The 115,343-nt window shown below is 71.7% G+C and carries 91 protein-coding genes and 2 pseudogenes (2 of these 93 only partly in view); 48 read left to right on the top strand and 45 right to left on the bottom strand.

The window, feature by feature from the left end:
* On the bottom strand, nucleotides 1-960 hold the 5' portion of the coding sequence (locus AIF0345_RS01110) for a DUF6531 domain-containing protein (RefSeq protein ID WP_268917943.1). Its footprint begins 555 nt before the window's first position; only the first 960 of its 1,515 coding nucleotides appear in the window; it begins with the start codon at nucleotides 958-960; its stop codon lies off the left edge, out of view.
* Nucleotides 961-1,336: 376 nt separating this feature from the next.
* Between AIF0345_RS01110 and AIF0345_RS01115 the strand changes: the two genes are divergently transcribed.
* From AIF0345_RS01115 to AIF0345_RS01150, 8 genes and pseudogenes are all read left to right on the top strand, one after another.
* On the top strand, nucleotides 1,337-1,768 hold the full coding sequence (locus tag AIF0345_RS01115) for a YbjN domain-containing protein (protein WP_268917944.1): 432 nt from the start codon (nucleotides 1,337-1,339) through the stop codon (nucleotides 1,766-1,768).
* Between the two features lies 1 nt (nucleotide 1,769).
* Nucleotides 1,770-2,237, top strand: coding sequence for a YbjN domain-containing protein (locus AIF0345_RS01120; protein ID WP_268917945.1), 468 nt, complete (start codon nucleotides 1,770-1,772; stop codon nucleotides 2,235-2,237).
* 87 nt (nucleotides 2,238-2,324) lie between these two features.
* Complete coding sequence (locus AIF0345_RS01125) at nucleotides 2,325-6,065, top strand: kinase (RefSeq protein WP_285296881.1); 3,741 nt, start codon at nucleotides 2,325-2,327, stop codon at nucleotides 6,063-6,065.
* Between the two features lie 204 nt (nucleotides 6,066-6,269).
* Nucleotides 6,270-6,863: a hypothetical protein gene (locus AIF0345_RS01130; protein WP_285296882.1), complete on the top strand. Its 594-nt coding sequence runs from the start codon at nucleotides 6,270-6,272 to the stop codon at nucleotides 6,861-6,863.
* A 1-nt stretch (nucleotide 6,864) separates the two neighbouring features.
* Nucleotides 6,865-7,446 carry a hypothetical protein gene (locus AIF0345_RS01135; RefSeq protein ID WP_285296883.1) on the top strand — a complete coding sequence of 194 codons (582 nt, stop codon included), beginning with the start codon at nucleotides 6,865-6,867 and terminating at the stop codon, nucleotides 7,444-7,446.
* Between the two features lie 3 nt (nucleotides 7,447-7,449).
* Nucleotides 7,450-9,387: pseudogene (locus tag AIF0345_RS01140) on the top strand (HSP90 family protein); the annotation flags it as partial.
* Nucleotides 9,384-12,599, top strand: coding sequence for a hypothetical protein (locus AIF0345_RS01145; protein WP_285296885.1), 3,216 nt, complete (start codon nucleotides 9,384-9,386; stop codon nucleotides 12,597-12,599). The pseudogene AIF0345_RS01140 and the gene AIF0345_RS01145, both read left to right, overlap by 4 nt.
* A gap of 191 nt (nucleotides 12,600-12,790) precedes the next feature.
* The gene (locus AIF0345_RS01150; RefSeq protein WP_285297868.1) at nucleotides 12,791-13,654 is read left to right on the top strand and encodes a glutathione S-transferase family protein; all 864 of its coding nucleotides are present in this window, start codon (nucleotides 12,791-12,793) and stop codon (nucleotides 13,652-13,654) included.
* A 135-nt stretch (nucleotides 13,655-13,789) separates the two neighbouring features.
* Here the strand turns inward: AIF0345_RS01150 and AIF0345_RS01155 are convergent, their stop codons facing one another.
* Together AIF0345_RS01155 and AIF0345_RS01160 are read right to left on the bottom strand one after the other, a co-directional pair.
* Nucleotides 13,790-13,936, bottom strand: a complete 147-nt coding sequence (locus tag AIF0345_RS01155; protein WP_229118551.1) for a hypothetical protein — start codon at nucleotides 13,934-13,936, stop codon at nucleotides 13,790-13,792.
* 52 nt (nucleotides 13,937-13,988) lie between these two features.
* A complete protein-coding gene (locus AIF0345_RS01160) occupies nucleotides 13,989-15,329 on the bottom strand; it encodes a DUF4921 family protein (RefSeq protein WP_285296886.1) in 1,341 nt (446 codons plus the stop codon).
* 1,643 nt (nucleotides 15,330-16,972) lie between these two features.
* Between AIF0345_RS01160 and AIF0345_RS01165 the strand changes: the two genes are divergently transcribed.
* The 6 genes from AIF0345_RS01165 to AIF0345_RS01190 all read left to right on the top strand — a co-directional run bounded on the left by AIF0345_RS01165 (nucleotide 16,973) and on the right by AIF0345_RS01190 (nucleotide 36,788).
* Nucleotides 16,973-22,627, top strand: coding sequence for a DUF4011 domain-containing protein (locus AIF0345_RS01165; protein WP_285296887.1), 5,655 nt, complete (start codon nucleotides 16,973-16,975; stop codon nucleotides 22,625-22,627).
* Nucleotides 22,628-23,271: 644 nt separating this feature from the next.
* Nucleotides 23,272-24,768 carry a hypothetical protein gene (locus AIF0345_RS01170; RefSeq protein WP_268917953.1) on the top strand — a complete coding sequence of 499 codons (1,497 nt, stop codon included), beginning with the start codon at nucleotides 23,272-23,274 and terminating at the stop codon, nucleotides 24,766-24,768.
* 175 nt (nucleotides 24,769-24,943) lie between these two features.
* A complete protein-coding gene (locus tag AIF0345_RS01175; protein ID WP_268917954.1) occupies nucleotides 24,944-30,223 on the top strand; it encodes a DUF4011 domain-containing protein in 5,280 nt (1,759 codons plus the stop codon).
* A 141-nt stretch (nucleotides 30,224-30,364) separates the two neighbouring features.
* On the top strand, nucleotides 30,365-31,015 hold the full coding sequence (locus AIF0345_RS01180; protein WP_268917955.1) for an SMI1/KNR4 family protein: 651 nt from the start codon (nucleotides 30,365-30,367) through the stop codon (nucleotides 31,013-31,015).
* A gap of 262 nt (nucleotides 31,016-31,277) precedes the next feature.
* The gene (locus AIF0345_RS01185) at nucleotides 31,278-32,996 is read left to right on the top strand and encodes a cation:proton antiporter (RefSeq protein ID WP_268917956.1); all 1,719 of its coding nucleotides are present in this window, start codon (nucleotides 31,278-31,280) and stop codon (nucleotides 32,994-32,996) included.
* 138 nt (nucleotides 32,997-33,134) lie between these two features.
* Complete coding sequence (locus tag AIF0345_RS01190; RefSeq protein WP_268917957.1) at nucleotides 33,135-36,788, top strand: DEAD/DEAH box helicase; 3,654 nt, start codon at nucleotides 33,135-33,137, stop codon at nucleotides 36,786-36,788.
* Nucleotides 36,789-36,863: 75 nt separating this feature from the next.
* Here AIF0345_RS01190 and AIF0345_RS01195 read toward each other — a convergent pair whose 3' ends face one another.
* Both AIF0345_RS01195 and AIF0345_RS01200 read right to left on the bottom strand, forming a co-directional pair.
* Entirely contained in the window at nucleotides 36,864-38,105 is a 1,242-nt protein-coding gene (locus tag AIF0345_RS01195) for a type II toxin-antitoxin system HipA family toxin (RefSeq protein ID WP_268917958.1), read from the bottom strand.
* Entirely contained in the window at nucleotides 38,102-38,389 is a 288-nt protein-coding gene (locus AIF0345_RS01200; RefSeq protein ID WP_268917959.1) for a helix-turn-helix domain-containing protein, read from the bottom strand. Before AIF0345_RS01200 ends, AIF0345_RS01195 begins: the two co-directional genes overlap by 4 nt.
* Before the next feature lie 338 nt (nucleotides 38,390-38,727).
* Here AIF0345_RS01200 and AIF0345_RS01205 point away from each other — a divergent pair, with 338 nt between their 5' ends.
* The 3 genes from AIF0345_RS01205 to AIF0345_RS01215 all read left to right on the top strand — a co-directional run bounded on the left by AIF0345_RS01205 (nucleotide 38,728) and on the right by AIF0345_RS01215 (nucleotide 39,803).
* Complete coding sequence (locus AIF0345_RS01205) at nucleotides 38,728-38,970, top strand: DUF4244 domain-containing protein (protein WP_043564302.1); 243 nt, start codon at nucleotides 38,728-38,730, stop codon at nucleotides 38,968-38,970.
* Between the two features lie 78 nt (nucleotides 38,971-39,048).
* Nucleotides 39,049-39,363, top strand: a complete 315-nt coding sequence (locus AIF0345_RS01210; RefSeq protein WP_043564300.1) for a TadE family type IV pilus minor pilin — start codon at nucleotides 39,049-39,051, stop codon at nucleotides 39,361-39,363.
* The gene (locus AIF0345_RS01215; RefSeq protein WP_311136101.1) at nucleotides 39,360-39,803 is read left to right on the top strand and encodes an Rv3654c family TadE-like protein; all 444 of its coding nucleotides are present in this window, start codon (nucleotides 39,360-39,362) and stop codon (nucleotides 39,801-39,803) included. Before AIF0345_RS01210 ends, AIF0345_RS01215 begins: the two co-directional genes overlap by 4 nt.
* A gap of 394 nt (nucleotides 39,804-40,197) precedes the next feature.
* Here AIF0345_RS01215 and AIF0345_RS01220 read toward each other — a convergent pair whose 3' ends face one another.
* The 4 genes from AIF0345_RS01220 to AIF0345_RS01235 form a co-directional block, all read right to left on the bottom strand.
* The gene (locus AIF0345_RS01220; RefSeq protein WP_268917960.1) at nucleotides 40,198-40,872 is read right to left on the bottom strand and encodes a helix-turn-helix transcriptional regulator; all 675 of its coding nucleotides are present in this window, start codon (nucleotides 40,870-40,872) and stop codon (nucleotides 40,198-40,200) included.
* A gap of 211 nt (nucleotides 40,873-41,083) precedes the next feature.
* On the bottom strand, nucleotides 41,084-43,399 hold the full coding sequence (locus tag AIF0345_RS01225; protein ID WP_285296888.1) for a sensor histidine kinase: 2,316 nt from the start codon (nucleotides 43,397-43,399) through the stop codon (nucleotides 41,084-41,086).
* Between the two features lie 5 nt (nucleotides 43,400-43,404).
* Nucleotides 43,405-44,079, bottom strand: a complete 675-nt coding sequence (locus AIF0345_RS01230) for a response regulator transcription factor (RefSeq protein WP_268917962.1) — start codon at nucleotides 44,077-44,079, stop codon at nucleotides 43,405-43,407.
* Nucleotides 44,080-44,553: 474 nt separating this feature from the next.
* Entirely contained in the window at nucleotides 44,554-44,955 is a 402-nt protein-coding gene (locus tag AIF0345_RS01235) for a hypothetical protein (RefSeq protein WP_268917963.1), read from the bottom strand.
* A gap of 238 nt (nucleotides 44,956-45,193) precedes the next feature.
* On the opposite strand from AIF0345_RS01235, the gene AIF0345_RS01240 reads away from it, so the two are divergent.
* The gene (locus AIF0345_RS01240; protein ID WP_268917964.1) at nucleotides 45,194-45,493 is read left to right on the top strand and encodes a helix-turn-helix domain-containing protein; all 300 of its coding nucleotides are present in this window, start codon (nucleotides 45,194-45,196) and stop codon (nucleotides 45,491-45,493) included.
* Nucleotides 45,494-45,734: 241 nt separating this feature from the next.
* Here the strand turns inward: AIF0345_RS01240 and AIF0345_RS01245 are convergent, their stop codons facing one another.
* The 6 genes from AIF0345_RS01245 to AIF0345_RS01270 form a co-directional block, all read right to left on the bottom strand.
* Nucleotides 45,735-47,051: an ABC transporter ATP-binding protein gene (locus AIF0345_RS01245; protein ID WP_268917965.1), complete on the bottom strand. Its 1,317-nt coding sequence runs from the start codon at nucleotides 47,049-47,051 to the stop codon at nucleotides 45,735-45,737.
* A 154-nt stretch (nucleotides 47,052-47,205) separates the two neighbouring features.
* Nucleotides 47,206-48,960, bottom strand: coding sequence for an ABC transporter permease (locus AIF0345_RS01250; protein WP_285296889.1), 1,755 nt, complete (start codon nucleotides 48,958-48,960; stop codon nucleotides 47,206-47,208).
* A 46-nt stretch (nucleotides 48,961-49,006) separates the two neighbouring features.
* Nucleotides 49,007-50,074, bottom strand: a complete 1,068-nt coding sequence (locus AIF0345_RS01255) for an ABC transporter substrate-binding protein (RefSeq protein ID WP_268917967.1) — start codon at nucleotides 50,072-50,074, stop codon at nucleotides 49,007-49,009.
* Nucleotides 50,075-50,223: 149 nt separating this feature from the next.
* Nucleotides 50,224-50,928 (bottom strand): response regulator transcription factor, encoded by a 705-nt coding sequence (locus AIF0345_RS01260; protein WP_268917968.1) that lies wholly within the window; start codon nucleotides 50,926-50,928, stop codon nucleotides 50,224-50,226.
* Nucleotides 50,929-50,975: 47 nt separating this feature from the next.
* Nucleotides 50,976-51,908 (bottom strand): sensor histidine kinase, encoded by a 933-nt coding sequence (locus AIF0345_RS01265; protein WP_268917969.1) that lies wholly within the window; start codon nucleotides 51,906-51,908, stop codon nucleotides 50,976-50,978.
* A complete protein-coding gene (locus AIF0345_RS01270) occupies nucleotides 51,905-54,547 on the bottom strand; it encodes a DEAD/DEAH box helicase (RefSeq protein WP_268917970.1) in 2,643 nt (880 codons plus the stop codon). The genes AIF0345_RS01265 and AIF0345_RS01270 overlap by 4 nt, the downstream gene beginning before the upstream one ends.
* 511 nt (nucleotides 54,548-55,058) lie before the next feature.
* On the opposite strand from AIF0345_RS01270, the gene AIF0345_RS01275 reads away from it, so the two are divergent.
* Nucleotides 55,059-55,421: a hypothetical protein gene (locus AIF0345_RS01275; protein ID WP_285296890.1), complete on the top strand. Its 363-nt coding sequence runs from the start codon at nucleotides 55,059-55,061 to the stop codon at nucleotides 55,419-55,421.
* Between the two features lie 143 nt (nucleotides 55,422-55,564).
* Nucleotides 55,565-55,723, top strand: a complete 159-nt coding sequence (locus AIF0345_RS01280; protein ID WP_285296891.1) for a hypothetical protein — start codon at nucleotides 55,565-55,567, stop codon at nucleotides 55,721-55,723.
* Nucleotides 55,724-56,273: 550 nt separating this feature from the next.
* On the opposite strand, the gene AIF0345_RS01285 is transcribed toward AIF0345_RS01280, so the two are convergent.
* The 5 genes from AIF0345_RS01285 to AIF0345_RS01305 all read right to left on the bottom strand — a co-directional run bounded on the left by AIF0345_RS01285 (nucleotide 56,274) and on the right by AIF0345_RS01305 (nucleotide 61,878).
* Nucleotides 56,274-56,966, bottom strand: coding sequence for a type I restriction endonuclease subunit R, EcoR124 family (locus AIF0345_RS01285; protein WP_311136108.1), 693 nt, complete (start codon nucleotides 56,964-56,966; stop codon nucleotides 56,274-56,276).
* 250 nt (nucleotides 56,967-57,216) lie between these two features.
* Nucleotides 57,217-58,869 carry a DASS family sodium-coupled anion symporter gene (locus AIF0345_RS01290; protein WP_285296892.1) on the bottom strand — a complete coding sequence of 551 codons (1,653 nt, stop codon included), beginning with the start codon at nucleotides 58,867-58,869 and terminating at the stop codon, nucleotides 57,217-57,219.
* Nucleotides 58,866-59,507, bottom strand: coding sequence for a L(+)-tartrate dehydratase subunit beta (ttdB, locus tag AIF0345_RS01295; RefSeq protein WP_273168548.1), 642 nt, complete (start codon nucleotides 59,505-59,507; stop codon nucleotides 58,866-58,868). Before ttdB ends, AIF0345_RS01290 begins: the two co-directional genes overlap by 4 nt.
* The gene (gene ttdA, locus AIF0345_RS01300; protein ID WP_285296893.1) at nucleotides 59,504-60,469 is read right to left on the bottom strand and encodes a L(+)-tartrate dehydratase subunit alpha; all 966 of its coding nucleotides are present in this window, start codon (nucleotides 60,467-60,469) and stop codon (nucleotides 59,504-59,506) included. The genes ttdB and ttdA overlap by 4 nt, the downstream gene beginning before the upstream one ends.
* A 326-nt stretch (nucleotides 60,470-60,795) precedes the next feature.
* A complete protein-coding gene (locus tag AIF0345_RS01305; RefSeq protein WP_285296894.1) occupies nucleotides 60,796-61,878 on the bottom strand; it encodes an AraC family transcriptional regulator in 1,083 nt (360 codons plus the stop codon).
* A gap of 423 nt (nucleotides 61,879-62,301) precedes the next feature.
* Between AIF0345_RS01305 and AIF0345_RS01310 the strand changes: the two genes are divergently transcribed.
* From AIF0345_RS01310 to AIF0345_RS01325, 4 genes are all read left to right on the top strand, one after another.
* On the top strand, nucleotides 62,302-64,260 hold the full coding sequence (locus AIF0345_RS01310; RefSeq protein WP_285296895.1) for a ribonucleoside triphosphate reductase: 1,959 nt from the start codon (nucleotides 62,302-62,304) through the stop codon (nucleotides 64,258-64,260).
* A gap of 155 nt (nucleotides 64,261-64,415) precedes the next feature.
* Nucleotides 64,416-65,114 (top strand): anaerobic ribonucleoside-triphosphate reductase activating protein, encoded by a 699-nt coding sequence (locus AIF0345_RS01315; protein ID WP_285297870.1) that lies wholly within the window; start codon nucleotides 64,416-64,418, stop codon nucleotides 65,112-65,114.
* 52 nt (nucleotides 65,115-65,166) lie between these two features.
* Nucleotides 65,167-65,481: a type II toxin-antitoxin system Phd/YefM family antitoxin gene (locus tag AIF0345_RS01320; protein WP_285296896.1), complete on the top strand. Its 315-nt coding sequence runs from the start codon at nucleotides 65,167-65,169 to the stop codon at nucleotides 65,479-65,481.
* Nucleotides 65,478-65,879, top strand: a complete 402-nt coding sequence (locus AIF0345_RS01325; protein WP_268917911.1) for a type II toxin-antitoxin system VapC family toxin — start codon at nucleotides 65,478-65,480, stop codon at nucleotides 65,877-65,879. Before AIF0345_RS01320 ends, AIF0345_RS01325 begins: the two co-directional genes overlap by 4 nt.
* Before the next feature lie 38 nt (nucleotides 65,880-65,917).
* Here AIF0345_RS01325 and AIF0345_RS01330 read toward each other — a convergent pair whose 3' ends face one another.
* Together AIF0345_RS01330 and AIF0345_RS01335 are read right to left on the bottom strand one after the other, a co-directional pair.
* A complete protein-coding gene (locus tag AIF0345_RS01330; RefSeq protein WP_268917912.1) occupies nucleotides 65,918-67,738 on the bottom strand; it encodes an FUSC family protein in 1,821 nt (606 codons plus the stop codon).
* Nucleotides 67,739-68,060: 322 nt separating this feature from the next.
* Entirely contained in the window at nucleotides 68,061-68,267 is a 207-nt protein-coding gene (locus AIF0345_RS01335; protein WP_043562188.1) for a CPBP family glutamic-type intramembrane protease, read from the bottom strand.
* 430 nt (nucleotides 68,268-68,697) lie between these two features.
* On the opposite strand from AIF0345_RS01335, the gene AIF0345_RS01340 reads away from it, so the two are divergent.
* The 3 genes from AIF0345_RS01340 to AIF0345_RS01350 all read left to right on the top strand — a co-directional run bounded on the left by AIF0345_RS01340 (nucleotide 68,698) and on the right by AIF0345_RS01350 (nucleotide 72,281).
* Nucleotides 68,698-69,291: an excalibur calcium-binding domain-containing protein gene (locus AIF0345_RS01340; protein ID WP_285296897.1), complete on the top strand. Its 594-nt coding sequence runs from the start codon at nucleotides 68,698-68,700 to the stop codon at nucleotides 69,289-69,291.
* 1,323 nt (nucleotides 69,292-70,614) lie between these two features.
* The gene (locus AIF0345_RS01345) at nucleotides 70,615-71,166 is read left to right on the top strand and encodes a hypothetical protein (protein ID WP_285296898.1); all 552 of its coding nucleotides are present in this window, start codon (nucleotides 70,615-70,617) and stop codon (nucleotides 71,164-71,166) included.
* A 47-nt stretch (nucleotides 71,167-71,213) separates the two neighbouring features.
* Complete coding sequence (locus AIF0345_RS01350; protein ID WP_285296899.1) at nucleotides 71,214-72,281, top strand: hypothetical protein; 1,068 nt, start codon at nucleotides 71,214-71,216, stop codon at nucleotides 72,279-72,281.
* A gap of 358 nt (nucleotides 72,282-72,639) precedes the next feature.
* On the opposite strand, the gene AIF0345_RS01355 is transcribed toward AIF0345_RS01350, so the two are convergent.
* A complete protein-coding gene (locus AIF0345_RS01355) occupies nucleotides 72,640-75,234 on the bottom strand; it encodes a DUF7926 domain-containing protein (RefSeq protein ID WP_285296900.1) in 2,595 nt (864 codons plus the stop codon).
* A 271-nt stretch (nucleotides 75,235-75,505) separates the two neighbouring features.
* Here AIF0345_RS01355 and AIF0345_RS01360 point away from each other — a divergent pair, with 271 nt between their 5' ends.
* From AIF0345_RS01360 to AIF0345_RS01380, 5 genes are all read left to right on the top strand, one after another.
* Complete coding sequence (locus AIF0345_RS01360; RefSeq protein WP_285296901.1) at nucleotides 75,506-76,360, top strand: TetR/AcrR family transcriptional regulator; 855 nt, start codon at nucleotides 75,506-75,508, stop codon at nucleotides 76,358-76,360.
* Entirely contained in the window at nucleotides 76,357-77,466 is a 1,110-nt protein-coding gene (locus AIF0345_RS01365; protein ID WP_285296902.1) for an ABC transporter ATP-binding protein, read from the top strand. The genes AIF0345_RS01360 and AIF0345_RS01365 overlap by 4 nt, the downstream gene beginning before the upstream one ends.
* Nucleotides 77,463-79,205, top strand: a complete 1,743-nt coding sequence (locus AIF0345_RS01370) for a hypothetical protein (protein ID WP_285296903.1) — start codon at nucleotides 77,463-77,465, stop codon at nucleotides 79,203-79,205. The genes AIF0345_RS01365 and AIF0345_RS01370 overlap by 4 nt, the downstream gene beginning before the upstream one ends.
* Nucleotides 79,206-79,355: 150 nt before the next feature.
* Nucleotides 79,356-79,580, top strand: coding sequence for a type II toxin-antitoxin system Phd/YefM family antitoxin (locus AIF0345_RS01375; protein ID WP_268917920.1), 225 nt, complete (start codon nucleotides 79,356-79,358; stop codon nucleotides 79,578-79,580).
* Complete coding sequence (locus tag AIF0345_RS01380) at nucleotides 79,577-79,969, top strand: type II toxin-antitoxin system VapC family toxin (RefSeq protein WP_268917921.1); 393 nt, start codon at nucleotides 79,577-79,579, stop codon at nucleotides 79,967-79,969. Before AIF0345_RS01375 ends, AIF0345_RS01380 begins: the two co-directional genes overlap by 4 nt.
* A 69-nt stretch (nucleotides 79,970-80,038) precedes the next feature.
* Here AIF0345_RS01380 and AIF0345_RS01385 read toward each other — a convergent pair whose 3' ends face one another.
* From AIF0345_RS01385 to AIF0345_RS01395, 3 genes are all read right to left on the bottom strand, one after another.
* Nucleotides 80,039-80,731: an SMI1/KNR4 family protein gene (locus tag AIF0345_RS01385; RefSeq protein WP_285296904.1), complete on the bottom strand. Its 693-nt coding sequence runs from the start codon at nucleotides 80,729-80,731 to the stop codon at nucleotides 80,039-80,041.
* 59 nt (nucleotides 80,732-80,790) lie between these two features.
* The gene (locus tag AIF0345_RS01390) at nucleotides 80,791-81,177 is read right to left on the bottom strand and encodes a hypothetical protein (protein WP_268917923.1); all 387 of its coding nucleotides are present in this window, start codon (nucleotides 81,175-81,177) and stop codon (nucleotides 80,791-80,793) included.
* Nucleotides 81,178-81,348: 171 nt separating this feature from the next.
* On the bottom strand, nucleotides 81,349-82,065 hold the full coding sequence (locus AIF0345_RS01395) for a GAP family protein (RefSeq protein ID WP_285296905.1): 717 nt from the start codon (nucleotides 82,063-82,065) through the stop codon (nucleotides 81,349-81,351).
* Nucleotides 82,066-82,216: 151 nt separating this feature from the next.
* On the opposite strand from AIF0345_RS01395, the gene AIF0345_RS01400 reads away from it, so the two are divergent.
* On the top strand, nucleotides 82,217-82,876 hold the full coding sequence (locus AIF0345_RS01400; protein ID WP_285296906.1) for a TetR/AcrR family transcriptional regulator: 660 nt from the start codon (nucleotides 82,217-82,219) through the stop codon (nucleotides 82,874-82,876).
* 69 nt (nucleotides 82,877-82,945) lie between these two features.
* Here the strand turns inward: AIF0345_RS01400 and AIF0345_RS01405 are convergent, their stop codons facing one another.
* The 7 genes from AIF0345_RS01405 to AIF0345_RS01430 form a co-directional block, all read right to left on the bottom strand.
* On the bottom strand, nucleotides 82,946-84,676 hold the full coding sequence (locus AIF0345_RS01405; protein ID WP_285296907.1) for a CocE/NonD family hydrolase: 1,731 nt from the start codon (nucleotides 84,674-84,676) through the stop codon (nucleotides 82,946-82,948).
* A gap of 9 nt (nucleotides 84,677-84,685) precedes the next feature.
* The gene (locus AIF0345_RS16790; RefSeq protein ID WP_156966826.1) at nucleotides 84,686-85,114 is read right to left on the bottom strand and encodes a CocE/NonD family hydrolase C-terminal non-catalytic domain-containing protein; all 429 of its coding nucleotides are present in this window, start codon (nucleotides 85,112-85,114) and stop codon (nucleotides 84,686-84,688) included.
* A gap of 30 nt (nucleotides 85,115-85,144) precedes the next feature.
* Nucleotides 85,145-86,308, bottom strand: a complete 1,164-nt coding sequence (locus AIF0345_RS16795; protein WP_404975962.1) for a CocE/NonD family hydrolase — start codon at nucleotides 86,306-86,308, stop codon at nucleotides 85,145-85,147.
* 188 nt (nucleotides 86,309-86,496) lie between these two features.
* Entirely contained in the window at nucleotides 86,497-87,105 is a 609-nt protein-coding gene (locus tag AIF0345_RS01415; RefSeq protein ID WP_285296908.1) for a TetR/AcrR family transcriptional regulator, read from the bottom strand.
* An 81-nt stretch (nucleotides 87,106-87,186) separates the two neighbouring features.
* On the bottom strand, nucleotides 87,187-87,723 hold the full coding sequence (locus tag AIF0345_RS01420; protein WP_043563807.1) for a NifU family protein: 537 nt from the start codon (nucleotides 87,721-87,723) through the stop codon (nucleotides 87,187-87,189).
* Between the two features lie 7 nt (nucleotides 87,724-87,730).
* On the bottom strand, nucleotides 87,731-89,947 hold the full coding sequence (gene feoB, locus AIF0345_RS01425) for a ferrous iron transporter B (RefSeq protein WP_268917928.1): 2,217 nt from the start codon (nucleotides 89,945-89,947) through the stop codon (nucleotides 87,731-87,733).
* Nucleotides 89,944-90,264, bottom strand: a complete 321-nt coding sequence (locus AIF0345_RS01430; RefSeq protein WP_229118571.1) for a FeoA family protein — start codon at nucleotides 90,262-90,264, stop codon at nucleotides 89,944-89,946. The genes feoB and AIF0345_RS01430 overlap by 4 nt, the downstream gene beginning before the upstream one ends.
* A 483-nt stretch (nucleotides 90,265-90,747) precedes the next feature.
* On the opposite strand from AIF0345_RS01430, the gene AIF0345_RS01435 reads away from it, so the two are divergent.
* Nucleotides 90,748-91,317, top strand: coding sequence for a VOC family protein (locus tag AIF0345_RS01435; protein ID WP_268917929.1), 570 nt, complete (start codon nucleotides 90,748-90,750; stop codon nucleotides 91,315-91,317).
* A gap of 476 nt (nucleotides 91,318-91,793) precedes the next feature.
* Here AIF0345_RS01435 and AIF0345_RS01440 read toward each other — a convergent pair whose 3' ends face one another.
* Nucleotides 91,794-92,288 carry an NUDIX hydrolase gene (locus AIF0345_RS01440; protein ID WP_268917930.1) on the bottom strand — a complete coding sequence of 165 codons (495 nt, stop codon included), beginning with the start codon at nucleotides 92,286-92,288 and terminating at the stop codon, nucleotides 91,794-91,796.
* Nucleotides 92,289-92,941: 653 nt separating this feature from the next.
* Here AIF0345_RS01440 and AIF0345_RS01445 point away from each other — a divergent pair.
* Complete coding sequence (locus tag AIF0345_RS01445; RefSeq protein WP_268917931.1) at nucleotides 92,942-93,226, top strand: putative quinol monooxygenase; 285 nt, start codon at nucleotides 92,942-92,944, stop codon at nucleotides 93,224-93,226.
* Nucleotides 93,227-93,348: 122 nt separating this feature from the next.
* On the opposite strand, the gene AIF0345_RS01450 is transcribed toward AIF0345_RS01445, so the two are convergent.
* Both AIF0345_RS01450 and AIF0345_RS01455 read right to left on the bottom strand, forming a co-directional pair.
* Nucleotides 93,349-94,116: a type 1 glutamine amidotransferase gene (locus AIF0345_RS01450; protein WP_043563800.1), complete on the bottom strand. Its 768-nt coding sequence runs from the start codon at nucleotides 94,114-94,116 to the stop codon at nucleotides 93,349-93,351.
* A complete protein-coding gene (locus tag AIF0345_RS01455; protein ID WP_285296909.1) occupies nucleotides 94,113-95,585 on the bottom strand; it encodes a Mur ligase family protein in 1,473 nt (490 codons plus the stop codon). Before AIF0345_RS01455 ends, AIF0345_RS01450 begins: the two co-directional genes overlap by 4 nt.
* A gap of 151 nt (nucleotides 95,586-95,736) precedes the next feature.
* Here AIF0345_RS01455 and AIF0345_RS01460 point away from each other — a divergent pair, with 151 nt between their 5' ends.
* The 4 genes from AIF0345_RS01460 (at nucleotide 95,737) to AIF0345_RS01475 (ending at nucleotide 99,226) form a co-directional block, all read left to right on the top strand.
* Nucleotides 95,737-96,237 carry an NTP pyrophosphohydrolase gene (locus tag AIF0345_RS01460; protein ID WP_285296910.1) on the top strand — a complete coding sequence of 167 codons (501 nt, stop codon included), beginning with the start codon at nucleotides 95,737-95,739 and terminating at the stop codon, nucleotides 96,235-96,237.
* Between the two features lie 891 nt (nucleotides 96,238-97,128).
* Complete coding sequence (locus tag AIF0345_RS01465; protein WP_285296911.1) at nucleotides 97,129-97,551, top strand: AbrB/MazE/SpoVT family DNA-binding domain-containing protein; 423 nt, start codon at nucleotides 97,129-97,131, stop codon at nucleotides 97,549-97,551.
* A gap of 1 nt (nucleotide 97,552) precedes the next feature.
* Nucleotides 97,553-98,473 (top strand): ABC transporter ATP-binding protein, encoded by a 921-nt coding sequence (locus AIF0345_RS01470; RefSeq protein ID WP_285296912.1) that lies wholly within the window; start codon nucleotides 97,553-97,555, stop codon nucleotides 98,471-98,473.
* A gap of 3 nt (nucleotides 98,474-98,476) precedes the next feature.
* A complete protein-coding gene (locus tag AIF0345_RS01475; protein WP_285296913.1) occupies nucleotides 98,477-99,226 on the top strand; it encodes an ABC transporter permease in 750 nt (249 codons plus the stop codon).
* 127 nt (nucleotides 99,227-99,353) lie between these two features.
* Here AIF0345_RS01475 and AIF0345_RS01480 read toward each other — a convergent pair whose 3' ends face one another.
* From AIF0345_RS01480 to rpsP, 7 genes are all read right to left on the bottom strand, one after another.
* Nucleotides 99,354-99,497, bottom strand: a complete 144-nt coding sequence (locus AIF0345_RS01480) for a hypothetical protein (protein WP_285296914.1) — start codon at nucleotides 99,495-99,497, stop codon at nucleotides 99,354-99,356.
* Between the two features lie 211 nt (nucleotides 99,498-99,708).
* On the bottom strand, nucleotides 99,709-100,368 hold the full coding sequence (locus AIF0345_RS01485) for an MBL fold metallo-hydrolase (protein WP_285296915.1): 660 nt from the start codon (nucleotides 100,366-100,368) through the stop codon (nucleotides 99,709-99,711).
* Between the two features lie 982 nt (nucleotides 100,369-101,350).
* Nucleotides 101,351-102,616, bottom strand: a complete 1,266-nt coding sequence (locus AIF0345_RS01490) for an MFS transporter (RefSeq protein ID WP_285296916.1) — start codon at nucleotides 102,614-102,616, stop codon at nucleotides 101,351-101,353.
* 237 nt (nucleotides 102,617-102,853) lie between these two features.
* Nucleotides 102,854-103,603, bottom strand: coding sequence for a TetR/AcrR family transcriptional regulator (locus AIF0345_RS01495; RefSeq protein WP_268917939.1), 750 nt, complete (start codon nucleotides 103,601-103,603; stop codon nucleotides 102,854-102,856).
* 153 nt (nucleotides 103,604-103,756) lie between these two features.
* Complete coding sequence (locus AIF0345_RS01500) at nucleotides 103,757-105,352, bottom strand: diacylglycerol kinase family protein (RefSeq protein WP_268917940.1); 1,596 nt, start codon at nucleotides 105,350-105,352, stop codon at nucleotides 103,757-103,759.
* Between the two features lie 197 nt (nucleotides 105,353-105,549).
* Nucleotides 105,550-105,786, bottom strand: coding sequence for an RNA-binding protein (locus tag AIF0345_RS01505; RefSeq protein ID WP_285296917.1), 237 nt, complete (start codon nucleotides 105,784-105,786; stop codon nucleotides 105,550-105,552).
* Between the two features lie 3 nt (nucleotides 105,787-105,789).
* Nucleotides 105,790-106,218 carry a 30S ribosomal protein S16 gene (gene rpsP, locus AIF0345_RS01510; protein ID WP_273166031.1) on the bottom strand — a complete coding sequence of 143 codons (429 nt, stop codon included), beginning with the start codon at nucleotides 106,216-106,218 and terminating at the stop codon, nucleotides 105,790-105,792.
* 376 nt (nucleotides 106,219-106,594) lie between these two features.
* Between rpsP and AIF0345_RS01515 the strand changes: the two genes are divergently transcribed.
* From AIF0345_RS01515 to AIF0345_RS01525, 3 genes are read left to right on the top strand one after another with little or no spacing between them, the layout of a single operon-like run.
* The gene (locus tag AIF0345_RS01515; protein ID WP_043563129.1) at nucleotides 106,595-106,981 is read left to right on the top strand and encodes a GntR family transcriptional regulator; all 387 of its coding nucleotides are present in this window, start codon (nucleotides 106,595-106,597) and stop codon (nucleotides 106,979-106,981) included.
* Nucleotides 106,978-107,790 carry an ATP-binding cassette domain-containing protein gene (locus AIF0345_RS01520; RefSeq protein ID WP_285296918.1) on the top strand — a complete coding sequence of 271 codons (813 nt, stop codon included), beginning with the start codon at nucleotides 106,978-106,980 and terminating at the stop codon, nucleotides 107,788-107,790. Before AIF0345_RS01515 ends, AIF0345_RS01520 begins: the two co-directional genes overlap by 4 nt.
* Nucleotides 107,787-108,551 carry a hypothetical protein gene (locus AIF0345_RS01525; protein WP_273166034.1) on the top strand — a complete coding sequence of 255 codons (765 nt, stop codon included), beginning with the start codon at nucleotides 107,787-107,789 and terminating at the stop codon, nucleotides 108,549-108,551. The genes AIF0345_RS01520 and AIF0345_RS01525 overlap by 4 nt, the downstream gene beginning before the upstream one ends.
* Nucleotides 108,552-108,663: 112 nt before the next feature.
* Here the strand turns inward: AIF0345_RS01525 and AIF0345_RS01530 are convergent, their stop codons facing one another.
* Nucleotides 108,664-108,912: a hypothetical protein gene (locus AIF0345_RS01530; protein WP_229118523.1), complete on the bottom strand. Its 249-nt coding sequence runs from the start codon at nucleotides 108,910-108,912 to the stop codon at nucleotides 108,664-108,666.
* A 294-nt stretch (nucleotides 108,913-109,206) separates the two neighbouring features.
* Nucleotides 109,207-109,317, bottom strand: a pseudogene (locus AIF0345_RS01535) (TetR/AcrR family transcriptional regulator); the annotation flags it as partial.
* Nucleotides 109,318-109,639: 322 nt separating this feature from the next.
* Here AIF0345_RS01535 and AIF0345_RS01540 point away from each other — a divergent pair.
* The 6 genes from AIF0345_RS01540 to AIF0345_RS01565 form a co-directional block, all read left to right on the top strand.
* A complete protein-coding gene (locus AIF0345_RS01540) occupies nucleotides 109,640-110,269 on the top strand; it encodes an MptD family putative ECF transporter S component (protein WP_285296919.1) in 630 nt (209 codons plus the stop codon).
* Nucleotides 110,266-111,036 carry an energy-coupling factor transporter transmembrane component T gene (locus tag AIF0345_RS01545; protein WP_229118525.1) on the top strand — a complete coding sequence of 257 codons (771 nt, stop codon included), beginning with the start codon at nucleotides 110,266-110,268 and terminating at the stop codon, nucleotides 111,034-111,036. Before AIF0345_RS01540 ends, AIF0345_RS01545 begins: the two co-directional genes overlap by 4 nt.
* Nucleotides 111,033-112,523: an ABC transporter ATP-binding protein gene (locus AIF0345_RS01550; protein WP_268918538.1), complete on the top strand. Its 1,491-nt coding sequence runs from the start codon at nucleotides 111,033-111,035 to the stop codon at nucleotides 112,521-112,523. The genes AIF0345_RS01545 and AIF0345_RS01550 overlap by 4 nt, the downstream gene beginning before the upstream one ends.
* Before the next feature lie 181 nt (nucleotides 112,524-112,704).
* Complete coding sequence (locus AIF0345_RS01555; RefSeq protein WP_285296920.1) at nucleotides 112,705-113,811, top strand: ABC transporter ATP-binding protein; 1,107 nt, start codon at nucleotides 112,705-112,707, stop codon at nucleotides 113,809-113,811.
* Nucleotides 113,808-114,569, top strand: coding sequence for an ABC transporter permease (locus tag AIF0345_RS01560; protein ID WP_043563143.1), 762 nt, complete (start codon nucleotides 113,808-113,810; stop codon nucleotides 114,567-114,569). The genes AIF0345_RS01555 and AIF0345_RS01560 overlap by 4 nt, the downstream gene beginning before the upstream one ends.
* Nucleotides 114,566-115,343: the 5' portion of an ABC-2 family transporter permease gene (locus AIF0345_RS01565; protein WP_268918537.1), read on the top strand. 53 nt of this gene lie beyond the right edge of the window; only the first 778 of its 831 coding nucleotides appear in the window; it begins with the start codon at nucleotides 114,566-114,568; its stop codon lies beyond the right edge, outside the window. The genes AIF0345_RS01560 and AIF0345_RS01565 overlap by 4 nt, the downstream gene beginning before the upstream one ends.

Below are 115,343 nucleotides of genomic sequence, written 5' to 3' on the forward strand. Positions count from 1 at the left end.
CGTGGAGTTGTAGCAGCGGGACCACCCCAGGGACGCCGCCCCGCCGGTGAAGGCGAGATCCTCCTCGACCTCCACGAAGCCGCCGGTGGCCACATTGACCGGGTCGTCGGAGAAGCCCGAGGTCAGCGGCATGCCCTGCACCTGCGCGGGCTCAATGGTCAGGCCGTCACGGGTGAGCGCCACCCCGGCGGCCTCCAGGGCCGCGCCCAGCGCGCTGTCCGCCACCGTGGACAGGCCCTCGTCGGTCCCCGCCTCCTCGAAGGCGGTCGCAATGGTCATCGCCCATGTCACGTCATTGGCGTTGGCGTCCAGGTAGGACTGGAAGCCGTTCCACACGCTCGTCGCGTCCAGCGAGCCCCAGCCGCAGCCGTCCTGGAAGGCGTTGTCCGCGCCCCTGAGGCCGGCCAGGGTGGTGGTGAGCTCGTCGTTCTTGGTCTGGGAGCTGGTGGCGAAGGTCCTCAGGTTGTCCGGGCGCGCCGAGGATGTTCCCCCCGACGACGTCGAGCCCGCCGAGGGGTTGGCCCGCGCCTGCAGGACCGGGGCCTCGGGCTCCTGCGGGGGCGGGGCCCCATTGCTGGAGGTGGGGCGCTGGTCGATGTTCAGCAGGTCGTCGACCGCCTTCTCCACAGCCCACTTCTCGGCCCGCCGGGCGTCCCAGTCCCGGGCCCTCTGACGCTGCCTGTTCTCCTCCGTGGCCGTGTCCACCAGGAACTGGACGTCGTCCGCCACCGCCTGAAGACAGGTCGACAGGTTCGCGGCGTCCGTCGTCTCCATGTCGGCGTTGTCGGAGAACACCCGGGAGAAGTAGCCGCTGAAGTCCGTCTTGGCGGTACTCACGTCCGGGGCGCGGTCGGCGCTCAGATCCGTGACCTGCGTCGCCGCGGAACGGCACTTCGTGATAAGCGTGTTGGCGGCGTCGAAGTCGAAGACGACGTCGGCGGAAGAGACCGGATCGGACAAGAGGACCTCGGGCGGGAAGCGGCAGACAGGGGCGAGAGGAGGGGCCTCATCCCGTCCGCCGCGGCGGGCGACGAGCCAGGACCAGGGCGGCGGAGGGCCTCCGCCGGGGACTCATCCCGAACCGGCTCCGCAGTCAGGATGACAGGCGCCGCCAGAGGCGGCCCTCTGCCTGGGACGCTACCACCGCGGGGCGGAAGATGGAACGGTCTTGGAAGGCTCGCAGTGAGGGCAGGCGAGGCGGACGGCTTCGGCGGGGCCCGGCCGGCCGTGGACGACGGCGCCCGCGCCCGGGCCGGAGTGGACGACGGCGCCCCCGGGTTGCAGACTTCACGATGAGATCACGAGGCGGTCACGAGCCCGACGCGAAGGAGATGCGATGAGCGCACAACCAAGGGTCACGATCTCCCGGGTGGAGGCGTGGCTCAGGGCCGGCCAGGTCGACTACGAGATCGCGGAGGACGGCACCGCCGTCGCGGACCTGGACAGCTGCGAGGTCTTCATCCTCGACTCCGACTCGGAGTTCCTCGTCGTGGGAAGCATCTGGAACAACGAGCTCGCCGCTGACGATCCCGCCCCGATGGCGTACATTGATAGGCACAACTCCACCATGTACGCGCCGCGCGCCATGCTGGGCTCCGAGGGGGACGCCACGGTCCTCCTGGCGGACATGGCCGCCTTCACCGGTGAAGGAATGAGCGACGCCCAGCTGCACGGCTTCCTGAGCACCGCCTTCACGACGCTGCTCGGCTTCTACGAGACGGCGGAGAAGAGGCTCGCGGCTCTCGTCATCCGGAGGGAGGGGGACTGACATGGCCTGGTGGAACGAGGCCGCGGGCGACCAGACGCCCCCGGTCACGCTCGATCGCGTCGCCGCCTGGTTCGACGACAACCGCTTCACCTACGACCGCCGGCCGGACAACAGCGCCATCGTCGCCGGCTTTGACGACTACTCCTACGTCGTGGCGATCGTCGACGGCGACCTCCTGGCCATCTACGCCCGCTCCTGGCTCAACCTGCCCGATGAGGCTCAGGTCACAGCGACCCTGCGTGAGCTGCTCAACACCCTCAACCAGTCCCAGTCGATCCCCACCCTGAGCAGCTTCGTCGATGCGGACGGGCGCCAGGTCGCCGCTGAGGTCGCCGTCCCCGTGGCGGAGGGCCTCAACGACGACCAGCTTGCGAATATCCTGGATACGAGCCTGCAGGCCATCGTCTCCAACTTCGAGGGGCTCGAAGAGGTGGTGAGTCGTGGGAAAATCATTGAGAGCGACCGGTGAGCGGAGGGGCGCGGCGAGCGCCATCTCCGACGTCGTCGCCCCGACCATGCGGCCGCCGAGTGCCGCCCGTTCAGAAGGAACTGCGCAGTGACTAGCCGAGACGACGTCGTTGGACGCCTGACCCTCGCCTCCGGCCACCCGTGGGGCCCGACCCGCTCCGGCCTCACCGCCGAGGCCGTGGCCATGGCCGACGAGCTGGGGGACGACCAGCTGGCGGTCGATGCGCGTCTGGCCCTGGCCGAGGCGCGCCATAGGGGCAACGAGGAGTGGAAGGGCCTGGCGCCCTTCGTCTGGCTGCTGGCCCGCCTCGACAAGCGCCCCGACCTCTTCGACGCCGACCGCCTGCGCCGGCTGGGCTGGGCCTACGAGCGGGCGGTGCCGGCCGCCGCCGACAACCCGGCCGTCAGCATCGCCCAGGTGCGCGAGCTGGAGGCGGGCCTGAGGAAGTTCTTCCGCTTCCTGGGCGGCTCCACGCACGCCATCCACAGCGGCCTCCTCCACGCCGCGATCATGCTCGGCCTGGAGGAGGAGGCCGCCGCGGAGGCGGCCGCCCTGCGCTCGGCGGGGGCCGACGACGCCGGTCGTGCCGGGCGCGCTGATCATGAGAGCCGCGACCCCCTGCGCGAGATCGAGTGGGCGAACATCCACGAGGACTGGGAGACGGCCGTCACCGCGGCGGCGCCGGTGCTCGACAGGAGGGTCGAGGGCGACGACCAGCCCTACGCCGTGCAGAGCGAGGCCCTCCTGCCGCTGCTCGCCCTGGGGCACTCGCAGGCGGCCTGGGACGCCCACGTGTACTCCTACCGGAGGCTGCGCTACGCCCCCAATGTCATGAGTTACCTGGGCAAGCACCTGGAGTACCTGGCCCTGTCCGGGCGCGCGGCCCGCGGCCTGCGGATTATGCGCGGCTTCGTGGGGCGGGCCGACGAGGCCCAGTCCGCCCGGGCACTCATGGACCTTCTCTCCGGAGCCGTCCTCGTGCTGCGCGAGTCCGAGCGCGACGGGCGCGGCGCCGAGCCGCTGGACACCGGCGTCCCATCGGTCGCCGCATGGTGCCCCGGCCCGGGCATCGGCGCCGGCACGCCCCTGAACGTCGCCCGGCCACTGTTCGAGGAGTGGGCCTGCCGCATCGCCGCCCGCTACGACGCCCGCAACGGCAACGCGGCCGTCTCGTCGCGCTTGAGGAAGGGGCTCGCGCGCGAGCCCTTCGTCGACGCCGACGCGATCGTCGGGCGCCATGCGCGTGCGGGCGCCGGGGCCGTCGAGCCGGCTCAGGGCGCTGGGCCCCAGGACGCTGGGTCCCAGCCGGTCGGGCGGTCCCGGGCGGCCGACCGGGTCGGGCCCGTCGAAGAGGTCCGGCCCACCAGGCGGAGCCGTCGCGCCGAGGAGGCCGGGCGCGCGCAGCGGGGCCGCCGTGCCGAGGGGCTCCGCTCAGCCGGAGGGGCCCGGAGGGGCGGGCTCGTCGCCCTCCCCGAGGGTGCCGGGCCCGCCGAGGAGACTCAGGCGCATCAGGACAGGTCCTGGAATCCCGACGACACCATCATTATCGAGAGGGTCCTCGATCCGCAGGCGTCCGAGGCGCCCGGGGCGGGCCGTCCGGTGGAGGTGTCCGGGGCGGGCTGGCCCGAGGCGGCCGAGGCGGCCGAAGCCGCTGCGAAGGCTTCCGAGGAGTCCCAGGGCCCTCAGAGCCGGCCTTGGAGCCCCGACGACACCATCATTATCGAGAGCGTCCGCGAGCCCGAGGCCCCTGCGGAGCCCGGGCCCGCCGCGGGCGGCCGGAAGCCCGAGGAGCCGCCCGAGGCGAGCGCGGAGGTCCGGGTCCTCGGGAGGCCCGGGGCCGCCGAGGAGCCCGAGCAGACCGGGGACGTCGAGGAGATTCTGCGATCGTGGGGGCGGCCCGGGGGCGCCGGCAGGGTCGAGCCCGTTCCCGCCGAGCCCACCAACCTGCCCGACGGGATCCGACAGCTCGAGGCGCCCGGCGCACCGGCGGGCCCCGAGAGGGCCGGCTCCGTCGGGGAGCCGGGCTCGGCCGGCGGGTCCCGCCGTGCCCGGGGGCCGGCGGGCACGGCGCCCGCGCCGGTGGTCGCGGCGAGCCCCGCCATGGGGCACGACGACGGCGCGCCCCGCCCGTCCGCCGTCGAGCCCCTCCCGTTCGGCGACGCGCCCTACCCGGGTGTCGACCTGCGCGCCCCGTCCGCCGTCGTCGATGCCGGTGGGCTCCTGCGGCGCCTGGAGATCGAGCTCCGCCGCCCCGGGCGGACGCTCGAGCACGCCTTCCTCATCACCCAGGCCATGAGGCTGGGGCTCATGCCCGACCCGGAGCAGGTCGGCCCCGAGCTGGTGCGCGCGGCCCGCTCCCTGCGCTACACCGTCGCCGATCGCGAGGGGGACTACGGGCGGGCGATCGACGAGCTCGCCCGCCTGCGCGCCTACCTGACCGGCGTCGCCCACCCGCTGCGGCTCATCGAGCTGGACCTGGAGGCTCTTCAGATTGGGAGCAGGGACGACGACCTCCACGACCGGTCCTCCGCGCGCACGCGCGCCGACCAGCTCGCCCACGTCAAGGAGCTCGCCGGACAGCTGACCGCCATGGCCGAGCCCCTCCTGGACACCCCCGCCGGCCACCAGGCCGAGCTCGTGGACTCCTACAGGTCGGCCACGGCGATGGTGCGGGTCCTGTCCGACCACGACGACCACCAGGGCGCCGCCGAGTTCCTCGAGCTCGCCCGGCTGGTCGTCCCGCACGTCGCCGACTTCATCGAGCCGCACGACGGCGCCCTGGACGACCAGCTGACCCTCCTGGAGGCGGGTGCCGTGCTGGCGCGCGGCGACGCCCGCGGCGCCGGCGCGCTCGCCGACGCGGTGCTCCGGCGCTACGACCCCTGCCCGGTCGTCCTGGCGGTGGCGGGGCGCAGCGTCCTGGTGCGGGCCCTGATGAGCCTCGGCGAGACCGAGAGGGCGGTCGCCCAGTCCCGCGATCTGCTCGACATCCACATGTCGGTGGGGCTGGAGGCTCTCGCCGGACCGCTCTTCGGGTCCCTGGCCGCCTCCTTGGGCGCATCGGGGCGGCTCCTGGAGGCCGCCGAGGTGCTCGAGACGGCCTTGGCCACCGATGTGCCCCCGACTCTCGCCGAGGAGCTGCGCTGCACCCTCATCTCCACCATGGAGCGGCTGGGCGAGGAGGAGGGCGTCCGCGACAACTGCCTGGTCGTGGCCGAGTCCGCCCTGAAGCGCGGTGAGGCGGAGCGCGGCGCGGACTACCTTCTGCGGGCCGCCTCGGCCAGTGAGAAGCTGGGGGAGACGGCCCGGGCCTCGCACATGTTCGAGCGCGCCGCCGAGCTGGTCGACACCAGCGACAACGCCGGGCGGGTGCGCTGCGCGAGGTACCTGCGGCGCGCCGGGCGCGCCGCCGTCGCCGAGTCGGCCGACCTGACGACGCCCGTCCGCCCCGACAAGGCCCGCGCCCTCATGTCGCGCGCGTGGGACCTCATCGAGGCGGTGCCCGACTCCCGCAAGTACTCCCGGGCCGTCGAGCTGGGCGACTGGCACGACGACATGGCGTGGATCCTGTGGCGCGTCGGCGAGCACGCCGAGGCGCTCGACCACTGCAAGAGGTCCTTCACCTGCTACGTCAGCGCCAAGGACCGCGGCACCGCCGCCCACCCGCTGACCCTCATGGCCCTCATCCACGCCGAGATGGGCGACAGCAAGGCGGCGCGCGAGGACATCGGCCGGGTGCGCCGGCTCCTGGGCCACCAGCGCTGGGAGGGCCATCCCGCGCTGGAGCGCGTCACCAGCCTGGAGGAGGCCCTCGACAAGGCCTCCTGAGGACGCCGGCGCCCGCCCCGCCGCCTCTGCGCCGCTCTGGGTCGAGATAGACATTGTCGGACGAGATCGGCGGCGACACCGTCTACCTCGTACGAAAATGTCTATCTCGACGGGAAGGGACGGGCGGCCGGGCCCGCGCGCCCTTCGTCGTCAAGGGGCTGGACTGCCCGTCGCCGTGCCGCGGTCAGGCACTACGCTGGCGCCGTGACGTCACTACCGACCATTCTGCTCGCGCGCGTTGTCGCCTCGGCCCGCCGCCGCGGCTTGCCCTACCGGAAGCTGGCGGACAGCACCCTGTTCGTCGGGAGGGACCCGGTCGTGTCCATGCGCCTGAGCCCCGCCTCGCTGGGGGTGCGAATCGACCTGTCCGGGCCGGTGCCGTCCCAGGACGTGGGCGCCGCCCGCGACCTCATGGACCGGCTTCTCGCAGCCGAGCCCGCACCGACGATCAGCCTGACCTACGTGGACGAGCCCGAGGGGGAGGACTCAGAGGCCGAGACCGCCGAGGTCGAACTCGCCGGGGCCGGCTCCGAAGAGGAGCCCGACGGCGGCCCGTCCGCCCCGCCGGCGGCCGTACCGCCCGCTGCTCCGCCGGAGCCCCGGGGGCCTCAGGGGCCCGCCGCCACCGGGCGCCTCCATGTGCGCGTCGAGGCCGTCACCCCGGTGAAGGAGGGTATGACCGACGCCCAGCTCGACGCCTACCTCGCCTGGGCGACCGCCCTGACCGACCGGTGCGCGGCCGCCTTCGAGACGGCGCTGCCCCTGACCCGCGCCGAGAAGGCCGACGAGGAGGACTGACATGCCCTGGTGGACCGACCCCGACTCCCTCACCCCGCCGGTGACCCCCGAGCGCCTCCTCGACACCCTGGCGCTGCTGTTCAAGCAGGACCTCAGACAGATCGGCCCGGGCCAGTGGGCGGCCGCCGTGTGGCACCACCCGGTGCGCCTGTCCGTGCACGACGGCGGCCCGCTCCTGCACGTCGAGTCCCTCTACGGCGCCGCCGTCGTCACCGGCATCGACTCGCTGCGCGCCCACATCCAGGCCACCAACGCGAGCCACTGGCTGTCCTCCAACCGCCTGGTGCCCACCGACACCGGCTGCCGCATCCTCGCCTCGTCCTGGACGCCCCTGGCGAGCGGGGCGGAGGAGGAACAGCTCCGCAGCACCCTGGGCACCGTCATCGGCTCGACCGTCGGCCCTCTCAACGACCTGGCGGAGGAGCGCGGCCTGCCCGCCGCCGAGCCCATCGACGACGCCGCGGCCGCGGCCGCCGCCTGGGAGGCCTTCGAGGCCAGCCGCGCCCGATGCGAGGCCGGCCTCGCACGGGCCCGGTCCGAGGGCGAGCGGCCGACCGACCCGGGCACCGGGAAGGAGATCTGAGGCGTGTCCACCTTCCAGGTCGACCTGCGCGGCATGGTCGACCTCCTGTCCCGCAACCTCTACTCGGGCCCGCGCGTCTACGTGCGTGAGCTCCTTCAGAACGCCGTCGACGCCATCGCCGCCCGCCGCGCCGTCGAGCCCGGCTGCCCGCAGCGGGTCGTCATCAGGCTCGGGCGCGCCGACGGCGCCGCCACTCTGACCTGCACGGACACCGGCATCGGGCTGACCGCCGGCGAGGTTGACGAGCTGCTGTCGACCATCGGCGCCTCCTCCAAGCGCGACGAGCTGGGGCTGGCCCGCGGCGACTACCTGGGCCAGTTCGGTATCGGGCTGCTCTCCTGCTTCATGGTCAGCCCAGAGATCGTGGTCGCCTCCCGCTCCGCCCGCCGCGGGTCCTCAGGGTCCGGCGAGCCGGGCGTGCGCTGGTGCGGGCGGACCGACGGCACCTATCTCGTTGAACCGGTCGTCGAGCCCGCCGACGACGTCCCCCGCGAGCCGGGCACCACCATCGCCCTGCGCGCCCTGCCCAGCGAGACCTGGCTGGCGCCCGGGACGGTGCGCGCGCTGGTCGAGGAGTTCGGCCACCTGCTGCCGGTCGATATCGAGGTGCGCTCCGACGACGGCGCCGTCACCCGCCACGGCCGCGGCCGGGGCCCCTGGGAGATGACCCGTGGCCAGGCGGTACGGTGGTGCACCGAGGCGCTGGGGTCCGAGCCCTTCGACCTGCTCGACCTCGACGTGCCGGCAGCCGGGCTGCACGGCACCATCGCCGTCATGGGGCAGGCCGCCCCCACCGCGGCGGCCCGGCACACCGTCAGCGTCAAGCGCATGCTCGTCACCCGCGCCGCCGAGGGCCTGGCCCCCGACTGGGCCTACTTCGTGCGCGTGGTCGCCGACGCCGAGCACCTGCGCCTGACCGCCTCGCGCGAGTCCCTCGTCGATGACGACCTGCTGGCGGCCGTCCGCGAGGCGATCGGGAGACAGGTGCGCGGCTGGATCGACCGCCTGGGCCGCGCCGCGCCCACGCGCCTGAACGCCTTCGTCGCCGCGCACGCCGTCGGTCTGTGCTCCGTGGCCGCCGAGGACCCGGACATGCTCGACCTGGTCGCCCGGCACGTGCCGCTGACGACGACGCTCGGCGAGCAGACCCTCGCCGAGCTGGTGGCGCTGGCGGGCCGGGGCACGCGCGTGCGCTGGACCCGCACGGTCGACCAGTTCCGGGCGCTGGCCGACGTCGCCGCCGCCCAGGGGATCGCCCTGGTCAACGCCGGCCACACCTACGAGGCCGAGATCATCGCGGCCCTCGCCCTGCACCCCGAGGTTCTCGACGCCGCCCCCGGCATCGGCGATCTGGCCCTGGTGGACCCCGACGAGATCCTGGACGCCCTCACCCCCGCCACGCCCGCCGAGCAGGCCGAGGCCATCGACCTGCTGCGTCTGGCCGAGGCCGCCCTGGCCGAGGTCGACGTCGAGGTGGTGCTGCGCCGCTTCGACCCCGCCACCGTGCCCGCGCTCTACCTGCCTGACCCGGACCTCGCCGGGCGCCGCGCCCAGGCCTCCTCCGCCGCCGGCGCGGCCGCCTCCCGGGCGGCGGCCGCAGGGGCCTGGTCCCAGGTCCTCGGCGTCACCGACCCCTTCGCGGCCGCGCCGCGCCCCCGGCTCGTCCTCAACCGGGCCAGCGCGCTCGTGGCGCAGCTCGTCGCCGTCACGGGGACGGCCGACCCGGTCTCTCGCAGGCCCGACGAGGCCGCCCTCACTCGCGTCCTGCGCGGCCTGTACGTCCAGTGCCTGCTCACCGGGCACCACACCCTGACCGCGAAGGAGCGCGCCTGGGCCGCCCAGACGCTCTCCGCGCTCCTGACGAGCGCTCTAGCGGTCCCCGGCCCGCCCGTCCCGGAGGGGACGGACCCCACCGCCCGCCAGGAAGGAGCCTCCTCATGAACCGCGACGACATTATCGAGCGCCTGCGCTACACCTACGCCCTGCCGCGCGGCCCGCAGCGCTCGGCGCTCGTGGCGGAGGCCGTCACCTGGGCCGACGAGATCGGCGACGAGCAGCTCCAGGTCAACGCCCGCACCCGGCTCGTCGCCGACTACGCCTGGGGCGGCGAGGAGTGGAAGGGGCTGGCGCCCTTCGTGTGGTGCCTGGCCCGGCAGGCCGAGCGCCCCGACCTGTTCGACGAGCGCATGAGCCACCACCTGCGCTGGCACTACAAGTGGGCGGTGACCGCCGCCGCCCGCAACCCGGCGGTCCCCCTGGAGCAGGTGCGCGCGCTGGAGGCCGGCATGGAGGCCTTCTACCGCGAGCAGGGCGCCTCCATGCACACCGTCCACGGGCAGCGCTTCTACGTGGCCCGGCGGCTCGGGCGCTACGACGAGGCCCGCGCCGAGCTCGCCGCCTGGCGGGCCGCGCCGCGCGACGAGTCCTCCGACTGCGAGGCCTGCGACCCCGAGCGGCAGGTGACTCAGGCGATCGACGACGGCGATGACGAGCTCGCCATCGCCACCGCCGTGCCGGTGCTCGCCGAGGAGATCGGCTGCGACGAGCAGCCCGCGAGCATACGGACGGTGGTGCTCCTGCCCCTGCTGCGCACCGGCCGCACCCGGGCCGCCTGGGACGCGCACGTGCGCGCCTACCGCGTCTACCGTCATGATCCCCGCCATGCCGGCGCCCTGGAGGACCACTTCTACTACCTCGCCCTGTCCGGGCACGTCGACCGGGGCCTGAGGATCCTGCGCCGTCACGCGTCCTGGACGGCCCTGTGCGACTCCGCGAGCGATCTCGAGGGCTTCATCTGCGGCGCGGCCGTCCTCCTGCACCAGGCGGTCCGGGAGGGGCGCGGCGCCGAGCGGCTCGGCGTCGACCTGCCGGAGAACCCGACCTGGTGCCCCGGCGCGGCCGTGGGCGCCGACTCGACGCTGGCCCAGGCCGCCGAGCAGTGCGAGGCCTGGGCGCGCCGCATCGACGCCGCCTACGACGAGCGCAACGGCAACGACTCCCATACGCAGAGCCTGGAGGAGACCCTCGCCTGGCGCCCGTACGTCGAGCGGGTGCAGGACGGCATGCGCGTCGAGCTCCTCGAGACGCCCGAGGCCCTGCCCGAGGCCGCGTCCATCAGCGACCTGGACGACGGCGCGCCCGCGGGCGAGGCGGGGCGGCGGGACACCGAGTCGTCTGCGCCTGCCGGGGCTGCCGGGCCTGCGGCCTCCGCCGGGGCTGAGGCGCCCGCCGGATCCGGCGCCTCGGCGGCCGGGGTCGCGGGCGGTGCGCCGTCGTCCAGCTCCTCGGCGCCCGGTGCGGCCCCCGCGCACGCGCCGTCGTCCCCGCTCATCGGAGCCGGAACGGGCGGATATCCTCCTGTCCGTATGCCCGTCCTCATCCCGCCGACCAGCATTGCCGAGGCCCTGACCCGGCTGCACGGGCCCGGCGCCTACCCCGGCCGTGCCGAGTGGACCATGCTGCACGACTGGCTGTGGGAGCACGGCGCCCTGGACGCCGAGGCGCCGGCGGGCCTGGAGGCCGAGGCCGCCGCAGCGCGCGCCGTCCTGTACGACGGCATTGAGGAGTTCGACCGGGCCTTCGAGGAGCGCCGCGCCGCTCGTGACCTCCTCGCCGCCCGCCCCGTCCCCGCGGGCGGGAAGACGCGGCGCCGCGCCCGCCTTCTCCGCCTGGATCTCCAGCTCCTGTGCGACGCGGCCGGCGCCGACTCCGCCGCCGGCCGGGAGGCCTCCGACGACGATCGGTGCGCCCGCCTGGGCGACCTCATCGCACAGGTCAGCGAGCTCGCCGACCAGCTGCCCGTCGACCTCAGCGGCGCGGAGCCGCCCGGGACTGCCGAGCCCGGGACCGGGACTGCCGAGCCCGGGACCGGGACTGCCGAGCCCGCCCAGCCGGGCCGGGGCGCTCGCGCAGCCGCGTACGACCTGCGGGAGCTCTTCAACGTGCTCTACTGGGAGGCCCGCGCCTGCGCCCAGCTACTCGGCATTGCGGACGCACTGCCGGTCATCGAGACCCTGAGGGCCGTCGCCGACCGCCTGGGCGACGCGGGCCTGGATCCCGATGGGACCCTGCGCGACCGCGTCGACAGCTTCGCCGCGTTCCTTCACGGCCATGACGGCGACATCTACGAGGCGGCCCGCGCGGCGGACTCGCTTCTGCGCAGGCGCGACCCGGCGTCGCTGGTCACCGTCGTCGAGTCCCGGGTGATGCTCGGTCGGCTCTCCCGGGAGTACGACCAGGAGGACGAGGCCGTCGTCCAGTACCGGGAGGCCGCCAACCTCCTGCTCGCCGCGGGCCTGCAGTCGTGGGCCGTAGAGGTTCTCGGTTCGCTCTCCAATGCCCTGGGGGCCTCGGGGCGCTTCCTGGAGGCCGCCGAGGTGCTGGAGACCGGCATCGAGCTGGCCGAGACGGCGCGCCGTCCCGACAGGGCCCGAGGCCTGCGGGAGATCCTCGTCAAGGTGCTGACAGACCTTGAGGAGCACGCGGGGGTCCTGGAGGCCGCCGGTGCGCTCGCGCAGGCGGAGCTGGAGCGGGGGCAGGCGGCCAAGGCGCGCGAGTATCTCGAGAGCGCCGCCGACGCCGCCCAGAGGCTCAAGCGCCCCGAGGAGGCCTGCGCCCTGCTGCGGCGGTGCGCCGAGCTGTGCCCCATCGGGCAGGAGCCCGACGCGAATGACGGCACCCGTCTCGCGTACTCCCGCTTCCTGCGCCGCGCTGCCCGGGCGCTCGTCACGCAGCCCAGCATCCAGGCCTCCCGGGCCCATGAGGACGAGGCGCTGGACCTCATCAGGGAGGCCCGGCGCGTGCAGGAGGCCATCCCCGCCCAGGGGGACTACTCCGACGTCTGGGAGGCGGGGAGCCTGGAGCGCGAGCTGGCCGACGTGCTGTGGCGCTGCGACGACAATATGGAGGCCGCCGAGGCCGCACGGCGCGCCATTGCGGGGTTCATGACGGTCGGGGACCGGGTCTCGGCCGCCCGCGAGTACGCCTTCATCTGCAACCTCTACGCGGAGAGGCGCGAGGAGCCGGGGGCGCGCGAGGCGGCCCGGGCGGCGCTGGAGGAGGGGCGGGCCCTGCTGGCCGACCTGCGCTGGGACCACCCCGACGAGGTGCGGTACCTCGATGAGGCCGAGGCCTTCCTCAACCGCGAGGAGTGAGGCGCGCCATCCCTCCCCCTCGCCGAGATCGGTCCGGTTCCGCGTCGAGATCGGTCGTATTCCGGCTCGAGATCGGTCTGGTTCCGCGCCGCCGGTTCGCCTGGGGTGAATGCGGCGGCGCGCGCGGGGCGCAGGGGCCACCATTGGCCTGAGACTTTGTGACGCTCATCTCCACCAGCCGGGAGGTCCCCATGCCCATCGCCACCTCGCACCGTTTCACCGACGGCGACCTGCCCGTTGAAGCCGGCCGCTACCGGCTCATCGCCTCGGGATCCTGCCCGTGGTGCCGCCGCGTGCTCATCGCCCGACGGCTGCTGGGCCTGACTGAGCCCATCCCCGTGTCCTGGACCTACGGCCGCGGCGAGGACGGCTACTGGGAGCTGACCGGCGCCGACGGCGAACCCGGCGCGGACCCGGTGCTCGGGGCGAGCTCCCTGGCCGAGGTCTACGCGACGACGCCGGGGTACACCCCGCCGCCCACGATCCCCGCCCTGGTCGATACGACCACCGGGCGGGTCGTCTCCGACGACTCGGGCGACATGCTCTTCGACCTCGCCACCGCCTGGGGCGACTACCAGCGCAAGGGCGCCCCCGACCTCTACCCGCTCAACCGCCGCAACTCCACCGACGCCTGGGACGCCTGGATCGCGGAGCACGTCAACGGCCCCCACGGGACCGCCACCCACAGCGAGGACGAGGAGAAGGCGGTCGCGGCCGCTGACACGGTCCTCATCGCCTTCGACGTCGTCGACACCCTGCTGGCCCGCGCCACCCGCATGGAGGCCTCCCGCGAGGCGGCGCTGACGGTGCAGGACGTCCCGCCGCTGTCCGCCGTCGTCTCCGTGGAGCAGTTCCTGTGCGGGGCGGCGCCCACCGGCAGCGACATCCGCCTGTTCACCACCGTCCAGGCCTACGAGTACGGCGGGCGCCAGCACTACCCGGGCGGCGAGGCGCCGTCGGTGGCCTTCTGGCCCGCGCTGGCCCGCTGGTTCCACGCCCTGGAGGGCCGCTCCGGCTGGGTCGGCTCCGAGGAGCGCAGCGCCCTGGGCCTGTAGCCCGAGCCCGTAGCCAGCTCGCTCCCCTTCGCCGAGATCGGTCGTATTCCGGCTCGAGATCGGTTCACTTCCGCGTCGAGATCGGGCCCTGCCACGCCCCGGCGCAGCAGGGCCCGCGGGGACTCGGTCGGCACTCTAGCCGCCGAGCACCCGCCGGGCCTGCTTCATGGGCAGCAGCAGGTGCATCGGGTCGGCGGGAGACGCGAGGAAGTCGCCGTTCGCGAGATAGAACGCGCGCGCCGCCTCGTCTCGGCAGTGAACGAGAAGGACGGCGGCGCCCACGACCTCGCTGAGCCGGTGGCTGCGCTCGATCGCCTCCGCAGGAGGGCGGCCCCTACCGCCCCAGGACGGGGTTGTACAGCAGCCTATTGGGCTCGCGCGGACACTCCTCGCCCACCGCCATCGGCGCAATGAGGCGGTCGGCCCGCAGGTCCTCCAGACGGGCGACGACCCGGTCGCGCAGGGTCCACGGGTCGATGGTGTTGAGGTAGATCTTCGTGCCGCCCTCGAACCCGGCCAGGGTGGAGACCCGCCACTTGAGGGTGATGTGCCAGGGCATCGGCTGGTCGACGTCGATCGGCTTGTGGTGCCACTCCTCGTTGCTGGGCACGTCCACCCCCGTGGCCGCGTGCAGGGCGTGCACGAGGTCGGACACGGCGTCGATCTCCTCGCGGCTCATGAGCCAGGGCGCGCACGTGGCCGACGTCGAGTACACCTCCAGCGTGGGGTAGCGGTGCCCGAAGCCCGCGAAGGCGACCGCGTGGTCGTTGGAGGCCACCAGCAGCCCGCTGTAGGCGGCATAGTCCACCCCCATCTCGTTGTAGAGGTTCGGGTTGGCCCGCACCCGCTGGAGCTCCAGCGCGGCCGACACCCCCCGCTCGTCGATGCCGACCAGCTGCTTGTGCAGGTGGTCGAAGCTCGCCCCGGCGGGTCGCAGCCAGTTCTGGAAGACCGCCACGTAGCGCACCCACCGGTTCGCCCGGTACAGGTCCGACGTCGCCGCCACCGCCAGGCGCATGTAGGCGCGGTGCTCAGCGGGGGTCAGCGTGCCCGAGCCGGCCAGGCCGGTGGTGTCAACGGCGTCGTCGGTGAAGTGGCGCCGCGCGATAATGACGTCGTGCCCGCCGGCGAAGAAGGCGGCCAGGAACTGGTGGCGGGCGTCGTCGCCCATCGACTCCCACGACGCCGGGTCCTGCCCGGAGGCGCGCAGCTTGCTGCGGGCCACGCGCGCGACGTGGGCCGCGCCCGCCGGGTCGGCGAGGTAGGCCTCCATGCGCTCGCGGGCGGCGTCGGGGATCTCGTAGCCGTGGTTGGCGTTCCAGTAGTCGTAGGACAGGATCTCGAAGAGGTTGGGCACGCGGCGGAACTCGGCGACCGTGTCGAACAGGGCGCTCGCGGGCAGGTGGTCGATCTGCTCGAAGCCGTCGTCCGGGCGGGCGATCACGCGGCTCTTCTCCGGCGGCGTCTCGGTGTAGTGGGCAGGGCAGAAGGCGCAGGCGCGGGTGCGCTCGGCGGGGGTGAGGGTGTGGACCTCGGCGACCGGGTGGGAGATCGGCCGGTTGCCGCGGCCCGGGACGGTCCACACCTCCGTGCCGGTGAAGGGGCTGATCTGCTTGATGGTCCCGTCGGCCATGCGGGTTAGAGGCGCAGGGCCCGGTGAGTAGGGCATGAGCATGGGGACCATTATGTCGCGGACGACGATGTCGTGCGCAGTGTTCGGGGTCGCTGTCCGGGGCCGTGGGCTGGGGCCGCGGTCTGGGGCCGCGGTCTGGGGCCGCGGTCTGGGGCCGCGGTCTGGGGCGGCCGGGCGCCGGGGCGCGGTCTGGGGCGGCCGGGCGCCGGGGCGCGGCGGCTGTCGTCGGCGGGGCCGGGTGGGCGCGCCCGACATCATCGCCGGCTTGTCGCGTCTCGGCGCTGGACTCGGGCGTCCGGGTGCTGCGCCTGTTGCCGCCTCCTATTCCTCGTGGCCTCCTGCCGCCCTCTTCGCCGAGATCGATCGTGCTCCGGTCCGGGAGCGGGTCGAGGCGCCCGTCTGGTGCTCCGCCGCGGGCTGAGGCCCTTCAAAAAGGTGGCTCCTACGCACTTTTAAGGCGCTCGTCGGTCCTGGGCGCAGCGAAGATCGGCGTGATTCCGCGGTTCTGAGGCGGGGGTGAGGCGGGGGCTGGTGTTAAAAGTGCGTAGGAGCCACCTTTTCCCACTGTGCCACGCCACCTAGTCCCGGACTCGATCACTTTCTGGGGCGCGGCGCCCCGGGGGTTCGCCTGCAGCGCGACGGACCGCCGTCGACGTTGAGGACGCGGTCCGCCTGGCTCGTTCCCTCCTCCACGTCGCCGGAGTTGCTGGCTCCAGAGGGTGCCCGTCTATGTCCGGTCGCCGCGGTCGTACCTTTAGCGGACGACTTAACGGACGACCTCGATGCCCGAGGTGCGACCGCGAGGTGGCGGACTGGAGCGCGTCCGCCCGGCTCGCTGCTCAGCCCCGACCTCGCACCTCGTACGCGGCCGGAGCAGGCCGGGCACGGCCGCGGGAAAGATGAACGGTCCCGAGCCCGGTGCGCTGCTGGTGGGGCAGCGGCATCCGTCAGGCGTCCCGCCGGGCTCCTTGAACCGATCTCGACGCGGAACCGGACCGATCTCGGCGAGGGGGCTGCGGGAGCCCTGCGGCGAGATCAGGGTGCCGCAGGAAACGGGCTGCGTGCGGCGGAGGCGAGGGAGCGAATGAGACGAAAGGCCCGGTTGTGGTCGTGAATGCGAGGCCGCTCGAGACGGCAGTCCAGCAGCGCCGCTCATCTGATAGACACGGCCTGGGGGGCGGGCGCATAATTCTTGCGAGCCTCCTGATTGCCTCCAGGTGGCTCCCAAGGTTACACAACACCGAGGGTCCTGACGAGGCAGTCGGAACCCCGGCGTCGGTTGTGGTCGTGCGCACGAACCACACCACGTCGGGGTTCTGGTATGCGCCGAGACATCTCACGGGCCGCTCCCGACGAGTTCCCCGCCCGCTTCGCTCGCGCCCCGTCGGCGGGACCCGGGCCCTGACCCGGAGGCGACGACGCCCTGGACGCGGTGGACTCGGTGGACTCGGTGGACGCCATGCCCGTGGGCGGCACGGACTGCGCGCTGCCCATCGCCATGGCGGGATGATTGGTACTGCGAGGCGGCCCGGGGGGCCCGCTGCGCCCGGGCCGCCGCCGCGCCCTGCCACCGTCGCGGGGGCGTTGTAGCCTGCGCATGTCGGCTTCGCCCCAACCCGGCTGCAGCCGTCCTCCCACTCGAAGCGTCGAGGGGCAGACCCCGTCACATCCCGTAGCAGAACCTTATGAAGCTCAGCAATCGCGACCTCGTCCTCCGAGGACTCCTCGGCGTCCTGCCGACCCACCTGGAGCGCTACCTACGCAGCACCCTGGGCAGCCGCTGCACGCCCGAGAGGCTGCGTCTTCTCCTCGCGGACAGCGGCGACCTCTCGGATCTCCCCGACCTGGCCGACCTGTCCATCCAGATCCGAATCCTCACCGCTCGCGGCGCCGACGGGCGCTACCGCGTCACCCTGCCGCCCGGCCTGGGGAGCAAGCTGCACGAGGTCCGTCGTTTCCGCAACGAGGTGGTCCACGGCGGCGCCTTCGACACCGACAGGACCCTGGCCGCCCTGGTCGCGGTCAGTGAGACCCTCCGGCTCATCGGCGCCGAGCCCGGCCGCGCCGAGGTGCGCGAGCTCATCGCCGCCATCGACAGCGGTCGGGGCGCGGGCCGCACCCCGCTGGACGCCGTCGGGGTCGGGGTGGCCTGCGAGCCCGTGGTCAGCTACGCGCACGCGGTGGCGGGCGTCGCCCCCGAGGTCTCGGTTCGTCTGTCCCTCCCGGGGCGCGGCGCCGGCCCCGACCTGCCGGCCTCCGTCGACGGCCAGCAACGGCTGAGCCTGGTCTCCGGATCGCGCGGCGGCCAGGAGCCGCCGTCGGGGGTCCTGGAGGTGACGATCACCATCATTGAGGACGACGGCGGGCGCGAGGTCGCCGAGCCCTGGCACCTGGCGTGGGACACCTCCCACCCGGTGCTGACCGGCACTCGTGCCCTGGCGCTGGACCGGGAGAATCTGCTGCAGGTGGACCAGCCCGGGGCCGCCCACGTACGGGTCGAGCTGCGCGCCGCCGACGGCACGCAGTCCGTGCGCAGGCTGCCGGGGCTGACCGTGCTGCCCCCGCGGCAGTGGCGGCTCGCCGGGGCAGAGGGCTGGGCGAGCGCGGCGCTGGCGACCTTCGTCCAGCCCGACCAGGCCGCCGTCAAGGCCCTGACGGGCGAGGCGCTCGGCACTGCGAAGCACGACGGAGACGCCACCGGCCCCGACGCCCTCGCAACCGCGGCGTGCACCGCCCTGCGCGACCGCCGCCTCATGATCAGGGCCGCGAGCGGCCCCTGGCGGACCGGCTCCCACCCCGTCCGCACCGCCGCCGAGCTGCTGGACTCGCGCACCGGCACCGTCCTCGACGTCGCGGTCCTGCTCGCCGGGGTCCTGGACCGGCTGGGGACGGCCCCTGTTCTTCTGCTCACGCCCGAGACCATCCTCGTCGGCTACCGGCGGCGCGGGCGGGACGGGCGCGCACCGGCCTCCCCGCAGGAGGCCGCCGACCTCATCCGCCGCGGCGTCATGGGCATGATCGACCCGGACCTGGCGGTCGGCGCGGCGGTCGCCGTCCTCCACGAGCTGCCCGGCCGGGCGCGCGGCGTGGCGCTGGAGGCGCTGTCCGACCTGACCCTCGCCGTCCCGGTGGGCGTCGCTCGGCCCGGTGGCGCCGCCCCGCAGCCCCTGCTGGAGCGCGATGATGACGGCGTCGTCGCGCCGGCCTGCCCGGAGCCGCCCGACAACGAGCCCGCTCTCGACGACGACGGCCCCGCCGCCGAGCCTTCTGCCGCGCTGGAGGCCGGGCGGCCGCCCGCCGACGACGCGTCCGCTACCGGGTCGCCCGCCGAGGCCCCGGACGCCGCCGGGCCCTCGGGCTCGCCGGAGCCCGCCCCGCCCGCCGTCGAGGAGTGGAAGAGGAGCCTGCTCGACCTGTCTCGGCGCAACCCCCTCATCAGCCTTTCCGCGCGCGATACCGTCAAGCTGTGGGTACCGCCCGATCTCATCGGCCGGCTCGAGGACATCGTCAACGCCGGGGACCTGGTAGCCCTGCGCCCGGACCCGTACGGCGCCCCGAACCGCGCGTCTGCGAGCGCCGATGAGCGGGCCGCGCTGCTGACCGAGGAGCAGACGGTCTACGTCAACCTCTCCGGCAAGGAGTGCGGGCGACGCCTGCAGACCATGGCCGCCTCCGCCCGCACGGCCCTGGCGGAGACCGGGGCGAACAACCTCTACCTGACCATCGGCTCCCTCACGTGGCGCATTGACGGCGTCCAGGTGCGCTCCCCGCTCATTCTCATCCCCGTCAACCTGGCGCAGGAGGACGGACCCTATGTGATCAGCCTGGACGAGGCCGGGGCCTCGACCCCCAACCACTCCCTGCTGGCCCGCTTCAAGGCGAGTACCGGCATCGACCTGGTCGAGCTGCGCGAGCCGGTGCACGACGAGCACGGCATCGACGTCAAGGCCACCCTGGAGAGGGTGCGACGCCGGCTGCGCAGAGCGGGCCGTCGCGACACCGTCGAGCGGACCGTTCACCTGGGGCTGTTCGGGTACTCCACCTACCGCATGTGGCAGGACCTGGAGAAGGACTGGCGGACCATCGTCTCCAACCCGCTGGTCGGCCACCTCCTGGAGACCCCGAGCGGGGTCCCGGCGGCGTTTCCGGATCCGGCGGGCCCGGCGAGCGGTGCGGACGGTGAACCGGCGGAGGACGTCGACGAGGTCGTCGAGAGCCTGCCGCTGGACGCCGACTCCGACCAGGCGCGGGTGGTCGCCGACGCCGCGGCCGGGCGCAGCCTCGTGGTCGAGGGGCCGCCCGGGACCGGCAAGTCCCAGACTGTCGCGAACCTCATCTTCCGGGCCCTGGCACGAGGGCGGACTGTCATGTTCGTGGCGGAGAAGGCATCGGCGCTCGACGTCGTCGCCCGCCGCCTGCGAGAGGAGGCGGGCATCGGGGGCCTGCTGCTCAACCTCCACGACAATGGCATGAGGCCCGCCGCGGTCTACGAGGCGCTGCGGTGCGCGCTTGATCTGCGGGCGCCCGGGCCCGACGCGGCCGCCGAGGCGGACGAGCTGCGAGAACGGCTGGGCCGGCTGCGCGAGCGCCTGGGGGAGTACCGCGAGGGACTGCACGACCCGCGGGACGGCTTCTCCTACTACCGGGCGTGCCAGGAGCTCATTGAGGCGCGCGACGCCGAGACCGACGACAACGGGACGGCGCAGACGCGCGACGCCGAGAGTGACCAGGGCGAGGTCGAGCGGGCCCGCTCCGCCTTCGAGGCCCGGGCCCGCGAGACGGGTCTGGATGCCTTCGACCCGGCCGTCCACGCCCGGCTGCTCGCGGACTACCGGCGCACCCAGGAGCGGCTGCGCAAGGCCCTGACCCCCGAGCTGCTGGGCAGCGTTCTCTCCCGCCGCGAACGGATTCTGCGCGAGGCCGGCCCGCGCGCCGAGGAGCTGCGACGCGAGGTCCGCCGTCGCCGAGGGACCATGAATGTCCGGGAGCTGATCAGCTCCTGCTGGGACCTCGTGGTGGCCATCACCCCGTGCCTCCTGGTCTCCCCGGACTCGGTGGCCCGTTTCTTCCCGTCCGACCGCCGCTACGTGGACGTCGTCGTGTTCGACGAGGCCTCCCAGATCACGGTGGCCGGGGCCGTGGGGGCCATGGGGCGCGGGCAGTCGGTGGTCGTCGTCGGGGACCCCAAGCAGATGCCGCCCGCCACTGCTCCCGGCACGACCCGGGGCGGCGGCGACCTGGAGGGCGCAGGCCGCCGCGAGAACGGCTCGATCCTGGACCGCTGCCTGGCCGGCGGCGTGCCGAGCCGCCGCCTGACCTGGCACTACCGCAGCCGGGTGGAGTCGCTGATCGCCTTCTCCAACCGGCACTACTACGACGGCCGCCTGCTGACCTTCCCCAGCCCGCTGACCCTGGCCGCCCGGCCCTCCGACGACGGCCCCGGCGGCTACGGCGTCTCCCTGCGGCGCGTGGAGGGCGGCGCGTACCAGGGGGAGAGGGCGCGAGCCGGGCGGCCGGGGGTGCGGCCCAGCACGAACCCGGTCGAGGCGCACAGGGTCGTCGAGGAGGTGGTCCGCCGGTTCGAGGCGCATATGGGCGTGCCGTCGGTAGGGGTCATCACCTTCAACGCCCGTCAGCGCGACCTGATTGAGACTCTGTTGCGCAAGGAGATCGGCTCACAGGGTGTCGATGAGGCTTTGAGGGCGCGTGACGGACTGTTCGTGCGGAATCTGGAGAACGCGCAGGGCGAGGAGCGGGACGCGATCCTGTTCTCGCTGACCTTCTCGGCCAATGAGCGCGGCGATGTCCCGCTCGGCTTCGGCTCGCTCGGCCACGCCGGCGGGGAGCGTCGGCTCAATGTCGCCATCACCCGGGCGCGATGCCAGATCGTCCTCTTCTCCAGCTTCGACCCGGAGGACCTGCATGCCGAGCGCTCGGCCCACCAGGGGGTGAAGGACCTGCGCGCCTACCTGGAGCAGGCCCGCAGCGGGGATGCGCCGCGGGCGCTGCAGGCCTCCCGCAGCGCGGTGGACCTGCACCGCAACGAGATCGCCGAGCGGTTGCGCGAGGCGGGCCTGGCGGTGAGCGTCGGGGTGGGCCACTCGTCCTTCGAGATCGACCTCGTGCTCGCCGCCTCGGCGTGGGCCGGGAAGCCGGGGCAGGCCGGGAAGCCGGATCGGCCCAGGGTCGCCGTCCTTCTGGACGGGCCGGGCTGGGACCGGCGCGGGAGCGTCATGGACCGCGACCTGCTGCCGGTCGACGTCCTGAAGAGCATGGGGTGGGAGCGTATCGAGCGTGTCTGGACGCCCGAGTGGGTCGCCGACCCCGATGCCGTCGTCGCCCGGCTCGTCGAGGCCGCCGGCGGGACCCTCTCGACGCGGAAGGACCAGTCGCAGCGGCCGCAGGCCCCCGAGGCCGATGGGGACGGGCAGGCGCCGCCGGACTCGGACGCCGTGGCCGACGTCGGTGCCGCGGCTGCTCCGGCGCCCGCCTGCGAGGGGCTCACCGCAGCCCCCAGGGGCGGGCTCGCGGCGGCCTCTGCGGCGCCCGGGGACGGGCCCGCCGCGGCACCCGGTGCGCCCGCGGCACCCGATGCGCCGGATGGCACGGCGGTACTCGCCGCGCCGAGCGCGGCTGTGTCCTCGGCATCCACGGCGCCCGGTGCGCTCGCGGCCCCGAGCGCTTCGAGCGCGCCCACTGCGCCTGCCGAGCCCGCTGCGCCTGCCGAGCCTGTTGCGCCCACCGGTCCGGCCGGCCCATCGACGCCGGACACTGCCGTCCCCGACAGCTCGGCGGCACTGGCCGCCCCGACCGACTACCGCGAGTGGCGGCCCGAGGGGACGCACCCGCGCGATGTGCTCGACCGCGCGGAGAAGGACCCCGAGGCCAAGGCCCAGGTGATCGAGGTGGCCCGGGCCATCTGCGACGTCGAGTCCCCGCTGACCCGGCACCGGCTCGTTGTCAAGGTCTGCCGCACGTTCGGGCTGTCGCGAACAGCCAAGTCCCGGGAGGAGCGGGTGCGCCGCGTCCTGGGGGAGACATTCGCCTACATCGATGCGAACGACTTCGTGTGGCGGACCTACGACGCCTCGCTGCTCCCGGTGTCCTACCGCCGTGGCGCCCTGGACCATGTGGACGCCATCGAGGAGATCCACCCGCGCGAGCTGGTCGCGCTCATGGCCGACGTCCGGGCGCGGGCTCACGAATGGGACTCCGCCGATGAGCTGTACCAGCGGGCCCTGCGGCGGCTCAGTGCCAAGAGGCGCAGGCTGGGCGCGCGAGGCATCCTGCCCGCCCTGGAGACCGCCCTGAAGGAGGCCGAACAGGAGGGTGCCGAGTGAGAGGGCGTCGAGTGAGAGGGAACGCCCAGCGCGCTAGCGGGCCGGAGACGTCTCCGCCTCGCTGAATCGTCGAGATCGGTTCGGTTTCGGCTCGAGATCGGTTCGCGGGAGTGGGTGGGCTGGGCGCGGGTGCGCGGGTCGTCGTCCGGTCCGGTGGGCTCTTCGGGCTGGCTGCGGCGCGGAGGCGGCCCGGTCTCGGCGAAGGGGGTGCGGGGCCGGCTGCGGGTCGCCGTCGGTGTTGACGGCCCGCTCCGCCAGGACTCAGTCGTCTAGTGGTGCTGTGCGGTGGAAAAAAGGTGGCTCCCACGCACTTTTAAGGCGCTCAGCGGTCTTGGGTGCGGCGGGGATCGGCGTGATTCTGCGGTTCTGCGGCGAGGGCAGGGCGGGGGTCGGCGCTAAAAGTGCGTGGGAGCCACCTTTTCCGGTCAAGTTTTCCGGTCAAGGCCGACAACGACCCACGAGGCTGCACACGCCAGGCCCCGGCCCGTAAGCCATCAGACCCCACCCCATATGACCTGAACAAATCCCGACGAAGAGGGCGGCCCCGCGATCGCAATCGGGTGGGCCAGACGGCCCCATTGCACCGGCGCGGGGCATAGCCTGTGAGGCGGCGGGGCGGCCCGCCCGGGACCGAGGGAGTGATCATGCTTGCCTACCGCAGCACCTTCAGCGTCGGCGGGGCCTTTGAGCAGGTGGAGCCGGCCGTCCGCAGGGTCATGGTGGACTGGGCGGAGAGGAAGCACCGCAAGGAGCTCGGCCCCGACGGCCTCGGCGCTCTGGGCCCGGGCGGGTACCTTCAGCCGCACCCGCGGCTGGAGCTCCTCCTGGTGGACTCTCGCGAGCAGTCCGAGGACCAGATCTTCGGCTTCGTCGTCGTCGAGCGCGACGGCGAGGGCACCTGGACCAGCCAGGTCATGGCCGCCAGCGGGCCCCGGCTCGCGAGCCGCAGCCTCATCAGCGTCGAGATCGACTCGCCCGTCTCCCCGGACGACCCGCTGCGCCCCAGGAGCGCCGGAGTGCCCCGCTTCGTGCGGAGCATGCTCTGCCGGCTGGACTGCGACGACCACGGCATCCACCTCACCAACGACCCCGAGATCCTCCGGCCGCGGGACGTCCCCAGGCTCCGCAAGGAGCTGGGCGAGGAGGACCACCACGGACTCGTCCTCGTGGCCGGAACGGCCCCGGGCCTGCCGCTGGAGCAGTGGGCGGACTTCATCGGCGGTATTACGAGGGACACGGCCGCCCAGCCGGCGGTCCCAGCGGACGCCACCGGTCTGCACGCGCGGGTGGAGGAGCTGACATCCCTCCTGGCCGCCCGCAGCGAGGACCTGGACGGCGCGAAGGCGGAGCTGGCGGAGGCCCGGGACACGATCACCCTCCTGGAGCAGCGCGACAGCAAGCGCGAGCACGACGACGCCCTGCGCGAGGAGCTGCAGCGGCGCACCGAGGAGCGCGACGAGCTCGGCCTCGACTACGCGGTCGCCCTGGACGACAAGGACCGCGCCCTCAGCCGGGCGGAGATGCCGGAGAGGGAGGTTCAGCGCCTGCGCACCGCGCTGTCGTGCGCGGGCCGCGGCGAGGAGGCGTGGGCCGTCCCCGGTGAGGGGGCCGACCTCGCCCAGCCCTCGGGCTGGCCCGAGCTGGCGACCTGGGCGGCCAACGGGGAGCTCGCCAGGGCCCTGCCGTGGGTCGAGCTCACCTGCGACTGGGACCGGGCCCTCGACCTGGACGACCAGAACAACCTGTCCTGGATCGCGAAGACCTGGGACATTCTGCGCGCCCTCAACGACTACGGGCGGGCCCGGGCGGACGGGAGCGCGACGGTGCGCAACCTCCACGAGTACCTCGACTCGCCGCCGGACGGCTTCCGCACGGTCTCGCGCGGCCGGTACAGGCCCACCGAGTCGAAGACGGTCGCGAACCGGCCGCGCTACCGCAAGGAGCGGATGTTCCCGGCGCCCGAGCAGGTCCCCGGCCGCGACGGGGACGGGCGCGTGTACATGGACAAGCACTTCGTCATCGCCAGCGCGGGGATGGTCTCGCCCCGCCTCTACCTCTACGATGCGACGGACACCCCAGGCTACGGCAAGGTGGTCGTGGGATACATTGGTCGCCATCTTACCAATAACCAGACGAACTGATGGACCTGTCACCACTTCCACCCTCGGACCCGGCAAACATGTCGCACGGACGCTGTAGCCTTCGCATGTCGGCCACATCCCGCCCGGTCGTGGCCGTCCTCCGACAGCGCCCCGGACTCCGGTCCGGAGCGTCGAGGATGCAGGGCCGCCCCAGCAGATCCCATACCTGAACCTTATGAAGCTCAATAATCGCGATCTTGTCCTGCGCGGATTCCTCCGCATCCTGCCGACCCACCTGGAGCGCTACCTCCGCGCCGCTCTGGGCGACCGCTGCACGCTCGACACGCTGCGCCCCCTCCTCGCCGGCGACGGCCCGGTCCCGGAGTTCCCCGACCTGGCCAACCTGCCCACCCAGATCCGCATCCTGACCGCCCGCGACGAGGGCGGGCGCTACCGCCTGGACCTGCCGCCGGGGCTGGGGGACAGGCTGGGCGAGGTCGGCCGCCTGCGCGACGAGCTGGTCCGCGGCGGAGACTTCGACGCCGACAGGACCCTGGCCGCCCTCGCCGCGGCCGGCGAGGTCCTCGGACTCATCGGCGCCGAGCCCGGCCAGGCGGAGATACGCGAGCTCATCGCCGCCATCGACGGCGGCCAGGGCGCGGGCCGCACCCCGCTGGACGCCGTCGGGGTCGAGGTCGCCTGCGTGCCCGTGGTCAGCTACGCGCACGCGGTGGCGGGCGCCGCGCCCGAGGTCTCGATCCGCCTGTCCCTGCTGGGGCACGCCCCCAGCCCGGGCGCACACGCCTCCGGCCCGGGCGGCGGCGCCTTCAGCCCGGACGCGTCCGGCGACGACGGCCAGCAGCGGAAGATCCTGAGCTCCGGGGCGCGCAGCGGCCAGGAGCCGCCGTCGGGAACCCTGGAGGTGACGCTGACCATCATTGAGGACGACGGCGGGCGCGAGGTCGCCGAGCCCTGGCGCTTGACCTGGGACACCTCCCACCCGGTGCTGACCGACACCCGCGCCCTGGCGCTGGACCGAGGGAGCCTGCTCCAGGTGAGCCAGCCCGGCTCCGCCCACGTGCGGGTCGAGCTGCGCGCCGCCGACGGCTCGCAGTCCGTGCGCAGGCTGCCGGGGCTGACCGTGCTGCCCCCGCGCCAGTGGCGGCTCGCCGGGGGCGGGCGCTGGGCGGGCGCGGCGCTGGCGACCTTCGTCCAGCCCGACCAGACCGCCGTCGGAGACCTGGCGACCGAGGCGCGCCGCCTCGCGCCGCACGACGAGGGCGTCGCCCCCACTCCCGACGCCCTCGCCATGGCCGCATGCGCCGCCCTGCGCGACCGCCGCCTCATGATCAGGGCCGCGAGCGGCCCGTGGCAGGCCGGCTCCCACCCCATACGCACCGCCGCCGGGCTGCTCGAGGCGTGCACCGGCACCGTCCTCGACGTCGCGATCCTGCTGGCCGGGGTCCTGGAGCGCCTGGGCGTGGCTCCCGTCATCCTGCTCGCCCCCCGTGCCGTCTTCCTCGGCTACCGCAGGGACCACGAGACCCACGAGGGTCACGAGGGTCACGAGGGCACAGACGGCGGGTCGCACGTCTCCGCGCAGGAGGCCGCCGACCTCATCCGCCGCGGCGTCATGGGCATGATCGACCCGGACCTGGCGGTCGGCGCGGCGGTCGCCGTCCTCCACGAGCTGCCTGACACGGTGCGCAGCGTCGCGCTGGAGACGCTGCCCGACCTGACCCTCGCCGTCCCCGTGGACGTCGCCCGGGCCGATGGCGCCGCCCCGCAGCCCCTGCTGGACCGCGACGATGACGACGTCGTCGTCGAGCTTGTCGCGCCGGCCCGCCCGGAGGCGCGCGACGGCGGCGGGCCCGCGGCCCCGGACGCCGACCGGCCGTCCGCCGATGGCGAGTCCGCCCCGCCCGCCGCCGAGGCCCTCCCCGCCCCACCCGCCGTCGAGGAGTGGAAGAGGAACCTGCTCGACCTGTCTCGGCGCAACCCCCTCATCAACCGCCCGCTGCGCGATGTCGTGGAGCTGATGGTGGAGCCCGACCTCCTCGGCCGGCTCGAGGACATTGTCAACGCCGGGGACCTGGTGACCCTGCGCCCGGACCCCTACAGCGCCGCGGATGCCGAGGAGCGGGCCGCGCTGCTGACCGAGCAGCGGGAGGTCCACGTCAACCTCTCCGGCAAGGAGTGCGCGCAGCGCCTGCGGGCCATGGCCGCCTCCGCCCGCACGACCCTGGTGGAGACCGGGGCGAACAACCTCTACCTGACCATCGGCTCCCTCACGTGGTGCATCGACGGCTACTGGGTGCGCTCACCGCTCATCCTCATCCCCGTCAACCTGGAGCAGGCCGACGAGGAGACCTACGGGATCGTCCTGGACGAGGCCGAGGCCTCGACCCCCAACCACTCCCTGCTGGCCCGCTTCAAGGCCGACACCGGCATCGACCTGGTCGAGCTGCGCGCGCCCGTGCGCGACGGGCACGGCATCGACATCAAGGCCACCCTGGAGAGCCTGCGTCACCGGCTGCGCGCGTCGGGCCGCCGCGGCGTCGTCGTCGAGCCCTCCGTGTGCCTGGGCATGTTCCGCTTCTCCACCTACCGGATGCGCCAGGACCTGGAGGAGGACTGGCCGACCATCACCTCCAACCCGCTGGTCGGCCACCTCCTGAAGGCCCCTGGCTCCATCTTCGTGGAGCCGGCGCGGGACGAGCCCGTGGGGGACAACGACGAGGTCGCCCAGAACCTGCCGCTGGTCGCCGACTCCGACCAGGCACGGGTGGTCGCCGACGCCATGGCCGGGCGCAGCCTCGTGGTCGAGGGGCCGCCCGGGACCGGCAAGTCCCAGACCGTCGCCAACCTCATCTTCCGGGCCCTGGCCATGGGGAAGACCGTCATGTTCGCGGCGGAGAAGGCCACGACGCTCGACGTCGTCGCCCGCCGCCTGCGCGACGAGGCGGGCATCGGGGACCTGCTGCTCAACCTCCACGACAACAGCATGAAGCCGGCCGAGATCTACCGGGACCTGCGGCGCGCGCTCGATCTGCGGGCGCCCGGGCCCGACGCGGCCGCCGACGACCCTGATGCGCTGCGCCGGGAGCTGTCCGGCCTCCGGACGCGCCTGGGGGAGTACCGAGAGGGGCTGCACGCGCCGCGGGACGGCTTCTCCTACTACCGGGCGCGCCGGGCGCTGATCCAGGCACGCGATGCCGAGAGCGACCAGGGCGAGGTCGAGCGGGCCCGCTCCGCCTTCGAGGCCCGGGCCCGCGAGACGGGTCTGGATGCCTTCGACCCGGCCGTCCACGCCCGGCTGCTCGCGGACTACCGGCGCACCCAGGAGCGGCTGCGCAAGGCCCTGACCCCCGAGCTGCTGGACGTCGTCCTCTCCCGCCGCGACCGGATTCTGCGCGAGGCCGGCCCGCGCACCGAGGAGCTGCGACGCGAGCTCAACCGCCGCCGAGGGACCCTGAACGTGCGGGGCCTGATCGACTCCTACTGGGACCTCGTGGTGGCCATCACCCCGTGCCTCCTGGTCTCCCCGGACTCGGCCGCGCGCTTCTTCCCGTCCGACCGCCGCTACGTGGACGTCGTCGTGTTCGACGAGGCCTCCCAGATCACGGTGGCCGGGGCCGTGGGGGCCATGGGGCGCGGGCAGTCGGTGGTCGTCGTCGGGGACCCCAAGCAGATGCCGCCCGCCCCCGTGCCGGGCGCCTCCAGGTCCGGCGAGGACCTGGAGGGCGCGGACCGCCGCGAGAGCGGCTCGATCCTGGACCGCTGCCTGAGCGGCGGCGTGCCGAGCCGCCGCCTGACCTGGCACTACCGCAGCCGGGTGGAGTCGCTGATCGCCTTCTCCAACCGGCACTACTACGACGGCCGCCTGCTGTCCTTCCCCAGCCCGCTGGCCATGTCCGGCCGGGCCGACGACAGCCCCGGCGGCTACGGCATCTGCCTGCGGCGCGTGGAGGGCGGCGCGTACTACGGGGACAAGGTGCGGGTCGAGCGGCCGGGGGTGCGGCCCAGCACGAACCCGGTCGAGGCGCACAGGGTCGTCGAGGAGGTGGTCCAGCGGTTCGAGGCGCACCCCGACGGCCCCCCGTCGCTGGGGGTCATCACCTTCAACAGCCACCAGCGCAGCCTCATCGAGGAGCTGCTGCGCAAGGAGCTCGGCGCGGAGCGCGTCGCCGCGGCGCTGGAGGCGACCGATGGCCTGCTCGTGCGGAGCCTGGAGAACGCGCAGGGCGAGGAGCGGGACGCGATCCTGTTCTCGCTGACCTTCTCGGCCAATGAGCGCGGCGACGTCCCGCTCAGCTTTGGCTCGCTCGGCCACGCCGGCGGGGAGCGGCGCCTCAATGTCGCCATCACCCGGGCGCGGCGCCAGATCGTGGTGTTCGCGAGCTTCGACCCGGAGGACCTGCACGTCGAGCGCTCGGCCCACCAGGGGCTGCGCGACCTGCGCGCCTACCTGGAGCAGGCCCGCGACGGCGGTGCGCCGCGGGCGCTGCCGGCCTCCCACAGCGCGGTGGACCTGCACCGCAACGAGATCGCCGAGCGGCTGCGCGAGGCGGGCCTGGCGGTGAGCGTCGGGGTGGGCCACTCGTCCTTCGAGATCGACCTCGTGCTCGCCGCCCCGGGGGCCGGCCAGCCGGGGCAGGCCGGGAAGCCGGATCGGCCCAGGGTCGCCGTCCTTCTGGACGGGCCGGGATGGGACGGGCGCAGGAGCACGACGGACCGCGACCTGCTGCCGGTCGACGTCCTGGGCAACATGGGGTGGGAGCGTATCGAGCGCGTCTGGACGCCCGAGTGGGTCGCCGACCCCGACGCCGTCGTCGCCCGGCTCGTCGAGGCCGCCGGGGGGCCGTTCCCGCTCCAGGAGCCGTCTGCGCAGACACCGGAGGCCTCGGAGACGCCGGAGGGGGCGCCGACGCCGGAGGGCGCCGTCGCGGCCGCACCGCTCGGCCCGGCCGGCTACCGCCAGTGGCGGCCCCAGCGCGAGCTCCCGACGGAGATCCTGGACCGCGCGGCCAACAATGATGAGGGGGCGCGGGCCCTGGTCGTCGAGGTGGCGCGGAGCATCTGCGACGTCGAGTCGCCGATCGCCCGGCACCGGCTCATTATGAAGGTCTGCGGCGCCTTCGGCCTGCCGCGGCCCAATGCCGCGCAGGAGGCCCGGGTGCGCGGCCTCCTGGGGGACTCCTTCGCCTACATCGACGAGTACGACTTCGTGTGGCGGAGCCGGGATGCGATGCAGGTGGCGGCGCCCTACCGTCTCAAGGCCCTGGACCATGTGGGCTCCATTGCCGAGATCCACCCGCGCGAGCTGGTCGCGCTCATGGCCGACGTCCGCGCCACCAGCCCCGAGTGGTCGTCGCCCGATGAGCTGTACCAGCGGGCGCTGCGGCGGCTCAGCACCCGGAGGTGGAAGTGGAGGCTGAGCACCCGCGGCATCCTGCCCGCCCTCGAGGCCGCCCTGAAGGAGGCCGAGCGGCAGGACGCGGGCGGCAGGATCTGACGGACGGCGCCGGCGGGCGGCTGCCCGGGAGCGCCGGGCGGTTCGTCCGGCCGGAACGTGGCGAGCTGCCGCTGGCGCCGGCCGCGCTGCCGGCACCGCCAGGCCCGGCGCCTTCCAGCAGAGGCGTCTGTATCATGGCCCATGAGTCTCGACGACGACCTTCAGCGCGTGGCCAGCAAGATCGCGAGCCCGCCGCCCGGGGGCGCCGGACACCCCTTCCGCAATGAGGTCACATGGCGGCCTCCGCTGGACGAGGGACGGGTGGCCGCCTACGAGCACGAGTGGGGAATTACGCTTCCCGCGGACTACCGCGCCTTCATCACCCGCGTCGCGGGCTCCGGCGACCAGCCCTTCTACGGGCTGTGCGAGCTCGGCGCCCCGGACACGGACGGCGACTTCGGTGGCCTTGACGACCTCGACCCGAGCGCGCCCTTCCCCTACACCTTCGCCCGCCCCCTGGTCTGCGACCCCGCGGACGAGGGCCCCTACTGGGAGGACCTCGAACGCGGCGAGGTCGACCGCGGATGGATCCCCCTGTGCACGGAGGGCTGCGGGATGAACGCGATCCTGGTGGTCGCGGCCGTCGATCCCGAGGTGGTCGGGACCGTGTGGTACTTCGACCTCGCCAACGACTGCGGCATTCTCCCGCTCGTCCACCCCACGACCCGCGAACCACTGCGCTTCCTGGACTGGCTCGAGCTCTGCCTCGCCCCCCAGGCCGACGACGAGGGCGGCCCCGCCCTGATCGAGCTGGTCCCCGCCGAGCTCTTCCCGACCTTCCCGGAGCCCTGAGCGCGCCGGCGCACCCCGCCGCCGCTACGCGTCGCCCCGCGCTGCGCCCGTCCCTCGCGCCCATCCCGTCGAGATAGACATTGTCGTACGAGGTAGACGGTGACACCGTCTACCTCGTACGACAATGTCTATCTCGACGCACGGGGGCATCACAGGGGCAGCACGGCGGCGCCGGCGCGCCCCGCCGTCGGGCCCTGGGTATCATCCCCACCGCCGGCCGCTACTGGTCGCCGAGTCCCTGTCGCCGAGGAAAGGAGCGGACGTGAGCGCGGTCTTCGTCTCCCTGCTGTGCATTGTGGCGGTCTCCTTCATCGCCCCACTCATCTCCTGGAGCGTCCCTAAGCGCCTGCTGCCCGAGACCGTGCTGCTCATCGCCGGCGGCGTCCTCATCGGCCCCAGCGGCCTCGGCATCGCCCACGAGGGCCAGGACATCGCCTTCCTCAAGGAGCTCGGCGTCGCCTTCCTCTTCCTCATGGCGGGCTACGAGATCGACGTCAACGAGCTGCGCGGCTCCGGCGGCCGCCACGCCATGGTCGCCTGGGCCGGCTCGCTCGGCCTGGCCTTCGCGGCGGTCGCCGCCGTCGGCGTGTCCGGCGGGGTCTTCTCCGCCAACGGCATCGCCATTGCCATCGCCATGACCTCCACGGCCATCGGCACGATCCTGCCGATCCTGCGCGAGCGGGGGCTGCTGCCCACGGCGGTGGGCGCGGCCATCCTCAACCACGGCGCCGTCGGCGAGGTCGGCCCCGTCATCCTCATGGCGCTCCTGCTGGGGTCGCGCTCGACCTGGGCGAGCCTGGCGATCCTCCTGGTCTTCGGCGCCGTCACCTTCCTCATCGTGCGCTTCACCGACCGGGTGCGCCGCGCCGGCCGCCGCCTCATCGAGGTGATCCGCCTGGGCGGCACGACGACGGCGCAGACCACCGTGCGCATCACGGTCCTGCTGCTGGTGGGCCTGTGCACGCTCGCGGAGGTCTTCGACCTCGACGTCGTCCTGGGGGCATTCGCCGCCGGATTCATCCTGCGCTACGCCCTGCCCGACGGCAACCGCCAGTTCGAGGAGAAGCTCGACGGGCTCGCCTATGGCTTCTTCATCCCGATCTTCTTCGTCGTCTCCGGCATGGGTATCGAGCTGACCATGTCGGAGCAGTCGCTGGCGACCATCGGCGCCTTCCTCCTCATGCTCGTGCTCGTGCGGGGCCTGCCCGTGTGGGTCGCCTCCCGCCTGGAGCGGCGCCGCAACGGCTCGCGCGCCTACTCCATGCGCCAGTCCCTGCAGATCGCCGTCTACTCCACCACCGCCCTGCCGATCATCGTGGCGGTCACCCAGGTGGCGGTGAGCGCCGACGCCATGAGCTCCTCCTTCGCCTCCACGCTCGTGCTGGCGGGCGCCGTCAGCGTGCTGGTCATGCCCACCCTCGGGCTGGCCCTGTCCTCCGAGGACGATCACGCCCCCGCCGTCGAGGCCCTCGCCGTCGTCCAGGGGCCGCGCGAGCGGCACGGGCACGGCCTGATCGAGGCCTCGGGCGACACCGGCGAGATGCTTGTCAGCGAGCCGCGCCGGCCCGCCGGGCTGGGGCCGCGTCCGGCCGACGACGGCGCCGCGCGGCCAGCCGGTTCCGCGGCGCCGGCTGCCGGTCCTGCGGGCCCGTCCCCCACCGACTCGCCGTCGACGCCCGTCAACGGCCTGCCGCGCCGCGGCCGCGACATCCTCTTCCACCACCACGGCCTGTCGGAGTCGGAGGCGCGCCGTCTGGCCGAGCGCCTGAAGCAGATCGAGGCGGAGCGGTCGAACTGGCGCCAGCAGATGCGCCGCCAGCTCAGGCTCGAGCGCGAGGAGGCCCGCCAGCGCCGTGCCGTGCTGTGGGCGCAGGACCGCGCTCAGCGGCGTCGTGAGCGCGAACAGCTGCGCGAGCTGCGCCAGGAGGCTCGCCGCGGGGGAACGGGCGGCGATGCGGATGGCAGTGCGGGCGAGGAGTAGGCGAAGGCCGACCGAAGGACCGGGACGGGTGGCGCGGTCTTGAGACGGGGTGACCGCCCCGCTGCGGGCCCCGCCCGGGCGACGCGCCCCGCCCGACCGGCGTCGCGGCGTGTCGCACCCTGCCCGTAAGGTCCCCCTATGGCCCGAGACATCACTTCCGACGACTGGCCCGCCCGCGTGACCGACGCCCAGATCTCCGCGAAGACGGGCTCGGCCGCCTTCGGGCGCGGGCGCAGGTATGCGGAGACGCGCCGGGTCTCCAACCTCTCGGTGTCGGGCAACGGCGAGATCGTCGCCGCCGAGGTCCGCGGCTCGCGGGGCCAGGTCTACCAGACCATGGTCTTCTCCAAGTCGAGGGGTGAGCACATCGACTGGCGGGGGAGCTGCTCGTGCCCCGTGGGGAGCAGCTGCAAGCACACGGTGGCCCTGATCCTGACCGCCCGGCGCCGGGCCACCGCCGCCGACGCCCTGCCGGGGGACGCGGACTGGGAGCGCCGCCTGACCTATATGCTGCGCACCCGGAAGACCTCGCGGCGCGCGGTCGCGATCGAGATCTCCGCGCAGGACTCCGGCGGCTACCGGACCGGACGGCTGGGCCTGCTCCCGCTGCTCGCGGGCAAGCGCGGGTGGGTCAAGCAGGGTATCTCCTGGAGAGCCGTCTTCAGCGGGGACCTGGAGGGGCGGGTCGCCCCCGAGGCCCTGGACTGCCTGGAGGACCTGGCGTCCATGGACCCCGACGGCTACTTCTACTACAGCGACTCCCGCATCCCCCTGGAGGCGATGCCCGCCCGCGTGTGGGACGTCCTGCGCCGCGGCGTGAAGGCCGGCGTCACGCTGACCACGGCGCAGCGGGGCGGCAACGAGGTGAGGATCCTGCGCGGCCTGCGCGTGGGCGTCGGCGTCAGGCGCCACGAGGACGGCACCGCCCGCATCTCGCCCTCGATCGACCTGTCAGGGGTCGAGGGGCTCGCCACCGGGGAGGGCCGCGCCCCCGAGCCCCGCCCGCTGGGCGACCCGACCCACGGCTATGCCCTGACCGGGAACGACGGCGTCCTCAACCTCATGCCGCTGGACCCGCTGCCCGGCGAGGTCCTGGCCGGGATCCTGAGGCGCAACGAGCGCCTCACGATCCCGGCCGCCGACGTGGAGCGCTTCGAGAGCAAGCACCTGGGCAGGCTCGCGGCCGCCGTCCCGATCATCGACCTGGATCCTGCGATGCACCTGCCGGAGACGGGCGAGCCCGTCGCCGTGCTGCACGTCGGCGTGGACGCCGCCAGGCACCGCGCCGAGACTGCCTGGTCCATCCGGTACGTGACGTCGAGCGGCGGGAACCGGGGCGAGGCGGCCGTTGATGACCTCACGGAGGTGCTTGACGGCCCGGGGCCCCTGGAGTGGTCGCAGTGGGCCGGCGCGCCCGGGGCCGTCTCGCCGCGGTCCGCGGCGTCCTCCGGGGCCGCCGGAACCGCCGGAGCCGTTCCGCCCTCCGGGACCGCCGCGCCCGCCATGCGCGACCACGCCGCCGAGGACCGCCTGGTGCGCCGCATCGTCAACGAGTGCCTGCCCCTGGCGCAGGCGCACGGGCCCCTGTGGCAGCGCAGGGTCTTCGAGGGGATGGCCACCGCCAGGCTCGTCGCGCAGGCCCTGCCCGTGCTGGAGCAGGTCGACGGCGTCGTCGTGGAGGTGGCGGGCGAGGTGCCCGACTACCACGAGGCCGAGGAGGCCCCGCTCATCACCACTGACGTCGCCGAGGACGGCGAGCGGCTCGACTGGTTCTCCCTGCAGGTGCGCGTCAGGGTCGGGCAGGAGGATGTCCCCGTCGACCGTCTCATGACGGCGGTCGCCACGGGCGCCGAGGAGGTCCTGCTCGACTCCGGCAGGTGGGTGAGCCTGGCGGACCGGCCCGAGATCGTGCGCCTGGCCCGGCTCATGGAGGAGGGCCGCGACCTGCGCGACCCGGAGGCGCGCAGCGCCGGGGACCTGTCTGTCACCCCGTTCCAGGCGGGGCTGTACGCCGAGCTCGTCAGGCTCGGCGTCGTCGGGGAGGCGACGCGGCGCTGGCGTGAGGGCGTCGAGCGGCTGCTGGCGGTGGCGGCCGCCGCCGAGGCGGGCGTCGGCGGTGTCGGGAGCGGCGCGGCGGGAGCCGGCGCCGAGCCGGGATCCGACGGCGGGGCTGAGCCGGGGGCCGGGGCCGCCTCCGCCCTCGACGTGCCCGTGCCGGCCGGACTGCGCGCCACCCTGCGCCCCTACCAGCTCGACGGCTACCGGTGGCTCGCGCTGCTGCAGTCCACCGGGCTCGGAGGGGTGCTGGCCGACGACATGGGCCTGGGCAAGACGGTCCAGGTGCTCGCCGTCGTGCAGCGAATGATGGAGGGCAGGGCCGCCGGGTCTGAGGCGCCCGCCGGCCCCGCGGACTCCGGCGGTTCCGCGGCCTCCGCGGCCTCCGTCGTCGTTCCCGAGGAGAGCGGGCCGGTGCTGGTGGTGGCGCCCACGAGCGTCGTGGGCGCCTGGGTGGAGCAGGCCGCGCGCTTCTGCCCCGAGCTGCGGGTGCGAGCCGTCACCCGCACCCGCGCCAAGCGCGACGAGGAGCTGGGCGAGATCGTGGCCGACGCCGACATGGTGGTCACCAGCTACACGATCGCGCGGCTCGAGGAGGAGGACTTCAGCGGCGTCGACTGGTCGTGGGTCGTGCTCGACGAGGCCCAGTTCGTCAAGAACCACACCGCCGTCACCTACAAGGCGGTCCGGAGCCTGCGCACGCCGTCGACCGTCGCCATCACCGGTACGCCGCTGGAGAACTCGCTCATGGACCTGTGGAGCCTGCTGTCGATCACGGCGCCCGGTCTGCTGCCCGGGCCCGACCGCTTCGCCAGGGTCTACCGGCGCCCCGTCGAGCACGGGGACGACGACGCCCTGGCGGCGCTGCGCGCACGGATCCGGCCCTTCCTGCTGCGCCGCACCAAGGAGGACGTCGCCGCCGACCTGCCGGACAAGAGCGAGCAGATCCTGTCCGTCGAGCTGGGGGCGGGGCACCGGCGCGCCTACGACCGGCGGCTTTCCCGCGAGCGGCAGAAGGTCCTGGGCCTGCTGGAGGAGGACACGGCGCAGGCGCGGTTCACCGCTCTGAAGTCCCTGACGATCCTGCGCCAGATGGCGCTCGACCCGGCGCTGGTGGAGGCGCCGAGGGGCGGCGCCGGGTCCCGCCGGGTCAGCGGGGGCGGCCGCAGGCGCAGGCCGACGGCGAAGGTCGAGGTGCTGCTGGAGACGCTGCGCCCGGTCGTCGCCGAGGGGCACAGGGCGCTGGTCTTCAGCCAGTTCACGCGCTACCTCACCGGGGTGCGCGAGGCGCTGGAGGCCGACGGGATGCGCACCGCCTACCTCGACGGGACGACCACGAACCGGCAGGAGGTTATCGACGCCTTCCGCGTCGGGCGGGCCGACGTCTTCCTCATCTCGCTCAAGGCCGGCGGCTTCGGTCTGACTCTGACGGAGGCCGACTACGTCTTCCTGCTCGATCCGTGGTGGAACCCGCAGGCCGAGGAGCAGGCGGTCGATCGTACGCACCGCATCGGCCAGGACAAGTCGGTCATGGTCTACCGGCTCGTGTCCGCCGGGACCATCGAGGAGAAGGTGATGGCCCTCAAGGAGAAGAAGGCCGAGCTCTTCGACCGCGTGGTCGAGGGCTCCGCGGACGACGCCGGGGGTCCTGGAGTTCCTGGGGGCGCCGGGGCGGGCGGCGCGAGCCGGGCCCGGCTCACCGCCCAGGAGATCCGCGAGCTCATCGGCGGAGCCTGAGGGGTGCCCGGCGCGGCACGATGTGCGCGGCACCCGCCCCCGCCGTCCCACCGCCGTCGTGGAGCGCCCGCCAGGTCAACCGGCCCGGGCGGCGTCGACTAGCGCCTCCAGACGCGGGGTGACCGCCTCGGCCATCATGGTGATCTCGCGCTCGGGGACGCGGTTGCGCCGGGCGCACTCGCGCCACGGCGCCAGACGATCGGCGATGGCTCCTATGCGCTCTCGCGCGGACTCTTGGGGCAGATCACAGTCCTCTGCCAGGGCGGCCAGTCCGTCGACCTCGTCGGGGAGGGTATCCGCCCCGACGATGGATGTTGCGCGCCTGGCCATCGGGTCGGGGTTCGGGTTCACGTCGAAGGCGGGACTGAGGGTCCAGGATCCGCGGCTTGCGAGGAACCCGTGGTTGCGCAGGTGGTCGTCGGTGTTGCCCAGGGCCACGGAGCCGACCACGCGACTGAAAAGCTCGTGGAGGTCGTGGCGCGGAGACGGGGAAAGGTCGCGGACTGACTCGGCGAGATCGACGTAGTCGCGCTGTTCGCCGTCGGCGCCTCCGACGGCCGTCATGGCACTGATGTAGCCGATCCTTTCGCCGGAGTCTGTCCGGTCGAACCGGCGCAGGACGAGGATGCTGCTCTCCCCGACGGTGACAAGATTGCGCTGCGGGCAGCGGATGCCGGCACTCTCCATGAGGTCGAGCGCGGTGGCCTCCCACGCCATGACGTTCCAGCGGTCCGAGGCGTGGGGGAACTTCGCGATGGCGAGCCCGCCGTCGTCGAGGCGGACAGAGGCTTTGGGTCGCGCACCGCCCAGGCCGGTGGTGCCGGTGCCGAGAAGTTGTTTGACGGCGTCGGCGGGATCGTCGTCCGTCTCGACTCGCTCGCCGGCACGGAGCAGCGCGGGCAACGAGACCAGGCACGGGACAGTGGAGGGCTCGCCGAGGAAATCGGCGTGGCCGGGAAGCCTGAAGCGCAGGGCGCCCTGACGCGTGTTGTCGCTGACGCCGAGAAGGTAGTCGAGATCGTCCAGCCTGCGCGGGGCCCGGTTCTCCTCGCGGGCGCGGGTGCGTTCCGCCTTGGCGATGAGGTTGCGCCCCCAGCGGTCGGGGGCGGTGTCCGCGAAGGCGCGCAGAAGGCCCGCGTAGTATTGCGCGCCGGGGTCGAGGCGCAGCGACGGGTCGATGCCGTCTCCCCCGGCCACGAGGTAGGCGGGGTCGTAGAGGAAGGTTGTGGAGACTCGCCCGCGCGAGCGGGTGACATGGGCGGTGCCGACCCGGCGCGGAGAGCCTGCGGTGTCGATGAAGACGTCGACGTCGGTCATCGGGCGCGCTTCTTCCCGAGGCTGCCGGCGCGGAGGCGGCCGATGTCGCTGGCCAGGGGGTCGACGGCGCTGACGACCTGGTCGAGGACACCGAGGGCGCGCAGAACCTGGGCGACATTGCCGATGCTGACGCCGGGGTGGCCCGTCTCAATCCGGCGCAGGGTGTCGCGCGTGATTCCAGCACGCTCGGAAACCTGCTGAGCGGTCAGGCCGAGGACCATACGCCAACCGTGGACGTGCGTGCCGAGGGCCGTCATCTGACGATCGATCCTGTAGCCGGTCATGGTCGCCTCATCATGGCGAACAGTATAGGCGTTCTGGGATGTTATGGCGAACATTATCGTCACAGAAGGTGTGGGCGGAGCCGCCTCGCCCTGCGTCCCCACTCGCGCTGCCCGGCGTCCCCCCTGTCACTCCCCGCCGTCCCACCGTCGTCGCGAAAGGCCCGCCGGGCCCCACAGGACGGCTCACGCAGGCTCCGCCCACAGGGCTCGAAGGGCCCACGTGCGCGCGGAAGCACCCGTGCCCGACCCTGGTGACGCGGGCACGGTGCCCGCGAGGCTCGGCCGGCCGGTGTGCGCGCCGTCGGCTGGCCGGGCCCCTCTACCCCGAGGAGAACCATATGAAGCACATCTGGAACACCGTGCGCGACGCCTGGGCCCTCGCGCACCCGCACGGTGCGGAGCGCCTCGCTCCGGACGGCACGGAGGACGCCCGCGGCGAGGCCGGCATGGCCACCGCCGAGTACGCCATCGGCACCCTGGCGGCGGCCGCCTTCGCCGGCCTCCTGCTCGCCATCATCCGCTCGGGCTCCTTGCAGAGCGTCCTGCAGGGCCTGATCGAGTCCGCGCTCTCGGCGGGCTGACGCATGATGGCGCGGAGAGCGGACCGCTCCCGTCCAGCGGGGGCGGCTCCGCGACCCGCCGCGCCCGGTCAGGCGGGCATGGTCACTGCGGAGATCGCCGTGGCCCTGCCCGCCGTCGTCCTCGTGCTGCTGCTCGTGCTGTCCGCCGTGAGCGCCGGCGTCACCCAGCTGCGCGTGACGGACGCCGCCCGGGTGGCGGCACGGCAGGCCGCCATCGGCTCCGACGACGTCGAGGGGGAGGCCGTGCGGGCCGGGGGAGAGGTGAGCGTCGGCGTCGACCGCGGCGAGCTGACCTGCGTGCACGTGAGCCGACCGGTGCCGGGCCCGCTGGGAGGCCTCGGGCTCACGGCGCGCAGCACGGCCTGCGCCTACACCGAGCCGAGCGGGCCATGAGGGCGCAAGTCGCGCAGGCGCTGCACGGGTGGGGCCGGGCGGTGCGGGTCGCGGCCGCAGGCGAGCGCGGCGCGGGCACGGTGCTGGTCGTGGGCGTCATCGCGGTCCTGCTCGCGGCCGCGCTCGGCGTCTCGGGCCTGATCCAGGCGCAGGCGGCCGCCGGGCGGGCTCGGACCGCGGCCGACCTGGCGGCGCTGGGCGGGGCGACGGCGCTGTCCTCGGTCCTCGCCCCGGGAGACCCGTGCGAGGTGGCGGGCCGTGTGGCGCGGGCCAACGGCGCCGAGGTGAGGGCGTGCACCGTAGTCGAGGAGGACGTTGTCGTGGAGGTGTCCGTGGGCGTGCGGGTGCTGGGCGTCGCGCGCACGACCGCCTCCGCCGCCCGAGCCGGCCCCGTGGACTCCGCGGGCGATCCCGTGGACGGCTCCGCGGCTGATCCCTGACGTCCCTCCCGCTGCTTCTCGTCCTCCTGCGCTTCCTGCGCCGCCGTCTCTTGTCGGGATCGGTTCGCCTCCGGTGCGGGGTCGGTTGTGCCGGTGCGGCGCGGTGGGGTGCTCCCAGGGTTTTGCCAGGTGTGGTGGGGGTGAGTCTCCAGGGTGGTCGGGTTACATGGTTGCTGCCGCCGGACGGGGCGGGTCATGAGGGTTGGGGAACCCGGTGAGGGGCCTGCTTGCGAGAGCCGCCAGGGTCTAAGGGAGCCCTGGTGGGTCGTTCCGGCGAAGGGGGCTCGACCGGCCGGGAGTGGGAACCCGGCTCGGCGGTCTCGATGACGAGGGCCCGTGGGCCGGGACGCCACCCCGGCCCACGGGCCGCGGTCGTCCCGGGCCCCGTTCCGCCCTATGCGGCTCGGTAGCCGACCACGCCGTCCTCGACGGCGCGCCGGAACAGGTCCACCCGCGTGTCTGCCGGGCGGCCGGCCTCCCGGTACTTCTCGCGGATCCTGGCGACGTAGGTGTTCACGGTGGCATTGGTGTAGCCGAGCTCTCGGGCCACCGTCACGGACTTCGCCCCCAGGGCGTACCGGGACAGCACATCGACCTCCGTGGGGGTCAGGCACTCGGTGGCGAAGTCGTTGTCCGTGTCCAGGGCGGACGCCCAGCTCAGGTTGGCGCTGGGGATCCCGTCCAGGGCCGCCTGCGAGGCCCTGATCAGGTCGCCGTCGGGAGCCGACTTCTTCACAATGGCCAGAATGCTGGTGGCGAGGGCCTGGCGGACCAGCACCGGCTCGTCGCCCGAGGTGTGGACGACCACCGGGATGGAGAGCTCGTTCAGCTCGCGGATGTTGTCCGTGGGCGTGGAGCCGTCTGCCAGCCGCAGCTCGAGGATGGCCAGGTCTGGTGCCGGATGCCCATCTGCGGCGCCCAGCTCCGGTACTAGCCGCCCGTCTGCGGTGTGCAGGCTCGGGACCCACCGCACCGTCCAGGGCAGGCCGGCCTGGGCGAACCGCAGTTGGCAGCCCTGGGCGATAATACTGCACTCGTCGATAATCAGGACGTATGGCTGGCTGCTCATCATTGCCTTCCCTGCCCGCCCAGCGGGGTGCCTGGACGGTGCGATTCCGAACTCGAACGCTGTCGGTTGTACTGACGGACATGACCGGTCGGGGCCGTCCGAGTCGGACGCGTGCCGGGGCCGCGACGGCCAGGAGCCGGGCGGGCCCGAAGAGCGGTGCGGGGACCGGCCCGGAGGCGGGCCCAGAGAACATCTCGGCCCGAATCCGCGCTCAGCGAACCGGGCGCCCGTCCGCCCCCAGAAGGGTGGCGCCGGTGTCGGTGAGGACGGAGACGAGCTGCGGCCGCCCGGCGGGCAGGACGCGGACGACGACGCGCACCTGGTCGCCGTCGGCGAGAACCTGGACGATGCTGTCGGTGATCGCCCGGCGGATGTCCGGGGGCAGCCGGCTGTCGCCCCGGTCATCCATGAGGATGACGTCGGTGCCGCGAGCGCGCGCCTCCCGGGCCGCCCGGACGACGGGGGTGCCGGAGAAGAACGGGGCGCGGATCTCGTCGCGCAGCTCCGCCTCCACCAGACGGGCATGGGTCCGCACCTGCGGGGTGAGCGCCTCGCCGGCGGCGACCCGCTCCAGCAGGGGACTGGCGCGGCGGCGAACCGACTCCATCGCCTGCCTCATGACCCGGTCGGCGGTCATGTTGGCCTGGCGCAGGGCCAGGACCTCCGCGGTGCGCGCCTGCGCGGCGGCGATGGCGGCGCTGGCCGCGGTGCAGCGGTTGGCGGCCAGATGCCACAGGATGAGCGCAATGGTCTGGGGGAGCAGGTAGCTCGGGAGTATCAGCGGGGAGCGGCGGCTGAGGGCCACCCAGACGACGGCGGTCGCGATCAGGAGGAGCTCGCCCGCCCAGGCTGCCCTGGGGCGCTGCCTCACCAGTAGGCAGCAGCACACCGCATTGGCCGCGCCGGTGACCCACGAGGCGAAGCCGGGCCACCCGCTGGTGCGGATCGGCAGCATGACGGCCAGATGGGTGGTGGGCACGATGAGCAGGACGACGGCGACGGCCCAGCGCGGCATGGAGGCCCGCGGCCAGGAGCGCAGCAGCAGGAAGGCCGCCAGCATGAGAGCGGCCAGGCTGACGACGACGGGGACGGCGGTCGAGTAGGCGCCGGAGCGGATCTCCGCGACGGCGATCGCGATGTGGATGACCACCGCGTAGACGCCGATGAGCCGCGCCCAGGCGGTCTCCGCGGCCGAGGCGACGGAGCTCGGCCAGACCTCGGCGCTTGTGATGTCGGCTGCTCGCTGGTCGGCGCCCGACGATGGGGCCCAGGTCATGGAGACGGCGGTCCCGTGCCCCGGGGCGGAGCGGACGTGCGCCGTGGCACCGGCGTCGTGCAGACGAGTCCCGATGGAGCCGGTGAGACCGTGCCTGCCGGGAGCCGGGGCGGCCGGGTCGAAGCCGTGGCCGTCGTCGGAGACGACGACGGCCACCCCCTCCGCGTCGCTGCGCATCTCGATGCGACGCTCGACACTCCCCGGGCCCTCCTCGCCGCCGGCATGCCGCAGTGAGTTGCGCAGCGCCTCCGTGACGGCGTCGGCGAGGGCCTGGGACACCGCGGCGGGCACGGGGCGGTCGACGGCGGTGGAGATCGCCAGCCGCGCTTCGGGGCTCAGCGACCGGATCTGCGTCGTCAGGGCCTCGAAGAGGGCCGAGGCGCTGATCGCGGGGGGGGGGTGGGCGCTCGGAGCCTGCGGCTCCAACGATTCCAGCGCGCTACGGGTGGCCTGCCGCAGCTGGGCCGAGTCCTCCAGGCCCGCGGAGAGCGAGACCAGGACGGACAGGATGTGGTCGTGGACGAAGCTGTTGGAGCGTCGCTGGGCGACGGAGCGGGCGTGGTCGGCGGCCAGGCTGACGGCCTGCCGGCGGCGCTCGGCCGATGCCCGGTCCAGCGCGCGTCCCTGGTCCAGCATCCAGTGCAGCATCCCGGTCACCAGCAGGGCGCTCATGAGGAGGAGCAGCGGCTGCTCCACCGACACGTCGGTCAGGGCGCCGCGGGAGGTCACCAGCATTATGATCAGGGCAGGCACCAGGGTCACGATGTAGAGGCCGTTGGCCCGTGGCGTCAGGATGGTCGATCCCGCGATTCCGACGATCGGGAAGTAGCTGATGAGCGGGGTGTCGCGAGTGACGGTGTCGGTGCCGGACAGCGACGGGATCAGCGGTATCGCCCCGGTCAGCGCGACTTCGAGACCGTAGCCGATCAGTGCTGCCATCACCATCGCCTGCCAGGTCCGGTCGATCGGCGATGGCCGCGTTTCAACGGCCGTGGCCGGTTCCCCGACCCGCTTCCTGCGATGAGCCTGCGACAGGGCGACGGCGGCCACCGCGCCGGCGAGCAGCGGGAGGATGAGCACCGGCAGCATGAGCGGCCACAGCGTCAGCGCAGGAACCCGTTGGATGGCCGACGCGATGGCGGGGGCCGCTCCGGCGCTGGTCCCGGCTGCGGTGGCGCCGACGAACACGACGATCCATCTGCGCAGCTGCAGCGTGTGCGGCCCAGCGGCGGGCGACAGGACACGGCCCATCAGTACTACGCGATGCGGTAGCCGACCAGGCCGTCCTCGGCGGCGCGCCGGAACAGGTCCACTCGCGTGTCTGCCGGGCGGCCGGCCTTCCGGTACTTCTCGCGGATCCTGGCGACGTAGGTGTTGACGGTGGGCACGGTGCAGCCGAGCTCTCGGGCCACGGTCACGGACTTCGCGCCCATGGCGTACAGGGACAGGATCCTGACCTCCAAGGGGGCCAGGTGCTCGGCGACGAAGTCGCCGTCGGTGTCCAGGGCCGACGCCCAGTCCAGGCCGGCGCGGGGGATCCTGTCCAGGGCCGCCGTCGCGGCGTCGATCAGCTCGCCGTCCGGCGCCGACTTGCGCACAATGGCCAGGACTCCGGCCGCGATGGCCTCGCGGACCAGCACCGGCTCGTCGCCCGATGTGTAGATGATCACCGGGACGGAGCGCTCGTTCAGCTCGCGGACGTTGTCCATGGGCGTGGAGCCGTCCGCCAGCCGCAGATCGAGAACTGCCAGGTCCGGCACCGGCAGACCCTCCGCGGCGCCCAGCTCCGGCACCGGCAGACCCTCCGCGGTGTGCAGGCTCGGGACCCACTGCACCGTCCACGGCAGACCCGCCTGCGTGAACTGGTACTGACAGCCTTGGGCAATAATACTGTGGTCGTCGATTACCAGAACGTATTGCTGCTCGCTCACCGTTGTCTCCTCCGTCCGCCCAGCAGGGTGCTCGGGCAGCGCGAAACCGAACTCTGGACGTTGTCAGGCTATGTCGACGGACATGGCCGACGTCCGGCTCCGGCGTTGCCGTGGTCCGATCGTAATGGAGTCTTGTGCAGCAAGAAGGCGACCATGGGCGCTCGGAGCGCTGGGCGCCTGCACCCGGCGGAAGCGCGGGTCGCACCCGGTTCCTCTGCCGGTTCGCGCGAGCTCGACCGAGCGGGCGGGGCGGGCCGGTCACCGCAGCCTCCACTGCCTCCGCCCCCCATTTCGCCGAGATCGGTCGTATTCCGGCTCGAGATCGGTCGAAGGGGCGGCGAGGGCTGTGAACGGGCGCGACATCCAGGTCTCCGAGTGGAGCACGCCGGAGCGTGAACGCACCTTTGCAGACCGCGGTCGAAGTTGGGCCTCGCTGCTCACCTGACCCGGCCCGCGCACCCCGGAATCGATCATCTAGTCGGCAGAGGAAATCGATCCGGACTCGAGTTCCACGACGACCGAGGCGGGTGATTCAGGCGGCTCGACGAGTACTTTGACGTGGACGCCCCTGTTCTTGACGAGTCGTATCTCCTCAATATATGCGGCCGGAATGTTGCCGAGCTGGGAGGTTCCGCTGGGGAAGTCCATGACCCCGTCGAAGATCAAGGCGCCCGTCTGCAAGGAGCTGGGCTCGCAGATGCGCATCTCGACATCTCCGTCCTCGTCCGGACGAGTGGCGATGATCAGGCTGCTCTCGTTCGAGAGCACGGCCTCCTCGCCGCTGACCCATTCCGGAAGCGATGTGGTCCCGGAGTCCATCACCACTACCTGTGCATAAAGTGGGGGCACCGAGTACGTGCGACCGGGTATCACCATTTTCTCCTCTTCCAGATGCGTGCTGCCGGTCGTGAGGTGCTCCTCGTGCCGCCGAGAGAGGGTGCCCTCGGTGTTCGGGCCGGTCGCGCGCCCCAGCGCTTACTACGCTCCTTTGTCCCTTACTACGCTCCTTCTCCTCGTACAGTAAGGGACAAAGGAGCGTAGTAAGCACCACTCGGCCCGCACTTCCGCAACAGGAGGCTTATTCATGGGGCGTTGTGGCTGTTTGAGGAGGCGCGTGTCGCTGGGCGTAGGGACGGCCTGCTCCTGCGAGGAGCTCGGGCGCCAGGAAGAAGCACCTCGAGAAGCAGGCCGCCATGGGCGGGACCCTGGCATACCACTGTCCCGCGAGAGCAATGTGTACGAGGCGGTCGAGTACAGCGGGATCTGGATCCCGGTGGCCGGCTCGCACGCTCCGGAGCTGTACCGGTGCGTGCGACTGGTCCTGATGCCCTTGCGCTTCAACCCGCCCCAGGTGGTCCTGGCGGCCGTGGCCGGGGTCTACCGGTCCACCGGCTCGCGCGTCATCTCGGCCTGACCCCCGTCATCGCCCGGGCCCTTCAGGCGAACGTGCCGGTGGTGGAGGACCTGGACCTGGGCGCGCAGCTGATCATCGACGGAACGCTCCTGCCGCGCTGGTCGTGGAAGGACAGGCCCGACCTGTGCTCCGGCGGGCACAGGACCGCGGGGCTCAACGTCCAGGCCGCTGCGCGCCGGGAGCCGGGCGCCGAGGACCAGTCATCCGGCCCCGGCGCCCGGCACACCCCGGCGCGGCAGGCTCACACTGGCAGCGGAGCGGCGGGCAGTGTCCAGGCGCGGCGCGTCTCAATGCTGACCTCGACGGCGTCGCCCTCGGCGTGGATGTCCGACACCTCCGGGTCGGACTCGACGCACACGAGCGTGCCGTGGGCGGTCTCCACGGTGTACTCCACATGGTCGCCGTAGAAGACCGAGGTCAGCACGGTGCCCCGCCGGCCGGTGAGCTCGCCGGCCCCAACGCCCCCGGCGCGGCCCGAGTCGTCCCCGCCGTCGTCGGCGCGACTCAGGCGCACCGACTCGGGCCGCACGACCACGCACACCTCGTCGCCCTCGGAGACGTCGGGGTGCACCGGCACGACCAGGCCCTGTCCCAGGACGTCGACCCTGGCCGCCCCGTTGCTGATGGTCCCGGCCGTGGTCTCCAGGAAGTTGGCCCGCCCGATGAAGTCGGCCACGAACACGCTGGCCGGGTGGCGGTAGATCTCCTCCGGGGTGGCGACCTGCTCGATGCGCCCGGCGTTCATGACCACGATCCGGTCCGACATGGTCATCGCCTCGGCCTGGTCGTGGGTGACATAGATGGAGGTGATACCCATGCGCTGCTGGAGGCGGCGGATCTCCAGGCGCATGCGCACGCGGAGCTTCGCGTCGAGGTTGGACAGCGGCTCGTCGAACAGGAGCACCTTGGGCCGCACGACCATGGCGCGGGCCAGGGCCACCCGCTGCTGCTGGCCGCCCGAGAGCTCGTTGGGGGAGCGGTCGGCCAGCGCCGTGAGGTTCATGGAGGCCAGGACGACGTCGACCCGGTCGCGGATCTCGTCGGCGCCCAGGCGGCGCAGCTTCAGGCCGTAGGAGACGTTGTCGCGCACGCTCAGGTGGGGGAAGAGCGCGTAGGACTGGAAGACCATCGACATGGGGCGCTTGTTGGGAGGCAGGACCACCATGTCCTCGCCGTCGAGAACGACCTGCCCGGAGGTGGTGTCCTCGAAGCCGGCGATCATGCGCAGCGTCGTGGTCTTGCCGCAGCCGGACGGCCCGAGGAAGGTGATGAACTCGCCCGGCGCGATATCGAGGGCGACGTGGTCGACGGCGACGACGTCCTTGCCCCGGTTGGCGAAGATCTTCACGACGTCGCGCAGCTCGAGTCGGCCTGCGGTCGTGGCTGCCGTGTCGGTCCCGATGTCGGTCCCGATGCTGGTCCCGGTGCCGGTCGCTGCGGCGCCGACGCCGGTGGGCGCGGCGGCTCCCGGCGCCGCCGCGCTGCCGGTCGCGCTGTCAGTTGCTGCTGCGGCCGCTGTGCTCGCTGCGTCGGCCGTGGGGTCGGTGGTGGTGCTCATGACTGGGTCCTGGTGGTTCCGGTGGTGCGGGCCGTCCCGACGGCCCCGGTGGTTCTGGTGGTCTTGGGGGTCCGGGCCGCCCCGGCGGCCCGGACGCCTCCTGCGGCGCGGGGGAGCGATCGCTCCGGAAGCGCCCGGCGGCGCGCCGTCGTGCTCATAGGGTCGCCCCCGACTCGCGGACCCGCCTGTCCTTGACGAGCAGGTTCATGGTCCCGGTGACGACCATGACGATGAGGATCAGGATCGTGCAGAAGGCGAAGGCGTTGCCGAAGCGCCCGGCGTCGACCTCGGCGAGGATCTGGGAGGTCATGATCTTCGTGCGCGGAGTCGTGATGAAGATGATCGGCGACAGCGTCGTCATCGACCGGGAGAAGGCGTAGGTCAGACCCGCCAGGAAGGCGGGGCGGATGAGCGGCAGGGTGACCCGGCGGAAGGTGGTCAGCCCCGAGGCGCCCAGCGAGGTCGAGGCCTCGTCGATCGCCTTGTCGATCTGGTGCAGGCTGGCCACGCCCGAGCGCTGCCCGGCCGGCGTCGAGCGGGCCACGTAGACCATGACGATCGCGATGGCGCCCGCCGCGACGGCGCTGCCGCCGGCCAGCGGCGGAATGACGTTCACCGTGCCGATGGCCACCGGCACGTTGTAGGTCACCAGGTAGCCGATGCCGATGACGGTGCCGGGGACGGCCAGCCCGAGCATGCCGATGAAGTCCATGAGCCCCGCGCCGCGGCGCAGGCGGACCACGACCAGCCAGGCGATGACCATGCCCAGGACGCCGGCGATCGGGGTGGCGATGAGCGCCAGGATCGTGGTGTCGATCATGGCGTCGTTGCCGATCCCGGACAGGATGTAGGTGAAGTGGTGCAGCGTGAAGGAGTTGTTGACGCCGAGGATCTCCACGAAGGCGCCCACGATGACCGCCGCGTAGACCACGACGACCAGCGCGAGCATGAGGGCGGCCAGGGTGAGCAGCGGGACGCGCGTGAGGTTGTCGCGGACCTGCTTGACACTGCCGGCGGGCTTGCCGGTCACCGTCACGGTGGAGGTCCGCTTCGACCAGTAGCGCTGGAGGAGGAAGACCAGCAGCGAGGGGACCAGCAGCACGAGGGAGTAGGCGGCGCCGGCGGCCGTGTTGTAGTCGCCGGTGATCGCGATGTAGGCCCGCGAGGCCAGCACCGTGTAGTCACCGCCGATGACCAGGGGGTTGGCCAGGTCGGCGATCGCCTCGACGAACAGCAGCAGGAAGGAGGCGGCGATGCCTGGGATCATCATGGGCAGGGTCACCGTGCGGAAGATCGTCCAGCGACTCGCCCCCAGCGAGGACGCCGCCTCCTCCATGGCCGGGTCGAGGCTGCGGAACATGCCCAGCAGGTTCATGTAGGCCACGGGGAAGAAGGACAGGGTCAGCACCAGGGTCAGCCCGCTCAGCCCGTAGATGTTCCACTGCTGGCCCAGCAGCTGCTTGGAGATGAGGCCGTTGCGGCCGAAGAGCGTGATCGACGCCGTCGCCACCGCGAAGGGCGGGGAGACGATGGGGACCAGGCACACGAGGTGGAAGAGCCGCTTGCCCCGGAAGGCCACGCGGGCCTGGACGTAGGCGAGCATGAATCCGACGGCGGTTCCCAGCGCCCCGACGACGGTGCCCAGCACGAGCGTGTTGAGCACGATCGTGCGGTTGGTCGTGGAGGAGAACAGGCCCGTGAGGACCTTGAGGCCGGGTGCGGAGAAGGCCTCGGCGAGGACCCGGACGAGGGGCAGCCCGACGAGCAGGATGAGCAGAAGGACGACGACGCCGGTGATGGCGAGCGTCACGGGGTCCTGGCGGACCTTCGTGCGGCCGCGGGAGCGGTCGCGGGCGAGCGCGCGGCCGGGCTGAGCCGGCGCGGCGGGTGAGACGGCGGTGGCGGACATAGGGCCTCGGATCGTTGTGCGGGTGAGGGTCGGCGGTGGCCGGACCTCACTCCTTGGGGGCCGCGGCGACCTCGTTGTCGAAGCGGGCCGTGAGCTCGGGCTTGGCCTTCGCGGCCGCGGCGAAGTCGTAGTCGATGAGGTTGACGGAGTCGAGGTCGACCATCTTGTCGGAGTGGTCGGCCTCAGGGTTGGTCAGGACCTGGTAGGAGCCGACCGTCGGGCCCACGTTCTGCCCCTCGGCCGAGATCGCGTAGTCGACGTACTTCTGGGCGGCCGCCTTGTGCTTGGAGCCGGCCACCAGGGCGACGCCGCCGATCTCGTAGCCGGTGCCCTCCTTGGGGAAGGAGACGGTCAGGTCGGTCATGCCCTCCTCCTGGTACTTCACGCAGTCGTGGGAGAAGACCAGGCCGACGGCGGCCTCGCCGCGGCCGGCGATCTGGCCGGGCGCGGTGCCGGACTTGGAGTACTGGAGGACATTGGCGTGCATCCTCTTCATGTAGTCCATGCCGGCGTCCTCACCGCCGAGGCGGGTGACCTGCGTCCACAGGGTGGTGAAGGCCGTGCCGGAGGTCGAGGGGTGGGCGGTGGAGACCTGGCTCTTGAGGGTCGGGGCGAGCAGATCCTCCCAGGACTCGGGGGTCTTGGCGCCAATGGCGTTGAGCCGGGTCCTGTTCGAGCAGAAGCCGAGCACCCCGACGTACACGCCGGTCCAGCTGCCGTCGGCATCCTTGTACTTGTCGGGGATGGCGGCGGCCTCGGGCGAGACGTAGGGCTCGATGAGGCCCTGGTTGGCGGCCTCGCCGTAGCCGTCAACAGGGCCGCCGTGCCACACGTCGAACTCGGGGTTGTCCTTGGCGGAGGCCAGGCGCGCGACCGCCTCCCCGGAGGACAGGCGCACATAGGTCGCCTGGATGCCGGTCTTCGCGGTGAACTGGTCGGTCCAGGCCTTGCACAGGTCCTCCATGGCGCCGCAGGCGATGGTGATGGGGCCGTCGTCGGACCCGTCGCCGGAGGAGGTCGTCTTTCCGGCGCATCCGGCCAGGGCCAGGCTGATGGAGACGGCGCCGGCGAGGAGGGCGCCGGCCCTGCGGGAGAGCGTGCGGTGGGAGAGCATGGGAAGCCTTTCGGTACTGCGGCGCCACATCGCGCCGCTCGGCGCCATGATCGCCCGAGCCCCAGGCGCTGAGCGGGTCACGTCAGTGACGATTGGTGACAGGACTGTCATTAACTGCGGGACCCCGCGGAGGGTATCGCGTCCGGTCCTCAGGGCAGCCTCGGCATGGTGTAGCCCTGGCCGCGGGCGGCGACGACGAGGTCGCCGGGCACCCCCCGGCGCTTGAGATGGCGGCGCAGCCGGTAGACGGTGGTGCGCACCATCTCACGCCCGCCCGCCGACTCCCCCGTCCCCCAGACCTCGTTGAGCAGGTCGGACCACGACGCGATGGAGCCGGCGTGCCGGGCCAGGACGGCGAGGAGGCGGGCCTCGGTGTCGGGCAGGGGCACCGGCCTGCCCTCCCAGGTGACCTCGCCGGTGGCGGTCAGGATGCTCAGCGCCCCGTTGGACACGGCGTCCCGGGCCCCCGGGGCGGTCCGGCGGACGACGGCGCTGGCCCGCAGCGCGAGCTCGCGCGGTGAGAAGGGCTTGGTGACGTAGTCGTCCGCGCCGGCCTCCAGGCCCGCAATGCGGTCCTCCTCGTCCCCCAGCGCCGTGAGCAGGATGATAGGGGTCGTGCTCGTGGCGCGTATCCGACGGCACAGCCCCACTCCGCCCAGGCCGGGGAGCATGACGTCCAGGATGACCAGGTCGAATGACTCCTGGCCCAGCCTCTCCCAGGCGGACTCGGCACTGGCGGCGCTGACGCACCGGAAGCCCTGGGTCTCCAGGGCGAAGGTGATGACATAGCGCATCTGGGGCTCGTCATCGACGACGAGTCCCAGCGGTTTCGGGTCGTGGGCGATCGGCTCCACCGTGTGCCTCCTGTTCTCATCATGCCCCGCCGGGCCCGGGGGCGGCGTCATGCCCCGCCGGGCCCGGTTGCGGCATTATGACGCGCGGCGGACTCCGCAGCCCCGACGGGCTTCGCGGACCTGCCGATCCCGGCGGCCTCGGCCGCCCCGGCGTCGGGCCTCCCGGGCGCGGGCGGGCGGAGCGGCACGGTCAGGTAGACGACGGTCCCCCGCGAGGCCATGGAGTCCACCAGGATGGACCCTCCGTGCAGGGCGAGGATCTGCCTGGTGACCACCATGCCCAGTCCGACCCCGCGGCTGACCGGAGCCTCCAGGGAGTTCTGCGAGCGGAAGGGCGTGAACAGCGCCTCGCGCTGCTGGGGCGTCATGCCGCGGCCGTCGTCGGAGATGGTGATGAGCGCGGTGTCCTCCTCGCTGCTGACCGAGATGGTGATGGTGGCGCTCGGGCCCGCGTGGCGCACGGCGTTCGTCACCGTGTTGGCGATCGCCTGCCGCAGGAGCCGGCGGTCGGCGACCATGCGGATGGGGGCGCCGTGCTCCTCCAGCCGCATGAGCGTGCTCGCGGTGCGGCGCATCTCCTGGACCAGGTTGCGCACGAGGCGGCGCAGCTCGACGGTCTCCAGGTGGAGGGCGAACAGCGCGTGGTCGAGACGCGCCTGGGTCAGGAAGTCCTCCGCCATGCCGATGGCCTGCTCGGTGTTGTCCACGATGGTGGCCACGAAGCGCCGCTGCACCTCGTTGAGGTTGCCGGGCGTCTCCTCGGCGAGCAGTTCGGCCGAGGCCCGGATGAGGGTGAGCGGGGTGCGGATCTCGTGGGCCAGCGCGTCGCGCGGGGCGGCGTGCTGGGCGACCTGCGCGCGCAGCCGCTCGGTCTCGGCGCGCGCCAGGCGCGTGCGGCGCGCGGCCAGCGCCACCGCGCCGACAGCCCCCGCCACGGCGAGGACGGCCAGGATGACGACGGCCCAGACGGTCCCGCTCACGGCGCGGCCCCGTCGTCGTCGGCGCCACCGGAGCCACTCTCCCCGGCCCGCGACACCGCCCGCACCAGCAGCCGCAGCAGGAGGATCGCCCCGGCCTTGTCCAGCGGCTCGTTGTTGTTGCCGCACTTGGGGGACTGCACACAGCTCGGGCACCCGGCCGCGCAGGCGCAGCCCTCGACGACGGCGAGCGTCGCGGCCAGCCACTGCCCGCCGGCCCGGTAGCCGCGCTCGGCGAAACCCGCCCCGCCGGCGTGACCGTCGTGGACGAAGACCGTGGGCTCCCCGGTCTGCGGGTGCGCGGTGATCGACAGGCCGCCGATGTCCCACCGGTCGCAGGTGGCCAGCAGCGGCAGCATGCCGATCGCGGCGTGCTCGGCGGCGTGCAGCGCACCGGGCAGGTCAGCGGTCGCGATGCCCGCCGCCCGGGTGACGGCCTCCGGCACCGTCCACCACACGGCCGCGGTCGGCAGGACGCGCTCGGGCATGTCCAGCTGGTGCTGCGCGACCACCTCCATCCCCGGCAGGGCCAGCCTGGCGTAGCCGGTCACCTGGCTGGTGACCTCCACCGACCCGAAGGACCAGCGGATCCCCCCGCCCCACTCCCGGGCCCCGCGCTCGGCGATAATGCGCACGCTGGAGCGCTCACGTGCCCGGGTCCGGTAGCCGATCGCCGCCTTCTCGACCGCGATCGCGGCCTCCTCGGTGAGCTCGGCGACGACGTAGCTGCGGCCCTGGTGGATGTAGACGGCGCCCTCGTGCACGGTGGAGTCCGCGGCGGCGCCGTCGACCGTGCCGACCACCGCGCCCGTGGCGGCGTCGACCACCGGCACCTCCGGCGGCCCGTCCCCGCGCAGCGAGGTCAGGTCCTGGGGGCGGCCCGGCAGGCTCGCGTTCCAGTACCAGCCGGAGGGCCGGCGGCGCAGCGCCCCGCGGGCCGCCAGGTCGGCCAGGAGGGTCTCGTCGGGCAGCCCGAACAGCGCCAGGTCCGCCTCGCGCAGGGGCGCCTCTCCGGCCGCCGCGCACAGGTGCGGGGCGAGCACGTAGGGGTTGGCGGGGTCGAAGACGGTGGCCTCGGGGGCGGCGAAGACCGCCCCGGGGTGGTGGACGAGGTAGGCGTCCAGCGGGTTGTCGGAGGCGATGAGGACGGCGACGCCGCGGGTGCCGGCCCGCCCGGCGCGGCCCGCCTGCTGGCCCAGGCTCACCCGCGTGCCCGGCCAGCCGGCGATGAGGACGGCGTCCAGGCCGGTGACGTCGATGCCGAGCTCCAGGGCGCTGGTGGTGGCCAGGGCGCGGAGCCTGCCGCTGCGCAGGTCCCTCTCCAGCGCCCGGCGCTCCTCGGGCAGGTAGCCGCCCCGGTAGGCGGCCACGGTGCTCATGAGCTCGGGCTGGGAGCGGCCCAGGGTGCGCCTGGCGCGCTCGGCGACGATCTCGGCGCTGCGCCGCGAGCGCACGAAGACGAGGGCCCGGGCGCCCACGCTCAGCAGGTCCACGAGCAGCTCGGCTGCCTCGACGACGGCGGAGCGGCGGGCCGAGGGGTCCTCGGTGGGGTCGAGCGTGTCGGGGCCGGCGGTGCCGGGGGCGGCGGTACTGAGGCCGGCGGTGCGTGGCTCGCCCGCGGTGGCTGTGCGTGACCCGCCGGTGTCGGCGGGCGCGCCGGGGGCCGCGGGCGTGGTGGTAGCAGCGCCGGCGGCCGGGGCCTCCCGGGCCCAGGCGAGCCACGGCTCGCGCAGCGCCGGCTGCCACAGGGCGAGGACCCGCTCGCCGGCGGGGGCGCCGTCGTCGGTCACGGCGACGACAGCGCCCGGCGCCGCCCCGATGAGGCGCGCGGCCGTCAGGGCCGGCTCGCCCGCCGTCGCGGAGGCGCACAGCACGACCGGCTCCGGGCCGTCTGGGCGCAGGCGGCGCACCAGCCTCAGCAGGCGGCGCAGGACGAGGGCGACGTGCGCGCCCAGGAGCCCGCGGTAGGCGTGGCACTCGTCGACCACCACGTAGCGCAGCGAGCGCAGGAAGCGCGTCCACCGCTCGTGGCCCGGCAGGAGCGAGAAGTGCAGGAAGTCGGGGTTGGTGAGCACGACGTCGGCGTGGGCGCGCGCCCAGTCGCGCTCAGGCAGGGGCGTGTCGCCGTCGCAGGTGCCGGTGCGCACGGTGCGGATGGAGCCGGCCGGGACGCTGTCGGCCCGCTGGACGGCCTCGATCTCGGCCACGAGGCGCTCCAGGGAGGCGGCCTGGTCGGCGGCCAGGGCCTTGGTGGGGGAGAGGTACAGGGCGGTCGGGCGGCGGCCGTAGGCGGAGATGCGCCCTCCGGCGTCCGGCCCAGCGCCCGGCCCGCCGCCCTGGGCTGCGAGCACGTCGGAGACGACCGGCAGCCAGGCCGCCAGCGACTTGCCCGACCCCGTGCCGGTGGCCAGGACCGTGTGGCGGCCGGCGTGGACGGCGTCGGCGGCCCGGGTCTGGTGCGTCCACGGAGTCTCCACCCCCAGGCGGCCGTAGGCGGCCACGAGCGCGGGGTCGGCCCAGGTGGGCCAGGCGGCGTGGCGGGCGGGGCGCGCGGGGGTGCGCCGGAGGTGGACGAGGCGGCCGTCGCGCGCACCGATGCTCTCCAGGAGCTCGGTGATGTCGCGTCGGGTGCCGTCTGCCATGGGTCAAGTGTGCCGCAGGGGTGCGACACGAATCCGCAGGGGTGCGCCCGCGGCCGAGGCGAGACCGGCCTGCACTGGCCTGCCGAGTGTGGACGCCGGAGGTTCGGGTGGGTCATAATGGTGGGGAGCCACCCGGTTGGGCACGGATGGCTCCCCTGGCGGGCGGCTCAGCTGAACCACCTGCCGAGGGCATCCACAAGGACACCAACGGCCCGGACCAGGCGAGCGAGTGCGTTCAACAGTTCGCTCACCTTCCGGGCCGTATCCTTGTCCCTGCGGATCTTGACGTGTCTGCCTCTCGGCTTGGACACGGCCCCCACCTCCTCCCTGGCTCCTTACTTCCCCGGCAAGGACACTGGGTGTTCCGGGAGAAGGTGCCGGAGAAGGCCCCACCAGTATGCCGCGCGGACTGTCCGGTCGGCCACAGTCCCGGCCTGCTGATACGCCTGTCGCCCCATGGCTCCGCGTGCGGTCCCATGACGGGTGGGACCCTGAGACCCGAAGGATGTGCATGAGCTTCAAGGCCCATCTCGTGGCCGTCTCGCCGACGGTGCCGCGTCTCGACATCCTTGCGCATCCGGAGGGCGGGCCCGAGGACGCGCAGGCCTTCATCGACCGGTCGGTGCCCGGATGGAGGCTGACGGGCGAGACGATCTCCATGCTCGCGGGTCGGGGCGTGGAGGGAGCCCGTTACATCGGCACCTGGGGGCCAGCGCCCTCATCCAGGGCGACGGCGCCGGGGTTCTTGCCCGAGACCTGCGTGCTCGTCGCGAGGACGGCGATCCCACCATCTACAAGCTGGACGTGTGGGGCGGGATCAACTCCTTCAGCTTTTGCGCGGTCGGCGATGGGATCAGCCGTCTCGTCGAGGTGAGTCTTGAGCAGCTGTTTCGGGCCCTTCGGGGACTGGGACGATGAGGACGGGTCGCGCATGATTCTCAAGACGAGTGGCGAGCCCCTGCCCTTCGGGGCTACTGGTACGGCGTCTACCCCGATGGCCCGTACGAGCCGGAGAACATGCCTGTGGACTGCGAGACCTTCGGGGAGGACGCGTGGACGTGGCTCGTCGGCCTGACCAGCTCCTTCGGGCGCGTGCCCGGCCGTCTCGCCGGGCTGGTCGAGCAGCGGGTGGCGGAGAAGGGCCGGCTCGTCGTGCACGTGGCCCTGCCCGCCTGACCCGCCCGGCCGCAGGCCCGCTGTGTGCGGGGCGGGGCCGGGTGTCCGTCAGAATGACATTGGAGGCCCAGGGCGTCGTGCCTCTCGGAGGAATCCTTGCGATCATGCGGTTTTTCTCTTGCGCGTCTGGGCCCGGAGGGGCCAATGTCATTCTGGTGGACACCTGCCGGCTCGGAGTCGGTTGACGCGCGGCCCGGCCCTCCTTCGCCGGAACGCGGGTCCGCTACGACCAGCTTGACGAGGACGTCACCGCAGGCCGCGTCACCGCCATCCACCGTGGAGCACCCCGCGATGGCTCGCGCACCAGCGACAGCGCCCGCGGCTCCCGTTTCGCCGCAACCCGAGCCCGGCGCCGGCACATGAGCGTAGCGGCCCGTACTGGCCTGCCGGGTGTGGACGTCGGCCGTTCGGGTGGGTCAAAACGGTGGGGAGCCACCCGGCGGGCCCGGATGGCTCCCCTGGCGGGCGGCTCAGATGAACCACCTGCCGAGGGCATCCACAAAGACACCAACGGCCCGGACCAGGCGAGCGAGACCGGTCACGATGTCGCTCACCTTCCGGGCCGTATCCTTACGCCCAACAGCCCGCTGAAACGGTCGACGTGGCATGCGAGCTCGTCGGCCACGCGGTGCTTCTTGGTGTCGAGAGTGTCGGAGCCGGCGGTCCTGCGGAACCGCGACATGGGCGGGAGGATGCGTGAGACGGCGGTTCCTTCGACGCCGATGCGTGCGAGTCCCGCCACAGCGGCCGCCACGAGCCGCCTGGTCGGCTCGGCCTTGAGACGCTCCTCGGAGATGAGGGCATCGAGCTCGGCTTGTTGGCGGCCCGTCATGCGGGCCTCCCACTGGGCGGCGACGTCGCCCGTCGAGGACACGGAGCGGACGAAGTCCTCGATGAGGCCGCGCTTGTTGCGCAGGGACGGGCTGGAGGCCAGTGCGCGTGTGATATCGGCCGGGATCTCGTGGTCGCCATCGTCGAGGACATCGGCGTCGGCGAAATCGTCGAAGCTCGTCAGGATGTTGCGCAGCCGCAGGATCGCCCCGAAGAGCCGGATGAAGCGCTTCTGCTCGCTCTCGGAGGCGATCACTCCTCCGGGCTCGAAGCCGGTGCGCAACTCGCTCACCTTCTCAAGGTACTCCTGGAGGTACTCGGTGCAGGGGCGCAGGAGCCGGCCGACTGAGTCGATTGCATATCCTGATTGGTTGAGGCGCGGCGCATCTGGGAGCAGGGCGAGGCCGAGCAGCGCGCGGGGCGCGCAGCCCTCGCCCGCGCCGCGGCGCGCAGGCGCGAGGCCGTGGCCCTGCTACGAGAGCAACGGCGCTGCAGCGCCTCTGATACGGCCCGGATACTCGGAGTGACGCGGCAGAGGATCTACCAGCTCGCACGATGAAGCCGCCGGAGTCGGCCCGGATCACCCGGTGGCTGCCGATGCGGATGCGCCGCGCCGCCTGCTCCCGCGCGCCGCCGACCGGTCTCACCCACCACGGTCTCACTCACCACACGCCGATAATGCTCCACCAGAGGGGGCCGACCACCAGCCAGATCGCCAGGTGCACGGCCCCGAGCGCGAGCCCCGTTCGCCACCAGGTCCCCAGCTCGACGAACCCGGAGCCGAAGTACAGGGGAGCCGGCCCGTTGCCGTAGTGGGTCAGGCATCCCATGAGGGTCGGGATCGCCCCGAGGAACACCGTCAGCGGCACCCCCGGCAGACCGAGAGCCAGCCCCACCCCGAGGAAGACGGCGAACATGGAGGCGGTGTGCGCCGTGCCTGAGGCGAACAGGTAGTGGGTCAGGGCGTACACGCCCGTCAGGGCCGCGAAGGCCGCGACCGTGCCCAGGCCCCCCATCATGGAGCCGGTGCTGTCCCCGAGCCAGCCGATGAAGCCGAGCTTGTTGAGGTAGGTGCCCATCATGACCAGCGCCGCGAACCAGGTCAGGGTGTCCCAGGCCGAGCGCTCGGCCTTCATCTGCTCCCAGGTCAGCGCCCCGGTCAGCAGCAGCGCGCCCAGGCCCAGCAGGGCGACCGTCGTCGCGCTCATGAAGGACTCGCCGATCGCCCACAGCACGATCATGATGAGGAAGACCCCGAGCGTCACCCACTCGTGCGCCGTGACCCGCCCGAGCCGCCTCAGCTCGCGGGCGGCCATGACGGAGGCGTCCGGGGTGCGGCGGATCTCCGGCCTGTGCAGCACGTAGGTGACCAGCGGCACGGCGACGACGCCGAGGAGTCCGGGCACGACCGCGGCCAGCAGCCAGCCGGGCCAGTCGACCTCGACGCCGGCCGCGGCCGCCAGCCGCGAGGACATGGCGTTGGGGGCGGCGCCGGTGAAGAAGATGACGGAGACGGCCAGGTTGAGGTTGTAGGTCGTCAGCGCCAGGTAGGAGCCGAGCCGCCGGTGGGTCTGCGGCCTGTCCGGTTCTGAGCCGAAGGCCCTGGCCACGCTCATCATGACCGGGTACACGTACCCGGAGCGGGCCGTGTTCGAGGGGATCGCCGGCGAGGTGACCAGGTCGGCCAGACCCAGCCCGTAGGCCAGGCCGAGGCTCGAGCGGCCGAAGACCCTGACGAACAGGTAGGCGAGCCGTTCGCCCAGCCCGGAGGAGATCACCGTCCGGGCGGCGAAGAACGCGGAGACGATGAGCCAGATCGTGGAGTTGGAGAAGCCGGACAGGGTGGCGGAGACCTTGTCGGCGGAGCTGCCGCCGGGCGCGAGGACGCCAGTCGCGGCGCACAGGGCCATGGCGATGATCGACAGCGCGCCCATGGGGGCGGCCTTGGCGATGATTCCGACGATGGTGGCCAGGAAGATCGCGAAGAGGTGCCAGGCGCTGGGCTCGAGTCCCCCCGGGACGGGGACGAACCAGACGAGCGCGCCGACGGCGAGGCAGGCGGCCAGCACCCACGGCCTGGTCTCACGGCCCAGGCCCGGCCGCTCGGGGCCCGACGGCGCGGGCGGGGGCTGTGACGTCTGTGCCGTCGAGGCTCGGCCCGCCGGTGCCGGGCCCGGCCCGCCGCCGGGCCGGGGAGCGCGGGCGTCAATGCTGATGGCGGCAGGCCGGTCTGCGGCGCTCGCCTGCGTGGCGCTCGCTTGCGCGGCACCCGCGTCGGGGACGCTCGGGGAGGCCGGGTGGGCGTCGGCGTTCATCTGATGTACCTGACCTTCTCGTTGAGGGAGGCCAGCGCGGCCTCCTTGCGCTCGTTGTAGAGGACCTTCTGCCGCTCGAACAGGTTGCCGCCGTGGGCGTCGATGGAGACGATGAGGGGCCCGAGCTGCTTGACCCGGAAGGTCCACAGGGTCTCGGGCATGCCCAGGTCGCGCCACTGCGCGTCCTCGACCGCCTCGACCGCGGTGGCGGCGATGACCGCGTTGCCGGCCGGGAAGACGCAGTGCAGGGCGCCGTGGGCGGCGCAGCCGGCCTCGGTGCCCGGGCCCATGCCGCCCTTGCCGACGATGAGGCGCACGCCCGTGCGGGCGATGAACTCCTCCTCGAACATCTCCATGCGCATCGAGGTGGTGGGGCCGACGGCGACGACCTCGAACGCGTCCCTGTCCTCGTCGACCACGCGGATAATGGGGCCGGCGTGGAGGATGGCGCCGTCGCGTATGTCCACGGGCAGCTCGCGGCCGTACTCGATGAGACGGCGGTGGGCGACGTCGCGGCAGGTGGTGATATGGCCGTCGAGGAAGACGACGTCGCCAACGCGGATGTCCTCGATGTCCTCCCGCTGAATGGGAGTGGTCAGCGTGATGTGGTGGGCCGCGGCCCGCCCGGTGGTGCTCATAGCTCGACTCCCCTGTGCGTGATGAGCTCATAGCTCAGGTTGCGGTCGAAGCGGATGGTGCCGCGACGGTGCGACCAGCAGCCGGTGTTGACGGCCACGGAGAGCACCGAGGGGTGGCGGGCGGAGCTCTCAATGTTGACGCCCATCGTGGAACGTGTCCCGCCCAGGCCCTGGGGGCCCAGGCCGATCGAGTCGATGGCCTCCTGGAGGTCGTCCTCCAGCCGGGCGACCCGCGGGTTGGAGGCGTGCGAGCCGACCGGCCGCATGAGGGCGAGCTTGGACATGTAGCTCGCGGCGTCGATGGACGAGCCGATGCCCACCCCGACCAGCAGCGGCGGGCAGGCGTTGATCCCGTAGGAGGTCATGACATCCAGGACGAACCTCATGGCGGCCTCGTAGCCCTCGCCCGGCATGAGGGTCTTGCCCTGGCCGGGCAGCGAGCAGCCGCCGCCGGCGAGGTAGACGTGGAGGGTCAGGTCGTCGCGGCCCTCGGCGAGGTCCCAGTAGATCCACGGCGACTTCGTCCCGACGTTGGTGCCGGTGTTGAGCTCGTCGAAGGTCTCCACGGTGTTGTGGCGCAGCGGAGCGAGGCGGGTGGCCTCGGCGATGGAGGCCTTGAGGGTCTCGGCGAGGCCGTCGGCGCAGGGGAAGTGGCTTCCCACCGTGGCGAAGATCTGCACCAGGCCCGTGTCCTGGCAGGAGGGACGCCTCAGCCTCTCGGCCAGTTCCTGGTTGCGCTGCATGGTGCGGTAGATCATGGCCGCCATGGGGCTGGTCTCCTCCGCGGCCAGCGCCTTGAGCCGAGCGGTGACGTCATCGGGCAGGCGGCGGGAGACGACGGCGGTGAAGCGGGCGACGACGTCGGCGAGCTCGGCCAGGCGGCCGGGGTCCGAGCCCGGTGGCAGGGCGGTGGCGGAGAGGGTGGGAATGGTTGTGTCGGCGGCTGTGCCTGCGGCGGTCACGGCGGTCCTCCTTCGGCCGGCGCGGTGATCTGTACCCTTTCAAGGGTCCGCTTACGGCCGGCGCCGGTCTGTCCAATGCCTCAGAGGGGCGGGCGGGACGGTGGTCCCGTGGCGGGGCGGTGCGGTGCCGGTCGCGAGAGCGGGGACCTGACCGGATGCCCTGCGGCCTGCGTCCCGCAATCGCCGTCGTTCCGGGCCTGCGCGCCTCGCGCGGGCCTGCGGGGCGGGGCCGCGCCCCTTCTCGGCCTGGAGATTCGCCAGGCCTGGACCGCCTCGCCACTCGGGCGCAGCGGCATGGGCGCGCCGAAGGGCGGGACGGTGCGCACCTACCCGCTGTCGGCCATCTGCTCCAGCCGGGCCGTCAGCGAGCGCGTGAGCTCCAGAGCCTCCTCGACCGGCGAGGGGCGCGCCAGCAGGGTCGCCGTCGCGCAGGGCCCCTCCGCCCCGCCGGCCGCGCCGCGCGAGGCCCAGACGCGCAGCACCCGCATGACCGACTCGTCGCCGCGGGAGACGTAGCGCTGGTGGAAGACCTCGTCCGCGGCGGCGGTGTCCGTCGTCAGCAGGCTGCGGTAGGCGGACGGCGTGCGTCCGAAGGTGCGGCGGAAGGCCGTGTTGAAGGCCTTGACGTCCGGGAAGCCGGCGTCGGCGGCGACGCGCGCGATGAGGTGGTCGGTCTCGCCCAGGTCTCGGGTCGCCTGCCGCAGCCGCACCCGGGCCAGGTACTCGCTGAAGGTCATCCCCACCTGCTGGTGGAAGACCTGCGAGAGGTAGCCGGGGGAGAACCCCACGCGCCGCGCCAGGCGGTCCAGGGTGATGCGCTCGCGGAAGGAGGAGTCGATGTAGGTCACCGCCCGTTGCAGCGCCCGGTGGTTCTCGACCGCCGCCGGCGGCTCGCCGGTGCCCGCCGGGGCGGGCGGGAAGTGGTCGAAGAGCGTAGCGAAGACGTCGAGCAGGCGCGCCTCCCAGGCGGCGTCGGCGCCCGGGCCGCAGCGGTGGGAGGCGAGCATCATCCGGCAGCACAGGGTGCGCAGCCGCGTGAAGCCGACGTCCTCGCGCGTGGCCGGGGCGGAGCGGCAGGCGAAGCGGGGGACGGTGCCGTCGGGGGTGAAGGACGCCAGATAGTCGCCCTCGACGTGCAGGCACATGACCGTGGTGCGCGGCTGGGTGTCCAGCGTGGCATGGCCGTCATTGGCGTTGATGACGACGACGTCGCCCGGCTCGAGCTGGTTGACGCTCCCCGCGGCGCACAGCTCCAGGGCGCCGGTGATGACCACGAGGATCTCCAGGGCCGTGTGCCAGTTGTAGTGGTAGGAGCCGATCGCGTACACGTACTGGCCGGCGCGCAGGCCCCGGGCGGCCGCGTCGTGGACGTGATGGAGCTGTGTCGCGACCGGCCCTGGCGTCCCCATGTCATCCATGGTAGACGGGCCTGTCGGAGGCGGCCGGGCGCCGTCGTCGATCGGCCCGGCAGCGACCCCGTCCGGGACCCCGCCCGCGACATGTGCGCCGTCGGTCTCGCCGGTCGCCCCGCGACACGCGCGATCCCGCCCGCGACACGCGCGACGGACCGAACGACATATGGACGCGTGATCCCGCGCACATACCGGGGAGAGCCCCGGAATCCCGCCGAAAGCGTTCGTACGTCAGTTCGAGGGACGTCGGCACAACCACTACATGTAGTGGTTGCGAACCAGTCTCGCACCTACATGATGTGTTGCATCCGTGTGATTCGGTTGTAGTCTCACTCCTGGTGGTGCCGCGCCGGACGCCCCTCCCGGGGGCTGGAGCGGCAGCGCCTGCCGCACTCGTTCACCGACGCACTGGAGAGTTCCGTGTCAGACAGCAGCCAGATCCCCACCGCCGCTCACCTCGCCGCCGCTCACCCCGAGCTCGTGGCGCGCGGCTCCGCCGACTCCGCTGTCGCCCACGGCTCGCGGCCCCAGATCGACGCCGTCTCCACCATCACCGAGTACCTCGACCGCTCCGACTGGCGGGTCAACGCCAACGCCAACCAGGGCTACTCGCTGGGCGGGATGATCCTCAACACCTCCGGCAAGGTCATCGCCAACTACTGGCTGAGCCAGATCTATTCCCAGGAGGCGGGCGACGCCCACCGCGCCGGCGACTTCCACATCCACGACCTGGACATGTTCGCCGGCTACTGCGCCGGCTGGTCGCTCAAGAACCTCCTCCAGCAGGGCTTCAACGGGGTGCCCGGCAAGATCGCCTCCGCGCCGGCCAAGCACTTCTCCTCCGCCGTCGGGCAGATCGTCAACTTCCTGGGCACGCTCCAGAACGAGTGGGCCGGCGCCCAGGCCTTCTCCTCCTTCGACACCTACATGGCGCCCTTCGTCCGCCTGGACTCCATGACCTACGACCAGGTCCTCCAGTGCATGCAGGAACTCATCTTCAACCTCAACGTCCCCTCCCGCTGGGGCACCCAGACGCCCTTCACCAACCTCACCTTCGACTGGACCTGCCCCGCGGACCTGGCCGACGAGCACCCCCTCATCGGCGACGAGCTGTGCGACTTCACCTACGGGGACCTCGCCGAGGAGATGGGCATGATCAACCGCGCCTTCATGGAGATCATGACCACCGGCGACGCCGAGGGGCGCGTCTTCACCTTCCCCATCCCCACCTACAACATCACCAGGGACTTCGACTGGGACACGGAGAACTGCGAGCGGCTGTTCACCATGACGGCGAAGTACGGCCTGCCCTACTTCCAGAACTTCATCAACTCCGAGCTCGACCCCGGCATGATCCGCTCCATGTGCTGCCGCCTCCAGCTCGACCTGCGCGAGCTGCTCAAGCGCGGCAACGGCCTGTTCGGCTCGGCCGAGCAGACCGGCAGCGTCGGCGTCGTCACCGTCAACATGGCCCGCCTGGGCTACCTGCACGCCGGAGACGAGCCCGGCCTCGTCGCGGCCCTGGACCGCCTGCTGGAGATCGGCCGGGACACCCTCGAGCTCAAGCGCACCGTCATCCAGCACCACATCGACGCCGGCCTGTTCCCCTTCACCAAGCGGTGGCTCGGCACGCTCGACAACCACTTCTCGACCCTCGGCGTCAACGGCATGAACGAGATGGTCCGCAACTTCACGCGGCACGACGGCGGCGGCTACGACCTGACCGACCCGCGCGGCCACGACATGTGCGTGCGCCTTCTCGACCACGTGCGCGACAAGATGGTGGAGTTCCAGGAGGCCACCGGCCACCTCTACAACCTTGAGGCCACCCCGGCGGAGGGCACCACCTACCGCTTCGCCAAGGAGGACCGCAAGCGCTTCCCCGGCATCCTCCAGGCCGGCACCGAGTCCAACCCGTACTACACGAACTCCTCGCAGGTGCCCGTCGCCTACACCGACGACCCCTTCGAGGCCCAGGAGATGCAGGAGGAGCTGCAGACCAAGTACACCGGCGGCACGGTCCTCCACCTGTACATGAACGAGCGGATCTCCTCGGCGCGGGCCTGCAAGGAGCTCGTGCGGCGCAGCCTGACCGCTTTCCGCACCCCCTACATCACGGTCACGCCGACCTTCTCGATCTGCCCCACCCACGGCTACCTGGCCGGGGAGCACCTGACCTGCGAGAAGTGCGCCGAGCTGCACCCGGGTGCCGAGCCGGTCGAGTGCGAGGTGTGGACGCGCGTCATGGGCTACTTCCGCCCCGTGAAGTCCTTCAACATCGGCAAGAAGGGCGAGTACATGGAGCGGCAGATGTTCACCGAGGACGCCGCCGGCGGGCACGGCCCCGCCGTCTCGCGGCTGAGCGCCGTATCCGCGTAGGGCCGGGCATGCTGGTGTCGCAAGGACCGGAGGGGGTGGCGGGAGACTGCCTCGAAGGCGTGGCGGGTCTGGCGGGAGCGCCGCGAGGGACGAGCAGCGCCGATGGTAGCCGAGAGGCAGTCTCCCGCCACCCTCGGTCCCGCGCGGCTGACGACCTGGTCATTGCCGGGCTGGTTCCCATGAGCACCGTCGACTGGCCCGACCACCTCACCGCGACGGTCTTCGCCCAGGGCTGCCCGTGGAACTGCTTCTACTGCCACAACCAGGCGCTCATCCCCACGCGCACGCCCGGGGCCGTCGCCTGGCAGGAGGTGCGCGTCCTGCTGGGGCGGCGCCGCGGGCTGCTCGACGGCGTCGTCTTCACCGGCGGCGAGGCGCTGCGCCAGGACGCGCTCGCCGACGCCGCCCGCGAGGTCGTCGAGATGGGGTTCCGGGTGGGGCTCCACACCGCGGGTGCCTACCCGCGGCGCCTGCGCGACCTGGTCGCCTCCGGGCTCGTCTCCTGGGTGGGGCTGGACGTCAAGGCGCTGCCCGAGCACTATCAGGCCGTGGTCGGGCGGCCCGGCGCCGCGGCGAAGGCGTGGGAGAGCCTGCAGGTCCTGCTGGAGGCGGACACTCCGTTCGAGGTGCGCACCACGGTCGTGCCCGGGGACGTGACCGCCGATGACGCCGTCGAGGTCGCGCGCCGCGTGCACGAGGCCGGGGCGCGGGTCTACGCCCTGCAGCAGGCGCGCGGCAAGGGCACGACCGGCGACTTCGCGGTGACTGCGGCGGGCTGGGACGCCGCCTGCGAGCGCATGGCCGAGCGCATCGGAGCCCTCGGCTGGGAGCGGTTCACCTACCGGGCGGCCTGAGGACGGCGCGCCGGCTGTTGGGGCGGGTTGCTGTGGTCGGTAGCCTTGTGTCATGGATGTGATGGGTGCGCCCATGGCTCCCGGTTCCAGGAGCGTGGGTCTGCGTGAGGTCGGTCGGCGGGCTGTGGAGGTCTGTCGGGAGGTGGAGTCCACCGGTGTGCCGGTGACGGTGACCGACAACGGTCGGCCCATCGCTCGGATCGTCCCCATCCGGCGCGGGGAGTCCTGGTACCAGCGCATGGTCCGCCAGGGCCGGGTCCGACCCGCCAAGGGCGACTCCCATATTCCTCTCGACGGTTGGACCTTGCCGGAGGGGCTGACGCTTGAGGCGCTGCTTGCCGAGGATCGTGAGGAGCTCGTCGATTGAACTACATCGACACGTCTTTCGTTGCGCTGTCCCTCCTCGGTCAGGAAGGGGCGTCGCGTGCGGCCAGTATTGTGAACAGGCTTCACCGGGAAGACGGATTGATCTCCTCGGTTCTTTTTCGTGTTGAGCTGCTCCGCTTGACGCACCGTACCGGGACGGACCCGGCCAAGGCGCAGGAGATTGTCGACCGAGTGCGTCTGGTGGACATTAATGACGACGTGATTGAGCGGGCGTGCGCCATGACTGAGGAGCTGAAGTCCCTGGACGCCATTCATCTGGCGACCGCACTGCTGCTCGACGACCCGGGTGATCCGGTCACCGTCTTCACCCACGACGCCCGCCTGGTGCACGCTGCCCGCGCTCACGGCCTGGCCGTCTTCGATCCGCTCGCGGCCTGAGGGCGGCGCGCGAGCTGTCTTAGCCGGGGCCGGCTCCGCTACGCTCCCGCGAGGAAGACCGCGCGGATCGCCGCGACCCTCGCCGCCAGCCTGTCGGGAGAGATGTTCCGCGAGGAGATCGGCGGCAGGGCGGCGATGAGAAAGGTCAGCTCGGTGTACGCGCGGGCCGCCGCCCGCCGGTTCGCGCCCGGATCCCGCCAGGTGGCCGCCACGACGTCGTACCCCAGGGAGGAGACCTCCCGCTGGACCGCGTACCACGGCTCGAGGGCGGCGGGATCATCAGGGCGGGCGGAGGACAGCACGGCCCCGGCCCGCCCCAGCTCGAAGACGAGACGACGCCGGTGGTCGCGCACCAGGGACGTCAGCGGGTGCCACCTCGCCCGGCGCCACCAGCCGCGGCCGGGCGCCGCCGCCTCGCCGGAGCGGATGGTGGTGTCCTCCAGCCCGTCGGCGAGGTCCGCGAGGACCTTCACGAGCGAGCTCAGGGTCAGCCGGTACTGCCTGCGCACGAGCAGCACCGGGGCCCGCCGCCCCATCGACCAGGTGACGAGCACCGCCGAGCTCGCCCCGATGACGGTCTCCAGCACGCGGTCGCCCATGAGGGTCACGATCTGCGCAGAGGATGCCGCAGGGGTGAGCATGAGCGCGAAGACGGTCACGAAGACCACGGCGACCGCGTAGTTGCGCGTCACCAGGCTCTCCAGCGCGTAGACCGCGGCGATCACCAGGCACAGGCGCACCCAGGTCGACGGGTCGAGCGCGACGATCCCCAGGTAGACGACCGTGCCCAGGGCCGTGCCGATGACCCGGTGGGCGGCCCGGATCGTGAGATCCGCACGGGAGGCCCCCATGTGCAGGACGATGAGCGAGGACAGGATCGCCCAGTAGGGCCGCCCCACCGGCGACAGGAACGCCGCCGAGGAGGCCAGGAGCACCGCCGTCGCCGCCCTCCCTGCCACCAGGCGGGGGCGGGACCCGCGCTCTGCCGCGGTGCGCAGCAGGTAGCGGGCCTTGGGCCGGCCCATGGGCACCAGGTCGAAGTTGTCCGTGATGTCTGGGTGGTCGCCGGGGAAGGACTGGGCGTGCAGGACCGACACCAGCCGCAGGTGGGCCGCGCGCAGGCGCTCCTCCAGCGCCCGCCCCCGGGCGGTCAGCGGCACGGTGCCGGGAGTGCGCCCGGTGCGCAGGATGTGCCAGGCGTCGTCGACACCGATCCAGGCGCGCGAGCGCGCGATGGCGCGCTGGGAGACCAGGGAGGCGCCGTCGTCGTCGGTGGGCGCGGGCAGGCGGCAGTAGGCGGCGACAGCCTGCTCCGCCTCCTCCACGCTCTCGCGCTCGGGCGCATACGGGTCCAGGGCCAGGAGCAGCAGGGAGGCCGCCGAGGCCAGCGCCCAGGCCAGGGCGGTGATGGGGACGAGGGTCGGCACCGTCCAGCCCTCCGAGCCCATGTAGGTGCCGAAGGCCCCGGCGAACACGGTGTCGATGGGGCCCGGCGGTCCGGTCAGGAGCGCGTGCCAGGTCCACACCACCACCAGCGTCATTGCCGTCATGACCGGGGGGATGAGGGCGGGGTGCGGGGCGATGAGGATGCCGATGCTCTGGCATACCAGCGTCGTCGCCCCGACGGCGAGCAGGGTGCGCACGCGACGGCGCAGCGGGGCCTCGCGGCCGGAGTTGGCCACCATCGCACCCAGCAGCCCCAGCGAGCCGCGGGTGGGTCCCAGGATGAGAACGGTCCCGATCAGGCCGAGGGCGATGGCGGCCACCCACCGCAGGGCCCGGCGGGCGCGGCCCGGGGCCGGCTGGAGGGTGATGAGGCTGCGGCCCAGCCTGGTCAGACCGGAGCGCCACGCGTGCATGGGGCCAGGATAAGGGGCCCGGGCGGGGTCCTTGGCGAGCTCGGCGCCGGGGCAGCGGCTCTCAGGGCTCGGTCGGGGGCCGACGGCGCGGGGCGGCCGCTCGACGGGAAGCGAAGCGCGCCGGGGTGCGCCATGGCCCGGCGGGCGCGCGGGGCGCGGGCGGTTGGGCCCGAGCGGGGTAACAAGTAGGACAAGGCGGGTACCGCATGAGGGTGGGCGCAGAGACGTATCCGAGCCAGTCGAGCCGCCGTCTCCGGAGCCGACATCCTCTCGCCCAGTTCCCGCACCCCTTCGCCGATATCCACCGTTCCCGGCGAGGGCCTCACTGGAAGACTCGCTGGAGGAGCAGCGGCGCGAAGGCGCTGAGGTCGACCATGACGGTGCGTGAGTACCGCTCGATGAATCCGATGAGGAACTGCCGGAAGAACAGCTCCTCCACGGACGGGCCCGCGACTCCGGCGACAGTGACGAAGAGGAGCGGTGTGAGCGTTGCCGCGATGCGGAAGACGCTCTCGTCGTTCTGCAGCACCGCGCCCGACGGGCCCGTGACCCGCAGCAGGAAGGCGGTAGTCGCCCGGGATCAGGAGCCTGCCCGGACTGAGGAGAAAACAGCCTGCATAGACAACCACGAAGACGCCCTGCGCGATGCGGGTCGCCCTGGCGGCGCCTTGATGGCGCTCGCCGAGCCGGTGGGGACTGGTGGAGGCGGTTATGCGTCAAGCGTGCCGGCGCGGTCGCACAGGCGACATCGCCTACCGGGAGGAGGCGAGTCGCGGGCCCCGGACCCCGGTCCTATGCCGGACGCCGACGCCGGCCTCCGCCTGCTCCCTGAACGCCCGGAGTGCTCGGGGCGCAGGTACCAGTTCTGCAACGGTTGACGTGGTCTTGCAGGCCCGTCCCGATGGCGTGCTTGAATGCCCGTGACTAGACGTCGCCGTCCCCTTCTGCTCGAGGCCCCCATGACTACGCCCTTCAGACCCTCTTTCTCTCCCGCACCCCCTTCGCCCTCCTACCCCGTTCCTGTGCACTCCCCTCGGCCGACACCTCGGCATCGCGAACTGCTCCGCAAGTCGCTGCCTTTCATTCTGGTCTTTCTGAGCTTCCTCCTCGGTATCGGGGTCGGTGCCTCTGGCTCGTCCACCACTGCGACTTCGAGTCCGAATTCGACGGATACTCCCTCTCCGGAAGTGACCGTTGTCTACACCCCGACGCCGGTGCCCACGGTTGTCTACACCCCGACGCCGGTGCCCACCATCGTCTACAGCCCGGCCCCGGCAACGCAGGCTCCGGAGGAGCGGGCTGCGCCTGAGCCCGCCGCCCCCCGGTCTGAGGATGAGGGCTCGGCGAGCGGGCAGGATGCTGGTACCGCGGATGACGGCGATTCTTCGAGTCCCGAGGAGGCGCCTGCGGCTCATCCAACGCCCGAGAGTGTCTACTATCGCAACTGCGATGCGGCCCGAGCCGCCGGCGCCGCCCCGCTTTATCGGGGCGAACCCGGATATCGGTCCGGGTTGGACCGTGACAACGATGGCATCGCCTGTGAGCGGAAGTAGCCAGAGCGACGAGGTAGAGCGGCCCATTGAATCCGCCTCCTGCCGTGGCACGGAACGCTGCATTCACGCGTCCGCTCGGATGAGGCGCAGGATCCCGCCCGCCTGGACCGCCGTCGTCCGCGCCTGGGCGGCCGGGAGCATCGGGCCGGGGGCTGCCGAACCGTGGTTCGATGAGGCAGGGCCGGAGCCTTTCTAGACTGGCCGGGTGCCTGCACCCGCCGTCTCGTCGCGCCGCTCCATGCTGGGAGGCGTGGTCGCCAGCTGCCTGATACTCCTCGTGGTTGGGATCACGGTCGTCGGGATCTCCCCGACGCCGCCGCTCCCCGCCCGGGCGGGGACGCTGGCCGCCATCGCCGGCCTGGTGGTTGCGGCCCTGTGGCTGCGGCGCCGCCGATCTCGGCGAAGGGGGCGGGCGGAGGGGAAAGAGGGGGAGGCGGCGGGAAGGGAGGGGGTGCCTGGCCGAGGACGTCCAGCACGCGGGCGCGGACCGCTCGGGGACTGCGGGGCCCGGGGCGGCGCAGCCCGGGATGGCGAACCGGGAGAGGCGGGCGACGCCGCGCCTCGCACCATTGCCTCACCAATGCTGAGCACCACTATTATTCTGCGCGCCCTGCGTCTGGGATCGCGATATCGAATCAGGCCGGGTCCTGGATGTCGTGGCAGATGCGCGTGGTCCTGTTGTCCTGGATAAGGGCACTGTCAGGGGACTCGATTCCCAGGACGGATCCACGCTGTGGGGCTACCAGGTGCGCAGTGCGAGCTTTGTATCGGCGAGCGATGATTCTGTGCCCGAGCCGGAGACGTACCTGGTTCCCAGCCCCGACCTCAAGCACCTGGCCTTTCAGGTTCGCCTCAAGCGCAGCTTCCCCGAACGGGAGGAGAGTGGCAGCGTGATCGTCCTCGACACGATCACCGGTGATGTCGCCGTTCGGCAACCAATGGACGAGGCGAGTCCGGGGCGGTTGCAGCTCACTGATTCCGCGGTGCTCATTCGCGACCAGGCATTCTCCCTGGCCGACGGGCACCACCTGGGAACCCTCGCGTCGGACTACCGGAACGCCGGCATGTACTCGGGGCCCGCAGGGCACTCGACCTTCATTGCCGGTGCGTGGAGGCAGGACAAGGAATCCGAATCGAATCCCGTGGGTCGCCCGGATCTCGTGCCCGACACCGCATTGGACTCCGTTACCACCTTGCAGGACGTGGCTCTCGACCCCATCTCCGATAAGAGAGGTTACCGGGTGCTCGTGGTTGTCGACGGAGCAGTGGCCGTCTACGCAAGAAGGGAGCGCGGGCGAGTCCGGCAGCCGGGACGCGTCAGCGGTGAGCATCGACGACGTCGGCGCCCACGGCGGCGACGCCGCCGAACGAGTTGCCCTGGGCAGGACGGCCGGACTCAACCGGATGGCCTCCATGGCCTCCATGGCCTCTCGGCAGCTCGTCATGTATCCCGAGCTCACCGAGCAGGGTACCGACGGATCGGAGAATCCTGCGGATCACTCCTGGGTCGGCTCCGTCTTCGATCCCGCCGCCCGTACGGTCTCCATGGGCCCGCAGGATGCGAGCATGACCAGGGCCTCGGTGGGTTATGGCTGGCAGGCCGGCGAGCCCCATGGGGAGGAGATGGCCGTTCGGGTCCAGGCGTCAGACGGATCCGCGTCGCTCACAGTTCCGATCTCCTCAACATCCACCGCTGACGACGTATCGGACCGGCGTGACTTGGAATATAGTCTCAGTCAGCTGGTGGAGGGAAGCTATACGTCCCGTTCTGTGCCGTGCGTGGTGGCGGCTCCCGGGGGCTCAGTCATTCTCGTCGATACGAATAGCGAGGGCGGATTCTATGAGCACGAGTATCGTATCTACGGGGTGAAATGATATGAAGACATCGGCTGCTGCGCAGCGCGCCGAGCCCGCAGGGCTCGATGAATCCGCGCCCTGTCTGGGCCTGCGCGCAGGACTCCTCCTCTGGTTCAGCAGGTCTTTCCACCCCTGGTTCGCCCCGCCGGCAGAGCACCGCCGTCGTCTCACTGGACCAGGAAACGGGCACTGTGCGATGGTACAGGGTGCTGTCGTCAGAAGCCGCCTGCAGCTATGCGCGCTCGGAGGACCCCTCGAAGCGAAAAGACAGGTTCGCGGCCAAGAGCTTCCTGGCCAGCCCCGACGGCGACTACATCGTGGTACTGCTCGTGCCGCGCTCGATTGAGGAATCCGCCCGGCGGGGAGATGATGTGACCGACCAGTCTCGGACCCTTGTGGTGCTCTCGGCCGAGACCGGGGAGGTGGTGCGCGCCGTGGAGACGGGCGAGAGGGTTCTGGGCCAGGCCTTGACCAACGATGCTCTTGTCGTCGAGACCTCGCCCACCTTCCATCCCGGTGGCGGAACCATGACGTCCTACTCCCTGACGGATCCGAAATCCGATCCCTTCAGGTGGCCGGCAACCGGCTGGCTCGTGGGCGCGACCGCGAACAGCGCCGTGACCTCGCCGCGCAAGTACTCCGGCTACTCCTCGCACTGCGCGTCCTCGACCGGCTCTCCCGCCGCCCTGAGCCTGTCGGATCCCGATACTGGAGAGACTCGCAGCACCATCGATCATGTCTACCGCGTATATCCGAACGGCTGGACGGAGTGCTATACGGGCTACGCGGACCGCACGGGCGCAGCGGGCGACCCGGACGCCTCCGGGAAAGCGCAGGAGCGCGAGGCTCCGCGGGAGCTCGTCGATCCTGAGACGGGGGCGCGTCTCAGTGTGACGGGAATGATCGTGACGCGGCGAATCACGCCCACCGGCGACGTATGGGTGCTGCGAACGCCCGATGCGAACGAATCGGACGGCACGAGCACACCTGCGTCCTGGTTGCCCGCCTCCAGTGAGAAGGATCGGGTTCTGACGACCAGCACCGAGCCGGTCGATCTCATTACTGTGAGCGGCTTCTATCGTCACAACCCGTCTTGGATTCGCCGCATCACCCTCACGATGGGAACATCCTGACCCGACCGGCGTCGGCCTGCTGCTATCAGCCGGCGTCGGCGGGGACCGGCCGCATGAGGGCGCGCCTTACGCGGACTCGTCGTCGGCCCTGCGAAATAGCGGCGTCATGCTGAAGCCCATAATCGCAATCAGGTTCGGGACGGAGCCGTACACGCTGGCGTAACCCGTCGAGCGCAGGGCCGGGATTATTCTGAGCACGGAGAGGGCGGCGAGCGGCACGAGGACGATGGAGAGCAGGAGCTGGGCGAGGCGGCTGCCCCAGCCATTATCCGGGCCGCGACCGGGGGCCCGTCACGCGCGCGAGCGCCGGTGGAGCCCCCGAGGACTCCACCGGCGCTCTTATGCGGGTTGAGCGGAATCAGGCCCGACGGCGCTCGACCAGCAGGACGGCACCGCCCGCGACGGCCGTGGCGGCCAGGAGCGCGATCGACATGCTCGCTCCGGTGCGCGCCAGCGAGCTCCCGCCGTCCGGCGCCGGCGAGCTTGGCGACTCACTCGGCTCATCCGGCGTCGGGGCGGGCGTGGGTGACGGTGGGTCGCTGGGCTCGGGCGTCGGCATCTCGCTCGGCTCGGGAGCCGGCGAGTCGCTGGGCTCCGGCGAGGGGGCCTCGCTGGGCTCCGGCGTCGGGGCGGGCGTGGGTGATGGCGAGTCGCTCGGCTCGGGCGACGGCGTGGGCTCTGGCGTCGGCGTCGGCGTGGGCTCTGGCGTCGGCGTGGGCTCCGGCTCCGTCGGGGTGTAGACATTGGTGAAGAAGGCCTCCACCAGCTGGTCCTTGGGGCCGATCGTCACGGTCTGCGCCTCGGGCGCCTTGAGCGTGTATCCGGGCACCTGCGCGTCGGCCACGTCCTCGGTGATGGTGCAGGAGGTGCCCAGGGGCAGCTGGACGTTGGAGGGCGTGGTGGACCCGTTGCCCTTGGCCTTCAGCGTGCCCTTGGTGGCGTTGGCGTCATTGCAGGTGTAGGTGAAGATGAACTCCTTCTCCGCCAGGGCCGTGTTTTCCGTGTCTCCGGCGGCCTGCTGGTCGTCGGCCGCAGCGCCCGCAGGGTCGCCGGAGGCCGAGACGGGATCGGGCTGCGGCTCCTCCTTGTCCGTCGCGTGCTTGACCACGGAGAAGGTGCCGGTCTCGCGCGAGTAGGTGTTGGTGGCCGTCACCGCGATCACCTCTCCGGCGGCGATGGTCACCGAGCTCTTCGAGAGCGAGGAGACGAGAGAGTACCCGTCCTGCGCGGCCTCGCTGGTGTCCTCGCTGACCTCGCAGGTCGCTCCCTCCGCCAGCTCGGGGCTCGTGACGACGGTCCCGTCGCCGGGGACGCGCAGGACGCCCGCAGCGCCGTTGTCACAGGCGTAGGGGAAGACGAAGGTGGAGCCGGTGAAGTCGCCGTCGCCGCTCACCGTCTTGGCGATCGAGAACCGGCCGGTGCGAGGGGCGGTCTCCTCGGACGTGTTCTTCAGCGTCACCGCGGTCGACTTCTGGTCGGCGATGGTGAGGCTGGACCCGGCCTGATTATCGACCGTGAACTCGGGGCTGCCCCAGGCGGTCCCCTCCGGGGTCGCGGACGCCGTGGAGGTGTCCTCGCTGAGGGTGAGCACGGTGCCGGCGGGGAAGGTCCCCGGGTAGGTGGTCGTGTCTCCGCTGGAGACCTTCAGGACCGTGCGGCCTCCGGTGCGGGAGTCGTTGACGGTGCCGGGGGCTGTCCAGCCCTGGTAGGTGTCGACGGTGGCGCCGCCGGGCAGGGTGTAGTCGACGGCGACGTCGAAGGTCGTGCCGGCGGGCACCTTCGGGGCGCCGGAGCCGGTGAGCAGCTTGGCGACGCTGAAGCCTCCGAAGCCTGGGGCGAGCTTCACGTCGATGGTGAAGGACCTCGTGTAGTACACGGACCAGGACGCCTCCCGGTCGGTGCCCTTCAGGTGGACGTTGTTCTTGTACTCCAGTCCGGGCTGGACCGTCCCGTTCTCGGAGGAGGGCGTCGAGGCGTAGTAGATGATGTAGTTGGTGTCCGCGGCGAAGGGGCCGGTGATGGTGATGGTGGCCCGGTTGCCCTCAATGACGACGTTGAGGTCGAAGTCTCCCTGGGAGGTGTCCTGGTCGGTTCCGGTGGCGTCGGTGACCTGCCCGTAGATGGCATCGCGGGTGGAGCTGGTACCGATATCGAGATGCCACTTCGAGAGGTCCGGGGAGTAGGCGTGACCGGGACTGATCTCGTCAGTGAGGGTGATGGTGGAACGCGTGTGTCCGTCCAGAACGATGGGCGTGCCCGCTCCTGCCAGGACATCCTTGAGCTGGGAGGGGCCGAGATCGACTTCCCAGTCCATCTGCTTCGAGGCGGCGGTGACGTCGAATGCCCATTTGCGCAGGGTCTCAGGCGTGTAGCTGATGCCGCTGTTCTCAGCGATGCGGCCCCCGGGGATCGGCACGGCGGTCTTCTTGCCGTTGGCGTCGATCGTCACCGTGGACTCCTCCGTGGCCTTGGCGGCCACGACCAGCGCGGATCCCCTGCCGTTCAAGCCGTCGAATCCCTGGCCCCGGAGGGTGTCGAGGGCGTCACTGAAGGTGCAGGTGATGGTCTGGTCGTCCATGACGCACTCGCCGATCGTGTGGTCGGCGCCGTTGTAGGTCACCTTCATCGGCTCGGTCAGGCTCTCGCGGTTGCGGAGCTGGCTGGGCAGCGTGATCTGGAAGGACTGCCCGCTCCTGGGGTCCGCGTTGGTGGCATCCCAGGCGAATTTCAGCTTGAGGATGTCATCGACCTTGGTGTTGTTGTAGCTGGGGTCCTCGGCCCCGTTTCCGTTGGAGGACACCAGCGAGAAGTCACTGATCTTGATGTTCTCGTTGACCGCGGCCTGAGCGGATAGGGTCAGCCCGGCCCAGGACGCGACCAGGACAAGTATGAGCACAATCGCGCCGGCAATGACCGACCTGCCGGGGGCGCGCATGCGCGACAAGAAAGACATGGGAGTCCTCTCAGAAGGGGGTAGGGTCTATGCGGGAAGGTGTGAGAAATATCCATCTCATGTGGGGATCGTGGCTTCCCGCATTTCCTGGAGGAGATTAGCAACCCGATGTCGTGCCTCTCAAGAAAGGAGGCCGAATCGTAATGGCTCGATATGGTAACGCAGCGGCCTGTCGGTTCTTCCTGCCTGAGAGCGCGGGCGGCGCCGGGCGCGACGAGGCGGGGCGTGGAGGCTCTTGCGCTATCCTAGACGTTCGTATAGTATCCTAATCATGTGTTCAATTCCGTCGTCTCCGGACCCGGACCTCACCGCCGCCGCCCGCATCCGCAACGCGGCCCTGCGCCGCTTCGCCCGCGACGGCTTCGGCGTAGGCCTGCGCGCCATCGCGGCCGACGCCGGGGTCACCGCCGGGCTCATCACCCACCACTTCGGCTCCAAGGACGGCCTGCGCCGCGCCTGCGACGCCGAGGTGCTGCGCCTGACCATGGAGGCCAAGAGCGCCTCGACCTACTTCGGCGGCCCCGTGGACCTCATGACCCAGATGTCCCAGGTCGAGAAGTACGTCCCGGCCACCGCCTACGCCATGCGCTCGATCGCGGAGGGCGGCGAGCTCGCCACCGAGCTGCTGGACCTCTTCGTCAAGGACGCCGTGTCCTACACGGCCGCCGCCGTCGAGGCCGGGACCATCACCCCCTCCCGCAACGAGGAGGCGCGCGCCCGCTACCTCCTCTACTCCGGGTTCGGGGCCCTGCTGCTCTTCGCCCGCTACGAGGCCTCCGACCCCGGCGACATCGAGTCCGCCGTCGGCGAGTTCATCGACCGCTACGGCCCCGTCACCGCAGAGCTCTACTCCCGGCCCCTGTTCACCGACCCCGGGCTCTACGCCGACTACGTCCGGGTCACCTCGGCCACCTCCCCTGCCGAGGCTCCGGCCGACACCCCGGCCGAGCCCCCGCCGGCCGACACCCCGGCCGAGCCCCCGCCGGCCGACACCCCGGCCGAGCCCCCGCCGGCCGACACCCCGGCCGAGCCCCCGCCGGCCGACACCCCGGCCGAGCCCCCGCCGGCCGACACCCCGGCCGAGCCCCGGACGCCCCGACCAGGCTCGCCCCGGGAGGACTCATGAGCTCCAGCGCACCCGGCGCCGTCGTCGACATCGCGGGCCTGACCAAGACCTTCGGTCGCGGGCGCACCGCCACCCGCGCACTGAACGGCCTGGACCTGGTCGTCGCCCCCGGCGAGGTGGCGGGCTTCCTCGGTCCCAACGGCGCCGGCAAGTCCACCACCCTGCGCATCCTGCTGGGCATGATCCGCGCCGACGGCGGACGCGCCCGGCTCTTCGGCGCCGACCCCTGGGACGACGCCGTCGCCCTCCACTCCCGCCTGGCCTACGTGCCCGGCGACGTCGCCCTGTGGCCGGGGCTCACCGGAGGCCAGACCCTTGAGGCCCTCGCCTCGCTGCGCCGTCGGCGGCGGGACAGGGAGGAGCCCGACGGCGCCGGGCGCGCGGCCGAGGCGAGCAGGCGACGAGACGAGCTCGTCCAGCGCTTCGACCTGGACCCCTCCAAGAAGGTCCGCGCCTACTCCAAGGGCAACCGGCAGAAAGTCGCCCTCATCGCCGCCCTGAGCGAGCCCGTGGACCTGCTCGTTATGGACGAGCCGACATCCGGCCTGGACCCGCTCATGGAGGAGGTCTTCAACCGGTGCGTCGCCGAGGCGGCCGGGCGCGGGGCGGCGGTCCTGCTGTCCAGCCACATCCTGTCCGAGGTGGACCGGCTGTGCGACACCGTCACCATCGTGCGCGCCGGGCGCACCGTCGAGAGCGGGCCCCTGCACCGCATCCGCGGCATGCTGCGCACCCGCGTGCACGCCGTCGTCGAGCGCGACCCGCAGGCCCTGGGCGGGCTCGCCGGGGTTCACGACCTGCGCGTCACCGCCCGGGCGCAGGACGACGGCGGGGGCTGGGAGGTCGAGCTGAGCATCGAGCCGGCTCGCAACGCCGAGGTCATGGAGCGCCTGGCCCCCCTCGGGCTGCGCTCGCTCACCGCGGCCCCGCCGAGCCTCGAGGAGCTCTTCCTGCGTCACTACGAGGGCGCTGGATGTGTCGAGGGCGTCGACGACGGCGCGGCGGCGGGCTCCGCCGGTGCTGCGCGCCCGGCCTGCCCAACCGGTCCGGCCGCTCCCGCTCTCCCAGCCGACCCGGCCGCTCAGGATGAGGAGGCGGCCTCATGAGCGCGAGCCGGGCTGCCGCCCTTCCCCGGGCGAGGGCGCGCGGGGCCGTGATCTCCCCACTGACCCGCCTGGTCCTGTGTCGTGAGCGGCGCAGCATCCTGGCCTGGTCCCTGGGCGGAGGAGTGCTGGCCCTCTACTGCGTGGCCATGTTCAACACCATGTACTCCACCGTCGAGGAGCGCAGGGCCGCCGCCCTGACCTACTCGACTCCCGCGGCCGCCGTCTTCACCGGCCCCGGCTTCGGCATGGACGCGGCCTCCCCCACCATGGGTGCGCTCTTCGCCGCCCAGGCCCTGGGCTGGCTGGCCCTCGTCGCCGCCCTCATGGGAGTGCTCATGGTGATCGCGCGCACCCGCGGGGACGAGGAGGGAGGCCCGAGCGAGCTGCTGCGCTCCGCCCCCGTGGGACGCGGTGAGAGTGCCCGGGCGGCGCTGTGCTCTGCGGGCCTGGCAGCCCTGGTGATGTCGGTGCTGTGCGCCCTGGCCGCTCTGGCAGGAGGCCTGGAGGCGGCCGGCTGCCTGGTGGTGGGGGCCGGGCTGCTCCTCGTGGCCCTGGCCGCGGCCGGAAGCGGACTGGTCCTGGGCGCCCTGGCGCCGTCGGCCCGCTCCGCCCGCGGAGGCGGCCTCATGCTGGTCCTGGCCTGGTTCCTGCTGCGCGGCCTGGGCGATGCCGGGAGCGCAGGCGGCGGTACCGGCGCCGCCGTCTCCCTCCTGTCCTGGCTGACCCCCATCGGCCTCATCCAGCAGAGCCGCGTGTACGTGGACCTGCGCTGGGCGCCCCTGGGGCTGCTGGCCGGCGTCGCCGTCGTCCTCATCGGTGCGGGCCTGGCCCTGCACGCCGGACGCGAGCTGGGCGAGGGGCGGGTCGCGGGCGCGGGGGCCTGGCGCACCCGGCGCCGTGGGCCCGCGGGCGCCCTGGGGCTGGCCCTGCGCACGAGCGCCGCCGCCCGAGGCTGGTGGGTGGTGGGCGGTCTGGCCTTCGGCCTGACCTACGGCGTCTTCGCCCCCACCATCGAGAGCTCCTTCCAGCAGATGGTCGCCGACAACCCGGCCATGCAGGCCTTCTTCGGCGACCAGCTGAGCGTCCAGACCTACCTCGCCATGATCATCCGCTACGGCGGGATCCTCACCGCGGCCTGCGCCGTCGCCCTGGCCGGGGGCGCCGTGGGGGAGGAGGAGCGCGGGCTGACGGCGAGCGTCCTGTCCGCCCCGGTGTCCCGACGCCGATGGCTCGCGGCCCGGGCCGTGGTGGCGGCCGCCGGGAGCGCGGCCATGCTCGCGGCCATCGCCCTGGGGCTGGCGGCCGGCGCGGTTCCCGCTCTCATGGCTCAGGACTCGCCGGCGACTGCCAGGCCCTGGGTGCTGGCCGGCGGCCTTGTCGCCGGGCTGGCGGCCCAGCTGCCGGCGGTGCTCCTGACCGGCGCGTGGCTGCTGGCCCTGCACGCGGTGGTGCCCCGACTCGCCCGGCCCCTGGGGTGGGGCGCCTACCTGCTGGCCCTGAGCATCTCGGTGCTGGGGCCGACGGCCCGGGCCCCACAGCGGCTGCTCGACCTCTCGCCCTTCACGCACGTCCCCCGGCTGCCGGTACCGGAGGCCGGGACTGCCGGGGCGAGCGAAGGGGCGCGACTCCTGCTGGGGGAGGGCGGGCCGTGGATCGGGCCCGCGGTGTGCGCGGCGCTCGCGGTCGTGCTGGTGGCTGTGGCCGACGCGGCCGGGCGCCGTCGGGACCTGACCGCCTGACTCTCTGAGCGCTGGTTCCCTGATTCCTGACCACCCGAGCCCCTTGGCCGAGATCGGTCGATTCCTGTACCGAGATCGGTTCCGGAAAGCGCGAGTCCTGGCTGACCAGGCTGGTTGACCAACATGAACCAGATAGGTGATCATGGCCGCATGAGGACGGTGAAGGTTCAGGAGGCCAAGACCCATCTGTCTGCGCTGCTGAAGGAGGTCGAGAGCGGCTCCACGATCAGTATCGCTCGGGGGAGGCGGACCGTCGCACGGCTGGTCCCGGTTGACGACGGCGAGCGCGAGCTCGGGTTCGGCGGCTATCGGCTGCCTGACTCCTTCTTCGACGAGCTGCCCGAGGAGGAGCTGCGTGCCTGGGAGGAGGCATGAATGGCTACCTGCTGGATACGCACGCCCTGATGTGGGCGATCAATGAGCCTTCCCGTCTGGGGGCTGGTGCTGCCGGGGTGCTGCGCTCGCGGGAGAGCCGTTTGGTGGTGTCCACGGCGAGCGCGTGGGAGCTGTTCACCAAGCACCGTATCGGCAAGCTCCCCGGGGCCGGTCCATGGTTGGACGCGCTTGAGGACCATGTCGCACGGCTTGGAGCAGAAGTGCTGTCGATCGCGTGGCACCATGCTCGTCTGAGCGGTCGGCTGGAGTGGGGGCATCGCGACCCGTTCGACCGCATGCTCGCCGCCCAGGCGATCCGGGAGTCCCTGGTACTCGTCACTGTTGACCCGGCGTTCGCCATGTTCCCGGGACTCACGACCCTCTGGTAGAGGCGTGGCGCGGGCGCCGCTCAGATACAGGCGCGGACGGAGTGTTCGAGCGCGGCCGGACCCGGGATCTCACATGGGCCGGCGGGCGAACGTGTGGAGGAAGTAGAGATCCTCCCCATCCTCGAGCAGTGCGCGGCAGCGTTCCATGGAGCGCTCCATCCACTCCAGGAAGCGTAGGGGCCTGCCGGTGCCGGGGTCGTGCAGGGGCTGGATCCCGAGGTCGTCGGGCAGGTCGTGGGCCCACACAGTCCCGATCGCGGACGGGTCTGCGGCGGTGACCACCAGGATGTAGTTCATGCCGCAGCCGTCGGTCGACAGGGGGACGAACCCGTGATTCACGGCGCCGCTTGAGAGCTGCTCCTCATACTCCTGCCGGTTGCTCTCGGCGATCACCAGGGGGTCGGAGTCGGTATAGGGGAAGGGCAGGTCTGGACGCAGGCCGCCCCCGAACTCGGAGCTCCCCTCGCCCGGCTCCCACACGAGACAGAACGGCCAGTCGCCGCCACGTGTCACCCGTGTCAGAAAGGCCCGGTAGTCCTCGGGAAGGCTCACGCCCAGGCACTGCTCGCACTCGGCGAGCTCGGCGTCCGACAGCGGTGGCCCCCAGTGCGGCTCGGGTTCCTCGGGCACCTCGAGCAGCCTGCGGATGAGCTTGAGCTCAGGCGAGGGCGGTTCGGGCTTGGGGCACGGGAGCTGGGTGATCCCGGCGCTGATCCGCCCCAGGCGGGCCATCAGGTCATTGTCGTGCGAGGTCTCACCCATCGCGCTATGGTAACGGGCTGTGCGGCAGGGGCGTCAGCGTCTCTGAGGCGCGACGGAAATCAGGGGCGCTGGATCGGGACGGTGGTGGTGCTCTCGCTGACCCAGGCGATGGCCACGCCGTGACGCAGGGCCGTGGTCTCGACGGCGGTGCCGGCCTGCTCGGCCCGGCTCCAGGGGAAGGCCATGTAGATGAGGCGGGTCCCGATGGTGTACTCGATCATGCGGTCCTCCAGGCCGGGGTTGGCGTCGAGTTCCTCGTCGGTCAGCGCATCCATATCCGGGAACCGCTGGCGCATGTCCGCGTAGAACGCCCGGAGCTCGGGGGTGGTCACGGCCGGGTCGGAGTAGGAGTGGTCCTCGGGCCAGGCGGACTGCTCCTCCCACCAGGCGGAGAAGTCGGCGTCGGAGACGGCTGCGGGATCGAAGACCAGGATGTCGTAGCTCATGTCGCGAGGCTAATCGGTGCGGGGAATCCCCGGAGTGGCAGAATACGGCCCGTCGAGATTGACATTGTCGTACGAGATAGACGGTGACACCGCCGATCTCGTACGACAATGTCAATCTCGACGCAGGTGGGGCGATAGGCGCGGCTGCGGATCGTGGCCGGCCGGCGCGGTTCACGCCAGGAGGGCGCCCAGGGCGTCCGCCGCCAGGAGGAAGCCCAGGATGCCCATGACCCAGGCCAGTGAATTGGCGGAGTGCCTCTCGATGAAGGCGTTGATCCGGGCCAGGGTCCCATTGAGGCGGTCGCCGACGGCGGCCCGCCCGGTTGTCAGGAGCAGTGCGGGCGCCGCCATGACCGCGACATATGCCGCCAGCACCGCGGCCACCGCCGCTGCGGGCGGCCCGGCTCGGGTGATGAGTCCGATGGCGCCCAGGTAGGGCAGCATGGAGGCCGCCTCGATGAGCCCCGCCACGAGGGCCAGGGCGATAACTGCGTCCCAGCGGGCGCGAGGCCCCAGGACCGTGCCCATCAGGCGGCTCGTCAGGGAGGTGCGGTCCCCGCGCTTGGCGCGCCGTCGTGCCTGGGCCTCCTCGTCGACCAGGTAGCTGCCGGCGACCAGGCCGACGCCGATCGCCAGCTGTACCGCATAGGCGGTGCGCGACTCCAGGGCGTCCTGCAGCCCGGGGGAGGCCGTGATCCGGGTGCCCACTGTCGCCAGCGCGAGCCCGAGCCCCCAGTAGAAGAGGCTGATGGTGGCCAGATAGCCCAGGATCCGGCTGAAGCGCACCCGCGGCTGGAGGAGCATGACCGCGGGGATGGTCAGGGTGCCGGTGCTCGTGGAGTCCAGGAGGGCGAGGCCGGCGAGTACTCCGACGTCGGGAAGGCTCATGCGGGTCCTGTTCTGCGTCTTGGAAGGGGCGGAGGCCCGCGTGTCGGCGGGGGATGTCGCCGGCGCGGCCTCCTTTGCAAGTCAACCGTATGAAATTGAAGCAATACAGTTGACTGAAGTCAAGTTCCGGGACACCTGGTATGCATGTCCCATGCCCAAGAAGGTCGACCACGAGCAGCGCCGCCGGGAGCTGGCGGCCGCCCTGCGGCGCGTGGTCTCCCGTGGCGGGGTCGAATCGGCCTCGATCCGCGCCGTCGCCGCCGAGGCGGGCTGGTCACTCGGGGCGGTCCAGTACTACTTCTCCACCCGCGACGAGCTGCTGCTCTTCGCGGGCCGCCAGCTCCTGGCCGACGCCGAGGCCCGCATCGCAGGGATCATCGAGGCCGCCGAGACCGAACGGACCCTGGCCGAACGCTCATCCGCCCTCGACGTGGCCCTGCGCCTGTGCGAGGAGGCGCTCCCGATCGATGAGCGGCACCGCTCCGAGCAGCTGCTGTGGCTGGCCCTCATGATGCGCAGCATCCGCGAACCCGGCCTCCAGCCATCGGCTGAGATCTCCTGGGATGCGGTGCGCTCGACCGCCCGCATGGCCGTCGCCGCCCTGCTGCGGCGGAGCGACTGGCTGGAGGCCGGCGGTCAGGGCCTCCCGCTGCCCGACGACGTCGCCGAGGCGGCGGCCGCCGAGCTGCACATCACCCTCGACGGGCTCCTCCTTCAAGGCCTCATCTATGCCGAGCGCGATCCCGAGGCCTTGCGGGAGGACCTGCTGGCGACCCTTCAGCGCCTGCGGGATTGCCTGGAACCCGCCTGACCGGTCCCTGCGCGCCCGAGGGCCGAGGGGGAGGGCGATCCCGCAGGGCTCTGGCCGGTCCGCCGTCACTCACGGTTTCAGCACGGGAGCCAACAGGTGCGAGTCGTAGCGGCCGCCCACGTGCAGCACGGTTCGACCCTTGTTGAGGGTTTTCGTGGGAGCCAGGAAATTGAACTCGGGAGACTGCATGTTGTACCCCGCCACCAGAAGCCGCAGCTGCTCGCCCGCATGCCATCGCATCGCCATCGGAGGGATCTCGATCTCCACCGGGACCGTCTCACCACGTCTGAGCCTCTGCTCGCGATCGAAGGGATGGAACGGGACGAAGAGGCTGGACCTGTCGTCATCCACCGCTCGACGCGACGCTCTCAGCACCCCGTGCCCCCACTCGAACTCACCGACCCCATTAGCGTCACCGTAGGGCGCCCCCTTGACGATGACCGGGATGACATTGCCGGCGGCGTCGAGCTTCTGGCACTGAAGGAACAGGTCGATGTCATCAGCGCCGTCTGCCTCCACCCACAGGCGCAGCTTCCAGTGGCCCGCAATAGTGGTGTCCTCCGTGAAGACCATGGTGAACTGTGCACGGGACCTCCCGTCGTCTGCGGTGTAGGCCACTGACGCCTCGGCCGCCTGGGCGTCGCGGCTAAGACCCGCGTTAGCGGTGAGGTACAGGCGAACAGGCTCGGTGCCGGGTGGCGGGAAGCTGTCCGTGACGATATTGGTCTCGTCCTCGCCACCGGGATCAAGAACCGACATGCGAACACGCGGAGTGGATTCCCATCCGTTGTCAACGCCTTTGAGGTAGCGGTCGAAGAACCGCAGGAGGTCCTCCTGGTTGCGGTAGAAGTCGCGCCACTCGTGAATGTTGTGGATGCGCAGCCACTTGTCCTGCACGGTCAGCGCGTTGAAGGCGTGGATCGTTCCTCTCGTGTGGACCTTGTTGGTATAGCTGCTGACCACATAGGTCGGCACGGTGATCCGCTCGACCGCGGCGATCTTGTCCCTCCAGTAGTCGTCCATCAAGGGGTGCCGGTCGACCATCGCCGGCAGGTCCTCGCCGTACTGTCGGCCACGGAGCACGACCGGCACCATTCCGGCGAACTCTGGTGACGGCACACCGCCGGGAGCGACGGTATTCCGGTAGACGTCGGCGAATCCCTCCCACGGGGCCAGGGCCGCCAGGTGGGGAGGCCGCTGCGCACCGATGAACCACTGCGAGATGGACAGCCAGGAGTTCCCGGCGAACCCCACCTTCCCGTTGCTCCACGATTGCTCCGCGATCCACTCCACCAGGTCGTACCCGTCACGTCCGTCCTGGGTCCCCCATTGCGTGAACCTGCCACCGGAGTTGCCGATACCACGAATATCCGGTTGGATCACCGCATAACCGTGGGGCACCCACCATCCCGGGTCGGCCGCCTCGAATTTCTGCAGGCCGGACAGCGCCTGCTCGGGCTTCGCCACGCTGTCGAACGGCTCGGTCTTCCCGTACGGGCTCCAGGCCACAACAGCCGGCACCCGGTCCGCCCCTGTCGGGCGGAAGACGTCGGTGTAGATCGTTGTGCCGTCGCGAAGCCGCACCGGGACATCGCGCTCCACCTGGATATCGACTGGCAAGGGCGATGCCCCCTTGCTCTGCACACTGCCGGCTCTAAGAACCTCACTGGAGTAGTGCGGGGCCTTCTTGGGACGCCGGAGCTGAATGCCCACCACCCCGTCGGTGACCGAGTGTCGGCGCGTCGCCATGTACGCCTGCATCGCCAGACGGATGGCACGATTCTTGATCTTCTCCAGCATGATGCTCCTTCAGGATCCGGGCGCGAACGGCAGCAGCAGGTGCGAGTCGAACTGACCACCGGTATGGATGATGTGCGTGCCGCGGTTCTGGTTGTCCGCCTCCGGAAGGCCAGCGAGGTTGGGACCGCGCATGTTGAAACCGGCGATCTGGAGACGGAGCTGCTCGCCGCGGTGGAATCGCAGCCCGGTCGGCCACAGGGAGATGTCCACCGGGACGATCTGGCCGGGGGCGAGCTTCTCGGAGCGCGTCATCGCATGAATCGGCAGGCCGGTTGTGGACAGCCCGTGGTCGAGGGCCCGGAGCGACGCCCTCTGCCGTCCCCACGGGCCGTTGTAGCGGGAGCTCGCTGGCATGCGCCGGCTCACCGGCTTCAGGTCGGCCGCGGCCAGGAACGCCTTCTTGGCCGGATCCGGCAAGGGGATGACGATATGGCTCAACGGCTTAGCGTCGGCGTCGAGCTTGCGGACTCAGACGTGGATATCGGCATCGTCGTGGCCCTCGGCCTCGACCCACAGGCGCATGCTGACGTGCCCGATGATCTCGGCGTCGTGGTCGAACCGGTAGGTCAGGGCGGCGACGGAGCTGTTGTCGTCCGCGATGTAGCGCACAGTGCTCTCCGCCTCGGGGAGCGCGTCCACCAGCGAGCCGGTGGCGCCGTCCAGGTACAGGGCGCGGTGCCGGGCCTGGGGCGGCGGGAACTCGCCGTACGCGCGGTTGACGGTGTCCTGTCCGCCGGGGTCGAGGACGGAGAGCCGGACACGGGGCGTGGCCTCCCACCCGTTGTCGACGCCCTTGAGGTAGTGGTCGAAGAAGCGGCGCAGGTCGGCCACGGATTCAGGCGAGTAGTAGTCCGGCCACTCCATCGTGTTGTGCACTCGAAGCCAGCGCTCCTCGGTGCGGAGGCGCTGCCACGCCTGGAGCGTGCCCCTGGAGTGGACCGGGTTCGTCCAGCTCCCCACCACATAGGCCGGGACGCCGATATTCTCCACCGCGGCGATCTTCTCCGCCCAGTACTCGTTGAACAGCGGGTACCGCTCCAGCATCGCGGGAACGTCCTCAATGCGGCCCTGGCCATACGTCTCGAAGATAATGGACTCATTGAAGGCGGTGTCGGGGATGCCCCCGATGCACACCTCATTGCGGTACATGTCGATGAGCGCCTCCCACGGCGCGATGGCGGTCAGGTGCGGCGGGCGCTCGGCGGCGATGAACCACTGGAGGATCGACAGCTGGGAGTTGCCGGTAAAGGCGAACCTGCCGTTGGACCACTCCTGCTCCGCCGCCCATTCGACGAAGTCGTAGCCGTCCCGGGCGGACTGCTTCCCCCAGAACAGGTAGTCCCCACCGGACTTGAACACTCCCCGAATGTCCGGCGTGAGCACCACGTACCCGGCATCGCACCAGTAGCCCGGATCAGGGGCCTCGAATGACTCCCACCCGGTCGTGGCGCTCCGGGGGATGCCAGACCGTGCGGGGATCTGCCCGACGGACTGGCTCCCCGAGAGCTTCCCGTAGGGGCTCCACGCCGTGACCACCGGCAGCGGGCCGTCCTGATCCGCAGGCCGGAACACGTCGGTGTAGATGATCGTCCCGTCCCGCATCGGCACGGCCACGTCGCGCTGCCAGATCATGTCGCAGGGGACCGGCCTGTGCCCCCGGGACCTGACTGATCCCCTGACGATCTGCTCCACTCTCCCCGCCTGAAAGCCGGGGTAGCCGGCCTTCGGATCTGTAATCGGCGATATGGGGCGGAAGATCTTCTCAATGCCCTGCGGTGCTGATACGACGCTCTCGGTCATGTACTGGCCTCCGTGTCGTTCTATTCGTTGGCGGTTCCCGTCAGTGCGGGCAGCATGATCTGATCGACCAGGCCGATGATCTGGTCCTCGGAAAGCGGGCCATCACCGAGCAGCGCCATGTTCATGACGATGGCGCCCGGGACTCGAGCCAGCAGCTCCGGGGCGCGGGTCGAGCGGAGCTCTCCGCGGAGCACGCCTCTGTCGATGACGCGAGCGAATGTATCGTCCGTGGTCCGTCGCAGAGCGTCACTGAGACGCTGCGACGGAGCCCGATGAGCATCGTCCGCCAGGACGAGACCGGCCAGGACGCGCGCGTGCGTCGGCGTCAAGGCGGCCACGATGGAGCGAACCGATTCAATAAGGTCGCCTCGGAGCGATCCGGTGTCGGCCGGTTCGGACTCGATCGCCTTCATCTCGCGATCGACAACGGCGGTCAGAAGCGCCTCCTTGTCGCGGTACCGGCGATACACCGCGGGCGTGGTCGTGCCTGCGCGCCTGGCGACCTCGGAAATCGACATCGCCTCCTGCCCCACCTCGGCCACCAGCTCGAACGCGGCCGCCAGCAGGCGACGGTTCACCTGCTCGCTCTGCGGTCTCCCCCGGAGCCGGGGCCCGGTCGTTCCACCCATAAAATTACGATATAGCATCGTAACGTTCGGTGCAGGCGGGCCCGCATTGAGACCAGTTCGGGAGTGAACCGATCTCGGCCGTCACTCCTCGGCGCGGCGGACCTCCACCAGCCAGGGGCAGCGGCGGCGCAGGAGGTGCTCGAAGCGGGCGTGCATGGTGATGACGGCGGCCGGGCAGTCGTCGCACGCCCCCTCCAGGCCCACCTCGACGACGCCGTCGTGCACGCTGCGCACCACCAGCGCCCCCCCGTGGCTGCGGGCGAAGGCGCCCACCGGGCCGTCGGCGATCTGCCTGGCTGCGGCCTCCAGGACCTCGTCGGGGCCGACGTCGTGCGCCCCCGCCACGCCCCTCCAGGAGCGGGGCGCCCCCAGCGCGTCCACGAGTGCGGTGCGCACCCGAGCGCCCTCCCGGCGCCAGCTGCGGCCGTCGCCCAGCAGGGTGAGGACGGCGCCGTCCTCGACCTGGACGGCGCTCAGGGTGCCGTCGTCGAGCAGCCCCTGGAGCAGCGCCGGGGCGTGGGCCACCCCTCCGGTGAAGGGCAGCAGACCATCGGGAACCACCCACCGCAGCACGTCGGGGTCCGGCGTGGTCAGCGGGTGCGTGGGCACAACGGGCACGGCGGCCTCACATGAGCATGGCGACGACGACGCGCGTGAGCGCCGCCATCACCCAGGCGGTTGCGAGCATGTAGCCGTAGGCGATGAGCGGCCACTTCCAGGTGCCGGTCTCCCGCCGCATGGCCCCCGCCGTCGCCATGCACTGCAGGGCGTAGACGAAGAACACGAGGATCGATGCCACGGTGGCCGGGTTGAACAGCAGGTCCCCGGCCCGGTTCGTCACCGTGTCCTCGCGGAAGGTCATGGTCTGCAGGTGGGAGGTCGGCTCGTCGGGGTCCTCGGCGGCGGCGATCTGCCCGAGGGTCGCCACGAAGGTCTCGCGCGCCGCCAGAGAGGACAGGATCGCCACATTGATGCGCCAGTCGTAGCCCAGCGGCTCGAAGACCGGCTGCACCACCTTGCCGACGGCCGCGCCCCACGAGTTGTCCATGGTGTAGGAGGTCTTCTGGGCCTCCAGGAGCTTGTCGAGCTCCTCGGAGTCCGTGACCGTCTCGCCGTCGTCGTTCGTCACGGTCGACGACGACGGGTCGTCGGCGGCCGCGGAGATGGCGGCGCACTCGGGGGTGGCGGCGCAGTAGGAGTCGAACTGGGCGTCGGAGCGCATGGGCACGTTCAGCAGGACCCACAGGATGATGGTGGTCGCCGTGATGATCGTGCCGGCCTTCTTGGCGAAGCCCTTGCAGGCGTCCCACACCATGACGGCCACGGTCTTGGGGCGGGGCAGGCGGTAGGGCGGCATCTCCATGTAGAAGGGCAGGAGGACCCCGCCGCGGTCGGTCAGGCGCTTGACCACCCAGGCGGCGATCATGGCCGAGACCGCGCCCAGCAGGTAGAGGGCGAACATGATGGTGCCGCGCGCGCCGAGGGGGCCGATCTTGGCGTCGTCGTCCACGAGCAGGGAGATCATAATGACGTAGACGGGCAGGCGGGCCGAGCAGGTCATCAGCGGCGCCGCGAGCATGGTGGCGACCCGGTCCTTGGCGCTGGGCAGGGTGCGGGTGGCCATAATGCCCGGGATGGCGCAGGCGAAGGACGACAGCAGCGCCACGAAGGCCCGTCCCTCCAGGCCCGCCCGGCTCATGATCCGGTCCATGAGGAAGGCTGCGCGCGACATGTAGCCCACGCCCTCCAGGAGGGCGATGACGAGGAACATGATGATGATCTGGGGGATGAAGGTGAGCACCGAGCCCACGCCGCCGATGAGGCCGTCCCCCAGCAGGCCGGCCAGGAGCGGGTGGGAGTCGTCCAGCAGGTTGTGGACCACCCCTCCCAGCGCGGTGAAGGCGCCCTCAATGCCGTCCTTGAGCGGCTCTGCCCAGGAGAAGATCGCCTGGAAGAAGAAGAACATGATGGCGAAGAAGACGATGCTCCCCGCCACCGGGTGCAGCAGGACCCGGTCGATGGCCGCCGTCGTGCGGTCCTCGTGGGGCGGCTGGAAGTCGGCCGCCTCCAGGATCGAGTCCGCCCAGGAGGCGAACTCGGCGGCCTCCGTGGGCGGGGCGATGGGGGATGTCGGCCAGGTCGCGGTGCTGGCCAGGCGCTCGCGCAGCTCGGGGATCCCGATGCCGCGGTTGCCCAGGACACGCACGGCCGGGACTCCCAGGGCGCGGCCCAGGGCCTCGACGTCGAGGTGCCCGGCCCGCTTGGTCAGCTCGTCGGTCATGGTGACGGCCAGGCAGGTGGGCAGGCCCAGCTGGAGGGCCTCGGCCAGGAAGGCCATGCCCCGGCGCAGGGTCGTGGAGTCCAGGACGACGATGAGGGCGTCGGGCGCCTTGACGGAGGAGAGCTGGCCGTCCAGGACGTCGCGCACGATCCGCTCGTCGGGGCTGATGGGGTCCAGGGAGTAGGCGCCGGGCAGGTCCTCGATCGTAATGGTGTTGGTGGCGCTGCCCTCGGGCAGCTTGCAGGTGCCCAGGGAGCGCGAGACCGTGACCCCGGGGTAGTTGCCGGTCTTGGCGCGCAGGCCGGTCAGGGCGTTGTAGATGGAGGTCTTGCCGGCATTGGGGGCGCCCGCCAGCGCGGCGCGGGGCGCGGAGGCGTCGACCGGCCCGGAGGCTGAGCCGCAGTGGCAGGAGGGGCCGGCGTCCGCCGATGCGACCTGCGAGTGGGTCGAGCAGGGGCAGTCCGGCGCGTGCTCGGACGCGCGGCCCGGGCGCTCCTGGACCCCGGTGCCGCCGGACGGCGAGCCGGCGTCGGTCAGGGGCAGAGGCTCGTGGTCGCTCATCGCTCAATCTCCTCGACCTTGACAATGCTCACATCGGCCTTGCGCATGCTGATCTCGTAGTCCGCCACCCGGAAAAGGAACGGGTCGCCCAAGGGCGCACGGCGCAGGACCTCGACGGTACGGCCGGGGATGAAGCCCAGGTCCGTCAGACGCTGCGCCAGCTGTGGTCCCCGATCAGTCTCGATGGCGAGGATGCGTGCGCGCTGCCCGGGGCGCAGCGATGCCAGTGTCGGTGGTGACTGCGGTGATGACGTGACCTCCTGGTGATGCGTGTCGGTGGTGGTCGGTTTGGTCTGTGGCGCAGTGGCAGCAGTCACGATGCTCCTCGGGGTTGACGTCACACGGGGTGTCCCGCACATCACTATTTAGGTTAGCCGTTCCTACTTGACAATGTCGACATATGAGTATTAGGCGTGCCTTACCTTTCTGACCGATCGGGTCCGGGCGCGTGCGGCTGGGCGCCCGGAGGCCCGGCCCCGTCGCCTCGCCGCCCCCTCGTCCGCGTCCGCCGCCCCTCGTCCGCCGCCCTCCATCGGCGGGCACTCCGCCGGCGAGGGGCTCGCCGCCCCCGCGTCCGCGTCCGCCGCCCCCGCGCCCCTTCGCCGAGATCAGTTCACTTCCGCGTCGAGATCGGTTCATGGCGTCTGCCGGATGCCCGCCGGGCACCGCTGCGCCCAAGAAGCACCGGCGTCGCGTCCCGGCCCCGTCTGGGGCGGATGCTCTCCCGCTCGGCGAGGCGGTCGCGCATCCTGTCGGGCTCGCCTTGACCCTGACCCTGCGTGAGGGCGGAGTCTGAGCGCATGAACGACTTCTTCAACGCCTTCGAGGTGAGCCCGGTTCCCGCGCCCACTGAGGACGCCCAACCGCCTGAACCCTTTCGTGGCATCTACGGCATGCCGATGTTCGCGACCGTCTCGGCGCAGGACCTGGCGCGTTCGGTGGAGTTCTGGACCGAGGGGCTCGGGTTCTTCGTGCTGTTCAGCATTCCCGGCAAGCTCGTGCACCTGCGTCGCTGGGCCTTCCAGGACGTGCTCCTGGTTCCCGCCGGCGAGGAGGCGTCGTCGTCGCCGTCGTCAGTGCCCGCTGCTCCGGCCGATCCGGCCGTGCACCCGGATCCTGCGCTGACCGTCAGTCTCGCCTGTGTACTGAGCCAGGTCGAGGCGGCTGCCGAGGCCTGCGAGCGGCTTCGACCGGGATGCGTGCAAGGGCCCCGAACCGCCCTGTGGGGCTCCCGGGAGATCGAGGTGACCACACCCGAGGGCGTGCGCGTCATCCTCACCGCCGCCAGGCCTCTCGACCCGCACAGCGAGCAGGCCGGCTATATGGAGCGCATCGGGATCCGAGTCCCCCGGGCGCCCGAGGAGTCCTAGATGCGTGAGTCCGCCAGAGTGCGAGCCGGGCAGAGTGGGCGGCGGGCCCCGACGTCAACGGAGCCTCGTCGCGTGAACGTGCCTTTCTCCCGATCTCCTGAGACATCACAGCCGGTCTGATGCCCGCCGGGCGTCGCTGCGCCTCGGAAAGTGATCATCCCACGCACTTTTAGTCTCCCTGCCGCTCGGCCCGCACCACCAAACAGCGGAATCACGCCAGTTCTCGCCGCACCCGCGGCCGCCGAGCGGGTTAAAAGTGCGTGGGATGATCACTTTTCCCACCCCGGTCCAGTGAAGGCGACAGCCAGACGCCCGCAAGACTCCGCGGACCGCACTCAAGCCGGAATACGACCGATCTCGACGAAGGGGAGCCGCAGGGGCCGGTCGAGGAGGGCCCGGCCCGCCCACCACCCCCGGAATCAATCACCCAGGCGTTCGGCGCTTCCGGTGGGTGCGCCACGGGTCGCCGTCGCCGCTCAGGACTGGAAGCGCGCCCCCGACGTCGGGTCGGCCAGCCAGGCCAGGGCCGCCCGGATGCGGGAGGGAGTGGAGACCGACAGGGGCTCCGGAAGCGACTCGGGGCGGAACCAGCCCACCTGCGTCGACTCGTCGTCGGCCACGTGGGCGCGCGACGCGGTGCCGGGGCGCGGCCGCCCCACAAAGTTCATGTCCATGAAGACGCAGTTGTCCCCGTTGGGGAAGGTCATTGGCCTGCCCGCACCCACGCTGGCGAGGGCCAGGATCTCGACGTCCACGCCGGTCTCCTCCAGGCACTCGCGGCGGGCCGCTATCGCCGGCTGCTCGCCGGGCTCAGGGATGCCGGAGACCACGGCCCACTGGCCGCTGTCGGCGCGCCGCCCCAGCAGGAGGCGGCCGGAGTCGTCGACGACGACGATGCTCACGCCGGGCAGCCACAGCTGGTCGTGGCCGATCTTCTGCCGCAGGGACACGATGAACTCGGGGGTCGCCATGACCCGAGCCTAGATGATGACTCTGGGGCTGGGCGGGGAGGCTCTCTTGGCTCGGTCCCGCGGTCTCCGCCCCCTTTCGTCGAGATCGGTCGTATTCCGGCTCGAGATCGGTAGATCTCCGTGCCGAGATCGGTTCAAGGGGCTGAGCGGGTCCCGTCGCCTCTCGCGCGGTCCTACCTTTAACGTACGACCGCGCGACCTGGGGTGCGACCGCGAGGTGCGGGCAGAACCAGTCGGCTCTCCGGGCCCCGGAGGGCTCTTGGAGGGTCGGCTCGGCCGGAAAAGGTGGTTCCTACGCACTTTTGAGGTGACCGGTGCTGCCGTACTCGATGAGGATCGGCGGGATTCCGCGGTTCTGCAGCGGGACGGCAGCGCGGACCAGTGCTAAAAGTGCGTGGGACCCACCTTTTTGAGGGGCCGCAGCCCCAGCGGGCGCCGGGCCGGCGCCTCGGACCGATCTCGAGCCGGAAATGAACCGATCTCGGTGCGGAATACGACCGATCTCGACGAAGGGCTGCGAGGGACGGGAGCGCGAGCGGCCGCAGCAGAAGCCCGGCGCCGTAATGGCTCCCGCCCGCATGCTCCTGACCCCGATAGCATCGGGAGCGCCACGACGCCGAGAGCGTCGCCGGCAGACCGGACCGAGGAGTCTCATGATCACCATCGTCGCCACCTTCACCGTTCCCGAGGCCAATCGCGGGCGTTTCGCCGAGCTCGGCCGACGCCTCGTCGCCGGCAGCCTCGCCGAGACCGGCAACATCTCCTACCAGCTCGTCGTCGCCCGCGAGGACGCCGGCGCCTTCGCCTTCATCGAGGGCTGGGCCGACGACGCCGCCATTGACGACCACAACGGCTCCACGCACTTCACCACCCTCATCCCGCAGCTGGTCGAGCTCTCCAGCGGCGACCCCGTCATCACCCAGTACGAGGCCGTCTGAGGGGTCGGCCGGGCCCGCCGCGGGCGCGGGGGCGGGCAGATGGGCACGCACTCACGAGCACTGAGTTTCCCGGGCCCGCCGCGGGCGCGGAGGCGGGCCTCAGCGGGGCCGGCTCGGGAGCCTCAGCGGGGCCGGCTCGCGGCGACCCTGCGGGCCCGCTCGGCCCAGGCGTCGGCGCGCTCGTCCAGGCCGCCACCCTCCCACGTCCCGCCGGCGTGCTCGACGGCGCGGGCCAGCAGCCAGTCGGCCACGGCCGGGTTCTTGGGCAGCAGGGAGCCGTGCAGGTAGGTGCCGATGACATGGTCGGCGCGGGCCCCCTCGGTGCCGTCCTTCCCGTTGTTGCCGTCGCCGGAGCGCACGCGCCCGAAGGGCGTGACCCCGGGCGCCAGCGTCGTCAGGCCGGAGTGGTTCTCATAGCCGACGATCCGCCCGAACGCCTTCGACTCCAGCGTGATGTTCCCGATCAGCCGCCCCCTGCCGGCCACGGTCTCGGCGTCGAGGACCGAGATGCCGGGGATCTCATCGCCGGTGCCCGTGACGAAGCGGTGCCCGAAGAGCTGGTAGAGCCCGCAGATGACGAGCATGGGCACGCCGTCGGCGGCCCAGGCGCGCAGCTGCGGGCCGCGCTCCACCAGGTCGGCCTTGATGCGCTCCTGCCCGGAGTCCTGCCCGCCGCCGCCCACGAGGAGGTCGACGTCGTCGGGGAGCTCGTCGCCCGGGTCGTAGGAGAGCAGGTCGACGTCGTACCCCGCCCACTGCGCGCGACGGGCCAGGACCAGGGTGTTGCCCCAGTCGCCGTAGATGTTCATGTCGCGCGGGTAGAGCTGCAGCAGGCGCAGGCGCCCGCGGGCGGCGCCCTCGGTGGCGTGCGGGTAGGTCGGCTCGCTCATGTCAGGGCCTCCTCGACGTCGGTGAGCTCGGCCAGGTGGGCGCGCAGGGCGAGCATGGCGGTGTAGGTGGTGAAGATGCGCATGGGGCGGCCCGCGCCGTCGTCGGCGGCGGAGGCGGCTCGACGCAGGAGCGCCACGGCCCGGGTCAGGTCGGGCTCGACCGTGCCGATGGGCACCTCGTCGTAGCGCAGCCGCAGCGCCATGTCCCAGGCGCGCACCCCGGTGACCACGGCGACGCCCTCGTCGCGCAGGCCCGCGAACTCGACGTCCCACAGCCAGGACATGTCGCGGCCGTCGGCGTACTCGTCGTTGATGGCGATCATGACCGACTCCGGGCCGCCGGCGCGCACGGCTTCGGCGGCGGTGAGCAGCCCCATGCGGAAGCCAGCGGGGTTCTTCACCAGTGAGAGCTGCACGTCGCGGCCGTCCAGGGTGAGGACCTCGCCGCGCCCGAAGGCCGCCTGGACGCCGGCGAGGGTGGTCAGCAGGCCCGTCAGGTCGGCCCTGTCGCCCAGCGTCTCCAGGGCGACGGCGAGGGCCGCGCAGGCGTTGAGCTGGTTGTGGATGCCGGGGATGGTGAAGGCGATGTCGTGGTCGGCGCCGTCCACGCGCACGACGGCGTCCTGGCCGCTCAGGGACTGCAGGCTCACGCGAGGCGCTGGGGGCGTCGAGGTCTCGGGCGCGGCCGGAGCGGCGGCCGACGTCGTGGAGCCGCCGGGCCCGGATTGACCAGTCTGCTCGGCCTCGGCCTCCTCGGCGCGGTCGGCTCCGGCCCGGGGGGCCTCACGACGGGCCTCCTCGGCCTGCGCCGCCCCGGTGCGCAGGTCGTCGTCGGAGACGAACAGGGAGCGCAGGGCCGGGCCGGCGCCGAAGGAGGCGACGCGGACGGCCAGGTCCCCGGTGAAGGCCTCGGAGCCCAGGCGCGGGTCGTCGGCGTTGACGACGACGGAGCCGGTGGTCGCCAGGGCGACCTTGTGCAGGAGGGAGGCGGTGTAGTCGATCTCGCCGAAGCGGTCGAGCTGGTCGCGCATGACGTTGAGCAGCAGGGCGTGGCGGGGCCTGATGAGCCGCACGAAGCGCACCGCGTGCGCCTCGTCGAGCTCCAGGACGGCGACGTCGTGATCCAGGCGGCCGCCCGCGTCGACCTCGGTGAGCAGCGAAGCCAGCACCCCGCGCACGAAGTTCGACCCGGACCGGTTGGTCAGGACCCTCAGGCCCTGCTCGCGCAGGAGCTGGACAACCATCTTCGTCGTCGTCGTCTTGCCGTTGGTGCCCGACACGACGACCACGCCCATGGGCAGCTGGCCCAGCGTGCGGGCCAGGAAGCCGGGGTCGATCTTCTCGACGACGAGGCCGGGCAGCGCGGTCCCGCCTGAGCCGCCGCCGCGCAGGCGGGAGACCCGGCGGGCGGCGCGGCCCAGGGCCACGGTGACGCGGGAGCGCAGGGACGCGGCGGGGGAGAGGTCCATGGGTGCGGCTCCTGCGGGTCGACAACGGGGCGGCGCTAGTCTAGGGCCACCCGCGGGCGGGCGCGTCGTCCGTGCGGCCTGCGGTCCGGGTCTCGGCCCGGCCGCACTGTCGTCTTCGCCCCGGCGGTCCGCGGATGGGAAGCGAGAGGTTATGGCCAGGAAATTCGTCACATGGACCGTTGGGACCGAGGCGGGGCACAGTGAGGGCTTCGACTGGGAGCAGACTCCCGAGTCGGTGCTCGCCGAGCTCACCCGCTACCTGACCGATCCCCGCGTCCTGAGGGACAACACCTTCTTCTCCTGCGGGGTGTGGGCCCTGCCCGAGGGGGCCGACAACCTCACCGAGGTCGACGCCGATGATCCGGCTCGCGCCAGCTACCTGCAGGTCGGCGGACGCTGCACGGATCTGACCCTGGAGATGCGGGTGGCCGATGAGGAGGGGCACGTCCACTACACCGTGGCCCGCGAGCCCGTCCAGGATCCCGATGCCTGGACCGAGCTGTCCTGGATCATCGGGAAGGAGTCCACCTACACCACGAGGCTGCACCCCGAGGAGATCATGACCGGCGAGCAGGCCGTGCCTTTCTTCCGCGACTACGTCCTGCGCGGCGCCCTGCCGAGCCCCGAGCTCCTGCGCCCCATTGACGTCTGAGCCGGGCACTGGGCTCCCGCAGCCCCTTTTCGTCGAGATCGGTTCACGCTCGCCTCGGTATCGGTGGGTCACCGATGGGGAATGGGGGATGCAGCAGGGTGGCCAGAGCTGTCGCAGTCCGGGACAAACGGGATCCTGCGGTCCCGCGCATCGTGAGAGAGCCGCGTGATTTCGACGGTCGGGTCGAGGTGTCCGGAGGCTGTCCAGGCATTTCTCCCAGGAACTGGGCATTCGACCGCTTCCGGGGACGGGTTGTGGTCTGGCGCTGTGTACGAGACGGGGCCGCGGCTGCTCTGAGATCGCTCTGAGGGGCTGCGCAGAAGGGTTGCACGTGGGAGAGAAGGGCCCCACCAGGATGAATGTCGATTTTCCGCATGATTCCGCGATTCTCTGACGCACGTCGAGGTTGGTCGCCGGCTCCCATGTGCGCATAGGGGGGGGTCTGTGCACACGGGAGCGCGTCGACCAGTCTTGACAATGCGGGCAGATTCGCAGAATCCCAACGAAAACTCGTTCCCATCCCGTCGGACCGCCTCTCTCCCATGTGCGGCCCGCCTCCGCGCGGACAGGGGGCGCGTTGTCCTCGCCGTCGCCACCCTCGCCCATGCAGCCCGCCTCCGCACGGGCGGGGGCTGGATCTGCTGGGGCTGTGATGGGCGGGTTTCGTGCAGCCCGCCTCCGCGCGGGCGGGGGCCTCTGCATCAGGGCGCCGATACGGGCCGAACCGCATGCGCGGACGTCGTCGGGGTCGGCGCTCTTGATCGCACGCCTCTGCGACGGGCGAGCACGCCCCAGCTCTTGCGCTTCCGTCGCGACGGGAGCAACATGTACTGTGTACATGTTTTACATGTCATGCATGTCGTGCGTGACGAATAACGGCAGGAGCGATTCATGGCACCTCGAAACCCGGCCCACATCGGGCCCGACGGCAGGGGATTCTTCGGGACGGTCACCGTCGGGCAGCGCGGGCAGGTGGCCGTACCGGCCCGGGCCCGCAAGCATCTCGGCCTCGAACCCGGGGATCAGCTTGTGGTCCTGACAGACCCCGCCCAGGGAATCGCCCTCATCCCCCTGAGATTCGTGCTGGACCGAGCTCCGGACGACCCGCTCTCCGTGCTCGTGCGCTCCGCCCTCGGCGGGCCGGCGCCGAGTGGGTCGGGCGCTCCGCCCGGAGCTCCGCCTGGGGCCCCGGGTCCGGCCGCAGGTTCGGCCGGGGCTCCGACGCCGGCGTCGGACACCGCCCCGGTCCCGGGTGCCCCGGCCGGTTCGGACACTCCGCCGCCTGCCTCCGAGCCGCTGCCCGAGGGGAGCTGAGATGAGCCCGGCGATCGTTGTCGAGAACCTGACCAAGACCTACGGTGAGCTCGCCGCCGTCGACTCCGTCTCCTTCGAGGTGAACTCGGGAGAGATCTTCGGCCTGATCGGACCGAACGGGGCCGGCAAGACCACTCTTCTGGAGTGCCTGGAGGGGCTGCGCGCGCCCAGTGGCGGGAGCCTGCGCGTGCTCGACGTCGATCCGACCCGCCCCACCCCGTCCTGGCGCGCACGTATCGGGGCCCAGCTGCAGACGGCGGCTCTGCCCCCGAAGATCAAGGTGCGCGAGGCGATGGACCTGTTCGCCTCCATGTACGACCGCCCCGCCGATACCGATGAGCTCCTGGAGGAGCTGGGAATCGCCGGCAGGCGCGACGTCTACGTCGAGAAGCTCTCGGGCGGCCAGCGCCAGCGGGTATTCATCGCCCTGGCCCTGATCAACCGGCCCGAGCTCGTCTTCCTCGACGAGCTCACCACCGCTCTCGACCCGCAGGCGCGCCTGGCCATGTGGGACGTGGTCCGCTCCATCGGCGACCGCGGCGCCACCGTGCTCATGACGACCCACTACATGGAGGAGGCGGAGGCGCTGTGCGACCGGGTCGGCATCATCGACCACGGGCGCCTCATCGCCCTGGACACGGTGCCGAACCTGGTCGCCTCCCTGGGGGGCGGCGCGGAGATCCGGCTGCGCACCTCCAGCCCCATTCCCGCGGCGCTCCTGGAGGGCCTCGACGGCGTCTCCAACGTCTCGGTCCGCGACTGCCAGGTGCGGCTGCACTCGGAGAGCACGCGTTTCCCGCAGCAGATGATCGACACGATCGAGAGGACCGGGCCCACGGTGAGCGATGTGAGCGTCTCGGCGCCCTCGCTGGAGGACGTGTTCCTCACCCTGACCGGCCGCTCGATGCGCAAGGAGGACTGAGTCGTGAGAACCTTCCGTCAGCTGTGCAGGGTCACCTTCATGCGCACCCTGCGAGAGCCCGCAGCAGTCATCTTCTCGGTCGCGTTCGCGCCGGTGTTCGTCGTCGTCATGGGGCTCATCTTCGGCAACAAGCCGGCTCCCGAGTTCGGGGGGCAGGGATTCCTCGAGGCGAACTTCACGGCGTTCCCCGGGATCGTCATCGCCATCTCCTCCGTCGTCATGGTGCCCATCGACATGGCGACCCAGCGCAGCGCGGGGGTGCTGCGGCGATTCCGGGTGACCCCGCTGAGGCCGGGGCTCTACCTCGCGGCCGACGTGCTGTCCCGCACGGCTCTCACCTTCCTGTCCATCGCGACGATGTACCTCATTGTGATCGCGGCGTTCGGAGTGCGTCCCGATTCGGCGGCGGCGCTGGTCTCGACGCTCGTCGCCACCCTGCTCGGGCTGACCGCCTTCCTCGCACTGGGATACCTGGTGGCGTACCGGCTGCGCGCCGTGGGGGCGGCGCAGGGGCTCGGCAATATGCTCCTGTACCCGCTCATCTTCACCTCGGGCGCCGCCGTGCCGCTGGCCGTCCTGCCCGAAGGGGTGCGCTCGGCGGCCCGCTTCTCGCCCCTGACCCAGCTCACCTACCTCACCCGGGGACTGTGGGCCGGCGACGGCTGGGGCGTGCACTGGGGGTCGGCCGTCGTCCTGCTCGGCTTCGGGATCGTCTGCGGCGCGCTCGCGGCCCGGCTCTTCCGCTGGGAGTGAGCGGGGCGCCGGCGGCGGGGCCCTGCGGTGTCGGCGGGCCCCGCCGCTCCGCCCGCGCCGTCGCCCTCCACGAGATCGGTTCACTTCCGCGTCGAGATCGGTCCGGTTCCGCCTCTCCCTCAGCCGGTCAGGCCGCGCTGATGACCGAGCCCTGGTCGGGGCACGCCAGTCGGCGGTGCGCTGGCGCGGCGCGCCGGCCGGGGGCGTGCTGCCGGAACTCCTCGAAACGGAGCGGGACTCCCCGGGCGACGTCGAGGTCGGGGCCGTCCATGGCCTGGATGTGGAGATGGGGCTGCGTCGAGTTGCCGGAGTTGCCGCAGCTGCCGACGGCGGAGCCGGTTTCCGGCTCTCGGGACGGAGAGGGGGGAGACGCCCCTCCATCGCCGGGTCGTCCGGGAACGCGTTGCCCAGACGCTTGAGGCGCGGGAGGTGAAGAAGGCGTAGGTCCGGCCCGAGGCCTGTGCCGCCTGCAGGGCCGGCTGTCAGGGGGCGAGGATCGTCTCACCGTCGGCGAGGATGGTGGCCCGGGCCGCGCCCTCGTTCCGCAGCGACTCGATTACATGGCGGGCGACGGCGAGGCCATCCGCATTGAGCAGGCCGTCGTGGACGCCGACGACGAGCTTCGGCCGCAGGGCGCGCACGTAGCGGATCAGGTCGGCGACGCGCAGCCACGGGGCGTCGACCGGGGTGACCAGGGCGGAGAGGCGGTCCGGCGGGACCGGGTGCTCGTCTCCGGTGACGAGCACCCGCCCATCGATCAGGTAGGCGCGGTTCGCCGGGCCCGGGAGTGTCGGGTGCACCTCGGCGTGGCGGTTGCCGGCCACCTGGACGGGCAGGGTGCCGATGCGCAGAGTCGTGCCCGTGACCGCCTCGTGCAGGCCGTCCTCGCCTCGGGCGCCGAGTCCGCCGAGCTCATCGAGCGCGTCCCCCGGCGCCCAGACGGGAATGCCGCGACGCAGCGCCTCCTCGACGAGGTCGGGGTCGAGGTGGTCGGAGTGACGGTGGGTGATGAGCACGGCGTCGATACCATCCAGGCCGGGACGGCGCCCGAGCTGCCCCGGGTCGAGCAGAAGCCGTGTGCGGCCGTCGTCGATCGTCAGACAGGCGTGGTGGATCTTCGTCACTCGGATCGAGACTGGCACGAGGGCAGGTTATCCCGGCGGCATGTGTGAGGGGTGGCGTGTGCTCCTCGGCGCAGCGGAGCGGGGATGCGGCTGCTCTGGCGGGCTCTGAGACGGGGGCTGCACATGGGAGAGGAGGGCCCTACCGGGTCGAGTGCCCTTTTTCCTTACGATTCTGCGGTTTTCTAATTTACGTCAAGGCGACTTGTCGCGCTCCCATGTGTGCAGACCCCCCTGTGCGCACATGGGAGCGCGACAACCAGTCTTGACGATACGGGCGGATCCTTGGAATCCCAACGAAAACTGGCATTCGCTCCATCGGATCGCCTCTCTCCCAAGTGCGAACCGTCTTCACACTCGCCTCCGAAGGGTCCGGGGAATCGGTCTGAGCGGTGGCGGAGTGGCCACCTGGCGGGATTCGAGGGCCAGCGGGGCATGATCGGGCCGATCGGGCGCGGTGTCTACTGGGCTCCGTGTCCCCTCGATCGGGCATGGCTGTGGGGAGCCACTCGGCGGCTGCCGAGTGGCTCCCCTGGCAGGCGACTCATCAGAGCCACTTGCTGAGGGCATCCGCAAGGACACCGATGGCCCGGGTCAGGCGAGCGAGGCTGGTCACGTCGCTCACCTTCCGGGCCGTCATCTTGCCCCTGCGGACTTTGGCATGTCGGCTTCTAGGCTTGGACGCGGCCCCCGTCTCCTCTCCGGCAGGACGCTGCTTGATCCGGGGGAGGGTGCTGAGGAGGGCCTCACCAGCATGCCATAGCAGCTGCGCCGGCGGAGGCGCATAGTCCCCGAATTGGGGCACGACGACTGGGCTATTGGCGTCGGCCGTCTCTGCCGCACGTGGAGGGCCTGGGCTGGCTCCGTGCTGGTGTCGCCCGGCTGAGTGCCGCGGGCCGGCTCCCCGGTGCTGCGCCGCCGGGGCCGGGCCGACGACGCGGCCGAGCCTCGCCGCCGAGTCCGCGCTCCGCCGCCGTTGGGGCCGGGCCGCGGACGCCCGGGCTCAGTCGCCCCGGGCCGCGCCGGTCGCAGCGGCCTCCGGGGCGCTCTCCGGGGCGCGGCGGAACCCGCGGTGGATGAGGACGAAGACGAGCACGGCGACGAGGATCGCGCCCCCGACGGCAATGGGCAGGATGGGCGAGAGCCCGTACATGGCCGTGCCCGCTGTGGGCGAGACGACGTAGGTCAGCCCGTTGGTCGCGCCGATCAGGCCGGCGAGCCCGCCCTGCTCCTCGCGATTCATGAGCAGCGTGGGACCCGCCGTGTAGCCGGGCATGGCGATACCGACCCCGACCCCGATCACCGTTACCGCGATGACAATGGGCGCGAACCCGCTGTCGATGGCGAGCAGGGCGAAGCCCGCGGCGCCCAGGCAGGTGCCGACGCGCAGCAGGGTCGAGGGGGCCCACTTCGAGCGCGGCACGATGACGCTCTGGGCGAGGACCATCCCGATGCCGGCGGCGAGCAGCGCCCCGCCGGTGTAGAGGCCGGTCGTGTCGGCGTCCAGGCCGAGGCGGTCCTGGACGAGGAAGCCGGTGACGACCTGGATGAGGCCCAGCGCGGTGAACATGCCGAACCCGGCGACGAGGAAGGGCCAGACCCGCGGGTCGAAGGGGCTGACGTGCGCGGGGTCCTCAACCAGCTCGGTCCGGGCCTCCCGCCGCAGGACGAGCACCACCACCAGCAGGCCCGCGAGTAGGAACACCGGAACCATGTCGACCGACACCATGAGCGAGATCCCCGACAGCAGCCCCCCGACAAGGGCTCCGGCGATCGACGCGATGCCCTGAGAGGCGCCGACGCCGGCCATGCCGCGCACGCGCTCCTCCTCGCTGGAGGTGATGTCGGCGATGTAGGCCTGGGCGGTCGGGAGGATCGCTGCGAGCGCCGTGCCGAAGAGCATTCCGCGGATGAGGACGAACAGGATGAACAGCGGCGTCTGGCTCAGGGCCCCGTTGACGCCCATGGCGGCGACAATGGCGAAGAGCACCATGGCCGCGGTGCAGATCGCCAGGGCGGCGACGAGGACCGGCTTGCGCCCCCACGACTGGGAGCGCCGCCCCCAGATCTGGCTGGTGAGGACGACCATGACTGCTGCGACGCTGATCGTGAGGCCGATCTGCCACTCGTCCAGCCCGACCTCCCGCGACAGCGGCGCGATCACGGGGTTGAGCGTCGTCTGTCCCAGGTAGGCCAGGAAGACCGCCGCCAGGACGACCCCGACCTGCGAGGACGCCCCTCCGCGGCCTGCCCACTGCGAAGCGCTCATACTGTGCTCTCCTTTCCTGTCACCTTCCGCCCGGAGCCGCAGCCCTGAGCCGCGACCCGGGGCTGCGGTCCTGGGCCGGCTCCCGAGCCGTCGGGCCCCGGGCGGGCGTCGGGTCCCGACGGGCGGCTCGGTGCGGTCCCGATCCGTGAGCCCGTTCCCGACGGAACGAGGGCAACCCTATATGAACGGCATTCTAATAACAAGATGCGGCGCCAGATGGCGGCGGATGGGCGCCGGTCAGCCGGTCGAGCCGGGGCCTGCGTCGGGGCCGGTCGAGCCGGGACCCGCGCCGAGCCCGGCCTCAAGGCCGTCCATGAGCCGTTCGAGGACGAAGCGGTAGTAGCGGTCCTGCGCTGCCTCGATCTCCTCGGCCGAACCGGTGAACTGGCTTACCAGGTCGTTCATCATGAGGGAGATACCGGCGCTGTCGGGGGCGGCTCCGCTGAGGTCCCGAATGAGGGTCGCGTGGTCGTGGGGGCCGTCGTCCTCGTGCAGGAGCCGGTCGTCAACGGTGGCGATCGTCATCAATGCGGTGTTGACCAGGGAAGCGTACGCCAGGGCCGTGTCCCGGCCGAAACCCGCTCGCTGCAGCGAGGCGATCCCGGCGTCCATGACCGGCGCGATCCCGGGGAAGGCGGGGCCGTGCAGCAGCAGCCACCTGGCCGTGCCCGGGTAGGCGGTCAGCACGGGCCGGACCGGGTAGAGCGCCTCGCGGAACCACTGGCGCCACGGCATGACGACTGTCGGCAGTCCCACGCGGGCGAGGACCCGTTCGACGACGTGGCGGCTCAAAGCCTCGCGGCCGCCCACGTGGTGGTAGATGACCGAGGGGGCGACGCCGAGCCTCTCCCCGAGGTCGCGCAACGACCACGCCGCCAGGCCCGCTCCTCGTGAGAGCTCGACGGCGGCGTCGATCACCTTGTCCGCGTCGAGACCGACATGGTAGGAGTCTCGCCGTCCGGTCGCACCGCTCCTGCGCTTGGTCATCGCTGCTCCTCCTCGTCCCTCGTCACGTGTGCCGCCGCCGTGCGCATCCCGCCGTCGTCCCGGTGGCGGCTGGGCTGCTGCCGGCGCCGGTGTCCGACCGATCTCGGTGCGGAATACTACCGATCTCGGCGAGGGGGGTGGCGGGGGCGGAGCCTAGCGCTTCGGCTCGACGACGAGCAGCGCTCGCGGCTCGATCTCGACGGTCAGTGAGCGGGTCGTGCCGGCGGTGTCGCCATCGAGCTCGAAGGGGACCGGCCTGTCGGTCGTGATCCGCACGCGGGAGGCCGACGTCGTCGAGAAGCCCTCCTGGACCCGCCCGGTGAGGATCTGAGCGCCCAGCCGTGCCCAGTCCACGACCCGGTCGGGGTTGGCGAGCATGAGGTCCACCTTGCCGTCCGACGGCGAGGCCTGTGGGAAGAGCGGCACCCCGGCGGTGATGGTGCCGACGTTCCCCAGGAGCGCCATGACCACCGGCTGCTCGGTGGGCTCGCCGTCGTCGAGCGTGACGGTGGCGGTGAACGGGTCTGGCGCCGCGTTCTGCACCGCGGCCAGAGCGTAGGCGCCCGAGCGGATGACCTTCTTGAGGTCGTCGCTCGTGTCCTCCATGATCTGCGCGTCCAGGCCGATGCCGGCCATGACGACGAAGCGCTGGGTGAGCGGGCCGTCGCCGTCCGGGCCGTCGGTCTCGCAGCGCACGACGTCGATAGCCCCGGCGCGCCCGTGCAGGGCCAGGCTCAGGGCGGCGTCGGTGTCCAGGGGCACCCCCAGGTTGCGGGCGAGCAGGTTGCCGGTGCCCGAAGGCAGGAGCGCCATGGGTGTGCCGGTGCCGGCCAGCTCGGAGGAGACGGCCCGCACCGTCCCGTCGCCGCCGGCGACCAGGACGAGGTCGACGCCGGCTGCAAGCGCGCGCCGCGCCGGCTCGTGGCCGGGGTCGTCAACGGTGGTCTCCAGCCAGAGCGTCGGCTTCCAGCGTGCGGCGCGCACCTCGGCCTCGACGCGGCGGCGCAGGAGGGACAGGTCGTCGAACTTGGTGGGGTTGAAGACGATGGCCGCACGCTTGCCTCCGCTGTCGCGGCGCAGGCTCAGGCGCGCCCAGGCGGACAGGATCGAGTCGACCCCGCCCACGCTGAGAGCCAGGTTCGCCATGGCGATGCCGAGCAGCAGGCCGCCGACAATATCGGACGGGTGGGCCAGACCCATGAGCCACTGGCACGCGGCGGTCAACAGCACCGCGCCGGAGCCGATGGCGGTCCACTGGGCCACCGAGATCGTGCCCCGCCGGTGCGCGCGGGTCAGGGTCACCAGCACCCAGGCCCCCAGGGTCATGGCGGTGACGTGGCTGGCCGGGTAGGCGCCGCCGATGTGGGAGATCGAGTCGGCGAAGACCGTGTGCGGCCGAGGCCGGTGGGTGGCGAAGGCGATGAGCGTCTGCAGGGGGATGCCCGTGGCGGCGACCGCCAGCGCCAGGGAGAGGCGTCGCATGCGGCGTCGGAAGGAGAAGACGGCGACGCTGGCGATGGCGAGGAGGATGAGGAAGGGGTGGGTGACCAGCGAGAGAGCCTCGGCGACCTGGCCGAGATAGGAGCGCGGCCGGAGGAGGGGAGGAGGGATGTGCGTGTCGAGGACGGCGGCGCACCCGGTCAGCGCCAGACAGCTCCAGGCGAGAAACAGCAGGGCGAACAGCACCGCCAGCGTGGCCTCAGGCAGGTGGCGGGGAAGCGCGCGCAGCGCCCTCGAGATACGGGACATCGCCGCGATCTCCTCCCACTATCTATCGCAAGGACACGTGCGCTCCATGCTACAGAGGCGGGCTGCCGGACACTCCGGCGGCTGGTGTGGTGACGACGACGGTGGGCGGCCGGGGTCTGGTGGCAGCCGGCGGCGCCCGGCGCCTCGAACCGGTCTCGGTGCGGAGGTGGGCCGGTCTCGAGCCGGAGGTGGGCGTGTCAGTGGCGGTCGGTGTCGATGACGTCGACGCGCACGGGGTCGTCGGCCAGGGCCCCGATGACGGTGCGCAGGGCCCGGGCGGTGCGGCCCGAGCGGCCGATCACCCGCCCCAGGTCGTCGGGGTTGACCCGCACCTCCAGCAGGTCCCCGCGGCGCAGGGACCGGGAGGCCACCGTCACGTCCTCGGGGCGGTCCACGATCCCGCGCACCAGGTGCTCCAGCGCCTCGGCCAGCACCTGTCAGGCCCCCTCGGCGCCGTCGGCCCGCCCCGCGCTCCCGGCCTGCTCGGCCCGGGCGGCCGAGGCGGCCTTGAGCCTCTCGGCCTCATCGGCCGCCTCGCGCACCGCCGCGTCCCGCGCCGCCGCCACCGCGGCCTCGTCCCTGACCCGCAGCCTGCCCTCGGGAACGGGCAGGCCCTTGAACGCCTGGTAGTCCCCGGTGATCCTCAGCAGGTTGTGCACCGTGTTCGACGGCTGGGCGCCCACACCCAGCCAGTAGCGCACCCGCTCCGAGCTGATGCGGATCAGCGAGGGCTCCTGCACCGGGTCGTACAGGCCGATCTCCTCGATCACCCGCCCGTCGCGCTTCTTGCGCGCATCGACCACCACCACCCGGTAGACGGGCGAGAACTTCTTGCCAATGCGCTTAAGACGAATCTTGACTGCCACTTGAGTACAGCTCCTGACTTCCAGACACGGTTTCCGGACACGGTAGACGACAGCGCGCGCCGACCTACCGGTGGGGTCAAGCAACAGTCCCTCGACGCACGCCTACCAGCACGACCACGCCCGGGAGAGGGACCGCACACGGCCGCACAACCACGCCATCATGCCAGACCAACAACCCTATCTGCCAGCGCGGTCGGCGCCTTCCGCTCAATCGGCAGTGCGAGATCTCCCACGTGCGCGTCGGTGGGGCGGGTGCGGCGCCGTCGTCGGCGAGGAGTCGGAGGGGTCCGACCGGGCGCACCGCGCTTGCTGCGCTGTCGGTTATATGGTTTACTACTCGTGTAACTAACCAACTGACCTTTGGGGAGGTGCGCTCATGAGACGCTTCGACGGCGCGATCCCCATCTACGTCCAGATCGCCGAGGAGATCCGCACCCAGATCCTCGGCGGCGAGCTGGCCGAGGGGGCGCGCCTGACCTCCACCACCGAGTACGCCGCCCGCTACCGCATCAACCCGGCCACCGCGAACAAGGCGGTCGCGCTCCTGGTCGATGAGGGCCTGGTGGTCAAGCGGCGCGGCATCGGCATGTTCGTCGCCGACGGCGCCCTGGCCGCTCTGCGCCGCAGCCGCCGCGCCGCCTACGCCGACGGCGTCCTCCACCCCGCACTCGATACCGGCCTCGCGCTCGGCCTGAGCGATGCCGAGCTGCGCGACGCCGTCATCCAGTACCTCACGACCCGTGCCCGCAAGGAGTCCCGATGACCGCACCTTCCGACACCCCCGATGCTCCCGACGTCGTCCCCGGCGGACCGGCCATCGAGCTGACCGACCTCGGCTACCGCTACGCGGGAGGAGGCGCGGCGGCCCTGAGCGGGCTCACGCTCACGCTGCGACCCGGCACCCTCACCGGCCTGCTGGGCCGCAACGGCTCGGGCAAGACGACCCTGCTGTCGCTCGCTGCCGGTCTGCGCCGCCCCACCTCCGGGAGCCTCACGGTCGCGGGGCGCCCCGCCTTCGACGACGGCGTCACCATGTCTGCCGCGGCCCTCCTGGGCGGGCCCCGCTCTCTTCTTGAGGACATCCCCATCCGCCGGTCCCTGGAGCTGTGGGCCGTGACCCGGCCCGGCTGGGACGGCCAGGAGGCCGCCCGTCTCATGGAGGTCTTCGAGGTCCCCCTGCGGACCCGACCCTCGCGCCTGTCCCTGGGGCAGCGCAGTGCTCTGGACGCCGTCTTCGCCCTGTCGTGCCGCTGCCCCGTCCTGCTTCTGGACGAGATCCACCTGGGCATGGACGTCGTGATGCGGCGCCGCTTCTGGGATGAGCTGCTGGCCCTGTACCTGCGCGAGCGGCCCACCGTCGTCGTCTCCTCCCACCAGGTTGACGAGATCGAGGACCTGCTGGAGGACGTCGTCGTCCTGCACCGGGGGCGCCTGGCCGCGGCGGGCGCCGCCGACGAGCTGCGCGCGGCCCACTCCCGTCCCGGCCAGGGGCTCGCCTCACTGGCCGACGCTCTGATCGACCTCACCAGCGGCACCGCCCTCGCCGACAGCACCGAAGGAGAACTCTCATGACCGCCGCCATCGTCGCCTCCCTGTCCGAGCGGCCCCACCCGCCGCGCCCCGGTCCCGGTGCGGACCGGGCCGCGGGCTCGCGCACCTGGGCGCTTACCCGTATGGCCTTCCGCGAGCTGGCGCCCGTCCAGGGGGCGATCCAGGCCCTGGGCGTTGTGGTAGTCACCAGCCTTCTCTCCGCGCAGGCCTCTGGTCTGATCGCCGGATCGCTGACCCTCGGTGAAGAACCTGTGGGTGTCTTCAAGCTTGGTGCCTACGGCCTGACCGCATTCGTCGTAGCGCTCTACGCGAGCCTCACCCACGGGATCGTCATGGCCGCGCGCACACCGATGCTGCTGCGCGCCGGCCTGACGCGCGGGGCGGTCATGACGTGGCTGACCTGCACCGGGCTGCTCCTGGGCGCGGCGTCCACGGCCGTCTGCGCCCTGCTGACGATCCCCGACGTCGTGCTCGACGGCCGGATCGAGGGGGTCGACCTGGTCGTGGTCCCGCAGCTCGCCGCGCTGGTCGCGCCGGCGGTCGCGGTGTCCTACCTCGTGGGCGCCTGCATCGCCCTGCTCTTCCTGCGCCGGCCCTGGTGGGCGGGTGTGATTGCGGTCCTGGTGGGCCTCAGCGCCGTGGCCGCCTGCGTGGAGCGCATCGTCGCCCAGTGGGGCACGCCCTGGGCGGTCCTGTGGATCGCCCTGGGTGCCGCCCTGGCGGCGGCTGCGGGCCCGGCCGGGGCATGGCTGCTGCTGCGCCGCTACGAGCCGCGGAAGTGAGCCGGCGGCAGCCCGCGCCGCCTCCGAGCTTCGGGTGCCGGCGCCTCCTTCGTCGAGATCGGTTCGCTTCCGGCTCGAGATCGGTCCGGTTCCGCGTCGAGATCGGTTCGCCTCAGGGGCGGCGCACGGAGGTCTCCAGGCCGTCCATGAGAAGCTCGATCACGGAGCGGTAGTACCGGTCTCGAGCAGGTGCGGAGGACTCGGGCGGTCCGAGGAACTGGGCCGCCATGTCGCTGGCGAGCAGTGACATCCCGGGGCTCTTGTCGGCAAGACTCTCGAATCCGCTCATGAGCTCTGCGTGATCGCGGAGGCCGGCGTCCTCGTGGCGGAGCTCGTCATCCGCCGCGGCAATCGTCATCATCGCCGTATTGAACAGAACCGTGTATGCGTATGCGGTCGCGCTCCCGAACCCTCCCCGCTGCAAAGAGGCGATACCGGCGTCGACGACTGGGACCATGCTCGGGAATATCGGCCCGTGCAGCAGGAGCCATCTCGCTGTCCCGGGGTAGGCCGCCAGGGCCGGCCGTGCCGGAAACAGCGCCGCGCGGAACCACTCTCGCCACGGCATCGTCTCCGTGGGGAAGCCGACCGTCTCGAGCACCCGCTCGACCACGCGCTGGCGCAGGAGCTCTTGTCCGCCGACATGATGATAGATGGTCGGGGGCGTGACATGGAGTCGCTTCGCGAGATCGCGAAGCGACCACGACTCGAGCCCCTCCCCTCGGGAGGCCTCGACGGCGGCGTCGATGATCGCCGCGGGTGTCAGCCCGTGGTGGTAGGCCGTGCCGGTCGTGCTCGTGGCTGTTCGCCTCCTCGGCGGTCTGCTGGGGCGGCGCCTGTCGGTGAGGCTCCGGAAGCGTCGCTGCGCCCCTCAAGGGTACCAACGCGGATGACCTCGGCCTCACCTCGCCCGAGCGCCAGGTGATGGCGAATCTTGCTGACGCGCCTACCCGACATAATCTTAACAGTGTTATAGTGCCGGTCATGGCTTCGCTCGCAACCGCCGTCGGCGGGATTCCGCGAATGTCCTCAACGTTGTGAATGATGTGCGCCCAAGACCCCGGGCGCCCTATTGTGAAAGGACTGAAATGACGGAGGAAGACTCTGCCAAGGATTCCGGCGGATCTCGGTTCTCGCTCGCGATGAGCGGTCGAGACCTCATGACGATCGGGATATTCCTCGCCATCTATATCGTACTCTACTTCGCCATCACCATGTTCGGGTTCCTCAACCCGGTCATGATGCTGGTGACGCTCGGCCTGAGCATTGTGGTCGGGGCGATCCCATTCATGCTGTTCCTCACGCGGGTGAAGCACGCCGGGATGGTGGCGCTGTTCGCTATTGTTCTTGGAATCCTGCTCCTGGTCATCGGATTCCCTCCGCTGTCGATCGGCATTCTGGTCTCCCTGGCGGTCGTCGTCGAGCTCGTTCTCGCGGTGACCGGCTACCGATCCCGCTGGGCCGGGGTCCTGTCCTACACGATATTCTCGGTGTGGAATACCGCCCCGCTCCTTCCGCTGTTCTACGACCGCCAGGGCTATTTCAGCTCTCCTTCCATGTCGCGAATGGGGCCGGAGTACACGGCGAGGCTGGACGCCTTCCTCTCGACCGGGGTCCTGATCGGCTTCGATATCGCCGCAGTGGTCCTCGGCCTCATTGGTGGGGTGATCGCACTGAGGCTGCTGCGCAAGAGCTTCGCCCGTGCAGGACTGGCGTGACCACTCTGCCGGGTCGGGTCCGGGCTGAGACCGCCGCGCCTCACGAGATACCAGGACGGCGGCTCTCGCAGCCCTGGCGGGCCACCGATCCGCGAACAAGCGTTGTCCTCATTATCGCCACCAGTGTCACGGTGATGGCACCAGGAGGAGAGACCTTCGTCCCAGCGGGTCTGGGGCTGGGCCTCCTCCTGGCGATCGCCGACCGGGCATGGCGGCACCTCGGCGCGCTGGCTGCCGCGGCTGCGACACTTGAGCTGCTTGCGCGCGGCCTGCCGCTCCTGGCGCCCTCGACCTTCTCGGTGCTCGTCGGGGTTGTGTCCGCGTTCCTCCTGCGCTTCGTGGTCGTCTACGGCGTGGTTCTGCACTTCTTCCGCACCGGAACGCCCGCTGCTGTCACCGCGGCGCTGCGGGCGGCCCGCATCCCGCGGGCACTGACCGTGCCGATCGCCGTCGTGCTGCGGTTCGCGCCCGTCGTCGCAGCCGAGGCCTCCGCCGTCGTCGACTCGATGCGCCTGCAGGGACTCACCAGCCGGCGCTCTGTGCTGCGCCACCCCGTGCTGAGCATTGAACGGTTCACGGTCCCGGTGATCGCCTCGACGCTGCGAGTGGGAGACGACCTGACCGCTGCGGCGCTGCTGCGAGGGCTCGGCTCGTATCAACGACCGACCAGCCGTGTGCCTCCGCGGCTGGGGTGGCCCGATCTGCTCTGGGTCGCAGTCACCGGCCTCCTAGCCGCGGCCTGCTGGATGGCGAAGGGCTGCATATGATCACGATCTCTCAGGCGGCCTGGCAGTACGCGACGGCGGAGAAGCCGACGATGGAGGGCGTCGATCTCGTGATCGAACCGGGTGAGACGGTCGTGCTGTGCGGGGCGAGCGGATCGGGGAAGTCCACTCTCCTGCGGATGATGAACGGGCTCATTCCGCATTTCCACGAGGGGACATTGTCCGGGCGAGTGACGGTTTCCGGCCTCGACGTCCGGAAGAGCGCCCTCGACGAGCTCGGGCGGCGGACCGGCACGGTGCTGCAGCACCCGCGGCGCCAGTTCTTCACCGCCACGGTTATTGACGAGCTGTCCTTCGCCCTGGAGAATTTCGGCGCCGAACCCGCAGACATTCGGGCGCGCGTCAATATGCTCATGCGCAGGCTCGCGCTGCAGGCGATTATGGAGCGACCGCTTCCGCAGCTGTCCGGAGGCCAGCAGCAACGCGTCGCCATCGCCGCGGGGCTCGGGCACGAGCCGAGAGCTCTTCTGCTCGACGAGCCCAGCTCGAATCTGTCCGCCGACGCCGTCTCGACTCTGGCGGGCACCCTTGCCGAGCTGCGCGAGCGCGGCATCACTATTGTGATCAGCGAGCACAGGCTGCACTACCTCACCGGAATAGCGGACAGGTTCGTCCTTCTCGAACGCGGACGAATCGCCCACTCGTGGACCGCACAGCAGCTCGCCGCCCTGGAACCCTCCGTCGTCGAACAATATGGCCTGCGGAGCATTGAGCCGCCCCCGCTGCCCGAGCTCTCATCTGTCCCGGCGGCCGGGGCGAGCATTGCGCCGACGTCGGCCGGTGCGGCCGTCCGACCGCCCGCGGAGTCCGGGAGCGGCCGCGGCGGTCTCCAGCTTGAGGACGTGCGCTGCGTGCTTAAAGGACGCACGGTCCTCTCCATTGACACGGCGTACTTTCCCGCTGGGGCTGTGACCGCGGTCTGTGGACCCAACGGTGCGGGCAAGACCACCCTCGCCCGTGTTGTTGCCGGACTGCAAACACATACCGGCACCATTCGCCTCAACGGGGAGCCCCTCTCGAAGCGGCAGCGGCTCCGCGTAAGCGGAATCGTCATGCAGGACGTGCAGCGCCAGCTCTTCGCCGATAGCGTCCGCGCCGAGATCGAGCTCGCCGCCACCCGTGCGGGGTCGTCGCGCACCGGCCCAACGGACGACGACGTCGACCGGCTGCTCGACGAGCTCGATCTTCTGCCGTTCGCCGATCAGCACCCGCTGGCGCTCTCGGGCGGGCAGCAGCAGCGGCTGGTCATCGCCGGTATCCGGCAGGCCGAGGCGCGGATCGTGATCTACGACGAGCCCAGCTCGGGTGTCGACCGGCGCCACCTCGACTCGATCGCACGCGCCATCAGGCGCAGCGCCCGTGCGGGCGCGGTGGTGCTACTCATCACCCACGACGACGAGCTTCTGCAGCGCGCCGCCGATGTGCGACTCGACCTGCGGCCGCCGGCGTCGAGTGACGCGTCCGCCTGACGCATCCGCCCCCGCTCGGATCCGGTGAACCGATCTCGGTGCGGAACCGGACCGATCTCGGTGCGGAACCGGACCGATCTCGGCGAAGGGGCGGAGGGGGCGGGGCCCGTTCGGTCACCCGTGGGGGACAGCCGGGGGCAAGTCGGTGCGGGCGGCAGCTGCAACGGGATCTCATGGACTCATGAGCACAGCAGTCAACACGCCCCCGATCGTGCCGCACGCACCACAGCAGGCGGCGACCCGGCCCCCGGTCCGCCGCCCCGGCCCCGCGGCCCCGAGCCCGGCCCGGCTCGCCTCTGCCCCGAGTCCCGCAGCCCCGAGCCCCGCGGGTGCCGCCCGGAGCGGGAGCCCGGTCGTCGCCACCGAGGGCCTGACCAAGGTCTACGGCGACTCGCGGGCCGTCGACAATGTGAGCCTGCGGGTGCCCGCGGGCGGCGTCTACGGCTTCCTGGGGCCCAACGGGGCGGGCAAGTCCACCACCATGAAGCTCCTGCTGGGCCTGACCCGCCCGACCTCGGGCACGATGAGCGTCCTCGGCCACCCGGTGAGCCCGCGATCCCCGGTACCGGCGGGTGCCATTGGCTCCCTCATTGAGGGCCCGTCCTACTATCCGAGGTTGACCGGCCCGGAGAACCTCGCCATGGTCTCCGATTACCTCAGCCTGCCCCGTGGCCGCGTCCAGCACGCCCTGGCCACTGTCTCACTGACCGGGCAGGACAAGAAACTGGTCAAGGACTACTCGCTCGGCATGAAGCAGCGCCTGGGCCTGGCCATGGCGCTCCTGGCGGACCCGCCGCTCATGCTCCTGGACGAGCCCACCAACGGCCTGGACCCGGCCGGCGTCGCCGAGATCCGCGAGCTCATTGTGGCCCTGGCCCGTCAGGAGGGCGTGACCGTCATCGTCTCCTCCCACATCCTGTCCGAGATCGAGCAGATGGCCGACATTGTCGGCATTATCTGCGCCGGGCGGCTGCGCTACCAGGGGCCGCTGTCCGGCCTGCGCGACGAAGGAGTCATCGACTTCGCCGTTTCCGATCCGGCGGCCGTTGCCGCCCTGCTCACCGAGCAGCGGATCGCCCACCAGGTGCGGGGACGCACGGTGCGCATCCCCATGCTGCCAGACGAGGCAGTGGGCGAGCTCGTGACCCGCATTGTGCGCTCCGGTCACACGGTCTTCCGGGTGCAGACGGTCCGCAAGACCCTGGAGCAGGCCTTCCTGGAGCTGACCGATCCATTCGGCCGCCACCCCGTCGTCGGCTCCACGACCGGGCAGGGGGTTCGGCGATGAGCGCCATCGGCATGGAGGTGCACAAGCTTAAAAGGCGCCGCTACTGGCTCATGGCCGCTGGGGCGGTGGGTGTGGAGCTGGCATTCCAGATGAACATGATGCTCGGACGCGTCGGCAAGACGGATGGGGCAAACCTGCTGGTGCTGTCCCTGAACGACCTTTTCCTCATGTGCGTCATGGTGGTGCCTCTCGTCGCAGCATTGCTGGCCTCTCGTCTGACGATGACGGACACCGAGGAACGGATGGGGCAACTGCTCACCGCCCTGGGGCAGCGCGAGGGCACCCGCTTCGCTGCCAAGCTCGTCGTAGGTTCCTTCACCGTGGCGCTCGGGCAGGTTGCGATCGTGGCGTTCACCTCCCTGATCGGGCCCGGCATGGGCCTGAGAGTGACAGCAGCCTACCAGGACACGTTCTGGCCGAGCCTCATCATCATATTGGCCGCTTCGGTTGCGGTGATGGCCGTTCAGCTGGTGCTGGCGATCTGCTTCGAGAAACAGGCGATCGGGTTGTGCGTAGGCGCACTGGGAGGATTTGTCTGTTCAGGGCTGTCGTTCGTGCACCTGGAAGCTTTTGGCTGGCTGCTTCCCTGGGGCTTCGCTGCTGCCGCGACTCCGGTTTCGACGGCGGACTCCTATAAGGCTGGCACTTTCGTTGGCACCGCCCACCCTTGGATTAACGTTCTGCTCGCCATCGTCGCCACCGTCGTCTGGAGCCTCCTCGCCAGGCTCATTATCGCCTATAAGGAGAATCACCGATGAGCACCTCAGCAGCCTCTCTGGTCCCCGCCGCTTCACGACGCACGCCGGCACACGCTGCGCGCCCACCGCGCTCCCGGCTCGCGAAGCCGTCGGTGCGAGCGGCCTGGGCGTGGGAGAATCGCAAGGCCCGCAACTGGTGGTACTGGCCGGCGTTGGCGCTTCTGTGCGCGGGTGGAATGGCGATTGGCCGGGCCACATACCTGGAGTACTCCGACACGTTCAGGGACCAGGGGGCGAGTTGGTTGGCCGTCTGGGGGCAGGGGTCGATCCTGACGTCTATGCTGGCTTTCCCCCTGCTCGTGGGGGCGGTCATCGCTCAGGCCTCCGCTAGTGAGCACCAGGGGCGCAATTGGCGGCGCATGGCTGCCAACCGCCTGCAGAACACCATGCTCATGGGCAAGTTGCTTTACATGACGCAGACCGCGCTGCTCACCGCGCTGGTGTTCGTGGCAGAATTCGCCGTCACCGGGCTGCTCCTCGGATTCGACCCGGCTGGGCTCGGCCCCTATGTCGTGCGCATCATCCCCATAACCCTGGCTATTTTGGCCATTGAACTGTTTGTCGCCTGGCTCGGTGTGGTCATGACATCCTTCGCCTCGATTATGAGCACCGCGCTGATCGCGACCCTTAGCGGCTGTGCCGCGATGTTCGTCATGCCGCCGCTGGCCAGGTTTTACCTGATGTCTCTCATTACCGCGGCCTGCGCCTCCCGCGACCTCGATAGTATTGACTCCATGAGCTCCATTGCACTCATCTCCGTGATCTGCGCAGTCT

Source organism: Actinomyces israelii, assembly GCF_030253495.1.
Taxonomy (GTDB): Bacteria; Actinomycetota; Actinomycetes; order Actinomycetales; family Actinomycetaceae; genus Actinomyces; species Actinomyces israelii.

Bases quoted from the DNA above. Each gene is read 5' to 3' on its own strand.
- AIF0345_RS01210 (WP_043564300.1), top strand. From the start codon at position 39,049: ATGGTCACTGCGGAGATCGCCGTGGCCCTGCCCGCCGTCGTCCTCGTG.
- AIF0345_RS01225 (WP_285296888.1), bottom strand. From the start codon at position 43,399: ATGGGCCGTGTCCTGTCGCCCGCCGCTGGGCCGCACACGCTGCAGCTG.
- AIF0345_RS01255 (WP_268917967.1), bottom strand. From the start codon at position 50,074: ATGCTCTCCCACCGCACGCTCTCCCGCAGGGCCGGCGCCCTCCTCGCC.
- AIF0345_RS01555 (WP_285296920.1), top strand. From the start codon at position 112,705: ATGAGCACAGCAGTCAACACGCCCCCGATCGTGCCGCACGCACCACAG.
- AIF0345_RS01190 (WP_268917957.1), top strand. From the start codon at position 33,135: ATGGCCCGAGACATCACTTCCGACGACTGGCCCGCCCGCGTGACCGAC.
- AIF0345_RS01200 (WP_268917959.1), bottom strand. From the start codon at position 38,389: ATGACCGGCTACAGGATCGATCGTCAGATGACGGCCCTCGGCACGCAC.
- AIF0345_RS01175 (WP_268917954.1), top strand. From the start codon at position 24,944: ATGAAGCTCAATAATCGCGATCTTGTCCTGCGCGGATTCCTCCGCATC.
- AIF0345_RS01280 (WP_285296891.1), top strand. From the start codon at position 55,565: ATGCCTGTGGACTGCGAGACCTTCGGGGAGGACGCGTGGACGTGGCTC.
- AIF0345_RS01480 (WP_285296914.1), bottom strand. From the start codon at position 99,497: ATGGACGGCCCCGACCTCGACGTCGCCCGGGGAGTCCCGCTCCGTTTC.
- AIF0345_RS01525 (WP_273166034.1), top strand. From the start codon at position 107,787: ATGACCGCCGCCATCGTCGCCTCCCTGTCCGAGCGGCCCCACCCGCCG.
- AIF0345_RS01370 (WP_285296903.1), top strand. From the start codon at position 77,463: ATGAGCGCGAGCCGGGCTGCCGCCCTTCCCCGGGCGAGGGCGCGCGGG.
- AIF0345_RS01490 (WP_285296916.1), bottom strand. From the start codon at position 102,616: ATGAGCGCTTCGCAGTGGGCAGGCCGCGGAGGGGCGTCCTCGCAGGTC.
- AIF0345_RS01515 (WP_043563129.1), top strand. From the start codon at position 106,595: ATGAGACGCTTCGACGGCGCGATCCCCATCTACGTCCAGATCGCCGAG.
- AIF0345_RS01450 (WP_043563800.1), bottom strand. From the start codon at position 94,116: ATGAGCGAGCCGACCTACCCGCACGCCACCGAGGGCGCCGCCCGCGGG.
- AIF0345_RS01405 (WP_285296907.1), bottom strand. From the start codon at position 84,676: ATGCTGGAGAAGATCAAGAATCGTGCCATCCGTCTGGCGATGCAGGCG.
- AIF0345_RS01415 (WP_285296908.1), bottom strand. From the start codon at position 87,105: ATGGGTGGAACGACCGGGCCCCGGCTCCGGGGGAGACCGCAGAGCGAG.
- AIF0345_RS01435 (WP_268917929.1), top strand. From the start codon at position 90,748: ATGAACGACTTCTTCAACGCCTTCGAGGTGAGCCCGGTTCCCGCGCCC.
- AIF0345_RS01250 (WP_285296889.1), bottom strand. From the start codon at position 48,960: ATGTCCGCCACCGCCGTCTCACCCGCCGCGCCGGCTCAGCCCGGCCGC.
- AIF0345_RS01150 (WP_285297868.1), top strand. From the start codon at position 12,791: ATGCCCATCGCCACCTCGCACCGTTTCACCGACGGCGACCTGCCCGTT.
- AIF0345_RS01160 (WP_285296886.1), bottom strand. From the start codon at position 15,329: ATGCTCATGCCCTACTCACCGGGCCCTGCGCCTCTAACCCGCATGGCC.
- AIF0345_RS01195 (WP_268917958.1), bottom strand. From the start codon at position 38,105: ATGACCGACGTCGACGTCTTCATCGACACCGCAGGCTCTCCGCGCCGG.
- AIF0345_RS01320 (WP_285296896.1), top strand. From the start codon at position 65,167: ATGGATGTGATGGGTGCGCCCATGGCTCCCGGTTCCAGGAGCGTGGGT.
- AIF0345_RS01500 (WP_268917940.1), bottom strand. From the start codon at position 105,352: ATGTCCCGTATCTCGAGGGCGCTGCGCGCGCTTCCCCGCCACCTGCCT.
- AIF0345_RS01330 (WP_268917912.1), bottom strand. From the start codon at position 67,738: ATGCACGCGTGGCGCTCCGGTCTGACCAGGCTGGGCCGCAGCCTCATC.
- AIF0345_RS01445 (WP_268917931.1), top strand. From the start codon at position 92,942: ATGATCACCATCGTCGCCACCTTCACCGTTCCCGAGGCCAATCGCGGG.
- AIF0345_RS01205 (WP_043564302.1), top strand. From the start codon at position 38,728: ATGAAGCACATCTGGAACACCGTGCGCGACGCCTGGGCCCTCGCGCAC.
- AIF0345_RS01395 (WP_285296905.1), bottom strand. From the start codon at position 82,065: ATGAGCCTTCCCGACGTCGGAGTACTCGCCGGCCTCGCCCTCCTGGAC.
- AIF0345_RS01560 (WP_043563143.1), top strand. From the start codon at position 113,808: ATGAGCGCCATCGGCATGGAGGTGCACAAGCTTAAAAGGCGCCGCTAC.
- AIF0345_RS01455 (WP_285296909.1), bottom strand. From the start codon at position 95,585: ATGGACCTCTCCCCCGCCGCGTCCCTGCGCTCCCGCGTCACCGTGGCC.
- AIF0345_RS01365 (WP_285296902.1), top strand. From the start codon at position 76,357: ATGAGCTCCAGCGCACCCGGCGCCGTCGTCGACATCGCGGGCCTGACC.
- AIF0345_RS01270 (WP_268917970.1), bottom strand. From the start codon at position 54,547: ATGGCAGACGGCACCCGACGCGACATCACCGAGCTCCTGGAGAGCATC.
- ttdB (WP_273168548.1), bottom strand. From the start codon at position 59,507: ATGAGCACCACCGGGCGGGCCGCGGCCCACCACATCACGCTGACCACT.
- AIF0345_RS01220 (WP_268917960.1), bottom strand. From the start codon at position 40,872: ATGAGCAGCCAGCCATACGTCCTGATTATCGACGAGTGCAGTATTATC.
- AIF0345_RS01540 (WP_285296919.1), top strand. From the start codon at position 109,640: ATGACGGAGGAAGACTCTGCCAAGGATTCCGGCGGATCTCGGTTCTCG.
- AIF0345_RS01170 (WP_268917953.1), top strand. From the start codon at position 23,272: ATGCTTGCCTACCGCAGCACCTTCAGCGTCGGCGGGGCCTTTGAGCAG.
- AIF0345_RS01380 (WP_268917921.1), top strand. From the start codon at position 79,577: ATGAATGGCTACCTGCTGGATACGCACGCCCTGATGTGGGCGATCAAT.
- AIF0345_RS01530 (WP_229118523.1), bottom strand. From the start codon at position 108,912: ATGATGACGATTGCCGCGGCGGATGACGAGCTCCGCCACGAGGACGCC.
- AIF0345_RS01115 (WP_268917944.1), top strand. From the start codon at position 1,337: ATGAGCGCACAACCAAGGGTCACGATCTCCCGGGTGGAGGCGTGGCTC.
- AIF0345_RS01340 (WP_285296897.1), top strand. From the start codon at position 68,698: ATGACTACGCCCTTCAGACCCTCTTTCTCTCCCGCACCCCCTTCGCCC.
- AIF0345_RS01390 (WP_268917923.1), bottom strand. From the start codon at position 81,177: ATGAGCTACGACATCCTGGTCTTCGATCCCGCAGCCGTCTCCGACGCC.
- AIF0345_RS01235 (WP_268917963.1), bottom strand. From the start codon at position 44,955: ATGGTGATACCCGGTCGCACGTACTCGGTGCCCCCACTTTATGCACAG.
- AIF0345_RS01355 (WP_285296900.1), bottom strand. From the start codon at position 75,234: ATGTCTTTCTTGTCGCGCATGCGCGCCCCCGGCAGGTCGGTCATTGCC.
- AIF0345_RS01375 (WP_268917920.1), top strand. From the start codon at position 79,356: ATGAGGACGGTGAAGGTTCAGGAGGCCAAGACCCATCTGTCTGCGCTG.
- AIF0345_RS01120 (WP_268917945.1), top strand. From the start codon at position 1,770: ATGGCCTGGTGGAACGAGGCCGCGGGCGACCAGACGCCCCCGGTCACG.
- AIF0345_RS01135 (WP_285296883.1), top strand. From the start codon at position 6,865: ATGCCCTGGTGGACCGACCCCGACTCCCTCACCCCGCCGGTGACCCCC.
- AIF0345_RS01460 (WP_285296910.1), top strand. From the start codon at position 95,737: ATGGCCAGGAAATTCGTCACATGGACCGTTGGGACCGAGGCGGGGCAC.
- AIF0345_RS01385 (WP_285296904.1), bottom strand. From the start codon at position 80,731: ATGGGTGAGACCTCGCACGACAATGACCTGATGGCCCGCCTGGGGCGG.
- AIF0345_RS01360 (WP_285296901.1), top strand. From the start codon at position 75,506: ATGTGTTCAATTCCGTCGTCTCCGGACCCGGACCTCACCGCCGCCGCC.
- AIF0345_RS01275 (WP_285296890.1), top strand. From the start codon at position 55,059: ATGAGCTTCAAGGCCCATCTCGTGGCCGTCTCGCCGACGGTGCCGCGT.
- AIF0345_RS01400 (WP_285296906.1), top strand. From the start codon at position 82,217: ATGCCCAAGAAGGTCGACCACGAGCAGCGCCGCCGGGAGCTGGCGGCC.
- AIF0345_RS01440 (WP_268917930.1), bottom strand. From the start codon at position 92,288: ATGGCGACCCCCGAGTTCATCGTGTCCCTGCGGCAGAAGATCGGCCAC.
- AIF0345_RS01495 (WP_268917939.1), bottom strand. From the start codon at position 103,603: ATGACCAAGCGCAGGAGCGGTGCGACCGGACGGCGAGACTCCTACCAT.
- AIF0345_RS01145 (WP_285296885.1), top strand. From the start codon at position 9,384: ATGAACCGCGACGACATTATCGAGCGCCTGCGCTACACCTACGCCCTG.
- AIF0345_RS01245 (WP_268917965.1), bottom strand. From the start codon at position 47,051: ATGAGCACCACCACCGACCCCACGGCCGACGCAGCGAGCACAGCGGCC.
- feoB (WP_268917928.1), bottom strand. From the start codon at position 89,947: ATGAGCGACCACGAGCCTCTGCCCCTGACCGACGCCGGCTCGCCGTCC.
- AIF0345_RS01550 (WP_268918538.1), top strand. From the start codon at position 111,033: ATGATCACGATCTCTCAGGCGGCCTGGCAGTACGCGACGGCGGAGAAG.
- AIF0345_RS01215 (WP_311136101.1), top strand. From the start codon at position 39,360: ATGAGGGCGCAAGTCGCGCAGGCGCTGCACGGGTGGGGCCGGGCGGTG.
- AIF0345_RS01520 (WP_285296918.1), top strand. From the start codon at position 106,978: ATGACCGCACCTTCCGACACCCCCGATGCTCCCGACGTCGTCCCCGGC.
- AIF0345_RS01305 (WP_285296894.1), bottom strand. From the start codon at position 61,878: ATGGGGACGCCAGGGCCGGTCGCGACACAGCTCCATCACGTCCACGAC.
- AIF0345_RS01470 (WP_285296912.1), top strand. From the start codon at position 97,553: ATGAGCCCGGCGATCGTTGTCGAGAACCTGACCAAGACCTACGGTGAG.
- AIF0345_RS01290 (WP_285296892.1), bottom strand. From the start codon at position 58,869: ATGAACGCCGACGCCCACCCGGCCTCCCCGAGCGTCCCCGACGCGGGT.
- AIF0345_RS16795 (WP_404975962.1), bottom strand. From the start codon at position 86,308: ATGATCTGGCAGCGCGACGTGGCCGTGCCGATGCGGGACGGGACGATC.
- AIF0345_RS01465 (WP_285296911.1), top strand. From the start codon at position 97,129: ATGGCACCTCGAAACCCGGCCCACATCGGGCCCGACGGCAGGGGATTC.
- AIF0345_RS01350 (WP_285296899.1), top strand. From the start codon at position 71,214: ATGAATCCGCGCCCTGTCTGGGCCTGCGCGCAGGACTCCTCCTCTGGT.
- AIF0345_RS01165 (WP_285296887.1), top strand. From the start codon at position 16,973: ATGAAGCTCAGCAATCGCGACCTCGTCCTCCGAGGACTCCTCGGCGTC.
- AIF0345_RS01180 (WP_268917955.1), top strand. From the start codon at position 30,365: ATGAGTCTCGACGACGACCTTCAGCGCGTGGCCAGCAAGATCGCGAGC.